Below are 115,343 nucleotides of genomic sequence, written 5' to 3'. Positions count from 1 at the left end.
TGACCGGGTCTTTCCTGACCGGGTCTGTCCTGACCGGGTCTGTCCTGACCGGGTCTGTCCTGACCGGGTCTGTCCTGACCGGGTCTGTCCTGACCGGGTCTATCCTGACCGGGTCTATCCTGACCGGACCGGCGGTTGTTGCGCCGACGGTTGTTGTTTGCTTTGGGTTCGCCGGTTTCGCTTTGTTCAGAAGAGGTTGACGAGCGGGGGCGCTCAGGACGATCACCGCGGCCCCGGTTCCGGTCCTTGCCCCGGCCCTGGCTGTTCTTGTCGCGGGGGCCGCCGAACCGACGAGGGTCAAATTCGGGCGCTTTGCCCATACCCAGCTCTTCGGTTACTGACCGTTTGTCCAGTTCGCGTTCGATGAGTTTTTCGATATTCACCACCCGGCGCTGATCCTGATCACTGACGAACGTAATAGCGGTTCCAGTCGTGGCGGCCCGGGCCGTACGACCAATCCGGTGCACGTAATCCTCGGCGTCGCGCGGAATGTCGTAGTTGACAACGTGCGTCAGATTGTCGATATCGATCCCCCGCGACAGCACGTCGGTGGCGACCAGAATCGGGAAGGCTTTATTTTTGAAATCACGCAGTACCACTTCGCGGTCGTCCTGGTCCAGATCCGAGCTGATACCGCGGGCTTCGTACCCCAGTTTGCTCAACGTCCGGACGATACCGTTCACCTCCGATTTGCGCGACGTGAACAGGACCATGTTATTCACCGGCGTCGGACTGTTTTTAATCAGATGCGCCAGCAGCGGCAGCTTCTGATTATCGTACGCCATGTAAAACTGCTGATCGATACCAGCTGCGGGCTTCGATACCGCCAGTCGAATTTCTTCCGGCTCATTCAGAATCCGCTTCGAAAACTCCCGGATCTTGTTCGGCATCGTAGCCGAAAATAAGAGTGTCTGCCGCTCTTTTGGAATCTTGTCAACGATGTTCAGAATGTCGTCCGAGAAGCCCATATCGAGCATCTTATCGGCTTCGTCCAGCACCAGATAGCTGATTTTATCGAACTTAACGTAGCCCAGCTGCATATGGGCAATGAGCCGACCGGGCGTTGCAATGATAATATCAGCACCGGTTTCAAGTGCTTTCCGCTGCTTGTCCCACTCGTCGCCCTTGCCGCCCCCGTAGATGGCAATACTGGTCGCCTGCACGAAATAGCCGAATCCTTCGACCTGTTCGTCGATCTGCTTGGCCAGTTCCCGCGTGGGCACCAGAATCAGCGTACTGGTGTGATCGTGATCGGCGTGGGAGATTTTGTCGAGGAGCGGAATCAGATAGGCCGCTGTTTTACCGGTTCCCGTCTGGGCGCTGGCGATGAGGTCGCGCCCGTCAATGATTTTGGGGATGGCCATCTCCTGAATGGGTGTAGCCTTCAGGTAGTTCATGGCGTCCACTCCGGCCAGCAGGTCGTCGTGGAGATTAAATTCAGAAAATGTCAAGGTAACAGCTTGTGAAGGTGATACAACGCTGACCTTAACATCCTGGCCAGCAAACAGTCGCTACAGTAATCCAATAGCATTATGCCAAATATACAAAAAAAGCGACAAAATCGTGCCGCTTGATTTGGTTAGCTAATCTACACAGACAAGCCACTCCGCTTGATTCGCTTATGGCTCGCCTTAATTCGTTCATTATAATTTACCGGGTATGATCCCTTTGGCGGTGGTTTTTATCCGGCAGAGGAACGTATTGGACGTAATGTAAAGCGTCGAACCGTCGTCTCCCCAGGCGCAGTTGGCAATCACTTCGCCCGTATCAATCCGACCCAGCAATTTACCCGCGGGTGAGATAATCAGCAACCCTCCCGGACCAGCCGCCCAGATATTTCCGTCGCGGTCGGCTTTGAGTCCGTCCGGTACTTCCTTATCCCGGAGTTTAGGCACCGACGTAGCATCGAAAAAGACCTTACCTTTCCCCAGGCTGCCATTTGCCAGCACTGGATAGACCCGAATGAGCGGCTTCAGCGAATCCGATTGGGATACGTAGAGGGTTTTTCCGTCGGCCGAGAGAGCGAGTCCGTTGGGCAGCGTCATATCGCTGATGAGCCGATTAACCGTACCATTCGGCATCATCTGGTATACACCGTTAACGGTCATCTCCCGCGTCGGGTCTTTCTCTTTTTTCGGCAGGCCATACGGTGGGTCGGTGAAATACAGGCTCCCATTCGTATGCGCCACTATGTCGTTGGGGCTACTGAAGCGTTTTCCCTGGTAACTATCAGCCAGCGTTTGTTTCCCCCATTTACCATCCAGCCTCAGAACAGCAACACGCCGGTCGCCGTGTTCGCACATGACCAGCCGCCCTTTCCCGTCGATCGTCATTCCATTGCTGCCGGGTTCTTCGCTGTAGGGCATCTGACCGGTGTAGCCGGTGTTCTCTAAAAATTTCGATAGTCCTTTCGTTGGCGACCATTTGTAGGTGATCTGCGCTTTGGTATCACTCACCAGCAGGCAGTTGCTGTCTTTTACCCAGACGGGACCTTCCAGGTGGCCGAAGCCAGCGCCTATAATTTCGATTTTTGCATCCGCCGGAATGAGCTGGTTCAGTTTGGGGTCCGTGCGAACAATGTGGCCAATAGTGGCGTAGGTTGTAGACTGCGCCCAGGCTGCTGCGCCGATAATAGTTAACAGGAACGGAAGCAGCCGACGCGTAAAAGAAATAATCATAACGTTGACGAGTATTGCTCCCACCTAACCGCCGTACGCAGGCGAAGGTTACAAAAACCGGTGAAGCTGAGCCTATGGTGTAGCGCTCCAGCGGGTAGTAAGTTTTTGAAACCTTCCCACCGGACCACCGTTAGAGAGCTAATTAGTCAATCAACGCATGAAAACGACACTTTTTGCTGTATCTCTTCTTATGAGTAGTCTAGCGGTTAACGCCCAGTCCAGTTCCGCCCCCGGCCAGTCGCCCAATGTGGAGACCGTAGCTGAGTTCGGCAAACACCAGCCCATCGGCGTAGGCGTCTCCAAAGAACGACGGATTTTTATTACGTTCCCCAAGAAGCCGGAGAACTACGATTATGGTCTGGCCGAGATCGTCAACCTTGGTAACGGACCGGGACAACGGAAGCCTTACCCCAACGCCGAATGGAATCAATGGGATTCGACGAAGCCCAAAGATCGGTTTATGAACGTACAGGCGCTGTTTGTCGACAAAACCAACGCGCTTTGGGTACTCGATCCCGGCAACCCCGGCGAAGAGGCAACCATTCCGGACGGAGTCAAGCTGATGAAGATCAACCTGGCGAATGATCAGGTCGAGAAGATCTTCCGCTTTGAAGACCTGCCCCGCGAAAAAACGGCCCTGAACGACGTACGTATCGATACTGAGCACCAGTTTGCGTACCTGTCGGACCCCAAGCGGGCCACTATCGTCGTACTCGATTTAAAAACGGGTAAGAGCCGGAACCTGCTTCAGGATGATAAATCGACCAAAGCCGATCCGGAGTTCAAGCTCAAAATTGATGGCAAGGAAGTAAAGGACGACAAAGGGAAATCGTTCAGCAGCAAAGTCAACGGCATTGCTCTGACCGACGATTTCAAGTATTTTTATTACCGGGCCATTAATCAGACCAAGCTGTACCGGATCGAAACGCAGTACCTGCGGAATCCTGACCTAAGCCCGGCGGAGGTTGCTAAACACGTGGAAGAAGTGGCTGAGACCGGCGTATCACACGGCATGACTTCCGACGCCAAAGGCAACGTCTACCTGACGGATTCACCAAACAAAGCAGTGCGTTATCTGACGCCGGATCGCAAACTCGAAACCCTCGCCAAAGACAGTCGTTTTCTGTGGCCCGATAGCTTCGCTGTGGGCTGGGATGGCTATCTGTACATGACAGCCGCCCAGATTCACCGGACGAAGAAATATAACGACGGCCATGATAAAGTCGATTACCCGTTCCGCCTGTACCGGATGAAGCTACCGAATTAAATGGACAGGATTACAGCCGGGCCGCGCCACGGTGGCCGCCGGGCGGATTAGAAGGATGATAAAAATCCTCCTGGTTTACTGCAAGAGGATGATAAAAATCCTTCAAATCCTGTAATCCTGTCCATAACCCTCTCGTCTTTGCCGTACTTTTAGGGCATGATAACACCCCAACAGCCAGATCAGCTTCTGGCGAATCTAGGGATCACGGCCCTGAACCCGATGCAGCTGGCCGCTCAGCAGGCTATCCAGACGACTACCGACACCATTCTGATTGCGCCTACTGGTTCGGGCAAAACCGTCGCCTTCCTGCTGCCAATGCTTCAGTTGCTCAACCCCGGTCACAAGGGGGTACAGTGCCTGATTCTGGTTCCCTCCCGCGAACTGGCCTTGCAGATCGAACAGGTCTGGAAAACCATGGCGACGGGGTACAAAGTGAACGTTTGCTACGGCGGTCATTCCATCGACACCGAGATTCGGAATTTAAGCAATCCGCCAGCCGTCATGATTGGTACACCCGGCCGCATTTCTGACCATATCGACCGCCAATCATTTGCGCGGGACGGTATTCATACGCTGATTCTGGACGAGTTCGACAAATCACTGACGCTGGGTTTTCAGGAGGAAATGGCCTTCATTATCGATGGACTACAGGACCTGCGTCAGCGCGTACTGGTATCGGCTACGGCCAGCCTGACCATTCCTGATTTTGTGGGGCTCCAGTCGCCCAAAATCCTGACGTTTATCCCCGACGATACGCAGACCGGAAACCTCACAACAGAGGTCGTCTATGCGACACGGAAAGACAAGATCGACACCCTGTTTGATCTGCTTTGCACCCTTGACTCCGAACCAGCCCTGATCTTCTGCAACCTCCGGGAAACGGCCGACCGATGCAGCGCCCTGCTGACCGAACGGGGTATCTACGCCCGCGCCTATCACGGTGGCATGGAACAGGAGGACCGCGAACGAGCGCTGATTCAGTTCCGGAACGGGAGTGTCCGCTACCTGGTTACGACCGATCTGGCGGCCCGTGGCCTGGATATCCCCGAAATGAAGTACGTCATCCACTACCATCTGCCGCCCCACGAGCCAGAGTTTGTGCACCGAAACGGACGCACCGCCCGGATGCAGGCATCGGGTACGGTGTATGTGATCGTGCACCGCGATGAGATCTATCCTAGTTATCTCCCCACAGCACTTCCCGAGTTCCGGCTCCCCAGCACCCAGCAACCTCTCCCAAATCCGCCTGACTTTCAGACATTGTACATCAGTGGCGGTAAGAAGAACAAAGTGAACAAGGTAGACATCGTGGGTTTCTTCCGTCAGAAAGGGGGGCTTGACAAAGGGGATCTGGGCCGCATTGACGTGCAGGACTTCATGTCGTTTGCCGCCGTTCGTACCGAAAAAGTAGCGGGACTGCTGGCCAGTATCAGCCAGCAGAAGATGAAAGGAAAGAAATATAAAATTGAGGTGGCCCGGTAGCGGTAATTTATTTTGGTATTCTGAACCGGTACGCGTTTTACAGCGTATAGCTTTGCGTATAGTTCGCTCGCTTTTATGGCCCAATCGTCTACAGTACTCTTCGCCTTTGCTTCTCTTTTCCCCCTGGCATCGTTTGCGCAAACGCCCGCTACGTCTTCGCTGGAGGATACGCTCCAACTGAACGAGGTCGTTGTGCGGGGTTACGCCACCAACCGACGGTTGCTGGAAACTCCCGCGTCCATCGGTCTGCTGACGCGCCGGGATCTGAATCAGCGCTTTGGTACGCCCACGCTGGTGCCGGCGCTTAATACGTTGCCGGGCGTCCGGGCCGACGAACGTTCCCCGGGCAGCTACCGGCTTGCGATTCGGGGCAGTGCCATCCGGTCGCCGTTCGGGGTACGTAACGTCAAGACCTACTGGAACGAAATTCCGCTGACCGACGCTGGGGGCAATACCCCCCTGAATGCGCTGGACGTCCGGTCACTCGGCCGGGTTGAAGTCATTAAGGGGCCATCGGGCAGTTTGTACGGAGCCGGCACGGGGGGTACCCTGTTGTTCAGCGGCCTGTCTGTTCCCGCGGGACAAACCCGCGTTGAGCTATCGGCGCTGGGAGGCAGCTACGGCCTGTACGGCAATGGCGTTTCTGTGCAGACCGGACGCAATAACTCGGCCATTTCACTCAATTACAATCACCTGCAGAGCGACGGTTACCGGGAAAACAGCGCTGTGGTACGGGATAATCTGAGCCTGACCGCTTCGTTTACCGTGAGTCCGAAACGAACTATCTCGGTACTGGGTCTGTATTCGGATCTGCATTATCAGACGCCCGGTGGTCTGACAGCCGCGCAGTTCCAGGCAAATCCCCGCGCAGCGCGACCAGCAACGCCTACCCTGCCCGGCAGCGTTCAGCAACAGGCGGGTATTTATCAGAAAATAGGGTTTCTGGGTGTATCGCAGGAGTACCGCTGGAACGACCGGATTCAGAACACAACGGTTATTTACGGCTCAACGACTGATTTCGCTAACCCGTTTATTTCCAACTACGAGCGACGTACTGATCAGGGTCTTGGCGGTCGGACCGTTACGCAGTTCCGCCTGCCCGACGGACCGTTGCCCGCTACCTTCACGGTGGGTGCTGAATACCTCCGCAATTTCACGGTCGACCGTAATTTCGGCAACCGGGGGGGCGTAGCCGACACCATTCAGACCGATGAAGAACTGATTGCCCGGCAAAGCACGCTCTTCGCGCAGGCCGAACTCGAACTGCCCGCCCGCTTCCGCCTGACAGCGGGGATCAGCCGTAACGACAGCCGCTACGGATTTACGAGGTTCCCCATCCGAAGCGCGGGATCCTTACCCGCTACGTTGCTGAACCGCCAGTTCCAGCCGGTCTGGTTACCCCGTGTCGCCCTGTTACGTACGTTTGGTCCCAACATATCGGCTTTTGCCAGCATCAGCACGGGCTATTCGACCCCTTCGAGCCAGGAGGTTCGCCCGTCGGCGGGCGGATTCAACGCGACACTCAATCCCGAACGCGGTACCAGTTACGAAATCGGTCTGCGTGGATCAGCGTTGAACAGTCGCTTCCGGTTCGACCTGGCCGCTTACGAACTCCAGCTCACCGAAACCATCGTCCGCCGGTCTGACGCTGCGGGGGCCGAATATTTTGTAAACGCGGGGCGCACGAGTCAACAGGGAATTGAGGGCCAGTTGTCGTATGATTTTATCCTGCCGTCAAACTCATCTACCCCATCGTTCGTTTCGCTGCTTCGGCTTTGGCATAGCCTGACGCTGACGAACTATCGGTTCCGTGATTATCAGCAGGGAACGGCGGATTTATCGAATAATCGCATTCCGGGCGTCGCGCCGGTAACGCTCGTTACCGGGCTGGACCTGGAAACGAAACCCGGCCTGTACGCGCACGTGACGTACCAGTTCCTGAATCCATTCTTCCTCAACGATGCCAATACCCTATCAGCCAGCCCAACGCGACTGCTACAGGCTACGCTGGGCGTTCGCCGGTCACTGGGCAACGCCTGGACGGTCGACGTTTATGCGAGTGGCGACAACCTGCTGAATCAGGTGTATTCATTGGGTTACGACCTCAACGCTTTCGGTAATCGCTTCTATAATGCCGCTCCGGCGCGGAATGGGCTGGGCGGTGTTCGCGTAAGCGTTAAATGGTAGGCCAAAAGCCTTTCCAGGTCCGCAAATCTGGCCCAGCGACGAAAACGACACTGTTGTATTATACTAAGATTCGCCCCTGTAACTTACCGGTTACAGAAACCAACAATCTATAATTAGGGCTGCTATCTGGCTTTGTATAGATCAGATTATTGCCTGATGAACCTGGCTTTTGTTTTGCATTTTTTATATATGAAATCATGAACTATTCAGAAAAGCACTGGGTTTATTCATCGAACGACAACTACGTATGAATTCATTGTTTAAGGCGTGCGTCTTCCTGGTGGATGACGATGAAGACGACCGGTATTTGGTTAAGGAAGTTTTTAAGCAATCCAGTCCAGAATGTAGATTGCGGCTCCTTAGTAACGGGGAAGAGTTAATCCAGGCGCTGGCTCAGACGGATTATTTGCCCAGTTTGGTTCTTCTGGATATTAACATGCCTTTTATGGGGGGTATGGAAGCGCTGAAAATTATTCGCCAGAATCCATCGTACGATACCATTCCTATTATCATGCTGACAACATCAGACCAGCTTTCAGACCGTCAGCAGGCGACCCTCTTGAAAGCCAATGGTTTTATTACAAAACCACCAACCTTACAGCAGTTAAACAACGAAGTTTTACGTTTGAAACGGGATTGGTTACAAGGAAACTGCATTTCTATGCCCCAGGCTGCTACGGCAACAGGCTCGCTGAAGTAAGATTTTCCCGACAAAGACCTAAGCAACAAGGCAGCCTGCTAATGGGCTGTTTTTTTTTTGCTTTTCAGGAGCTGACTTAAGGTCACGTAGCCTAGTCAGCTAGTTCATCCTATAACTTAGCCGGTCTATACTGTGAACGTTGTTCATACCTGATTACGTCGTTGAAACTAACCACGCAATTGGCTATTGCCTACCCCATCCTACAAGGCCCGATGCTGGGCGTAACGACACCGGCTATGGTGGCTGCCGTAGCTAACGCCGGCGGGCTGGGTTCACTGCCGGTTGGTGGGCTATCGCCCGAAAAAACGCACGAGCTTATTCTGGCCACCAAAAGCAAAACAGACAAACCGTTTGCCGTCAACCTCTTTGCTCACGAAACATCGGTTTCTACCAGTCAGGCTGATATAGACACTATGCTGAACCTGCTGGAAGCGATTTACGAGGACTATGGTATTCCCTTTTCGCGACCCGCACTAACTGAATTTAACTTTTACAGCTACCAGGATCAGATCGAGGTACTTCTGCACGAACAGATTCCAATCGTAAGTTTCACATTTGGTCTGCTGGAGCCCGCTGTCGTTGACCAGCTTAAGCAGCAGGGCAGCACGCTAATCGGAACAGCAACCTGTGTTCGGGAGGCCATCTTACTGGAAGAATCGGGCGTCGATATCGTAGTCGCTCAGGGTGTAGAAGCTGGCGGCCACCGGGGTACATTTCTGACCGATGGTCCCCTGCCTCAAGTAGGTTCACTGTCTTTACTCCCCCAGATCGTAGATGCAGTATCACTGCCCGTGATTGCCGCTGGCGGTTTGTTCGACGCCAGAACAGTCAAGGCTGCTTTTGTACTTGGTGCAGAGGGTGTACAATTAGGCAGCTTTTTTCTGGCTTCCGACGAAAGCGCGGCCAGCGAAGCGTATAAGACCGCCGTTCTGTCAGCCAGCGATACCTCAACAGCGTTGACCAGGGCGTTTTCCGGCCGCTGGGCCAGAGGTATTACGAATCGCTTCATGGAGCAGGTGGAGCAGGCGACTCTGACTATCCCTTATTATACGTATCAGAATAGCTTGACGGCCGGCTTACGGGCGTATGCCCAGCAAAATAATATTCCGGAACTTATCTCCCTATGGGCTGGCCAATCGGCCTCTAACAGCCGACGAGGAAAGGCCAGCGACTTGTTGCGATCGTTGATTGAGCAGCTTGATTTTGATCAGGAACCCGTCTAATCGTCTAATCGTCCTATCGCGTCGGCATTACAGACGATATAGAGTCGGATCATAACTGCAGGCAACAAGGCAGCTTGTGTAGAGACTGCCTTGTTGCCTGTGACAGCGTTCCCCTGCGTTTACGTCAATTGTGGCTCAGGGCCCCGAAAAGCGTCGATCTTTGTAACCGTTGGTAGCGAAACCGGTCGTTTTTCCTGCGCCGACTGGTAGATGGCTTCCATAATTTTTTGATCCTGTAACCCTTCTTCGCCGGGGGTAAATGGCTTCTTGTCCTGCTGCACGCAGTCGGAGAAGTGGTCCATTTCGGTCGCAAACTGATCTTTCTCCGGTATTTCCCGCTCGTCCCGATGCTCGATTTGCCCTTCGGCATAGGCGACCTGCAACTGCTGTCCATTGTAGGCAAAGGCATTTTCGATGTTATGCCAGCCCCGCTCCGACATCACCCGGTAGCGCCGGGATTCGTGGGCGAAGTAGTGGGTACCACAATTGGCAATAATACCGCTGGGGAACTTCATCTGCCAGGATACCATTTCCTCTACCTCCCGAAACAAGGGGTTGCCCGGTGTGCTGTACTGATAGGCAAACACTTCGTTTGGCTCTTCCCCTAAAATAAACCGGGCCGTATTCAGGCAATACAAACCAATATCGGGCAGGGCACCCCCGCCCGCCAGGGCTCTGATGTGGCGCCAGTGCTGCGGATTTGCTTCCACCTGCGTATTGAACAGCTCCAGAAACTTGGGGGCACCGTACACTTTCTGCCGGACCTGTTCGCGTACGTACCGATTATGAGGCTGGTATTGGATCCGGTAAGCCACCATCAGTTTACGATTGGCTTTGTTACAGGCATCGATCATAGCCTGACAATCGGCGGAGGAGGTTGCCATTGGCTTCTCGCACAGGATATGTTTACCCGCCTGAGCCCCACGGATGGTGTATTCAGCATGCATGGCGTTGGGCAACACAATATAAATGACCTGTACTTCCGGGTTATTTTTCAGATTGTCGTAGGTTTCATAGCTGTAGCAGTTCTGCGGTTTAACGCCGTACTGCTGCGCCACTTTCTGCATTTTCTGGGGACTCCCACTCACCAGGGCAACCAGCTTCGACTTCTGACACTGACCAAAAGCCGGCAGAATTTCTTCCAGCGTTAAGTGCCCTAACCCAACGACGGCATAGCCGACGCGGGTGTCGGGCGGCTGCGGAGACGGGAGGGGCGGTGTTTGCCGGTCCGCATCGCCCCGGATGGGTTCGAGCACGATTGGATCGGTCACCTTCGGTGGAATCTGCGCGGGTGGCGAAACCGGCTGAATCTTGGGGACGGTATCGGCCGGCATTACCGCCGAGCGTTCTCCGCGGGGTGGCTGACTACGGCCGTAAGTTGTTAGAAAGCCACCGGCCGTACCAACGGCGATTGTCCGTCCCGTTAGCTTCAGGAACTCCTTCCGCGACTGCGTCGACGATACGTCTAAGATACTCTTGAATAAGTCCGTAAAACGATTCATGCCATTGTTCGCTTAATTGATCATATCGCTTAACTGATCTTTTCTGGGATAGTTAGACAGGGGTTACAAATAGTAAGTCTACGACCCTAACGGCAAAATCCCAGCGCGCCTTTTGTCAGTTTTTTTAAGTACTCGTCTGGCAATTAGCCGGTTATACCCAATCCCGTTTTATCACATTTAAGGTCATTTTTCAACCTTAACCAACCAGATGGGTACTATAGGGCAGCAGTAATTCTATTCTTACTAATGCTATGGGAAACCAGTACCCAATGCGATCCCGTTGGTGGCTATGTATACTATGCCTGGTACTAGCGTACCTCCGCACTCAGGCTCAGACAACGCCACTACCCGTTCTCCAATGGCAACGCTCCATCGAGACAGCTAACCTGATGGCCGACACTCCGGTCAAGGCCATTAATGTTAGTAGTGGTGGGTATGCCGTGCTGACCGGTACTACGCTGGTTCGCCTGTCGACAACCGGCGATCTGGTCTGGACGCAGGCCATTCCCACTACTTACTCCGACAGCACAGCGGGGTACGTAGCCGTTCAAAAGACGATTGCGCTGACTCCGACTCCCGACGATGGTGTGGTTGTGCTGGCGATGGATGTGCTCAACCGGTACTACCTCGCTAAACTGAACGCGAACAGACAAACGACCTGGCTCAAAACCGTTGAGCGAACTGACAAAAGCGCTCAACTTACGAACAGTGCGCTGGTAACGACCGCGAACGGCAAGCTCCTGTTGATTGGTGCGTTTAGCGACGCCCTCTCCTACCTCACTCTGGCTACGGTATCTACCGAAGGTTACATAACAGGACAATGGCGAATCCGTTTTTCGACAGCAAATCAGGCGCAAACGCCGGTTATTCGCAAAGCCATTCAGACCACAGACGGCGGTTATCTATTGATTGGAAAAGCCACTACCAAAGGCACCAACAGCAGTCAGGGGCTGGCCATCAAGCTGGATAGTAAGTACAACCTTGTCTGGCAGAATACGTACCCGGTGCTTGACTCCCTGCGGGATGTTATGGCCAATCCCGCCACCGACAACCGCTACACCGCAGTCGGATCGGGAGCTACCGGCGTTGGGCTGGCGCTGACTATAGCCCCCAATGGAAGCGGTGACGGCACGGCCGCTTTTACGTTACCAGGCGGCTACGCACCCGTCGCGCTGGTCAGCGACGGAACAGACAACCGTATTATTCTCGACGGCACAGCCTCTAACCAGCGTGATTTCCGCCTGACCAGTTTCACGAACGAGTCAGCTATTGGCTGGACAAAGTCCTTCGGGGGCTCAGGCCGCGACGTACCGACGTCGTTGCTGGCTACCAATGATGGCGGGTATCTGGTGGCCGGCACGACCAATTCAACTGATGGTGACGTAACGGGTAGAACCGGCAATACGGTAGCTACCTGGGTGGTTAAACTGGGTGGTTCGGCCGTTGCGACGACGTTCCGTTTGCTGATGCCTGCCTACAACTGCCAGACGGGAGCCATCGTGTTCCGAACGACAGGGGGCGATGGCACGCCAATTACATACACAGCACCGGGCGTCACGCGCGTCCGGCTGACCGACGATTTTGGCACCATCGAGCAGGAACTCCGCAACGATCCTAAACCTGTTACGATTCAGGCGACGCAGAGCGGACAGACCGTGAGCTACGTAGTTGATTTCGGCGCGTATTGCCAACAGCTGCCCGTGGATTCGTCAGCAACGGCTCTTCGCCTACTGACGCCTACCTACAACTGCCAGACGGGGGCCATTACGTTCCGCATATCCGGCGGGGACGGGTCGCCAATCGAGTACGCAGCCGCTGGCATTACGGGCTGGACAAACAATCCGAGCCAGTTCGTTGACACGGAATTACGCACGGCTTACGATGCTACGCCCCTGACGTTGATGGCACGTCAGCATGGCGAGGTAGCGATGTACGTTTTTGACATCAAAGGTGCCTGCGGCCGGGCACGCGTAGCTTCCCAGGAGGAAAACACTACGTCGTTGTCAGTAGACCTCTTAGGCAATCCGGTTCGCGAATCCGTACAGGTATCCATATCGGGCGCGGCAGGCCAATCGGTGCAGATGCGTTTGATTGATAGTCGAGGGAAAGTGATTGACCAACGCTTCATTGAGCAGGCTGGAACCGCGGAGAAGCAATCGTTCGACCTACACCAGCAAGCCCCTGGACTATTACTGCTCCACACGACGGCAAACGGACAAACCCGCACGCTGAAGGTAATCCGGGATCATTAATCAGTAGCGACAGCGGCTTAGTAACGCTTGTTTGTGCGCTAACCTCTTTCACGCTAAGGAAAGAGGTTAGCGCACAACGTACTTTACGGGTATCTTGCTGGCTCATACCGTCAACTGCTTCCCCTTGCTCACCGTCACCAATTTCACGAAGTCATACGAAGGGCGCCCCGTCCTGACCATTCCGGCGCTTGAGTTTACGCCTGGTCTGCATTATTTCCAGGGCAGCAACGGTTCCGGCAAGACGACGTTCTTCCGAACCATAGCGGGCCTGCTTCCCTTCTCGGGAACCGTTACGCTGGGTGAGCAGTATGACATTAACCGCGACCCGGTTGCCTATCGCCTGCGTGTCAACTACGCCGAGGCCGAACCCCTCTACCCTGCTTTTCTGACACCCCGCGACCTGGCGGGTTTTGTGGGTCAGACCAAACGGGCACCAGCCGATCAGATTAATACCCTAGCTAAACTGTTGGGCGTCGACGCCTTCTGGACACAGCCAACGGGTACGTTTTCCAGTGGTATGCTCAAGAAGCTGTCCCTTTTGCTGGCGTTTCTGGGCTCTCCCCGCCTTATCCTCCTCGATGAACCCCTGACGACCCTGGACGTAGCAACCGCGGCCAGGTTGTTTGGCTACATCCGGCTGCTTCATAGCGAGCAGAACGTATCATTCTGGCTCACCTCACACCAGGATATTGGCCTGACGGGTCTTCCCATTTCGTGCGTCTGGCAAGTTGGTAACGGTGGTATCACAACGGTGAGTTAGCGCCTATGTTTACTGTCCTATACCGCACCCTGGTACTTCCCTTTTACGTCCGCAACGCCGGAACGCTGATGATTGTCGTCTTGCTGGCCTTTGGTTTTATGCGACCCATGGACCACGAAGCCCTCATCACGGCTGCGCTGGGTTCGCCTTTTCTGCTCAGTCTGGTTTTCGTGGGCTGGGGTTTGTACGCCTGGCGAACGATTAGTTTTGTCAGAAATCAGTTGCTGATACCCGAGCATTTGTTTTTGCGAACGTTCCGACTCGTTCCACCCGTGAACCGGTATTTAGTCTGGTTAGGACTGGCTACCCAATTGCTTCTGCCAGTCATTGGGTATGCAGCCTGGATGCTGGCTCGCGCGGTCCATTATCAGACCTGGGGATCGCTCAGTGCCATTGTGTTTATTTTAATAGCCCTGATTGGTTGTGGTGCTGCAGCCGCGGATTTTCGGCCGCGCAATCCTGTTCCTTTTTCGCTGACGCTCCCGTCCTTGTCCGTTCAGTTGCCTTATGTACTGTTCTATCCTACGTACTGGCTGCGACAGGAGCCGCTATCGCTGGTGCTGACCAAAACGATTTCTATGCTTTTATTGGTGGGTGTTTGCCGCCTGTACCCCACCGACGATTATGACCAGCGGTTACTGCTTATCGGGCTGATGCTGGCTATCATTGCGCACTCGCAGGTCGGTCGTCAGCAGCACGCTTTCGAGCAACGTTACCTACTGCTTCTGCCTAATCTCCCGCTGTTCTGGTTTCAGCGGCTGGGCCGCTACGTCCTCACGTACGGTCTGATCTGGCTCCCCGAACTGCTGATTATCTTACGCAACTGTCCGGATAAGGTTTCGCTGATTTACGGTATCGGGCTTTGGCTGACGGGCTGGGGCTGGTTGCTGCTGCTGCACAGCCTGGCTGCTACCCGGAACATTACCCCCGAGCGTTGGCAGACCAGCGTATTCTGGGCGTTCATCATCGGCCTGATCTCGATCATGTTCGGATTGCCCGTTGGGGGATGGCTGGTGATAGGCTGGCTGGGCGCGACTGGTTTTTCCCGGATAGCTGTGCGTTAAAAAGAACGACTACCGTTCCCTCAATTAATTGGCAGTCAACTGATTGTACCCCTCTATTTTCATCCTGCTAACACAGGCATGTTAGCGATTACCGACAGCTATCGACGCTAGCCGATAGATATGCTTACAGACTGGCCAGCCGTAAGCCACCGCGCCTATATTCTTTTTTCCCTAACCCCTTCTTTTACTTTTTTCCTACGTATGGAGCCCTCCACGACGTCGACAGCCGCAGGCATGTCTGCCGAGCTGCAAAATCTCAAACTAAACTTTAGACTGGATGATGGTTCGGTGCAGCAGATTACGCTGGCCGATGCCGAAAAGCAGCCCCTCATGGCGCTGGGCCGTCATCATGGATTAATTCGTGACATTTCACGTGTTAATGCCAATGACCTAATTACACGTCTCCGTATTCGGGACACATTCACCTACATGTTCAAGCACGGTGCTACCGAACGGCTGGCGTTTACGCCGGTGAACGAACAAACCATGAAAGATCTTGGCAAATCCATGCTCGATCTGACATTGACAGGTAACTTATCTGACCCAAAAGTCAACGACTCGATTGTTGATTCGGGCTACACGTATTTTGGACAGTTTCTGGACCATGACATTACGCGGGATGATACGTCAACGCTGACTGAACTACAGGACGCTACTAAAATCAGTAATCTGCGCACCCCCAATTTTGATCTGGATTCGGTTTACGGGCGGGGTCCGACATTGAGCTCTCACCTGTATGCCGGAATCAAATTAAAAACTGGACCGATAAAGACGGGGGGCATTAATGGGTCAGGGATGATTACTGACATTCCCCGTGATCAGGACGGTCTGGCTCCCCTTATTGGCGATAATCGGAACGACGAAAATTTGATCGTTCAGCAAATGCATCTGGGATTCCTCTGCTACCACAATGCCGTTGTGGATGCGCTTAAGCTGGAAAGCCCTGGTCTATCGGATGCTGACCTGTTTGCCATTGCCCAGCGTGAAGTCCGGCGTCACTACCAGTGGGCTACACTAAACGATTTCCTTCGGACAATCTGTGGGGAAGTTACGGTTGATGACATTTTACAGAATGGGTTGAAATTCTTCAAAAATCCGCTTAACCCATTTACCGGCGCAATCCGCATGCCGGTTGAGTTTTCGGTCGGGGCCTATCGGTTTGGTCACAGTATGATCCGGGATACGTATAATTTCAACAATAATTTCCCGAACGAGTTATTTTTTAACGCCTTTCTGTTCACAGGACAGGGCGGCCAGACCAGTCTTTCGGGAAACGCTCACGCTTTTTGGCGTTTAAACTGGACTCGTTTCTTCTCAACGGATACCCATCAGGCAGAAAATAAAGGCCGGAAGATTGATACGCGGGTGGCGCTCCATATGGGTAAACTACCCGGCGTTCCCAACCCCGACACGAACTTTATGGCGATGCTCTCCTCCCGGAATCTGTTGAGAGGCCTGGCCCTGGGGGTGCCAACGGGGCAGTCGGTTGCGCAACAGATGGGCATTACGTCCCTGACCGAAGCGCAATTAAAATCGAATCCGTTTGAAAATACCTTGTTTGTACCAATTTTCACTGGTCCACTTCTGTCGGTTGCTCCGAAAAAATTGACTTCTCCTACTGATCCGAAGAAAACTATTCAAACAGGCACGTTCCCTTTGCTACGCCCCGGATTCAGAAAAATCACCATCCCGGCTACACCCGAGCAAAAAGCGTTGCATGACAAGACCGTGGCTATTCTATCGGCGAACAACAGCGCACTCTGCAAGCAAACACCCCTATGGTATTACATTCTGAAAGAAGCCGAAGTATTGGAAAAGGGGAATCGGCTGGGCCCGGTCGGCGGTCGAATTGTCGCTGAAGTGTTCATCCGGATGCTGAAAGAGAATTCCGACTCGATCCTAAACAATCCGACCTGGACTCCTCGGTTTGGGTCTAAAAATGGGCAATTGAGGATTATAGATATTCTGACGTTTGCGGGTCGGGTACCCGTTCAGGACTTACCCCCTGTTAATAACTGAAACCTTTGGCTGCCGGAGACTGGACTTAGTTCAGCCTCCGGCATGTTGATTACCTGTCGGGGAATGGCTTCTACCGGAGTGTTAGACAATAGACCTGTGTATCAACGTAATTACCCAGATACAGGGCATATTGCTTCAGAAAGTACCGGTAGTTGTTAGTTGTGTCGAAGATCGGGGCGCGGTTAACTCCCCGGTTGTATACCTGATAAATTTGTCTGCCTACCGGTGGCGTTTCGTGCGTTTGCACGAAGGCCACGCTGCAGAGATCTAATGGTTCCCTGCTTCGTCTCGCCAATCATTAAATCAACTCTTTTTCTGCTTACTGGCGATGGTCTGCTTCTCAGCGATTTTCGTGATAGCCGTTACCAGGCGATCCAGATCTTTGGGTGAGTGGTAGACATGGGGGGTTACGCGGATACCGTGGAAATTTTCCCAGTTAATACCGACGGTGTGAATCTTGTACTGGTTCATCAACTGCCCGTCAATCTCGCCTGGTGTCAGACCATCGATAGAGAACATGCCGACGGCTCCGGCGTACTCGGGTTTGAGGGATGTATGGATTTTCACGCCCGGCACGTCGCGAACACGCTCCATCCAGTAGTTTTTGAGGTAATGCGCCCGGGCAAATTTCCGGGCGGAGCCAATGCTGTTGTGGAAATCAACGGCGGTTCCGATGGCCATTTCCGACGCAAACGAACGCGTTCCCAGGCTCTCGAACTTCCGAATATCTGGTCCGTCGGGTTCGGTGCTCGACAGCAGCGCCCAGACGTTTTTGATCTTGTCCTGTTTGACGTACAACAACCCACTCCCGAAGGGCGCACTGAGCCACTTGTGCAGACTGGACGCAAAATAGTCGCAACCTAGATCGGGAATTTTGAAATCAAACAGGCCAAACGAGTGGGCCCCGTCGGCAATGACTTCGATGCCCCGTTTATGGGCAGCATCGGCGATCTTCCGAACGGGCAGTACCTGACCCACCCAGTTCACCAGATGCGTTACGTGCACCACTTTCGTTTTGGCCGTAAAGGCACTCACGTATTTCTGAACCAGGTATTCGTCGTCTTCGCTGGGCAAATTCAAGTCCAGAAATACCAGCTTGATCCCATCGCGTTTTTCGCGCTGCCGCCAGGCATTGAGCATGTTCGGATAATCCTGTTTGGTCAACACGACCTCGTCGCCCGCTTTCAGGTTCAGTCCGAAAATGACCGTATTCAGGCCTTCGGTGGTGTTTCGGTTGATGGCCAGTTCTTCGGCTGAGCAGCCCGCCAGATCGGCTAGTTTGCTACGCAAGGCTTCGCGTCCCTGATCCAGAATCCGCCACATATAATAGGATGGTGCTTCGTTGGCGTACTGATAGAATCGGATGTGGGCGTCCTGCACCACTTTGGGTTGCGGACACACCCCGCCGTTGTTCAGGTTCAGCAGATTCGGCGATACGGTATACTCGGTTTTCACCCAGGACCAGAAATCTTCGTCCTGAGCCCATTGTTCGGGCGACTGTTGACCAGCATTTGCGGTCCAGCGGGGTAGCGCAAATGTTTCGGGTAGGAAACCGGGTAACACAAGGGCACTGGCCGCAGCCGTACCCGCCTGTCGGAAGAAAGATCGGCGAGTGGTCATTGGAATAAAAGAAAGGGTGAAAATAGGGCGATCGAATAAATCTACTTATTTTCCCCTGATCGTCAACACGTTCGCTCCTCTATTCACGTAGAAATAGGCAAAAACAGACACTAATCCGCCAACTTGCAGAATATCAATCGCATATTTGTCAAAATGATAGCAGATTATTAGGTACTGGTTGCTATATCCCCTTCTTCGTCCAATGACCCGCCAACGCACTCTCCAGACTACCCTTATTTGTTTCGTTTCTCTTTTCGTTCACCAGACCCTTTCGGCCCAACCCGCTCCCCCACAGGCCGCTATCGGTAATGGCATCGTCGACGCCACGATCTATCTGCCCGATGGAGAAACCGGCTACTACCGGGGCAAACGCTTCGACTGGTCGGGGGTGATTCCTAAGCTGACTTACAAGGGGCACAACTATTTCGGCAAGTGGTTTTCCCGGTACGAGCCTACTGGAAACGACGCCATTACGGGCCCCGTTGAGGAATTTACGACCCTGGGCTATGATGACGCCAAGGTAGGCGAAACGTTTATTAAAATCGGGGTTGGGGTGCTGCGTAAACCCGACGAACCTCGCTACAACTTCACGACGCCCTACGAGCTGGTCAACGCCGGTCAGCGTAGCCTGAAAAAGAAGGCCGACCAGGTAGCGTTTACGCACACGCTGACGGATGCATCGGGCTATGCCTACGCGTATCAGAAAACGGTTCGGCTGACACCCGGAAAACCGCAGCTGGTGATCGAACACCGGCTGAAGAACACGGGCACCCGGACCATCGAATCGAATGTGTATGACCACAATTTCCTGATGATTGATGAGCAGCCTTCCGGACCGGATTTCACCGTTACGTTCCCCTTTACGCTCGTCCCGACCGACTCGCTGCCCAACGCGCTGGACGTGCAGGACAAACGCATTACGTACCGGCGGCTGCTGAACCGTGAGAGCGTGTACATGGGTCTGAAGGGGTTTGGCACGACGGCCGATGATTACGATATCCGGGTCGAGAACCAGAAAACGAAAGCGGGTGTCCGCATTCGGAGTAATCGTCCCCTGTCGAAACTGGCCTTCTGGACGAGCCCAACGAACCTGTCGCCGGAGCCATTCATTGCCGTACGGGCCGAACCAGGTAAGGAATTCACCTGGACACTGACGTACGATTTTTACACCCTCCCCTAACCTTATTGAGCGAATTCATGAACCGGTCGGCACTTTTCTTCGCGTTTTTACTGGGAACGTCCATTGCAGTCCAGGCTCAGCCTAAAGCGGCATCGCAGCAGCAGACCTACCAACCCCCTGTTTTCGTTGACAGCGACCGCTTACAGAAAATCGAAGCGCTGTATCCGGCTGTCGACAAAATTTTCCGGGAGTATGCCGATAAAAACCATTTTCCGGGGCTGACGTATGGCCTTGTTATCGATGGTAAACTAGTCCACAGGGGCGGCCTGGGTTATACCGACGTAGCGAAGAAAACCCTGGCTACACCAAGCTCCGTTTTCCGGATTGCGTCCATGTCGAAGAGCGTAACCGTTATGGCCATTCTGAAACTGCGTGACGAAGGCAAACTCCGCCTTGATGAACCCGTAACCACCTACATCCCGGAAATGCGGCAGCAGACGCCCCTCACCGCCGATGCTCCCCCAATGACGGTTCGCAACCTGATGGCCCATTCAGCCGGCTTCCCCGAAGACAACCCCTGGGGCGACCGCCAGCTCGCTGACCCCGACGCTGATTTTCTGGCCTTCCTGAAGCAGGGCGTATCATTGTCAAACGTACCCGAAACCACCTACGAATACAGCAACCTGGCCTTCGCCATTCTGGGCCAGATCATCAGGAAAGTGTCGGGCCAGCCGTACCAGCAGTACATCACCGAGCAAATCCTGAAGCCCCTCGGCATGACGCACACGGAATGGGAATTTACCCGCGTTCCGGCCAATCAACTGGCGCACGGGTATCGCTGGCTGGACGGAAAATGGGTTGAGGAAGACCTGCTGCACGATGGCAGCTACGGAGCGATGGGTGGCCTGCTAACCTCGATCGAGGATTTCAGCAAGTACATTGCGTATCACCAGGCCGCCTGGCCCGCCCGCAACGACCCCGATAAGGGGCCGCTCAAACGCAGTTCCCTGCGGGAAATGCACCTGCCCCGTACATTCAGCGGCTTTAGTCCCAACTTCAAATTTCCAGGCGGTCGCGCTACACCCATCGTCAGTCATTACGGGTACGGGCTTGGCTGGGTGCGCGATGGCGAGGGTCGGGAGTACGTGGGGCACAGCGGAGGGCTGCCCGGCTTCGGCAGTCAGTGGCGTTTTATGCCCGAATACGGGATTGCGGTCGTTGCGTTCGCTAACCTGACTTACGCGAATATCGGCAACGTCAACTGGGCTATTCTGGATACGCTGGTCCACGGCGCCGGGCTGAAACCGCGTCAGTTACCAGTATCGCCCATACTGGCGCAGCGCAAGGCCGAACTGGTCAAGCTCCTCCCCGACTGGACCAACGCCATGCAAAGCGGCATCTTCGGCGAAAACTTTTTCCCCGACCATTCGCTCGAGAACCGGCGTAAAGCTACCCAGGTCCTGTTCAGCAAAATTGGCACTGTGAAGCGCGTGGGTGACCTAATGCCGGAAAATCAGCTACGGGGCTGGTTTCCCATTGAAGGCGAGCGCGGCACGCTACGTATCTTTTTCACCCTCACCCCCGAAAACCCCGCCCTGATTCAGCAGCTGGACGTAACAGAGATGACGCCGAAGAACTAAGTATCTTCCGGATAAACAAACAGGCCCACCAGTTCATAAACTGGTGGGCCTGCCGTTTTGCCTGCTACTTGTTAATACTTCGCGGGCTGGTTTGGTTTTGGGGTTGATTTCTGGATGAATTTCCGCAGGTTTTCGTTGCTGGTGGCCAGGTCTTCTTTGCGGAGGTACATCATGTGGCCGCTTCGGTAGCCTTCCCACGACATGCGGTCTTTCAGCTTGCCGCCCGCGTCCATCTGCCAGAGGTTGTATTTAGCGTTGAAATAATCGCAGGCACCATCGTAGTAGCCGGACTGCACCAGCACGTGCAGGTACGGGTTTTGCAACATGGCCTGCCGGAGCTGCTCGCCCGTGTGGTTATTTGAGCTGTCCCAGGGACGTACCGGACCGAACATGTAGTAGTTTAAGTCGGTTTTGTAGTTCAGCTCTTCCCGCATGAACATGTTAATGGCGGGGGTAAAGGAGTGCAGCCAGGAGGTCAGCTCGGCGTTGTAGTCCGGCCCGGTGCCCGCATCCATGTTATCAATACCCCGGTACCGTGAATCGAGCCGACCTACGGTAAAACCTTTGTCACGCAGCAGCTCTTTCCAGAAGAAGTTAGCCGGAATTTCCAGATTCTGCCGCATCACGGCCGTTTCCGACAGGCCCGAGTAGCGCGCCACTTTGGCCGCAATTTCTTTGCGTTTCTGGTCGGTCAGTGATCCGGCCCGCGCCAGGGCTGGCATGTATTCGTCCAGCGTGAAGGCTTCAACTTCGGGCAGTACGTCAGTCAGGTCTTTCGATTGCAGATCAGCGGGGAGCGCCTTGTGATACCAGGCCGTAGCCGTCATGTACGGCAGTTTCAGGGCGTCGCCAGCCGGTCCTTCCCGCGTCAGGCCCAGGTCCGTCGGGGACACCAGCACTACGCCGTTCAAATAAATCCAGTGCGTGTTTTGCAGTTCCTGTGCCAGGCCCGATACGCGGGCCGTACCGTAGCTCTCACCGATCAGGTATTTGGGAGAGGCCCAGCGGTTGTAGCGGCTCACGAACGTATTGATCCAGTCGGCCAGGTATTTGATATCGGCATTGACGCCGAAAAACAATTTGGCCGCTGGTACGTCCTTGTTCGTCGGGCGCGAAAAACCGGTATTGACCGGGTCGACGTAAACAATATCGGCTACGTCCAGGATCGAGTTCGGATTGTCACGCAGACCATAGGGTTGCAGCGGATAGCCTTCATCATCGACTTTCAGGATACGAGGTCCCGTGTACCCCAGCATCATCCAGACGGAGGCCGTGCCGGGGCCCCCGTTGAACGAAATGACCAGCGGCCGGGCGGCCCGGTTGTTTACGTCCGAGCGTTCGAAATACGTGTAAAATACGCCGGCAACGGGCTTGCCTTCTTCATCCCAGACGGGGATGGTACCGGCCGTAGCTTTGTAAGGCACCTTCTGCCCTTTAATGGTCACCTCACCTTTGGTCTCCACTTTGCCGTCAGCGTCCAGCGTCCGGCTGGGCGAAGTGGGAGCGGTGTTTTTTACGGGTTCTCTGGGGGGCGTTGCCGGTGGGGTGGCATTCCGCGAGCCCTGTGCATACAGGCTGGTAGCCGTGTACCCAAGGATACACAACGAAAGGAAGATTTTTTTCATGCGACTGGATTCGTAAACAATTCGGTTGTCGGCTTAAAAATAGCCGATTCATCCAGTGAACCGAACTTTTTTCGGCAATACGTCCAGTTTTAGACATAAAAAAAGGCCAGCACGCAGCTGGCCTTGTCGAATCACGGAAATTTCGGAAACTTGCTGAAATCGGGTTTTCGCTTTTCCAGGAAGGAATCTTTTCCTTCTTTGGCTTCGTCAGACAGGTAGTAGAGCAAGGTAGCATCACCGGCCAGCTGCTGAATTCCAGCCTGCCCGTCGAGTTCAGCATTAAACGACGCCTTAAGCATCCGGAGCGCAATCGGGCTTTTGTCGAGCATCTTCCGGCACCAGGCCACGGTCGTTTCTTCCAGTTGATCCAGCGGCACGACTTTATTCACAAGACCCATGTCCAGCGCTTCCTGCGCATCGTACTGTTCGCAGAGGAACCAGATTTCGCGGGCTTTCTTCTGGCCCACGATCCGCGCCAGGTAGGACGCGCCAAAACCGCCGTCGAAGCTACCAACTTTCGGACCGGTCTGCCCGAAACGAGCGTTATCGGCCGCAATCGTCAGGTCGCAAATTACGTGCAGCACGTGGCCACCACCAATTGCGTAGCCAGCCACCATCGCCACAACGGGTTTGGGAATCCGGCGAATCTGCATCTGCAGGTCCAGTACGTTCAGACGGGGCACCTGATCCTCGCCCACGTAGCCGCCGTGTCCGCGAACAGACTGGTCTCCACCCGAGCAGAAAGCGTCTCCGCCTTCGCCGGTCAGGATGACGACGCCCACGCGCTCGTCCTGCCGGGCCAGCTCCATCGCTTCCGACATTTCCTTGACAGTCAGGGGCGTAAAGGCGTTCCGTTTGTGCGGACGGTTGATGCTGATTTTAGCGATCCCTTCGTAGTAGCTGAAGATAATCTCCTTGTACTCTTTAATGGTTTCCCAGGGGAAATTCGTAGTCATGTCTAATGAGTGAATTAGCGAATGAGTGAATGAGTGAATGAAAAGCAGAAGCTAGTTGCAGTCCGCTGGTTTGATCATTCACTCATTCACTCATTCACTCATTGAAAATTCTGTTTCGTGATAATACACATCCCACGTATGATCGGCCATCATGCGGACGGTAGCCAGGCAGCGTTCGAAGGGAAATTTTCGGCCCCATTCGTTCGGTGCGATCATCGACAGCAGGTCGGTACCATCTTTTCGCTGGTAAAAGTAATACGTATGACCGACAACCGGCTCAAAACTCATGTGTGCCGAATAAATCCGCTCCGAAATCTCCACCCGGTTTCGGATAGCTGTTGCTTGTTCGGCCAGCAGTTGCATCTGCTTATAAAGCTGGCTTAACTGCATATCGGTCTGCTCGCGCATGGCCGCTACCGCCCGCCCCGTAATTTTTCCTTTATCTTCCGGCCGCACGACAGCGCCCCCGGCCGTGTGGGCATACTCGAGCAAACCCGGTGCCTCGGCCACTTTATCCGGCGAAATCGGATTGACTATTACTTTTGCTTCTTCCATACGTATTACAGATAACTACTCCTCCCGGCCGTTGTTTTCGCCCCCGTCGTTCCCCTGTTTACCGCTGCGAGTTCGGCAAACTTTTTGATTGGATTATCGTGTTCGTTCTAAAATTCAGGTTTCGTTACCGGATGCCGCCATCAGGCTTTCTCCCGCTGGAAATCTTCCGATGGCTCCCGATTTTTGTACGCACAAAACCGTTATTTTTGTTCGGCTGGAAACGTCCGTTATGTTTCCAGCAAAAATAGACTAACCACCATGGAAAATACCCTTCCGACAATGGACCGTCATGAGTTTTTTCGCCTTGTCGGCACGGGCATCGGTGCCGTTCTGCTGGGCCATACCGCATCCGGCTGCGCTCAACACACCAGCGAAGACCCCACCCCGGTCGCCAACCAGAAAGTTGATTTCACGATCCAGCTCAACGAGCAGAACAACGCCAACCTGATGAACAAAGGTGGCTACGTTGTCGTCAACAACGTCATTATTGCCCAGACGCAGGCGGGTAACTTCCTGGCCGTTTCGGCGCAGTGCACCTATCCCGAAGGTAAATCACAACTGGTCTACCGGGCTTCCGAAAATCAGTTCTACTGCCCGCTGCACCTCGATCGCTACGATGCCACGGGTAAGGTCGCACTTGGACCGGCTACGCAGGCACTGACTCAGTATCAGGTAGCCCCCAATCTGTCCAGCGGTACCTTGCGCGTTTATCAATAGTTTTTTTCGTTACGCATGACGGTTGATCCAACCCAACCGACCAACTGGCCCGACCCGCAAACGCCCTACGAAGCCGTTACCCTCGACTTCTGCCGGGCTTGGCTATCGGGCCAGTCTGTCTTTACGCTCCATACGTCCGGGTCGACGGGAACGCCCAAGCCCATTCAGCTCACCCGCACGCAGATGCAGGCCAGTGCCCATTTGACGGGGCAAACGCTGGGTTTACAAGCGGGCGATACCGCGCTGGTTTGCCTGAATACTCAGTACGTAGCCGGAATTATGATGCTGGTGCGGGGTCTGGAGCTAAGTCTGCCGATGACGATTCAGGAACCCGCCAGCAACCCACTGACCGGCTTCGACCCGACTATCAATCGGTTTGCCTTTACGGCGCTGGTCCCCTTACAGCTCCAGACAATCCTCGACGCGACGCCGGAGCTACTGCCTATCCTGAACGGCATGAAAGCCATACTTGTGGGCGGTGCCGCTACGAGCCCCGCGCTGGAACAGGCGCTGCAGGTCGTTACGGCCCCCGTGTATGCCACCTACGGCATGACCGAAACGGTTTCGCACATTGCCCTGCGCCGGCTGAACGGCGACGCACCTGACGATACGTTCGTGGCCTTACAGGGCGTAACCCTCGGCACCGACGAACGGTCGTGTCTGTTCATCGAGTCGGCAGCTACCAACTTCGAGCGGGTGCAAACCAACGACGTTGTTGACTTACTGCTGGGTAACCGCTTTCGGCTGCTGGGCCGGGCCGATACGGTAATCAACAGCGGTGGCATCAAAATCCAGCCTGAGCCCATCGAACGGATTGCCCAGCGGGTACTGGCTACGTTCGGACTGAATAATCGTCTGTTCATAGCTGGCCTGCCCGACGAACGTCTGGGTTTGCGGGTGGTGCTGGTTGTGGAAGAAACCGATCGTTCCGGTCAGCACCCGGACGTACTGACCGCCATTCAGCAGGCGGTTCGTGCCGAAATTAGTCCCTACGCCGTTCCGCGGGATTTGTGTACGCTCTCTCAGTTTTCGGAAACGCCCACCGGTAAAATTGACCGTCGTGCGACCGTAACCCGAATCAGCTAACTTTGTCCCTGGTTCCAGCCAGTAACTATCAACTGACTGGACAGTATGTCTTATCGATTACCATGACAGTCAAAGCGCTTCAGATTCGCTACCAGACGGCCCGGTCGCTACCCGCGCCCTACGCCTATTTCTATACATTCAGTGCCAAATGGCTCGCCAACAAAGGGGTGCAGGTCGACATTGCCATGACCTATCCCGGCCGCGAAGATATTGACGACGACGAGCTTATTGCCGAGGGGTACACCCGGGATGACGATTTCAACTGGTCCGGGCAGTTTCCCCAAGCCTGGGCGCAAACGCTGTCAGCGCTCGCAGCGCAGACACGACTGAACCCGGTCCGCGACGATACGCTGGGCGAAGATGATGATTTCTGGGAGCTAACCATTGATCAGATCAGCGGCCCCTCCCGCTTTGGCCGACCGGCTGAAAAAGGGAAAGGCAGCACCAGCGACTGGCAGTACCTGACCCAGGAGCTGATTCAGGCCATTTACGAAGCTCAGGGACGCGAGCGCCCGTTCGAACTGGCTTTTCGGGATATTCGCCAACAGGACCAGTTCGACCTAACCCTGACGGCCTCCTTTGTCGAACGCAGCGTGCAGGTTGCGACCACCCACAACCAGCGCAAACAAACAAAAACGCTCCCCTGGTCGGAGTTACAGCGGATTATGGGAATCGTGTACAGTTACGATTACGAAGCCGACGATACGCTAACCAAAGCACCCCGTCAGGACGGCCAGTGGCTTAACCTGGGTACCGAGGAATGGTACGACGTGCAGCCCATGCGGGAGTTAGGCAATCTATTCAAAAAGCTTTAGTTTACGCAACGGACCCAGTATTTTCGTCACACTCAGCCGCTGCAGTTACCCTTGGTACGCTCCGTAGAGTTGTTGGTTACTGGGTTAGACTAGTCTAACCCAGTAACCAACAACTCTACGTCATGAAAAAAGTAATCATGCTGGGAGCCCTGCTGATAGGCATCGCTACCTTCAGTGCTCAGGCGCAAACGACAACAGGTTCAACGAATAATGGTAGTACTTCGGGAAGTACGATGAATTCTTCAGGTTCGCAGAACGGTTCGTCAACGAACACCGGCCGTTCTAAGTCGACAATGGGTTCAGGTACTACCAACTCAGGGTCCATGAGCGGTACGCAGATGCAACGGGGCAACTCGGGGCAGTCGGGCTCGATGAACAGCGGTTCGTCCTCAAGCAACGGATCAACTATGAGATCCAATGGCAACACATCTACGCAGGGTCAGGGCGGATCGATGAATCGTAGTAACCAGAAGGGCAAAACGACAAAGATGAATTCAACTACCTCAAAGTAGGCAGATTGGTTCGGACAGATCATTTTTTGATGAGGCACATCAACGCAGAAAGCTCGATGCCGTCAATGACGGCATCGAGCTTTCGAGCTTCATGCCGATAACGCTACTCGTCTTTTACGTCGTAGCGGTCGAGCATCATCACCTTGTTCCAGGCAGCCACGAAATCGTGGACGAAACGTTCCTGCGCGTCGTCGGCCGCGTAGACTTCCGCGATGTTACGCAGTTGGGCGTTCGACCCAAAGATCAGGTCGCAGCGGGTGGCCGTGTATTTGGTGGCACCGCCGTCCCGCTCCCGCACATCGAACAGCATCTCCTGCTGATCCTGCGGCACCCATTCGTAGTCCATGCTGGTCAGCACCTGGAAGAAATCGTTGGTGAGCTGACCGGGCCGCTCGGTAAATACCCCGTGTTTTGCGTAATCGTAATTCTGCTCCAGCACGCGCAGCCCACCGACGAGCACCGTCCATTCGGGGGCCGTCAGCGTCAGCAGTTGGGCGCGGTCGAGGAAGATGCGCTCGGGCGGCACCCGGTAGCCGACTTTATCGTTGTGGTAGTTCTTGAATCCGTCTGAGACCGGCTTGAGCCAGTTGAAACTTTCCACGTCGGTCAGTTCCAGCGTCGTATCAACCCGGCCCGGCGTGAACGGAACGATAACCGAAACGCCCGCGTCGCGAGCCGCCTTTTCAACGGCTACGCAGCCACCCAGTACGATCAGATCGGCCAGCGACACCTGTTTATTGCCTGACTGCTGCCCGTTGAATTCGCTCTGAATACCGCGCAGCGTCTGCAGCACATGGTTCAGCTCTTCCGGCCGGTTCATCTCCCAATTGTTCTGTGGTTCCAGCGCAATCCGGGCTCCGTTGGCCCCACCCCGCTTGTCGGTGTGGCGGTACACTGAGGCTGCCGACCAGGCCACCGAGACCAGCGCCGAGACGGTCAGGCCGCTATCGAGCAGGCGCTGTTTCAGCGTGGTTACGTTGCCCTCGTCGATCAGGTCGTAATCACGGTCGGGGCGCGGATCCTGCCAGATCATGTTATCGGCGGGTACTTCGGGACCCAAGTACCGTTCTTTCGGACCCATGTCGCGGTGCGTCAGCTTGTACCAGGCCCGCGAAAACGCGTCCGTGAAGTAATCAAAGTCGTTCAGGAATTTCTCGCAGATTTTGCGGTATTCCGGGTCTACCTTGAGCGCGATGTCCGAGGTCATCATCATCAGGTCGTTCATCTGACCGGCAATGTGGGCATCCGGTGTTTTGGGCGCGTTCGGGTCAATGGGTGTCCACTGCGTCGATCCGGCCGGGCTCTCGACTTTCTTCCAGTCGTTGCCGAGCAGGTTTTCGAGGTACGAATTATCCCAGCGGGTGGGGTTCTGCGTCCACGAACCTTCGATACCGTTGGTCATGGTATTGACGCCGTTACCCGACCCAACCGGGTTGTGCCAGCCGAAGCCCTGCGCATGGATGGGCGCAGCTTCCGGCGCAGCGCCGATTTTGTCCGGTTTTACCATGCCGTGACTCTTGCCAAAAGCGTGACCACCGGCGATGAGCGCCACCGTTTCTTCGTCGCCCATGGCCATGCGGGCAAACGACTCGCGGATTTCGCGGGCCGAATCATGCGGATCGCCGTTGTTGGCCGGCCCTTCCGGGTTCACGTAAATCAACGCCTGGTGGGTAGCCGCCAGCGGATTTTCCAGGTCCCAGACGGCCTCTTTGGGGCTTCCCTGCCAGCGGAGGTTGTTGTTCACCATCTCGTCGGGATGCCCTTTGTGCTGGGTCGAGGCCGGTACCTGATCGACGGGTTTACCACCCCAGTATTCGGGGCCCCAGTACGTACTGCGGTCAGGTTCCCAGGCATCCCGGCGGCCACCGCCAAAACCGAAAGTCGGGAAGTCCATAATCTCCAGCGCGCAGTTGCCCGCCAGCACGATCAGGTCCGCCCACGACAGCGCCGAGCCGTATTTTTTCTTGATCGGCCAGAGCAACCGGCGCGACTTATCGGTGTTGCCGTTATCCCACCACGAGTTGATGGGTGCAAACCGCTGCATGGCCTGCCCGGCTCCACCCCGACCGTCGGCAATCCGGTACGTACCCGCCGAGTGCCACGCCATCCGGATCATCTGCGGACCGTAGTTGTCGTAATCGGCCGGCCACCAGTCTTTCGAGTCGACAAGCAAGGCTTTGATATCCTGCTTGAGCTGTTGATAGTCGATCTTGTTGAACAGCTCTTTGTAATTCTCGTCACTCAGTGGGTTAGCCGCCGGCTGCTCCTGATGTAGCAGTTCCACCTGCAGCCGGTTGGGCCACCAGTCGTTGTTTTGGGGGGCCGTGCCGATGGCACCGCCGATACGTGTTCCTCTGAATGGGCATTCACCAAGTCCTTCCGGGCTTCCAACGGGTCTCATAATCGAAGCGTGTAATAGGTTAAATACCATACGTCAATCCTGGAACAGCTCGGCAATTGTAAGCTGGTTTATATACTTGCCGAGCTGTTCCGGATATGTCACCTATGGTTCAATGAAAAACTACTTACGAACGCTACGACTAACGTCATTGTTTTGACTTCCTGCCGAAAGACCCATACCCGGCACAACTCAAGCATTCGACAAACAGTGATCAGTGGTTTCATCGGTATAGCGCAATAGAAGGTCGCTGGTCTACGCCCTATCGATCGATGGTAAACGAGATTAAGTTGTTGGTAAGAGATAGTAGTCTGATCTCGTGGCTTATAAGCGGCACGCATCATCCCTGGCATGCAGCTACCCCAGGTAATCCGGGGGGAACACTTGCTGGCCGTATTTCTGAGCAATGGCCTGCAGCCGCTTTACCTCATCAGGCCCTATCTGCGGAGGGGGAAGGAACGTATCCGCAGCGACGGGTGTACCGATTTCCTTGAAGAAATCGTCCAGGCCAGCCGGCACCACCGTACACCACAAGCGAGCCATCTGCTCCGACTTATTTTTAAACCCGTGAACCATACCGCCCATCGGAATATTCAGAAAATCGCCTTTCCGGGCAACGAACGTACCCGCTTCGGATTTAACTTCAACCTCGCCGTCCAGGACATAAAACGACTCCTGGAAGTCAGGGTGAGCGTGCGGACCGGGCCCACTGTTAGGCGGAATAAGCATGTCAATAATCGCGTAAGCCCCTTTGGTTTGCTCACCGGTGATTACGAATCGGTAGGTACCGCCCATCACTGACACGTGTTCCCCCTGACCGGCAGCAGTCGTTGTTAACGTATTGGCTTTCATTGTTTTTAAAGAAAATAAGTGGTTGAATTATAAACCTAAATCAAACTAATTCTCGATCAGCTCACGCGTGATCCAAGACGATACGGCCGTTCTTTTTTGGGGTCGATGTACCGGGATTCCCCAATACGGTATGCCACGCGTCAGCGGCTTGGCTTAAGGAAAACACCTCACCCAGGTTAATACGCAGTTGGCCTTTGTCAAGTTGAGTGGCGATCTGGGCTAGACCTTGTTGAGAAGGCTGCAACTGCGCAAACGTAGCGTGAATGTTGTGTTTGGCGGCCAGTTCATCCGAAACCGGCTGGGTCGTCGACACCAGGTATCCCCCTGCTTTGACGAGCCCGTACGAGCGCTGCTGCACCTCGCCCCCAACCAGGTCAATTACCGCGTCCACCTGATCGACTACGGACTCAAACAGTTCCTTTTTGTAATCGATAAACACATCAGCACCCAGCGTTTTTACGTACTCCTCCGAATCAGCGGCCGCCGTTACGATGACGGTTGCCCCGGCCTGATGAGCCAGCTGGATCGCATACGAACCAACCGCCCCCGCTCCGCCGTGAATGAGGATGGTCTGACCGCTTTTCAGCTGAGCGTCCTGAAACACCACCTGCCAGGCTGTCTGGGCGGCTACGGGTACGGATGCAGCCTCAACGAATGTCAGCGAACGAGGTTTTTTCGCCATGAACTGTGGGTTTATGGTCATGTACTCGGCATTGGCACCTCCAAACAGGCTCGCGCCGTATACCTCATCCCCTACGGTAAAACCCTGTACCTGCTCGCCGACGGCCTCGATCACTCCGGCAAAATCGATGCCTGGAATCCAGGGGAGCGGCAGTGGAAAAACCGCCTGCATCGCCCCCGACGCTTTCAGAATATCAAGCTTATTAACACCCGAAGCCTTAACGCGCACTAATACGTCGGTTGCCGCCGGAACGGGCGTGGTTATCTCCTGGAAACGTAGATTCTCGGCGGGGCCGTAGTTGGGCAAAATGATAGCGTTCATGTTAGTTCAATTGATTAGTTGATTCAGTTAGTGTTGGGTAATCCGTGTAGCCCTGGGCCCCGGGCGTATAGAGGGTTGAGTAGTCCGGCTGGTTCAGCTCAGCGTGCTGGGCGATGCGCTCGGCCAGATCCGGATTAGCCAAAAAAGGTCGTCCAAAGGCAACCAGGTCAGCAAATCCGTCGTGCAAAGCGGCTTCGGCGGTTTCGGGCGTCAGGCCATTGCAGAGAATGATTGTACCGGTAAATGACGTACGGATCGTGTCCAGTGTCCGCGGAGGAATGGGTGCGTTGACAGCGATGTGGATGTAGGCGATACCCAGGGTGTTGAGTTCCTGGGCCAGATACCGGTAGGTTTCGTGAACCTCGTCATCGGCATAGGGTGGCAGATCACCCAGTGTTGAGTAAGGAGAAAAACGAATGCCTACCTTATGAGGTCCGATCGCATCGGCTACGGCGGTAGTCAATTCAACAATGAACCGGCTTCGGCTTTGACGACTACCGCCGTACTGATCCGTCCGATTATTGACAGCCGGGTTCAGGAACTGTTCGGGTAGGTAGCCGTTTGCTCCGTGGAGTTCAACCCCATCAAAGCCCGCCCGAACCGCGTTTTGAGCCGCGATAACGTAGCTACGTATCACCTCCGCAACGCCACTGGTAGTCAACGCCCGGGGCTGTGAGTACTCCTGCAGCCCCGCCGTGTCGGTATAAATCTGCCCGGCGGCTTTTAGGTCGGAAGCACCCACCAAAGCAGCTCCCAGGGGCAGGTTATCCTGATGGCCAATCCGCCCGGTGTGCATTAACTGCACGAAAATTTTACTGTCGTCAGCCTGCACAACCGACGTAATTTTTTGCCAGCCGGCTACCTGCTGTTCGGAGAAAATGCCGGGAATGCGGGGGTATCCCAATGCTTCGGGCGTGGGTGCGGTCCCTTCGGTGATAAGCAGACCGGCTCCTGTTCGCTGCCCGTAATAGTGGACCATTAGCGCATTCGGCAGATTGTCGAGGGCCCGGCTACGGGTCATGGGGGCCATCACCAGATGGTTTTTAAGGTGTAGCCCCCCTTTTGAAAATGGCGTCAGAATCTTGTTCATGGTTTGTGGCTGTTTGAACACCACAAATGTCCGCCGTACCCCGCGCCTTAAATAGCCGAAAAAGACGCATAAATAGTCCTATCCGCCAGATGCGTACTTTTTGGGTTTAACACCATAATGTTTTTCAAACAACCGGCTAAAATGGCTCAAATTGCTGAACCCTAGCTGATTGCCAACGTCCGTAACCGAATGGCCGCCCTGCTTCAGCAGGAATGCGGCCTCCTCCATACGAGCTTTCTGATAATGAGTATAGATACTGTCGCCAAAGACCTGCCGGAACAGGTCTTTCAATTTAGTTTCGCTCATGCCGACCAGTTTAGCCAGCTGCGCTAAGTGGGGCGGCTGACCCAGATCCGCTAATACAGCCGTCCGAACGACGAACAGTTTATCGATGTCATCTTTATAAATCGGGCTGTGGCGGACCGTATCCCGTTTGAGCAGTTGGTCAAATACCAGGAGCATCAATTCCTGCACTTTTATGCTATAGTACAAGGCGCTCAGCTCCCTCTCCTGCCGACCGTCGGTCAGCTGCCGGACCGTTTTGTGGACATCGGGGCCCATGCTTTCGTAAAACAGAAAACCCGGCGCCCCGCTCAGTATCGTTTGAATGACGGAGTTAGGCTTCTGAATACCCAATAAGCTCTTCAGGCGGACAGCTGTAATCCCAACAACGATAAAATTAACGGCTGTCCCGGCCGGAAAATGAACGATCGATTCCAGATCCGGCGACGCAATCTGAATGGCAAACTGAGTGCCTCTGGCGAGCCGGACGGGCTTCTCCCGGTCGGGTGTAGACAGGTCAGCTACCTCTTCATTACTGTGAAAAATAACGCTGACCAGATCGTAGGCTTTATCCGCTGGCAAGCGTTTAAGCACAAATTGCTCATTCAGCGTATAGTGATGAATGAGCAATTTAAACTCCGGGTCAAGATCAATTTTTCTGACGTATCCCTTACCCATCGTGGCGGGTATACTCAACGTATCGCCCTGAACCGGAATGCCAAATTGCTCGCCGAAGCTGGTCAGGAAATTAAAACCCGGGTTAGCGACAAACTCAAACTCCATAGCCTGTTCACAAAGTAAACTCTCTGAATCGTGAACAAAGAAAGCAGCTATCAACTAAAAATTTTCCTTACTAGCTAATGATTGCCTCATTTGTATAGCTAGCTACGCGCAACGTAAAGAACCTGTATTTGGAAGTGAATCAGCTACCACCGTTGTTTTTCGGATTCTTTCTCAGCCCTGGTTAGTGTGACTACCTTATCGTCAACCAGGAGCGGTTCTTCGGACTTTGATTCTATTTCCACACGGGTCAGCCGCTGGCCCTGCTTAAGCAGGGTGCCAAAGGTTTTCCCTTCACTAACCAGCTGATGGTGCTGGTTGTATTTCACCGCCCGGGCGATCAGCACCATACTAGTATCATCAAGGAGGCTATACCCCCTGGCATCATACAATCCTTTAAATGCATCCTCTTCCCCATACGTATTCGTGAGGGGATCAAACGTCGCGGATGAACAGGCGCCAAGGCCCACGACCAGCGCAAGAATTAAGTAAGCAGTAGGTTTCATAAAAACGAAAACCTTTTCCCGTTGGGTACAACAGAAAAAGGTCGGTTAACTTAGCTGGGTTGCCCTCTAGGGCTTTTTCCTGTCATGAGGTCAACTAAGAGGAATTAATAGTTCTGTTAGCTGACTGAGTTTAGCTAATGGCTAAACCTTGAATGTAGTGTTCTTCAATCCCCTCGAAGTGACGTACTTCTACTAGTAGGTCCCTACCCTGCCAGGTGATGAGATCTACTCCATTGATTGTGTTTTTGCTGAGACTTATTTCAGGACCGCCCCGAAAGACGCCCATGATATTGATCAACACCCTGGGTGTCATCACTTGCTGGTCAACCGTAAAGAGCTGATCAAAATTTATTCGTTTGGGAAAGGCCATGGGCTGAATGAGAGAAGTAAAAGTCGACCTACAGGCTGAAGCAGCGAGTTAGGGTAAGCGAGTTGGCATAAACTGAGGAATCAAATCGATTCGGCTGGCAGCCTGCTCGGGTGTTAGGTACAGAATGGTATCGGGGGTACCTCGTACCAAATAAGGCTGCTTACTAACTGGAATAGGCATAACGGGCGTGAGCCTACGTTGCCGGGGCAGAAAAGGTCTGATCTCGCTGTTCATAGAATTGATACCATTAGATTGACGTATTTGCTGAATAGGACGAGGATAGTATACCGTTAGCGCCGATACTTAACTCATCATCAAACTGGATGCTTGCCGCGCTAACGTCTCTGGCGTGAGGATAAGCGAACACAAAGCGCTGGATAGCGGCTTCTTCGTCCAGGTTCAAATAGGCCCTTCGCCAGGGTATTGGTTTCACCGAACCATAACCAGTTACAACAATTAAAGTATTCATGAGCAGCTCAATGAGTTATATGAGAGATAAGCGGTGGTCAACAAGACCAATCGAGACATTGACGAAAAAATGGCCAGCGGGCGTTCAGGGAAGTATGCCCCGATGGCGACAAAGCAGAAGTCGCCTGGTAATCGGCTAACTCTTTTTGCAGAATTTAACGGAACTACGTGGTAAACACCCCTGTGCTGGAAAGATCATATCCTTTCGGCTAGAAAGGCAACTGCCGCAGTAGCGGGCGATTGGGGTTGGAAGCTGTCGCTGGTAGCGTGAAGCAAATGGGTTACCACACAACTGTGGCACTCACAGGATTAGTTAACGTAAGAAGCTTTTCTTTAGCAGCTACTTTACTGATGTACAGATAGAACAGCTTAACAGGGGGTAATGTTCAAACGTTACGTAGAACAACACTATTATCCGTTTCGGCGATAAATCATCCGGAAACCAAGGATGGATCATCCGCGCCTACACCGGTAAAGGGGCGTTGAATTTCCACCGATTATGCGACCATAACCAGTAGGCTGGCGACCGGACAATGGCTCGTTCCAGGCTCTGAAAGTATTTCTTCGTAATAGCCATGGGTATGGCGTTACCCGCGTGAGCCTGCAGAAGACGAAAGGTGTAGGCGTACTGAAAACGGCCGGTCTTTCTGGCCTCCAGGTAAACGACGGCCGAGTCGGTAGCGGTCGCTAATCGCTCTGCGCCAAACTGAACTCCCGTCCGCTGGTGAAGAAACGAGACATGGTGTTTGACAGGACCGGGCGCGGGGCGCTGATCGGCCAGCAAGACCACCAGATTAGGTTCGAGTGATGGCTGCAGCAGATGCAGGGCCTGGCGGTAAAACTGCTGGCGGGGAATCAGCTGAGCGCCCATGCGGGTACGAAAACGAAAGAGTAATTTGTCAATAAAGCGGTTTTTGACCGGGGAGTAGGCCGAGTAAACCGGATAATCGACAATCTGAGGTAAGTTGACCAGGTACTCCCAGTTCCCGTAGTGAGACGCGATTAAAACGACGGGCTGGTGTTGGCTGTGCAGCTGGGTCAGTAGCTGGGGATTAACAAAGCGGGCGAGTTGATGGCGTCTGCTAGACGATACAATTAAGAACAGGAAAGGTTCAACCAGTAAATCGCTGATATGATGAAAGTAGTCGTCGGTTAGACGGCGCAGCTGAGCAGGGGTCTTCTGGGGAAACGACTGAGTGAGGTTAGTCACGACTAACGGTAATCGGTACTTAAGCAAGTGACGCAGAACCACAAACACAACAAAGGAAAGGGCTTTGGCTAAGGCCACAAGCATGCGGGTATAAAATGAGCGTTTAGTCGCTCCTACTGGATGGCTCATAGGCAAGAGATGAACGGCCTAACGAAGCAGACACCCATTAGTTGGCAGTGCTCCCCAGGCGGGTGAAACGATAATCGCCAGAAGTAGCTAGCTGAAAGCAGTTGAGGCAGTAACGAGTAAGACAGCGTGCAGTCCGGATGGCGAGCGATGTGCGCCTAGGATCGGAAGGAGACTGAGAGAGCTAGTTGTCTATCGGTTGTTGTTGATAGAACGTTGGTCTGTAACGGTTAAGTTCAGGCATCTCTTTTTTTCAGGAAAGCATCGAACAAAAAACGGGCAGTTGGCAAAAGGCGATTCCAGCCCGCTAACCCCTCTTTTACAAGCTTTTTGCGGGCGAAATTCGAACGTTGTCGCTATACTCCTTGTTATCTCTATGTAACTAATTCCTTGTCTTTATTCAGGTTCGCGGCCGTCGCTGATTTGCATATATCAGTGCTTTTGCGTCTATATTTGAGCCGAACCGCGCCGGTTGCGCCGAATAGGACTATCCACGCTGGTCAGGTTACAGCCGATCAAAAGACCGCGTAATCGCATCAACCTTACTACCCTGTTATGTCTAAAAACTTAGTCATTGTAGAGTCGCCGGCAAAGGCAAAGACCATTGAAGGCTACTTAGGCAAAGACTTCACGGTGAAGTCCAGTTTCGGACACGTACGTGACCTGCCCAAGGACGGGCTGGCCGTGGACGTGACGAACGGCTTCCGACCATCGTACGAGGTTTCGCCCGACAAGAAAAAACTAGTGAGCGAACTTAAATCCCTGGCCAAGTCCGCCGACGAAGTGTGGCTGGCGACGGATGATGACCGCGAAGGCGAAGCCATTTCGTGGCATTTAAAGGAAGCGCTGGGGCTTCGGGACAACACTAAGCGGATCGTTTTTCGCGAGATCACCAAAAATGCCATCCTGAACGCGATTCAAACACCCCGTACCATTGATGTCGATCTGGTCAATGCCCAGCAGGCGCGTCGGGTGCTGGACCGGCTGGTTGGTTATGAACTGTCACCCGTACTGTGGCGTAAGATCAAAGGTGGTCAGAGCCTGTCAGCTGGCCGGGTGCAGTCCGTGGCGTTACGTCTGGTGGTAGAGCGGGAACGCGAAATCGACAGCCACAATGCCAAGTCATCCTTTAAAGTAACGGCGCAGTTTCTGGTAGACGGCAGCAAAGTGCTGAACGCCGAACTACCCAAAAACTTCGCGACGGCGGGTGAAGCCCAGGCGTTTCTGACGCGCTGCATTGGTGCCCGGTACACCATCAAGAACCTGGAAACCAAACCCGCTAAAAAATCGCCTGCCCCACCGTTTACGACCTCGACCCTCCAGCAGGAAGCGTCCCGCAAGTTGGGTTATCCTGTCGATCGAACGATGCGCATTGCGCAGAACCTCTATGAGGCTGGTAAAATTTCGTACATGCGAACCGACTCGCTGAACCTGTCGCAGGAAGCCATCGAGAAAGCAACAGCCGAGATCGAAACCGAGTTTGGTCCGAAATACGTCCACACGCGACAGTTCAAGAACAAGAACGAGTCGGCGCAGGAAGCCCACGAAGCCATCCGGCCAACGAATTTTAACGACCGGAACGCTGGTGCGGACCGTGACCAGAAGCGCCTGTATGAGCTGATCTGGAAACGGGCCATTGCTTCCCAGATGGCCGATGCCCAGTTGGAACGCACGACCGTAACGATCGGCATTACGTTCGCGAACGGAGCGACGGCAACTGTTCAGGCATCCCTGGACGACAGCCCGTTTGCCGATACGGACGCTGCCCCCTCCCGCCCGATGCCAGCCGAACTGGTGGCACAGGGTGAGGTGATCAAGTTCGATGGATTCCTGCGCGTCTATCTGGAATCGAAAGATGACGACGAGGACGAAGACGCCAAAGGCATGCTGCCGCCACTCAACATCGGTCAGTCGCTGAATCTGGGTCAGATGAAAGCCACCGAGAAATTCACCCGGCCGCAGCCGCGTTACGCCGAAGCTTCGCTGGTGAAAAAGCTGGAGGAAATGGGTATTGGGCGTCCGTCGACCTACGCGCCAACGATCTCAACGATCATCAACCGGGGGTACGTTATCAAGCAGGACAAACCGGGCCAGGAACGTAAATTCCTGGAGTACACGCTCAAGCAGGATCAAATCAGCGAAACCAGCGGTAAGGAAACCTTCGGCTCCGAAAAAGCCAAGCTGTTTCCTACTAATACGGGTATCGTGGTGAACGACTTCCTGGTTGAATACTTTCCGGATATTGTCGATTTCAAATTCACGGCGACGGTCGAGAAAGATTTTGACGAGATTGCCGACGGGCGCATGAACTGGCAGAAAATGCTGGAAGGCTTCTACGGCGATTTCCACAAGAACATCGAAGAGATTCAGGGGTCATCGGTAGTATCGTTCAAAACTGGCGCTCGTGAGTTGGGTGTCGATCCACGCACGGGCCGCAAAGTATCGGCTCGGCTGGGTAAGTTCGGAGCCTACGCCCAGATCGGTGATACCACCGACGAAGAGAAGCCTCAATACGCCAACCTGCGCGATGGTCAGTTGATCGAAACCATTTCGCTGGAAGACGCGCTGAACCTATTCTCGCTGCCGCGTGAGGTGGGTTTCTTCGAAGATCAGCCTATGACCATCGGCATCGGCAAGTTTGGCCCGTACGTCAAACATGACGGCAAATACGTGTCGCTTTCGCGGGAGGATGATCCATATACAATGGACGAAAACCGGGCTATTGAATTGATTCAGCAAAAGCGGGCCGAAGCTGTCAGCGAGTCACTGGGTGAGTTCGAAGGTACGTTAGTCACAACGGGCAAGGGTCGTTTTGGCCCGTACGTGAAGCATAATGACAAGTATATTTCGATTCCGCGCGCCGATCAGCAGGGGCCGTTGAGCCTCGACCGGGCCATCGAGCTAATCCTGGCAAAGCGACAGGCCGAAGCAAATAAATACATCAAGGAGTTTCCCGAGAATCCGTCGATCAAGGTTGTTAACGGGCAGTACGGGCCTTACCTGGCGGTTGGCAAGCGTAATGTTAAAATCCCCAAAGATGTTGATCCCGCTGCGTTGACGCTGGAAGATTGCCTGAAACTGGCGGGCGAAGATCCGGCTGCGGCCAAGGAGTCGACGAAAAAGTCGACAACGAAAGCAACTGCTAAAGCCCCCGCCAAGGCAAAAGCTACCACGGCTGAAAAGAAAACAACGGCGACTCCCAAGAAAGCCGTCGCGAAGAAAAAGTAATACACCTTTCCTACCCGGCCCTGTCTAACTAACAGGGCCGTTTTTCTTTCACTTATGGCTTCTCGTCACAAAATAGTTGTCCTATCGGGCGCGGGTATCAGCGCCGAAAGTGGCATTCCAACATTTCGTGCATCAGACGGTCTTTGGGAAAACCACCGGATCGAAGATGTAGCTACCCCAGAAGCCTGGGTCCGTAATCCGGAACTGGTGCAGGATTTTTACAACCAGCGCCGAAAACAGGCGCTGACCGTTGAGCCTAACGCAGGACACCGGGCGCTGGTCGATCTGGAAGCCTACTACGACGTAACGATCATTACCCAGAACGTCGATAACCTCCACGAGCGGGCGGGCTCCTCGACCGTTATTCACCTGCACGGCGAACTCTTCAAATCCCGCAGCACCAGAGACGAGAGTCTGGTGTACGACATTGACGGCTGGGAAATTAAGACCGGTGACCTGTGCGAGCGCGGGTCGCAGCTACGGCCGCACATTGTCTGGTTTGGGGAAGAAGTGCCGATGATGGGGGTAGCGCAGGAAGTGACCGAACAGGCCGATATTTTCATCGTCGTGGGCACGTCGCTAAACGTGTATCCGGCGGCCGGACTGGTCTACTCAACTCCACGTGGCATTCCTATTTACGTTGTTGATCCCAATACGCCAGCCATGCAGAAACGCGCCAACGTTACGTTCATTGCCGAACCCGCTACCGTTGGGTTAACGCTATTGGCCAGCCAGCTGATTGAAAACGCCAGGCAAGCCCCATCCGTCCAATAAAGCAGTCAATCAATCACGGGTAATATAACCAGGGCCTCTCCTGCTACGTAGTACCTCAGTTGCCGGCTCACGCTTTACCAGATCAGGGGGATTAACCGCCAGGATTTACGTTTGTAGGCAATATACTGTTGACCAAACTCATCGGCCAGCATTTGCTCTTCCAGCCGGATGCGGTAGGCGTAGACGAGAGGCATGAGTACAAGGGCCAGTGTAAAAACAAGGTAATTGCCAATCGCCAGACCGAAAAACAGCCAGACGAGCAGTGAACCGAGGTAACCGGGATGCCGGATGACACCATACAAGCCGGTCGTCATCAGCGACTGGCCCGTATCTACCTTGAGCGTGCGCGTGTAGCCTGTTCGCAGTTGTCGCATCGACACAACCCGCAGTATCAGGCCGCTGGTTGTCAGCACAAGCGCCAGCCAGGATAGCCACGGAATGTTAAACCGGCCTATGCCCATATACGAAAATAGCTCGGCCACGATGACTACACAGGCAAACGCACTGAGGAGCAACAGTGTACTATGCCTGTCTGACTTCGTTGTCGAAAAACTCGCCACACTGCCCTTGTTCCGTAGCAGAACATCGATTACAAAATACGCTATAATGACCAGCCAGGCCAATTCCGTCGCTGGCGTTTGCAGGAATATTCGGTGCATAAGGATATTGATATTTTCTATATACCATGAATTGCCTTTAAAACTGAAGCTATCTGATTGTCAATCAACAGCAGAAGAACGCTACGTTACCTTCAGCGAAGTACCGTGTTTATTATAATGAATTCTGCTAGCTGAGCTATCAATCAAGTATAGGGACAGTTTGTGTTCTCAGGGTAATCACCCAAATAACAGCTACGCGTAAAATGTGTTATCGTTCACCATGCAGCATCTGGAAATTGAACCGCCTGAAGCGTTACGAAGCGTCATTAAGTGCTTCTGGTACACCAGCATCGACTTTGCCGAAAACCAGTCGAACTTCGAGGTCGTACCGGATGGCTACGCCGAACTGATTTTTCATTTCGGCCATCATTGTAGTATCGCTATCGGCGATGGCATCCAACCTTTGCCGTCCCCGTTTCTGGTGGGGCTGCTCAACCAGCCGGTTTACTTTCATTCGAAAGACCGGCTGGAAATCATCGGTGTTCGCTGCTTCCCGTGGACCGTATTTGAGTTGCTGGGCCTGCCCTCCGGTAAGGACGGCGTCCGCACGATCGAGCATCCCGTGGCCCAGTTACAGGCTAGGCTGGCCGGGCTGATTCAGGCTGGTCAGATCAACGAAGCGTTGACTGAGGTAGCAGCGTATTTCCTGGCTGCACAAGCGCCGGTTGCACCGAATGCGGTATTGCAAAAAGCGGGTAGTGCGATGCGGAATGCCAACGGAACCCTGCCGGTCAGTCAGGTTGCGGCAGCGGCCCACGCGACGGTGCGTACGCTGGAGCGAAAGTTCAAACAGTCGGCGGGGTATACGGTGAAAGACGTGTCGGCGCTGATGCGTTTCGAGCAGGTCCGCGACCAGCTATGGCTTAACCCGGACGTCAGTCTTGCCGGTCTGGCGTACGAACTGGGCTATACGGATCAGGCGCATCTGAGCCGGGAGTTCAAACGGTACAGTGGTACAACACCCGCAGCTTTCGCGCGCCGAACGAAGAAAGCCAGGCAGACCATCGGCGACGATTTTGTCGTGTTTATACAAGCCTGATCCAGCCGCGTTCCAGAGTTTTGTGCCATTGATTTATTAGCAAAGCGCACAGAGAATGGAATCCGCAAACGGAAAAAAAGTACTCATTTCAGGGGCCAGTATAGCCGGACTGTCGACCGCCTGTCTGTTGAACAAAGTAGGATATGCCGTCACGGTTGTCGAACAGGCCAGTGAACCCCGAACGGCCGGGGCTGCGGTCGACATACGCGGGACGGCTGTCGATGTTTCGAAGCGCATGGGCATTTTCGATCAGCTAGACGCCAACCGTCTGCGCGTCGAACGAATCGAATTCAAAGAAGCCGACGGTAGTACGGCCGGGTCGATCGTGTTGGGAAACGATGACGCAGCTAATCAGGACGATGACATCGAAATCGAACGGGATATTTTCATCAATAGCCTGTTCGATCGACTGGTCAATACGGTCACGTTTATGTTCACCAACAGCATCACCGCGTTAGCAGAAACGAACGACGGTGTCGGTGTTACGTTCAGGGACGGCACGCGGCAGACCTTCGATCTGGTGATTGGCTGCGACGGGTTACACTCGATCGTACGCAACAGGTGGTTTGGTCACGAAGCGGAGTACGCTTATTTCATGGAAGCGTATTTTTCGATCACGACCGTCGACAAGTTGCTCATTGATGAGAAAACAATGCAGCTGTTTAACGTGCCTAACAAGGCCATTACGCTCAATGCATACAACGGGAAAACGGATATAATTTTCAGTTTCTTCTCCGAAAACGAAATCTCGTACGACTACCGCGATATCAATCAGCAGCGGGCCATCATCCTGAACCAGTTTGCGGGACAAGGCTGGCGCACCAATGAGTTATTGGCCGAAGTACAACAGTCGGGTAAGTTTTACTTCGATAAGTTCTGTCAGCTAAAAATGCCCTCGTGGACCAAAGGCCGGGTAGCACTGGTCGGCGATGCTGGCTACTGTGCTTCGCCCGCTGCCGGAATGGGGGCGTCGTTGTCGGTAATCGGTGCGGCTGCTCTGGCCGACGCGCTGGAAAAACACAACGGCAATCCTGCGTTAGCCTTCCAGGAATACAACCAAACGTTACGGCCGTTTATCGAGGAAGTGCAGGCAACGGCGGAGTTGAACGTCAGGGACAATTTCATCCCCCGAACCGAAGAAGCCATTCGCCAGCGCAATACGCAGCTAACCGCCTTCTAGCGAACAAATTCATCGCTACGAAGCCTCTTACAACTTCCAATTTTTACGTGTTCAGGAGCTTCGAATCGACAATTTTGTCATTCCGACGTCAGGAGGAATCTTCGGTTATAGCATCAGAAAATCGCCTGCCAATTAAGATTCCTCCTGACGTCGGAATGACAAAACTCATTTTTCAAGATGACTGAATTCAGCAAGTTCTAAGTGGCGATTTGTAAGCCCATCCGGTCGACAGCCCGGCGATTTTGTCGCGTTTGTACAAGCCTGCCTCTGCCGGGTTGCGGAAATTTGTGCTGTAATCAACGTACTCGATAGCACAGAACTATGCTGTTAACCGATAAAGAAGTCGCTATTCTTGGGGCTGGCCCCGTTGGGCTGACACTGGCAAAACTACTGCAGCAGGCAGGCGTAACCGTAACGGTGTACGAACGCGACGAAGACGCACAAGCCCGCATTTGGGGCGGCACCCTCGACCTGCACGAAACGACCGGGCAGGAAGCACTGGCCAGGGCCGGACTGCTTGAGCAATACTTCGCCAGGGCGCTACCGATGGGCCGGATCGTTGCCGATGAGCAGGGGAACGTACTATTCTCCAGAGGCCCGGCTACCGATAGCCCCGAGATCAACCGGAACGAGCTAAGAACATTACTGCTGCATAGTCTGGCAGACGGTACGGTGGTATGGGACCGAAAATTCACCGGACTCAATGTCCACGACGGAAAATGGCAACTACAGTTCGAGAATAGCCAACGCGCCACCGCTGATCTTGTTATCGGCGCAAACGGAGGCATGTCAGCAGTGCGAACGTACATCACCGATGCAACTGTCGAATACACCGGCACGGTGTTTATACAGGGCGAAGTCGCCGATCCGCAACGAGCCTGCCCGGCGTTTTATGAGCTGTGTCAGGGAAACATTCTGATGGCGTCGCATAAGGGAAATCTGTTTGGTGCGAATCCAAAAAATAACGGAACTCTGACCTACAATGTTATTCTGAGCGAATCGGACGAATGGCTAAATGAACACCTCAATTTCCAGGATACTGCCGGTATAGTCCAGTTTCTTTCCGACCGATTTTCCGACTGGCATGCGGTATACAAGCAGTTGTTTCAGGCTACCAATCTGTTCCGGGCGTTGCCGATCAGAAAACTGCCGCTGACAAAACCCTGGAAGCAGGACCGCCCGCTGCCAATAACCGTTGTCGGCGACGCGGCTCATCTGATGCAGCCCTTCGCCGGGCAGGGCGTCAACACCGGCCTGGTCGATGCGCTGACGTTGTCCGATAATCTCACGAACGGAAAATTCACCACCCTACAGGCTGCTATCAGCGATTACGAACAGAAAATGCTGGTTTATGCGACTGCCGCCCAGCGTGCATCAAATCAGAACGAGCTGGCCCTGCGCCATCCCGATTTCTCGTTCCAAAACCTGTTTCATGGCGCGGTTGAAAAGACCGGGTCTGACCACTGACGGCTTGGCTGTCGGTCAAGCAATGAGTCCTTCAAGATCGTTGGCTACGGGTATAGCGTTAGCTTACTTCCGGGCATAACTTGCGATCATCGTTTAACAAAACCCCGGCTTCGTTGCTTGAAAGGTTATTAGACGACCAATAGCTAAGCTAGCCAATTACATGGAATACGTACGATTTGGGAATACGGGTATGACCGTATCGAAACTGTGCCTGGGTTGTATGACCTACGGTACGCCCACCGACCGCTGGCCGTGGGCGCTGGACGAAGACGCCAGCCGACCTTTTTTCAAGAAAGCGCTTGACTTAGGCTTCAATTTCTTCGATACGGCCGACATCTACGCCAACGGGGCTAGTGAAGAAGTGACCGGGCGGGCACTGCGCGACTTTGCGAGCCGTGACGAGATCGTGCTGGCCACCAAAGTCTTTAACCCGATGGGCCCCGGCCCCAACGATAAAGGGCTGTCGCGGAAGCACATTATGAGTGCTATCGACGCCAGCCTGAAACGACTCGGTACGGATTACGTCGACCTCTACCAGATTCACCGCTGGGATGCTAACACGCCCATCGAGGAAACGATGGAAGCCCTGCACGACGTGGTGAAAGCCGGAAAGGCGCGGTACATCGGTGCGTCGTCAATGGCGGCCTGGCAGTTCGCGAAAGCGCAGTACACCGCCGACCTGCACGGCTGGACGCGCTTCGTGTCGATGCAGCCGCAGTACAACCTGGTGTATCGGGAGGAGGAACGCGAGATGTTGCCATTCTGCGAAGACCAGAAAATTGCCGTTATTCCATGGTCGCCACTGGCGCGGGGGTTACTGACGGGGAAGCGGACGAAAGAGCGCACCGAAACCGAACGGGCTAAAACCGATGCCTTCGGTAAGTCGCTCTACGGCGACGATGATTTTGCCATTGCCGACCGCGTTACGAAACTGGCGGAAGAGCGGGGTGTTCCGGCCGCGCAGATCGCGCTGGCGTGGATGCTGACGAAACCCGTCATCACGGCCCCCATCGTCGGAGCCAGCAAACCCGGCCACCTCGAAGATGCCGTCGGTGCCCTGTCGGTAAAGCTATCCGACGATGAGGTTAAGCAACTGGAAGAGTTGTACAAGCCGCGCGCGGTAGCGGGAATTTGAACACCCCACCCCTAACCCCTCCCCGTAAGGGAGGGCTTCGACAGGAGTTTTTTACCCCTAAATCCCCTGAAGGGGACTTTGCTCGCATTTAGAGAAAGTCCCCTTCAGAGGTTGTTTGGGGAGCAATTTTAGGGTCACAAAATCGCCCTTTTTGTCATTCCGACGCAGGAGGAATCTTCGGTAATAGCAAACAAAACCGCCTGTCAACGAAGATTCCTCCTGCGTCGGAATGACAAAAACGCTTCCCCATACAACCTCTCAGGGGATTTAGGGGTAAAAGCCCATAACTAGGCCGCTGCCATGGGGTGCCGTCAATTTAGCATCCGGTATTCGTTTGGCGAGTGGCCTACCCGTTGTTTGAACACCCGGCTGAAATGCTGCGGGTATTTGAAGCCTAGTTCGTAGGCGATCTCGTTGACCGTTTTGCTGCGGTCGAAAATCTTCTCCTTGGCCACGTCGATTAGCTTCGATTGAATGTACTCATGCGCCGATCGTCCCGTCTCTTTCTTGACCAGATCTCCTAAGTAGTTAGCCGACAGATTCAACTGATCGGCGCAGTAGGCCACCGACGGTAAGCCAACGGTTTGGGGCGCATCCGACCCGAAATAGCGAGTAAGCAGCGTTTCCAGCCGTTCCAGTACGCCTTGATGTACGTGATCGCGGGTGATGAACTGCCGGTCGTAGAAACGCATGCAGTAATCCAGAAACAGTTCGATGTTGGCAACGATCAGTTTCTTGCTGTGCTTGTCGATGTTCTGCTGTAGCTCGTAGTCGATTTTGGCGAAGCAATCCAGTACAATCTGCCGCTCGCGTTCCGACAAATGAAGCGCTTCGTTCGACTGGTAACCGAAAAACGAGTAGTCGTGAATCGTTGACTTGAGCGACGTGCCCAGCAACAGATCCGGGTGAAACACCAAGGCGTACCCTTTGGGCTGATACGTGTTGCTGTTGATCCCCGCTACCTGCCCCGGTGCCAGAAAGACCAGCGTGCCTTCCTGGTAGTCGTAGGTGTGCCGCCCGTACACCAGATCCCCGCAGTTGACGTCTTTCAGAAAAACGGTATACAGGCCGAAATACATGCGGCTACCTTGTCGCGGATTCGCCTTCGACAAGTCGACGACGCTTACCAGCGGGTGGCGCGTTTCGTTGTTATTGAACGCATTATACTGCCCCACCGACTCAAACCGAACCATCGTTTCCATACGTCTGACTGACTAAACCGATACGAAGGTACAGGCTTCCACTCGCATCTGGTCGGCACGCCTGCCAAATCAGTAATAGTGGTAGATATATCCGTAATCCGTATACGATTTCGGCCACGAAACGGGCTGACCTTTGTTGTATAAAACCCCACCCCGACCCCTCCCCGTTAAGGAGGGGCTTTGCCAGCAAGTCACAAACTACTGGTTTTGCCCCCTTCCTAGTGGGGAAGGGTTGGGGGTGGGGTCCCCTAAAACTGCAATACATACATATGGAAACACGCGCATTGGGAAAAAGTGGCCTGGAGGTATCTGCCCTCGGCCTGGGCTGTATGGGGCTGAGCTTCGGCTATGGTCCTGCAACTGATAAAGCATCGGCCATCGACCTCATCCGGTCGGCAGTGGAGCAGGGCGTAACCTTTTTTGATACCGCCGAAGCCTACGGGCCGTATGCCAACGAAGAATTGCTCGGCGAAGCCCTGTCCCCGCTTCGGAACGAGGTAGTAATTGCCACTAAATTTGGGTTCAGAGAAGGGAAAGCCGCCCTGGGACTCGACAGTCGACCTTCAACCATCCGGGCGGTTGCCGAAGCATCGCTGAAACGGCTGCGCACCGACGTCATCGACCTGTTTTATCAACACCGCGTCGACCCGAACGTGCCCATTGACGAGGTGGCCGGAACGGTGCAGCAACTCATCAGCGAGGGGAAAGTCCGGCATTTTGGTATGTCGGAAGCCGGGGCGGATTCCATTCGGCGGGCCCACGCGGTGCAGCCCGTAGCTGCCCTGCAAAGCGAATACTCGCTGTGGTGGCGCGAACCGGAGCAGACCGTCCTGCCAACACTGGAAGAACTGGGTATTGGTTTTGTGCCGTTCAGCCCGCTTGGTCGGGGGTTTCTGACCGGTAAAATCGACGAAAATACAACGTTCGACCAAGCTGATTTTCGCAATGTTGTACCCCGTTTTTCGGCAGAAAACCGTAAAGCCAATAGTTCACTGGTCGACTTGCTGAGCCGGATGGCGCACGAACGGAATGCCACCCCAGCGCAGATTGCCCTCGCCTGGCTGCTGGCCCAGAAGCCGTGGGTTGTACCGATTCCGGGAACGACCAAGTTAAGCCGGCTGGAAGAAAACGTTGGGGCAGCCGCCATTGCGCTTGGTGCCGACGACCTGGCAACCATAAATGAGGCCCTATCGGCGGTCGACGTGCAGGGCGACCGTTACCCCCAGCAAATGCAAACCATGGTAAATCGATAAAGAAGAAAGCACCATGAAACACTTGTTTTTCAGTACGTTGTTGGCCATCGTCCTGTCGATTCCTTCATTTGCCCAAACCGGGGTCCTCTTTCCCAGAGGTGAAGAGGCAAAGACCGCCCATCAAGTCGGCCAAATCTGGCTTAACGAGTTAAGCCCGGCCGACAGTACGTTCAGCTACAGCACGACAATGGCCACGTTTGCGCCCGACGCCCGGTTGCACTGGCACTCACATCCGGGTGGTCAGATTCTGCTTTATACCGAGGGCGAGGGCTACTACCAGGAGCGGGGCAAGCCCCGGCAGACCGTCCGTAAAGGGGATGTCATCAGATGCCAGCCGGGTATCGAGCACTGGCACGGCGCTACACCCACGAGTGGCGTTACGTACATCGCAACTACACCTACGCAGAAAGGCAAAACCATCTGGTTCGGGCGGGTAGCGGATGCCGACTATTCGGGCAATAAGTAAAATGATTACAACAAAAAATCGCCAGTCATGAACCGTCGCTGTAGTGGTATCTCCGCATTTAAACCGCTTTTTCCCTTACTAACCCTACTGCTGTTAATGATCGGTCAAAGCAAAGCTTCGGCGCAGCAGACGGACAGGATGGTACGCATCGCTGAAATCGAGATCAATCCCGCTGATCTGGAAACGTACAAAGCCATTCTGACGAAGGAAGCGGCAGCATCGGTACAGCTGGAGCCGGGCGTCATTTGTATCTTCCCGATGTATCTGAAAGACAGCCCGACCACTCTACGGCTACTGGAAATCTACGCCAGCCGGGCCGCCTACGAAGCGCACATCAAATCGCCCCACTTCCAGCACTACAAAACCGCAACGCTGTCTATGGTCAAGTCGCTGAAACTGGTGGAGATGACCCCGCTTGACCCAGCCACGATGCCGCTACTCTTCAAAAAGCTAAGAGACGAAAAATGAGCGATCAGAGCAATGAATCCGCTGTTCTTCAGCGATTACGGACCGGTAAGCCATTCCGAAAGGATGACCCGCTGTACGCTCAGTTTGGTGCCATAGTAGCGCGCAGCATCCGGCGCTGTGTCGAGATGAACGCGCAGGCCACCGAACTCGATCAGGTACGTAGCAAACTAAGCGAGATCATCGGCAGCGAGATCGACGCATCGACGACGATCTTCCCGCCCTTCCATACCAATTTTGGCCGCTTTATCCGGCTGGGTAAAAATATCTTCATCAACCACGCCTGCTCGTTCCTCGACATTGGTGGTATCACGATTGAAGACGATGTGCAGATTGGGCCACGCGTTAACCTGACGTCGGAAAACCACCCGCTGGCCCCCGCCGACCGTAAGACGTTGCTCCTTCAGCCTATTGTGATCAAGCGGAACGCCTGGATTGGTGCCGGGGCCACGATTCTACCGGGCGTTACTGTCGGCGAAAACGCCATCGTTGCTGCCGGAGCCGTTGTTAGTCGGGATGTCCCCGATAACACAGTCGTGGCGGGGGTACCGGCGAAGATTGTCAAGACATTGTAGTCGATCGCGTATTTAGGCCAACAGATCGCTAGAGTTACCGGGGCAAATTGGTTGCAGGCCGTAACCGATAGGGGTAACAATTCGTTACAACTATAGACTATTCTGACTAATCGGTTGGTATAAACGAAACACTATGACTGATCAGCAACACCCTGACGAATCAGCGGAAAATTCAGGCGCATCGCGCCGGGATTTTCTGAAGCAATCGTCGATAATGGCGGCTTTCGCCATGACGCCCCCGGCCGCCGTGACGGCCGTCGAGAAGGGGCTGCACGAAAAAGTAGCGACCCGCTTTGAGCAGATGCCGCTCCGGGTTACAATCAACGGTACGGCGCAGCAACTGAACATCGAACCCCGCGTTACGCTACTCGATTTGCTCCGCGAACAGCTCAACCTGACCGGCACCAAAAAAGGCTGCGACCACGGCCAATGTGGGGCCTGCACAGTCCACGTCGACGGTACGCGGGTGAACGCCTGCCTGACGCTGGCGATGACCACCGAAGGCTGCAAAGTCACGACCATTGAAGGACTGGCCAACGGCGATCAGCTGCACCCGATGCAGGAAGCGTTCATCAAACACGATGGCTTCCAGTGCGGCTATTGCACCCCCGGACAGATCATGTCGGCGGTGGCCTGCATCCGCGAAGGGCATGCCGACAACCCCGACGAAATTCGGGAGTACATGAGCGGCAACATCTGCCGGTGTGGCGCGTATTCCAACATTGTCGACGCGATTATGGACGTAAAACAGGGAGGGCAAAAGGTATGAATCCGTTTCAATTTACGCGGGTCACGACCCCCAAAGCCGCAATTTCGGCAGTTACAAAGGAGAGCGGCACGTACTTCCTGGCGGGTGGCACCAACCTCATCGACCTGATGAAGCGGGAAGTCATCATCCCCGAACGGCTGGTCGACATCAACAAGCTGCCACTGGCGACGATTGAGAAAACGGCGACCGGTCTGCGGATCGGTGCGATGGCCAAAAACTCGACCGTAGCCGAGCACGAGCTGGTCAAGAAGAATTTTCCGTTGCTGTCGCAGGCCCTGAACGCAGGGGCGTCGGCCCAGTTGCGGAACATGGCGACGGTGGGCGGCAACATGATGCAGCGCACCCGTTGTTCGTATTTCTACGATAACACCATGCCCTGCAACAAACGCAGTCCTGTGCAGGCCGGTCCCGACAAGGGCGAACCCAACGGCCCAACGGGCTGCGGAGCCATCGGTGGTTACAACCGGATGCACGCCATTTTCGGTACGTCGGAGAAATGTATTGCCGTTCACCCCAGTGATATGTGCATTGCGCTGGTGGCACTCGACGCGACGGTGAACGTATCGGGACCGAAAGGCGACCGCAAAATCCCGTTCGTCGACTTTCACCGTCTGCCGGGCGATGCGCCACAGAAAGACAACACGCTGCAACCGGGCGAACTGATTATGTCGGTCGATTTGCCGATGAACGAGTTTGCCAAAAATTCGCATTATCTCAAAGTGCGTGATCGGGCATCGTACGCCTTCGCCTTGATTTCAGTCGGTGTGGGCGTCGATATGAAAGGTAAGACAATCCAGGATGTCCGGCTGGCGATGGGTGGCGTAGCGCATAAACCCTGGCGGCTGACCGAAGCCGAACAGTTTCTCAAAGGTAAACCTGCTACGGAAGCTAACTTCAAACAGGCGGCTGCGCTGGCGATGAAGGGAGCCAAAAGCTTCGGCGAAAACGATTTTAAACTAACGATGGCACCCAACTCCATCGTAGAGGCCCTGAAAACCGCCACTAAAACCGCCTGACCATGAACAAAGACACGAAAAACCCGCCCATCGACCGGGTTGACGGGCGGATGAAGGTGACCGGTGGGGCCAAGTACTTCGCTGAGTTCACCATGCCCAGCATGACCTACTGTGTCATTGTGGGCAGCGACATTGCCAAAGGCGCGATTGCCAGCATCGACACCAAAAAGGCGGAGAACGCGCCGGGTGTCGTTGGTGTGTTTACGCATCAGAATATGCCCCCCATTCCCGGCTGGGACGCCCCGGCGCAGGGAAACGGCAACGGACCACCACCGGGCCCACCGTCGGGTGGGGAGAAATACCGGATTCTGCACACAAAGGAGATCCTGTTCGACGGACAGCCCATCGCGATGGTCGTGGCCGATACCTTCGAGCGGGCCACCTACGCGGCCTCGCTCGTGAAAGCAACGTACAACAAGCAAACGCCCAAAACCAATCTGGAGAAGAATCTGGAGAAGGGGGTAACGCCCAAAGGCGAACGATTTGCGGACTACGTACGCGGTACCGCTGATGGGTACAAAACGGCCCCGGTGACGCTGGAAGCCAACTATACGTTGCCTACCGAGGTGCATAATCCGATGGAGATGCACGGTATTCTGGCGCACTGGGACAGCGACGACAAGCTGATGATTTACGCCAAAACGCAGGGCGTAAAAGCAACGCAGCGGGCCATGGCGCAGGCGTTCAAGATTAGCCCCGACAACATTCACGTTCATACTGAATTCATGGGCGGGGGCTTCGGTATGGCGCTCCGCACGTGGCCCCAGGAAACCGCCGTCGTTGCCATTGCGCGAAAAATTGGCCGGCCGGTAAAACTGGTCATGACCCGCTCGCAGATGTTTACGCTGGTGGGGCACCGGCCTTACACAGTGCAGACGATTAATCTGGGGGCCGACAAAGACGGCAAACTCATTGGGATCGCCCACGCGGCTACCGGCGAAACGGCCAGCTATGAGGACTTTACGGAGGGCACCGTCGGTATGACCAAGTTTATGTACGACTGCCCGAACGTGAGCACGCGCTACAAAATCGTCCCGCTCGATCGGGGTGTGCCCATCTGGATGCGCGGCCCGGGCGAAGCAACGGGTGCGTTTGCCCTCGAATCGGCGATGGACGAGATGGCGCACAAGCTGAACCTCGATCCGATCGAATTTCGTCTGCGCAACTACACCGAAACCGACCCCGAACACAACCGGCCCTATTCGGACAAAAATCTGAAAGAGGCTTATCAGAAAGGGGCCGACGCTATCGGCTGGACCAAGCGCAGCAACCAGCCCGGCAACAACCGCGACGGCGACTGGCTCGTGGGTTACGGTATGAGTTCGGGGGTGTTCAACGCCAGCCGGGGACAGGCCACCGCCCGCGCCATCCTGAACGCTGACGGTACGCTGACAGTACAGTGCGCCGTAACCGACATCGGACCGGGAACGGGTACGGCAATGGCGATGATCGCGCATAACGTGCTGGGCGTACCAGTCGACAAGATCAAGGTGGAGTACGGCGATACGTCGTTACCCAACGCGCCGATGCAGGGTGGCTCGACCATCACCTCGACGGTCGGTTCGGCGGTTCACGACGTTTGTACGGCCGTCAAAACCGCCCTTGCCGAGCTGGCAACCAAGCCCGGAACACCCCTCGCTGGTAGTAAACCCGCCGACCTGACCCTTGCCGATGGTATGCTTTATCTCGAAGCCGACCGCAGTAAAAAAGTCGCCGTGGCCGATCTGATGCGTAGCAGCAGCCAGATGACCATCGATAAAACGGTACAGTCGAAAGGCGGGGAGGAGCACGAGAAATACTCAATGTATTCGTTCTCGGTGCATTTCGTGCAGGTTCGCGTTCACCCCGTAACGGGCGTGGTTCGCGTGTCGAAAGCGGTCAGCGTCGCCGACTCCGGCCGGATTGTCAGCCCCAAAACGGCGGCCAGTCAGATGATTGGGGGCGTAGCCGGTGGTATTGGTATGGCGCTGACCGAAGAAGCCGTCATCGACCACCGCTACGGCCGCTACGTCAACAACAACCTCGCCGACTACCACGTTGCCGTCAGCGCTGACGTTCCCCACACGGAGACCATCGTCATTGACAAACCCGATCCGTACATCAACCCGATGGGAGCGAAAGGGATGGGTGAAATCGCCTTGATCGGTTTTGCTGCTGCCGTAGCCAACGCCGTCTTCAACGCCACCGGCCAACGCATCCGCACCCTACCTATCACCCCTGACAAGGTTATGCAGAAGCTGGTGTAGGTCATCGCGTTTCAACTTCACTCCGCTGTCGCTATCTTTACGAAAGTAGCGGCAGCGGAGTTTTTGTTATCCACTAATCGATAAAAGAAATGAATATTGATAGCAGTGCAATTGCAAACTTTATATCAGGAATCTCATTAACTGTATCGACTGTCACGCTTTATTTCTTTATCCGAGACCGTAGCAAGCAAAAATACGCTATTGCAAACGAGTATACGAAACAACTTCTAGAATGGCATAGCATGACTGTTGAAGTCTTAATTAAACTCAGGTCATGTTCTGCGGAGAATAAAGAAGATTTATTAAGCAGACTTTCTACCCAGATAGAAAAAGGTCGATTTTATTTTCCAAACATAAATAAAGATGACGGTTTCGGCCTTGAGAAGCCTACCGCTTATCAAGGCTATAGAAACCTAACTTTAGATTTTCTGGTATACTCTTATAACCTCTTTAATAAGAAGAATTGCCAAGACTTTCACGATCACGCTGTCATTCTACAACGTGAATTCACTTCAAACATATTCCAAATTTTACGGCCTAAGGAGTTATTAAACGAGATAAAATTTTTGACAGACAAGTTTTACGCATCGAACGAAATATTTGAGGATTTTCTTTCCAAAGAAGCTAATGCTCAGATATTTACTCACCATAAAAGTTGACCTGCATTTCCCATTTGACATATATCAATCCCTATAAATATAATATATACGTAAACCATCGTCATCGACAAACATGACCCCTATATCAACCCGATGGGGGCCAAAGGGCTGGGCGATTTTGCCCTAATCGGCTTTGCCGCTACCGTCGCCAACGCGGTCTTCAATGCCACCGGCCAACGCATCCGCACCCTGCCCATCACCCCCGATAAAGTGATGCAGAAGCTGGTGTAATCCGTTGCGTTTCCATTCTACTCCACTGTGACTATCTTCACGAAGGTAGACGAACAATATACGATCGGGCCGGGCGAGTGCTGGTTTGCCAAACGGAACCATCTGGCCCGGTACGTAAAATACCGCGACAACGGTCGGTTCGATACGCTCTCGGTTTTCTTCGATCAGCCCTTCCTGAAGACACAACAACACGCCATCCAGGCATTGACTGATGGGGCTGACAATGAGGCTCTGCTGCGTATTGAACCAACCGATCAGTTAATGGAGCTGGTTAACCGGCACACGTTGCCGGTACGTATTTACCCACACGTAGATGCTACGCTGCTGACGGAACGGTCAACTTTTTTAGACGCTATTATACAGGCCCACCTACCCTGTCTGCTACGCTGTTTGACTTCAGCGACCCGCATAAGATTGACCTTCAACCGTTTTATTCTTCGTAATTTCCGGTTCAACGTTAGTCTACGGCGGTTTAGCTACATAATAGGTCGCAGCCTGACCGTTTTCAAACGCGATTTCCAACGGGTCTTCAATGAGTCGCCGGGTCGTTGGCTCCTGGAGAAACGGCTGCAGGAAGCCCGCTTTCTAATCGAGGTAAATCGGCAAAAAGTAAGTGACGTTTACCTGACAGTTGGTTTTGAAGACCTGTCGCATTTCTCCTACGCATTTCGCAGGCGTTTCGGTCAGTCGCCCCGGCAGCTAGGGCAATCTGTAATCCCTTAGCTTTCAAGACAAAACTCCCTGAATTGGCACGTTATTAGCCAATTCAGGGAGTCTATCAACCAGGCTCCTGACAATTACTCCGTCGAGTTATCGGGCTCGAAGTCGAGGGAGACCGAGTTCATGCAGTAGCGTTGGCCGGTTGGGGCGGGGCCGTCGTTGAAGATGTGGCCCAGGTGTGAATCGCAGCGGCCACAAACCACTTCCACCCGGCGCATCCCGTAGGAGTTGTCGGTGTGGTAAACCACGCTGTCGGGGCGGTCGGCCTGGAAAAAGCTGGGCCACCCGCAGCTACTGGCAAACTTGGCGTCGGAGCGGAACAGCTTGTTGCCACACACGGCGCAATAATACGTACCCAGTTCGTCGGTGTTCCAGTATTTGCCCGTAAATGCCCGTTCAGTGCCCTGCTCCCGCGCGACGGCATAGAGGTCGGGCGGCAGAATTTTCTTCCACTCGGCATTCGACACGTCCAGATGGGTGTGGTCGGTATGGGAATAGTACGGGTTGGCGCTATGGCCAGATAACTGGTCTTTTTCAGTTGCATTCATTGTCGTAGCAGTTAACTGTTTATCTATAAACCCGAACCCGATACGAAAGTTGGACAGGACATTTTACGTACTTCTCTCGGACCAACTTTGACCTAAACAGTTGAGCAACAAGTTGCTCAACTGTTTAGGTCGCCCACCAACGTAACGATACTCCTGGCGGGAATGCTCGTCCTGTTTGCGTTGGGGGTCGCGGGCGTTAAATCAGCTGTGGCCGACGTAACATATTGGCGAACGTTGGAAAGCCGACCCGACAGTAACGAAGGTTTGACGGCTAAATCGTTGTTAGTGGGATTGATCGCAACGATGACCAGCTTACTGTCCGTGTTTTTGTAGGCCGACACCAGCAGCCCGTTGCCTGACTCGGGCGTCGCGTCGAGCCGGACTGCGCCCGGACGAATAAAGCGGCTGTAATGGCCCAGTGCCCACAGCATCTTCGACGGCTGATAACGACCATCGGTTTTGCTTTTGTCGATATAAATCAGCCCGTCTTTGTAGTTGTATGGCGAAATCGCCAGCCACCAGTGCCAGGCCGATGCGTTGGCGTTGACCAGATCGGTGTGGATCACCTTCGCGACGTAAAGTGCCGGGTCAATCCCCAATTCTTTTCCCGACCCGTTAATTTCCCCGCCGTTGTCGCCAAGAATGCAGTATTCCGACATCCAGTAACTTAAACCAGGAGTCTTGTTTAGCGAATTGAGCACTGTTTTACGGATATCAGCTGCCTTGTCGTACGGCGACGTGGTGAAGTAACTATGCGCAGAAATTGACCGGGTCAGGTTGGGCAGGTCGCCGAGATAGTCAGGGGAAGTCTTGTCAAAGAACGCCCTGGCTTGCTGACCTTTACCCTGACGGTTATGATCGGCGTATAGAAATTCGAGTTGCCCCGCTTCGGCTACATTGATTTTCGTAGGCAACTGGTCGACTAGCAGGGCGTTGCTCAGCGCACGGGTGATTCCGGCAATCTGGTTGTTGTAAAAAGGACTCCCTTCCTGCCCACCGTCGCTCCAGTCCCACTGCGGCTCGTTGACGGGGCTGATGTAGTTGAACGTAATCCCCGTTTTGGTGCGAAGCCCTTTCAGAACACTGCTCATATAGTGACCGTACCGGTCGAACTGATCGGGATTCAGATTGGGGATTTTATTGCTGGCGTAGCCTTTGCCATTTGCGGTGTACGCCACCGGTGGACTGTTAGGAAAAGCTAGAAAATTCTCGACGCCCCGTTGTTTGGCGGCCTGTAGAAACCACACCTGGCCAGCCTGTTTGTTCCAGTTATACGTACCGTCAGGATTCAAAAACGACTCGGCCCGGCGCCACTCGTCGCGAATGCCACTGTCTGTACCCTGCTCGGCCGTGCCTGCTCCAATATTGAATCGCCACAGCGACAAACCAATTCCTTTGGGCTGCCCGCTGGGGAGGAAGTCACGACTGAACAGCAGGTCGGCAATGGCGTTACGTTTGACATCGGGCCACTGCCCTACAAATTGGCAGGCCCAGGCGTCCGACGCGCCGAAATGTTCCATCGTCTGGTACGTTTTGGCCGGGTCGACGCGAATCGTAATTATTGGATCAGAAACCGATTTGCTCGATGAGCTGGTTGACAGACCGGTTTGGCAGCTAGAGAAGAGTAGCGGAAGCGAACCCGCCAGCAACCAGCGAGTAACGTGTTTACGGATTGCAGAAATCAATAGCATTGATAAGTGGTTCAGTAATGAGCAGATGACGGCATTCGGCATCCTTCTGCCTCCTGATTATAAGGCTGACGGTCCGAAAGATACTTATTCTCAACATTTAGCTCACACCCGCCCGTCGGACGTAACGTTTAGCGCTTAGCTAGTTTTCCTATTTCAGACTGGGAAACTTTCTTCGGGATGCGTTTGAACGCATCCCTTCTGTCACTTATCTGCATTTGCCTGCCAACGTATTGTCCTGATTAGTAAATGGTCCAGCCCCAAACGCTCGCTTTGAGAGCCGGGGCCGGATCAGACTATTCGATAGAAATAGCTTAGTTAGCCCGCGAAGTACGTAGCCTGCAAATAGTCTTTCAGCGACGTCGGTTTGCGGCCAAGCAGTTGTTCCAGCGTCGTACCGGGCATGTCGAAGTCGTTCTTACCGATGGCGTTGGCAAACCCGATCACGAAACCGATACCCCCTTCCGGTACGCCCGCTTTCTTCATCACATCAGTGAATACGTTGTTGGGCGCATCGGTGTAGGCGACATTCTTTCCCGCCAGTTCCGACAGCAGCGCGGCCGCATCAGCCATCGACCAGCTTTCCGTATTGACAAGTTCATAGGTCTGGTTGTCGTGCCCCTCACCCGCCAAGACGTTGGCAGCGGCTTCGGCCATATCCAGCCGGGTAGCAAACGGCACCCGCCCCTGCCCGGCCGGCAGGAAAATGCCCGTTTCCAATACGTGCGGCCCGAAGAACTGAGGGAGCACGTCGCTATACAGTCCATCGCGCAGGAAAATGTAGTTCAGACCCGAGTTCTTCAGGTTTTCCTCCGTTGTGAAATGGTCGCCCATGAAATCCTTCAACGGCGACTGATCGAGGTGCTGCATGGTCACGCCGGTATAAGCAACCCGCGTTACGCCCGCTTCCTTGGCGGCATTGATCACGTTCAGGTGCTGCCCGACACGATCGTTCAAATCGCTCGTCGATACCAGCAATACGGTGTCGACGCCCTGAAACGCCTGCACCAGCGACGCATAATCGTGGTAGTTGCCCACGCGTACGCTAACACCCTTACGTTGCAGATCAGCGGCTTTGCTGGCGTCGCGCACCAGCACGGCCACCTGATCGGCCGCTACTTTTTTCAGGAGAAAATCAACGACGGCACCGCCTAGATGGCCGGTAGCTCCGGTTACAAGAATCATGGTAATTGTAGTTAACTGGTTTGACGATACGACAGCGACGCTTTTACCGGTGTTAGTCTGAGACCATTCAACCGGCTGGCAACGCGCCGTTTCTTTTTATGTCACAAAGGACTTATCTTTGGTTTACTTTTGAAAGTAGTTTCCAAAAGTAAAGTAGTTTCCCCCGAGAAAGTACCTAATTTATGAGCCAGAAAAACCCCGACGAGTTTCGATTCACCCCTCACTGCCATGAGCAGCTGCGTGCTATCTACGACACACTTGACCTGGTCAGCGGCAAATGGCGCATAGCCGTCATCAGCTCACTGAATTTTCTGGGTGAATGTCGCTTCGGTGAGCTGCAGCGCATTGTCGATGGTATCGGGGCCAAGATGCTGTCGCAGGTGCTGAAAGAACTGGAAGATAACGAACTGGTGATTCGTACGGTACACGATACCAAACCCGTAACGGTTTCGTACAAGCTAACCGACTACGGCCGGACGCTGGAAAAAATCATCGAGGAAATGGCGAGCTGGGGGCTCAATCACCGCCGGCGTATTCTGGCCGACCACCCGGTTGACATGGTGCCCGAAGCAGAAACGTTGACCGTCTGACCGCCAGCTCATTAACGTTTCTCTGTACTTAGTTCTAAACGCTTACTGGTAAAGTCTGGTTGACTAGATGGTTTTACCACTAAATACCCAACCAGCTATGATTGCCGCAAAAGGCTATGCCGCGCAGGATCCCAAGACACCCCTGGGGCCCTTTTCTTTCGACCGGCGCGAACCCGGTCCGCACGATGTACAGTTCGACATTTTGTACTGTGGCGTGTGCCACTCCGATCTCCACCAGGTTCGCGACGAATGGGGTGGCTCCATTTTTCCGATGGTGCCCGGCCATGAAATCGTCGGGCGCGTAACGGCCGTCGGTAGCGACGTCAGCAAGTTCAAAGTAGGCGATCTGGCGGGCGTCGGCTGTCTGGTCGATTCGTGCCGCCACTGCGAAAACTGTTCCGACGGTCTGGAGCAGTACTGCCTCAACGGCCACTCGCAGACCTATAATGGTACCGAGCAGGACCACAAGACGCCGACCTACGGCGGTTACTCCAACGTCATTGTTGTCGATGAAGCCTTCGTGCTGCATGTCGACGAGCGGCTCGATCTGGCGGCCGTAGCCCCACTGCTGTGCGCCGGTATCACGACCTATTCGCCCCTGCGCCACTGGAAGGTGGGTAAAGGCCACAAGGTAGCCGTACTGGGTCTGGGTGGTCTGGGGCATATGGCCGTTAAGTTTGCGGCCTCATTCGGTGCCGAAGTCACGGTACTGAGCACGTCGCCCGGTAAGGAAGAAGATGCCAAACGGCTCGGCGCCCACAAGTTCGTGGTGACCAAAGATCCGGAGCAGCTCAAGGGTGTTCAGGGCTATTTCGACTTCATCATCGACTCCGTATCGGCCGCCCACGACTATAACATGTATCTGGGCATGCTGAAAACCGACGGCGTACACATCTGCGTGGGTGCCCCCCCGACGCCATCACAAATCGTTGCGTTCAGTCTGATTCCGGGCCGCAAGAGCCTGGCCGGATCGATGATTGGCGGGCTGCCCGAAACGCAGGAAATGCTCGACTACTGCGCCGAACATAACATCACGTCCGACATCGAACTGATCGATATGAAAGATATCGAAACCGCCTACGAACGCATGCTCAAAGGCGACGTTCGCTACCGGTTTGTGATCGATATGAAGACGTTGTAGTGGCCCCATCCCCGGCGACCGCTGCCGGGATAACCTTGCAGGAGTTTTCAGAATTTCAAGCAGACTAGCTTTTAAGTAACGCTTATCTACCCCTAAATCCCCTGAAGGGGACTTTACTAGCGCATGGACCAAGTCCCCTGAAGGGGATTTAGGGGTAAAGAGACTCCTTTTTTAAGCCACCAAACAAACAGGCTCCTTATGAATACGACAATCCCCACGTACACCCTCAGCAACGGCGTCACTATCCCGCAAATTGGCTTCGGCACCTGGCAAACACCCGATGGCGACACGGCGATTCGATCTGTGCAGGTTGCGCTCGAAGCCGGTTACCGACACATCGATACGGCAGCCGCGTATGGCAACGAAGCCAGTATCGGGCAGGCTATCGCCGATAGTGGTATCGACCGGTCGGAACTGTTCATCACTACCAAACTCTGGAACACGCAACGGGGCTACGACACGACGTTAAAGGCCTTCGATCAGTCGATGAACAAGCTGGGCCTCGATTACCTCGACCTGTACCTGATTCACTGGCCCGCCAATGCCAAGCAGTTCAGCGACCGGGAAACGATCAATGCTGATACATGGCGGGCGTTTGAGAAACTGTACAACGATGGTCGGATCAAGGCGATTGGTGTCAGTAACTTCCTGCCCCATCACCTCGACGCGCTGGCCAAAACGGCAACGGTTACGCCCATGGTTAATCAGATTGAGTATCACCCCGGTCAGCTACAAGCCGAGTCCGTCGACTATTGCAATGCCCACGACATTCTGGTTCAGGCCTGGTCGCCACTGGGAACGGGCAAGATGCTGGACGACGAAACGCTGACCGGCATCGCCAGCAACTACGGCAAATCGGTGGCGCAGGTATGTATCCGCTGGTGTTTGCAGAACGGAACGCTGCCCCTGCCCAAGTCGGTAACGCCCGAACGTATCCGCGAAAACCTCGACGTGCTGGACTTCACGCTGACGGATGCCGACATGCAGACGATCAATCAGTTGCCTTACATCGGCGGCTCGGGGCTGAACCCGGATACCATTTCGTTTTAGTCTATCTACGCCAAATAGCTGGTGAACCCGACAACGGCGTACCCAGCTATTTGGCGTATTTTTGACGCATGACCGCAACGCAACAACAAGACCAGCTACTGAACAATCTGGGTATTTCGGCGCTGAACCCGATGCAGGAAGCTGCCCGGACCAGTATTCGAATCGGCTTGGAGAAACTGAAAGAGATACAAAATTGACGTAGCACGCTAGCCCGCTTCGGCGTAGCGTGCGGTCAATCTTTCCAACCAACCGCCCGTACTGGCTTGGCCAAAGTTGACGAAGTTCGCTCAAGCCACATTTTCGTTAGGGTCACTACGTTCCTCGGCGTTCTTTGCTCAGGATGGAAGAGTCACTAATCATACCGTCCTGAGGTCATTAACAGCACTCAATTTCCAGCGAATGGCGTTCCAAAAATACCGACGGCCAACTCGATCCAGACAAGTGCGAATACCACCAGAATAGCTATCAGAATAACCGTCCGGTACTGCCCCTTCCGGGTATATCTCAGAGCAACTTCGCACAGAAGACCCGTGCCCAGCAGCAAAAAGCCGGCAACGACAAAGTCAAACAGCGACCAGTTCACTTCGTGCGTAAACTGCATAGCGGTGAACGGAATAAGCAACAGGAGTGGAACTGCGGCTAAGATGATAGCGAATCGTTTGTTCTGAGTAATCATGGCGTTTGCCTTTATTAAATTAAACCCACTTAAAGTACTTTGTTATTCAAAGTAAAGAAAGCTATTTTCAATTTTCAAGCGTTTTTTTCTGACAGCGTTTTCGACGGTTGATTTCGTTGGACCGGTCAAATCCAGTACGTTTGTTTTACACACTTACCAGACCAGATCGGGACTATCTATCGCTAGCCTATATCTTAGCCTCAACCTGCTTTATGATGACAACAACATCATTACCAATCAACGCGTCGAAGGCGCGCCTGGCTACCCAGCTGATTTTCTTTGTTTGCGGGCTGGGCATGGCCAGTTGGGCACCTATGGTCCCTTACGCCAAAGACCGGCTCGCCCTGAACGACGCTGATCTGGGCTTTTTATTACTGATGCTGGGGGCAGGAGCCATGGTGATGATGCCTACCTCAGGCTGGCTGGTTGGTCGTTTCGGGAGCTGCGTCGTCATCGCTGGTGCCGTACTAATCATGGCGCTTGCGCTGCCGTTGTTGTTGCTGCTTTCTTCCACAATTCCAATGGCGGTAGCTCTGTTTATCTTCGGTTCGGGCGTTGGTGCGGTTGACGTAGCTATGAACGCTCACGGTGTACAGGTGCAGAATTTATACGACAAACCCATCATGTCGTCCTTACACGGACTCTTCAGCGTGGGCGGCTTATTCGGCTCCCTTGGTTTGGGCTTTTTGATCAAGTTGGGGCTTAATCCCCTTTATGCCATCAGCAGCATTGCCGCGCTGATGATCCTTATCGCGATCACCCAGTACCGATACTTGTTCCCGGCCGATACAGAGCGACAAGTGGCGGCTAGGTTTGCGATCGTGGCGGAGCAGCCAACGCCGGGGAAGCAGCGATTCGGTTGGTTACAGAGCAGCGTTCTTTTTCTGGGAGTCATGTGTTTTGCTATTTTCCTGGCAGAAGGGGCCGTTCTCGACTGGAGCGCCATTTTTCTGCGGGACGTAAAAGGAATTGAGCCGGAGCTTGCCGGACTGGGTTACGCTGCTTTCTCCGTTGCTATGGCAACAATGCGGCTCGTTGGTGATAAGTTGGTCGCCCGACTGAACAGCAAGACCGTCGTGGTGGGTGGTAGTTTGCTGGGGTCCCTGGGTCTGCTTATCGCGATCCTGAGCCCCTGGGTATACGGTGCATTACTTGGTTTTGTGCTGCTGGGCTTTGGCGCAGCGAACATTGTACCGGTGTTTTTTAGCGCGGCCGGAAAACTACCCGACGTCTCCCCAACCGTTAGTCTGTCGGCGATCACGACCATTGGTTACACAGGTCTGTTGACGGGACCGGCTTTACTGGGCTTTATCGCCGAACAGTTTTCCTTATCCACCGCGCTGGGCTTCCTAGCCCTGCTGCTGGTCATCGTTGCCCTGGTTTACCGGGTGAAGCGATTCGACTAATCGTCACAGCGGATCGCACGAAAATCGACTTTCAGCATATCGAAGTTCCTCGTTTTGTGTTGTAGAAACGGCAGTTTGTATAGGCTGAACGAATGCAGGCGATAGACCTTTGTCTGTTAAATTCGTTACCATCAAACAACAGTTCGTTATGACACTCTCCGATTTTCGCACGCTTGGCCGCTCGGGTCTGGTTGTTAGTCCGCTTTGCCTGGGTACCATGACGTTCGGCACCCCGCGCTGGGGCTCATCCGACGATGTTTCCCGCGATATTTTCAACGCCTATGTGGATGCCGGCGGCAACTTCATCGACACCGCCGATGTCTATGCGCAGGGCCGTAGCGAAGAGCTGGTAGGCCGGTATATGGCCGAACGTAATTTACGCGACCAGCTCGTATTGGCCACCAAATTCAGTTTCAACACGCAGCCGGGAAACCCCCACGCAAGCGGTAACGGACGCAAGCACATTTACCAGGCGCTGGATAAATCGTTACGTCGGTTACAGACGGATTATGTCGATCTGTACTGGCTGCATGTCTGGGATATGGTTACCCCCATCGAAGAAGTGTTGCAAACGCTCGGCGACCTGGTTCGGGCCGGCAAAATCCGCTACTTCGGTTTTTCGGATATTCCCGCCTGGTACGCAGCCAAAGCAGCCACGCTGGCGTCGGCGTACAACATACCGGGCCCGATTGCCATGCAGCTCGAATATTCGCTTGTTGAACGTAGCATTGAGCGGGAGCACCTGCCTGCCGCCCGGGAATGTGGTCTCGGTGTTACGCCCTGGAGTCCGCTGGCAGCTGGCTTCCTGGCCGGTAAGTACAAACGGGAGCAAGAAGGCGCATCCGGGGAAGGACGGCTCAGTGGGGCCAATCCGTTTGGCAACCAAAAATTCACCGACCGCAACTGGCGTATTCTTGACGCCTTGCAAACAGTAGCTGGACAAGCCAATTACCCGCTGGCTCAGGTTGCACTGGCCTGGGCCTCGGCGCAGCCTAGCATTACGTCGCTTATTCTGGGAGCCAGCAAACTGGAGCAGTTACACGACAATCTGGCCTCCCTGGCCATTCAGCTTTCGTCCGAACAGGTACAGATTTTAAACGAAGCCAGTGCGCTCGAACCTGCCTTCCCCTACCCGATTTTCACGCCCGGAATCAACAAATCCATCTTCGGCGGCACCACGGTCCAGGGCTGGCAGTCACAGCACTAGTTCGTTTTGTATTGCAGAACCGTCGGTTTGTATAATCCTGCCCGCTGACCGTGTTACGACCTTTGTTCTGAAGATTATTAATTCTTAACAACGTATGAACACGATCAAACGAGTAGCCCTGGGTAGTCAGGGGCTGGAGGTACCCATCGAAGGACTGGGATGCATGGGCATGACGGGCGGAGTCAATGGTATGTCGGTGTACGGCGAAGCCGACGAAACCGAAAGTCTGGCGACTATTCATCGGGCTTTAGAATTAGGTATCAACCTGCTGGATACCGCTGACCTTTATGGGCCCATGAAAAACGAACGGCTGGTGGGCAAAGCCATTGCGGGTAAACGCGATCAGGTGATTCTGGCAACCAAGTTCGGGTTTGAAGTAGACGACAACGAGACCTTTACGGGTAAATTGAATGGCCACCCGGATTACGCCCGCAAGTCGATCGAACGCTCACTGCGGAATCTAAATACCGACTACATCGATCTGTATTACTTACACCGGATGGACCCGACCGTACCGATTGAAGACTCGGTCGGTGCAATGAGCCGCTTCGTGGAGGAAGGCAAGGTCCGGTACATCGGCCTGTCCGAAGTGTCGGCCGACGTATTGCGCCGGGCGCACGCCATTCACCCGATTACAGCGCTGCAAACCGAGTATTCACTCTTCGACCGGGGCGTAGAAGAAACGGGCGTTTTGCAGGCAACCCGCGACCTGGGCATCGGTTTCGTGGGGTACTCACCACTGGGACGGGGTTTTCTGTCGGGCGAGATCAAAACACCGGACGATTTCGAGCCGGACGATTCACGCCGATTCTTCCCACGCTACCAGGGTGAAAATTTCTACAAGAACCTGGCACTTGTAGAGAAGTTACAAGCGTTAGCCGATACGAAAGGGGTTTCCGCGGCTCAGCTGGCCCTCGCGTGGGTTTTGGCGCAGGACGTTGTTGCCATCCCCGGCACCAAACGTCGCAAATACCTGGAAGCGAACGTAGCGGCTGCCCGTATTACGTTGAGCGCCGACGAACGAACCGAACTGGAAGCCATTCTTCCCGTTGGTAGTGCAGTAGGCGCGGCTTATCCCGAAGGATTTTAAAAACCATATGAGCAGTTTAGTCGTAACGGCTAGACTGCTCATGGTTTAACGTTATATTCATAACCTTCTTTCAACAGACATGAAACCCTCCGCCCGCGATTTACCCGTTTTGCATACCGTATCGGACTACACCCGGTTTTACGGTCTACCCGCTCCAGCCCACCCACTGCTGACGCTGATCGACCTCTCGCAGTCGCGCAACTGGGAACGGGCCACAACGCCGGTCATGCAGGAAATGTACCTGGTCTCGCTAAAGAAAAACATAAAAGGCGGGCAGCTACAGTACGGCCATCAGACGTATGATTTCAGCGAGGGCGTTATGTCGTTCATCGCGCCAAGGCAGCTCTGCTGGGCATCGCCCGATATGGACGTTTCGGCCATGGAGGGCTGGATGCTGGTTATTCATCCCGACCTGCTGCTGAAGCATCCTTTACGGGAGCGGATTCTGAGTTACGGCTTTTTTTCATACCGCACTAGCGAAGCGTTGCACGTTTCGGCGCGGGAGGAAGCCGTGCTGAACAGTCTGGTGGCCAACCTGCGGGAAGAGATCAACCAGCCCGTCGATGCCTTTAGTCAGGACGTATTGGTTTCTCAGCTTGACGTACTGCTGACCTACGCCGACCGGTTCTATCACCGCCAGTTTCTGACCCGGCGCACGGCGGAGCACGATCTGTTAAGCCGGTTTGAGCAATCGCTGGCTGCCTATTTTGCGCAGTCGTCGGATGCAACCGAGCACCCACTGCCCACCGTGCAGCATTTTGCCGATGCTTTGAACGTATCGCCAGCTTATTTGAGTGATATGTTACGTACCCTGACTGGCCAGAACACGCAGCAACACATTCACCAGGCACTGATCGACAAGGCCAAGCACTTATTGCTTACTACCTCACTGTCGATCAACGAAACCGCCTACCAACTGGGCTTCGAGTACCCCCAATATTTCACCCGGTTGTTCAAAAACAAGACGGGCCTGACACCAGCCGCCTTTCGCTTATCAATGCAATAATGAGATAACCAGCGACACATTTCCGGGTATTGGTTAACATTCTTCGGGAAGCTGGGTTTCCCAGAAACGCTTAACGTTTCTGATTGATGACACTCCCCCCTGACCCTTGGACTGATCTGGCTGCCAGCCAGGACCCGGCCGCCAAAACCCTGGAAGCCCACGAACGACTCAATGCGCTTTACGGTATTCAGGATGTCTACGGCCGGGCTGATCCCATGCACGAGTTAATTGGAACCATTCTGTCGCACCGGACGACTCACGCCAATGAGGTAACGGCGTATCGTACTATGCGGGAGCGGTTTCCGATCTGGGAGCAGGTCCGTGATGCTCCCCTACCCGATCTGATCGACGCGATCAAAACGGCTAACTACCCCGAGGTTAAAGCGCCCTACATTCAGAACCTGCTCACGCATCTGTTTCAGGAGACCGGTGCCGCCAATATCGATTTTTTACGCGATCTCTCTACCGAGGATGCGATGAAGTGGCTGACGAATCTACCGGGTATTGGGCTCAAAACGGCAACGTTACTCCTGCTGTTTAATTTTCAGAAGCCCGTTCTGCCGGTCGATACGCACGTGCACCGCGTTACGCAGCGGCTGGGGCTGATTGGCCCGAAAGTAAGCGCCGAAAAAGCACACGGCCTGCTTTTGTCATACCTCCCCGCCGACCCGCTCGCGCTGTTCAACTTTCACAAGCACTTCTACTGGCATGGGCAACGGATCTGCACCTGGTATTACCCTAAATGCCAGGAATGTGTGCTCAGCGATATGTGCACGTTTTATCGGTCGGGTGGCCAGATGACGCTCAGCAGCACACCAAGCCGGGCTAAAGCACGGTAGAATAACAAGTAAGAATATTACCTCTTGATTATTAGGCTCATATGCGCATTTTTCTGTCATCCCGACGCAGCCGGGCGGCCGGTGCCGAGGGATCTTCGGTAACAGAAAAAATACCAACTGCCGAAGGTCCCTCGGCACCGGCCGCCCGGCTGCGTCGGGATGACAGAAAAAAGAATAGTATAACAGAACAATCACAAACTAGACCCGTATTTGTGGTCGTGGAGTTGTTTTGCCTGCTCTACCCATTTGTCGCCTTCAATACGGCCGGGGAAGAACTCGATAATCTCGTTGATTTGCCGGGCATCCTCTTTGGTGAAGCTGGCCACCTGCCGGAACGTGTAAATGCCCAGCCGATGTAATTTCCGTTCCAGGAAGGGGCCAACCCCAACAATGTCTTTCAGGTCATCGGCATCGGTGGGCGCGGCCCGGCCAATCCGGTCGAAGTTCAGTTCATCGGCGCGGGCTTCGATTCGATCCAGTACGATCATTTCCGAAGTTTCGCCCGGAACATCAGGCCGGGTAATGGGCGAAACCGGAGATGCCGGAGCGCCAATCGGCGGCTCCCCGACGACTACAGGCTCATCGGCATCAATCATGGCTGGTGTATCGGAGTGGCTCAGCGCGGGCTGCAGCGGATCGGCGGGTACGAACGTAGCGCTTGTTTCAGGGATCATTACCGACGCTCCCGATCCGGCAATGATCCCCGCGGCCGTATTTCCCTGACGAAACTCCGCCAATTCTTGTTTTTTGCGGGCAATGGCGGTACGTAGTGACCGCACACGTCCCGAAAACAGCCACCGTCCCAGGAGCCAGCCGATCAGCGCGGCCAGCGCCAGCAACAGGACCATTTCCAGAATTGCCGTGGTGGGATTGAGCGGGTCCATAGGCGTCATAATCGGGCGGGTTGAGATGAGTGCGTTGTAGAATTTATTTTTTGGTCAGTTCGGTTGCCTGGCTTACCCAGCGGTCACGGACGATCCGACCGGGAAAATACTCGATGATATCGTTCACCAGATCTTCGTCTTCCGGACTAAACCGGGCGATCTGCGCAAAGGTGTAGATACCAATGGTGTTCAGCTTCTTTTCCAGGAACGGACCCACGCCTGAAATTTTTTTCAGGTCATCGGCTTCAGTGGGCGTGGCCCGGCCAATCCGGTCGAAGTTCAGCGCCTGAGCCCGTACTGCAATCCGGTTCAGCGTATTGGTTTCTTCGTCGTCCGACGTGTTAACCAACCGCACCGGCCGATTCTGCCAGTCGATTAAGTCTGCCTCCACCCGGTCATGTTCTGCTTCAAGCTGCCGAATGGTCTGGCGCTGCGAAATGAGTCCAATAATAAAGCCCAGTATCATCGCCACCACCAGCATGGCGAAATGCTGCATGGGTGCGTCAGTCAAATTGAGCGGGTTTAAATCAAACATACTGGCTACGTATTAAACGACTTTCTATTGAACGACTACCGATACCCGCCGGTTGGCCTTGCGGCCTTCGCGGGTGTCGTTTGAATATTTGGGATCTTTCTCCCCCTTGGCAACTACTGTAATCTGATCGGTCCGGATGCCAGATTTGCGTAATTTCTGCTTTACGCTATTGGCCCGTTCGCGGGACAGGCGCTGATTAACATCGCTGGGGCCAGCGTTGTCGGTATACCCGGTTACCAACAGTTTCCTGTTTTTGTGTTTTCTCAGGTATCCCGACGCTTCTTTGAAGAATTTCTTTGTTTCGCCCGTGTTGATGTAGTTGGCCTCGTTTAGTGGAAAATAAAGACTGATCGGCGTAAACACTGAGGTGTATTTCTCCGCGGCAGCCAGTCCTTCTTCGGTTTTGGGAATAGGACCGGTAACGGGTTTTTCCTTAACGGAGGCCGACTCTGCTTTTAGCTTTTCTTTTTTCTCAGTTGTTTTCTCCGGCTTCTCCGCGACAGCGTTCTCTGCGACAGTTTTCTCTGCGACAGTTTTCTCTGCGACGCTGTTCTCCTCGACAGTCAGGTCAGTCAGTACCGTATCGGTGGACGCAGTTGTGTTTGTGGTAGGTTCGCTGCCGCCAAACGCAAAGGCCAGCCCCCATAGAGGGAGTCGCTCCTGGGCGTTACGGTAATAATCCCCGGCTGCGATTCGTCGGCTACCAGACCCTTGGTTGTCAGCACTTTGGGCGCAACTCCCTGCTGAATCAGATACTGCCTGATCGCTTCCGCCCTGGCCAGGCCCAGATTTGCCAGGGGCGTCGTATTTTTTTCTTCCGTCAAATAATACCCCGTAATGGTCAGTGTACGGCCTGGGTTGGCTTTCAGGTACGTTGTCAGCGAATCGAGCGATCCCATCAGCGTGTTCATGCTGGCGTTGGCCTCCGACTGGGCAAAGCTGAAATTACCCGGCAGGTCAAGTTGAAAGCGCGCACCGTCGCTGATAAGCAGGGGTGGAATTCGGATCGACTCGGCTGGCATCGTCCCGACTACCGCAGCAGGTTCTTCAGCATCGGCGCAGAGTTGTTTGATCTTGCAGACGTGCCACCAGGTTGCTCCGGCGATCCAGCCGATAAGTAAAACGATCCAGGGGGTTTTGTGAGCGAGCATGACCTAGGCTAAATATAGGAACGAACGATGAGCGTACTTAACAGTTACCAAAATGAACCCGATTCGGGCCGGGAAGGTTGGCCAAAATTACGGGAGACGTGGCGAAAAGCAAGTTCAGCCGCTTTCGCAGACTAGCCACCGGCTCATAAAACGCCACAAAGTGAGCGACAATCGCCCGGAAGCCCCCGCCCGTTGTTAACTTGCCTGCTGATACAACCTCATGACATAGGCGGACCTGTTCTGCCACACAACACATGTTAATCGACTTACGCAGCGATACCGTAACGCAACCCACGCCCGCCATGCGCGAGGCTATGTTCTCCGCCGAACTAGGGGACGATGTACTGGGCGACGACCCGACCGTTAACGCCCTCGAAGCCAAAGCAGCCGCCCTGTTTGGCATGGAGGCCGCCCTGTTCTGCGCGTCGGGCACGATGACCAATCAGCTCGCCATCCGGACCCACTGCCGCCCCGGCGACGACGTGATCTGCGACTATCTCTCCCACGTTTATCAGTACGAAGGCGGTGGCATTTCGGTGAATGCCCTGGCCTCGGTCAGTCTGCCCAAAGGGGAGCGGGGAAAGTTAAGACCGGACCTGATCCGGGAATACATTTACAATCCTACGGATCCGCACAAACCCCTGTCGCGGTTAGTGGTTATCGAGAACACGGTTAACAAAGGGGGCGGCTGCTATTACACCGTTCCCGAGATTGCGGCTATCCGACAGGTGTGCGACGAACACGGCCTGATCCTGCATCTCGACGGCGCCCGCCTGTTCAACGCCCTGGTCGAAACGGGTGAACCGACCGAAGCGTACGGGCAGCTCTTTCATTCCATCAGCATCTGCCTCTCCAAAGGGTTGGGCTGCCCGGTTGGATCGCTGCTGCTAGGCTCCGCTGATTTTATTCGGCAGGCACGCCGGTTCCGCAAACTTATGGGTGGAGGCTGGCGGCAGGCGGGATTCCTGGCCGCTGCCGGTATTTACGCGCTGGACCATCATGTCGACCGACTGAAAATTGATCATGCCCGGGCCCGTAAGATTGGTCAGATCCTGGAGCAGGTTCCCGAGGTCGAATCGATCCTGCCCATCGACACCAACATTGTCATTTTCCAGCTTCCCGAAACCATCCTGGCAACGGATTATGTTAGTAAACTGGAAACGATGGGCATCCGCGGTGTCGCGTTTGGCAAACACCAGGTCCGTTTTGTGACGCACCTGGACCTGACCGATGAGCATGTCGACCAGCTTGCTACGTTGCTCATTTCCTAGCGATGGAATCACGCAACCACAAGCCGGCTCTTCCGCTTATCTGGCCCCAGGTTTTTCGTTTGTATTCCGGAAATTGCCATGAGCGGCCTGATTGCCTTTACAGGAACAGGAGCCGCGTTTCTTTTTGTCTATTACAACCAGCAGCGAAAAGCAAAGAACTAACGTATGCATATACAGACCAGACCTTTACAGAAGGAAGATTACCATGACCTCAAAGAGGCCATGATTGAAGTGTATAGCGGCATTGGCGGTGACTATTGGCAGAAGAGCAACATCGTTAAACTGCTCAATATTTTCCCCGAAGGCCAGTTCTGCGTGGAGGTAGACGGTAAAGTGGTAGCCTGTGCGCTGGCCATCCGGGTTAAATACAGCGACTTTGGCGATAACCATACATATGCCCAGATTACTGGCAACTATACCTTCAAGACCCATAGCGATGACGGCGATTACATGTACGGCATCGAAGTGTTCGTTCACCCGGAGTACCGCGACCTGCGTTTGGGACGGCGGCTGTACGACGCCCGGAAAGAGGTATGTGAGCAGCTAAACCTGAAGGGTATTCTGGCAGGAGGCCGCATACCGAACTATAGCAAATACGCCGATGAGCTGACCCCTCGCGAGTACATCGCGAAGGTGAAACAAAAAGAGATTTACGATCCAACACTGACGTTTCAGCTTTCCAACGATTTCCACGTTCGGAAAGTCCTGCGGGGTTATCTGCCCGGCGATACGGAGTCGAAAGAATACGCCACTCTGCTGGAGTGGATCAATATCTACTACGTCGACGAAAAAGATAAGAAGCCGCACACCGATTCCATTATCCGGATTGGCGTGATTCAGTGGCAGATGCGGCTGTTCAAGAACTTAACCGCGTTTCTGGAACAGGTCGAGTTCTATGTCAACGCCGTGAGCGACTACCGGGCCGATTTCATGGTGCTGCCCGAGTTTTTCAATACGCCCCTCATGGCCGATTTCAATGATCTACCGGAGCCGGTCGCCATTCGAAAACTGGCCGACTATACCGAACCGGTGCGCGAAAAACTCTGTGAACTGGCTATTTCCTACAATGTCAACATCGTGGGGGGCTCGATGCCGCTCGTTGATGAGGACGGGAAGCTCTATAACGTAGCCTACCTCTGCCGCCGGGATGGATCGTGGGAAGAGTACCGTAAGATTCACATCACCCCGAACGAAGTAAAACACTACGGTATGGTGGGCGGCAACGAAATCCGGGCGTTCGACACCGATTGCGGTAAGGTCGGCATGGTGATCTGCTACGACGTCGAATTCCCCGAGCTGGGCCGGATTCTGGCGCAGCAGGGCATGCAGATTCTGTTCGTGCCGTTCCTGACGGATACGCAGAACGGTTACTCGCGGGTCCGGCACTGCGCCCAGGCGCGGGCCATCGAGAACGAGTGTTACGTAGCGATTTCAGGCTGCGTAGGCAACCTGCCCCGCGTGCAGAACATGGACATTAACTACGCGCAGTCGGCGGTGTTTACCCCCTCCGATTTCCAGTTTCCGACCAACGCCGTCAAGGCCGAAGCAACAACCAACACCGAAATGGTACTGATCGCTGACGTGGACCTAAGCCTGTTGAAAGAACTGCACGAGCAGGGTTCCGTTCAGGTGCTCAAAGACCGTCGGACGGACCTATACGACGTAAAAGTTAAGAAAATGGCCCGCAAAGCGGCCGAGCGCAAAGCTGATCCGGAGAATAGTCCAGAGCAGGTAGCACCGGTCATTGTCGTGGCGCAGTAGTTTAGATTTGTTTAATAAGAAAGCCGAAAACTGGCCAGTTTTCGGCTTTCTTATTTCAGCGCAGCACCTCCGCGACCAGGATACCCAGGTACGTGCCGATGGCATTGCCCAACGTTCCAACCAGCACGGCGGGCAGTTGTAGATCGGCCCGGTTCAGACTGCGGGCCAACGCCAGCGCGGAGGTCGCCCCCCCAACGTTCGCCTGAGAAACAATACTCAGCACGTCCCAGTCCTGCCGCAGCAACGCCCCTATACCGAACAGGATCAGGGCATGAGTCAGTACCAGCACCAGAATAATACCAAATAACACGATGGCCAGCTGACCGTCATGCAGCAGGGCGGCTACGTCGCAGTAAGCACCAATCACGGCTAGGAAAATGTATATCCCGAACAGACCCAGCAGGCGACTCCCGCGCAAACGGTTGACTACACGGAATTGCGCCAGAATTAAGGCAAAGGTTGTCAGTATCAGTACAAATGGAAGGGTAGGTAACAACGCCGTCAGTTGCTGCGAAAAAAAAATTGCCCCAAAACCCAGCGCCAGCAGAATACCCAGATCACTCGGGTTCACGGTTTCAGCGTCCGAGAAGGGATCAGCAACGGCGATAGGTTTCTGCGACGGTATATCGCCCGCCGACGAGGCCGTCTTCACAGCCATCGTGGAAACAGTGGCCAGCTGACGCGGAAACCGGCGCTGCAGCAGGCGGGGCAGACTCAGCGTAACGACCATCCAGAGCGCGGTTACAATGTTGTCGGCCGCTGTGGCTGCCACAAATAAATTACCAGCCTTTGACACCTTGTAGTGAAGGGCAACCGCATTGAAGTTAATACTGCCGCCAATGTAGGTACCGGTAAACATCCCCGCCAGCGCATAGAACAGCTCACCAACGGTTTGGGGGGCCGAAAAAGCCCAGACGCTTACGAACGTACCAACAACAGTTCCCACGGCACCCACCAGAAACATAAGCAGCATGGGTAACCCCGCCTGGCGCACATCGTTCAGATTGACACCCAACAGCAGCAGAAACAGCGAAAACGGGGCAAGGTAGTTGAAGATTCCGTCGTAAACGAGCGTTTCGGTTGTGGGAATCAGACCAAGATTAGCTTCCAGCGCGGTCAGCAGAATGACCAGCAACGCAGTGCCGATGTGCCCGAAACCTGGCTTTTTAGCCAGCCATTCACAGGTAACGACGTTCAGGCAGAGAATTGCCAGAATAAGGGTAGAATCAGTCACAGGATCAGGTTGTTTCCCGGAAGATAAGCAGACAACAGCTAGCCGCAAGACATCAAGCCTAGGAATTGCGGCCGTAGCACCCGGTTTTTCTTTTTTTGCCTAAGAATTTCATTTCCGAAACTTTTCATCGTTCATAACTGTAACCTATATAATTACAGTTATGAACGGACGCTTTGCTATATCGCTGCATATTTTGACGCTGCTCACGCAGGCCGACGGCGCGTGGCTCTCGTCCGATTATCTGGCGGGTAGCATCAACATCAACCCGGTGCTGGTTCGCAAGGAGCTCAGCAATCTGCGCAAGCGTGGCCTGGTTATTAGTCGGGAAGGGAAAAATGGCGGTAGTACGCTGGCGAAACCCGCCGAGCAGATTTTGTTGTCAGATGTGTTTCAGGCTACGCACGAGGGTGCTTTTTTAGGTAAAGCCCGAAATAGCCCCAACCCGGACTGCCCCGTTGGCCGCCAGATCAATCAACACCTGAGTTCGCTCTATGCTGAGGCCGAACGGGCGTTGCTGAATCAACTGGGCACCAAGACGCTTGCTGATTTTTACCAGCAGTTCGGTTAATTTTTTTGCCCAAAACTGTAACAAAATTTATTACAATTTTCACTTACTAATTACAATCAAGCTATGAAACTCGCCATTATTGGAGCCTCCGGATTTGTTGGTTCAGCTCTGCTCAACGAAGCCTTACACCGTGGTCACGACGTAACAGCTATTGTCCGTCATCCCGAAAAAATCACCACCAGCGATTCAAAACTGTCAACAAAAGCAGTTGATGTTTCGAGCGTAGATGAGTTAGCCACAGTTCTGACGGGTCACGACGCCGTACTGAGCGCTTACAACGCGGGTTGGACGAACCCAAATCTCTACGACGATTTCCTGAACAACTCAAAAGCGATTGAAGCAGCCACCGAACAATCGGGTGTCAAGCGCCTGCTGGTAGTGGGTGGAGCCGGTAGCCTAGAAGTAGCACCGGGCGTACAACTGGTGGATACGCCCCAGTTTCCGGCGGATTGGAAAACGGGCGCTACGTCCGCCCGCGACTACCTGACCAGCCTGCGGCAGAACACGACACTGGACTGGACCTTTCTGAGTCCAGCGATCATGTTGCAGCCCGGCGACCGTACCGGTACATTCCGGCTGGGTACGGATCATCCCGTTTTCAACGATAAAGGCGAAAGCAGTATATCGGTGAATGATCTGGCCGTGGCCGTACTCGACGAGATCGAACAGCCCCAGTTTATCCAACAGCGCTTTACGCTGGGGTATTAATCCGTCATTATAATCGATCCCCGTTTGCAAGTTATCGACGCAAACGGGGATTGGTGTTTTTGACGGGTCTGTTTAACAGGTTATCCGCTTCAGCAACACCCACTGATGGAGCGGGGCAATAAACTGTGGCTGAACCGAAGTTCGGTTTTAAACAACATCCGGCCCCACTTGTTCTTTCCTGAAAGGTTGTCGGATGTGCGTCCCCCGCTGGTGAATCGATCCGACAGCAGGTTGGCCAATGTTTACTTCGTTATCGCTCCCCGTTTTATTACTGATTTTTAGTATCGCAGCTGCCATTGTCTGGAAAGCAGGCATTGCCCTGTCCGACACGACCGACGTACTCGACAAACGCTTCAACCTGGGCGAAGCGCTGGGCGGCACGATTGTTCTGGCTATCGTAACGAACCTACCCGAGATTGCCATTACCATCAGCGCGGCTATGAGCAACAAAGTTGAACTGGCGGTCGGGAATATTTTAGGCGGTATCGCCCTGCAAACGGTCGTACTGGTTATACTCGATGCCGTCGGGATTGGTAAGCAGAACACGCTTACGGCGGAGCAGTCGTCGTTGGTCCCGGTTCTGGAAGGGGCGCTGGTTGTTACTATGCTCACGCTCGTCGTGATGGGTCACCAGTTACCCGGTGACCTCGGGTTTGCTCGGCTTACACCAGACAGCGTGCTTTTGCTGGGTGCGTGGGTAGCTGGCGTATGGCTTGTTGGCAAAGCGCACAAAGGTCTGGCCTGGCAGACAACGTTGCCCGCACCGTCCCCGAAGAAGAAACCGTCGGACGACGACAAACGTAGCACGGGCAAATCGTTATTGATCTTTGGCCTTGCGGCACTGGCGACGCTGGCGGGTGGTGTGGCCCTGGAAGAAAGTGGCGACGCCATGTCGAAACAACTGGGTATGGACGGCGTTATTTTCGGGGCAACCGTACTGGCAGCTGCTACGTCACTCCCCGAAGTTTCGACGGGTCTGGCCTCTGTCAGAAACAAAGATTACACCCTGGCCATCAGCGATATCTTTGGTGGCAATGCATTTCTGCCCGTGCTGTTGGTACTGGCAACCGTCATTTCGGGCAAACCGGTGCTCCCCACGGCCCAGAAAAGCGATATTTATTTGACCGGGCTGGGTATACTGGTTACCATTCCGTACTTATACGGTGCGCTGTTTCGCCCCAAACGCCAGATCGCCCGGATGGGTCTCGATTCGTTCGTCGTGCTGGTCATCTACCTCGTCGGTGCAGCCGGGCTGTTCATAATTGCGAAGTAGAAACACCCCGCCTCAACCTCTCCCCGCCGAGAAGCTAACCCTATAGAGATTTAACGTGGTGTAATTAACTGACATTATGATCAGGCTTTACACCCCTAACTCCCCTGAAGGGAACTTGTCTTCTACTCAAAGAAGTCTCCTTCAGGGGAGTTAGGGGTAGCGCAGTGGCGTATTTCTACCGGTTGGCGTTCCAGACCAGAATCGTGCAGCCGCTGGGGCTGGTAGCGTGGTGTTCCGTCCCGACGGGGTAATACAGATAGGCCCCCGCCCTGAATTCCCGGCCGTTCTCCACCTGCGGATCGACATACACCCCATCGACCACGAACACCTCATCGGGTACCGCGTGTGCATGAACCGGAAATTCCCGCCCAGCCCCGATACGGATCAGCGTCCGTTTTTCGCCCGGCAAACTCCGCAACATGCATTTTTCTACGCCCTCCGTCACCGTCTGCCACGGCAGGTCCGACGCGTTTACAGATTCAATTGTGTTCATAGATTTTTGATAGTTCGCAACCATAACGAACGTCACGAGCGGATAATTCGAGCCAGTCAATGACTTCACTTGTGATGCTCAAACCGACTTCGTGCTGACGGGAGAAGTTAAGCAGATTGGCAACCGATTAAGGAATAGGCCATTAAGCCTCGCCTGACCACCTCACCAGCAATCGGTATCGCGTTCACCTCATTTTTTCCGTACAGAATGAACTCGAAAACGGGATTCTGCGTGTGCTCAACGTATCAGGTTGCGTTTTGCCCGGCAGCAGTCCAACCGACGATAGGCAGTCACCGGAGCTGATGATGCTTCTGACGAATCCGGCTCAGCGTTTCCCGCGTCACGCCCAGGTACGACGCCACCATATGCAGGGGCACGCGCCGAAAGACGGTGGGGTTTTCAGCAACAAACGCGTTGTATTTTTCCTCGGCCGAGTGGCTGATGTTGCTGAAAATCCGCTGCAGGCTTTTGTTGTGGCTCTCGTCTTTTAGCCTGTCCGAAAACGCCCTGAACGCGGGCATAGCCGCAAACAGTTCGTTCATCGTTTCCTTCGTCCACAGCAGTAACGTAGTATCTTCCAGGGCCTCGATGTAGCAGTGAGACGGTGTTTCGGTCGTGTAGCTTTCGTGGTCGATCGCCCACTGGTTCTCAGCGGAAAACCGCATCACCGATTCCGTCCCATCCTGTCCGACCCGGTAAACCCGCAGCAATCCAGTGAGCACAAACAGTTTATGGCGGCATACGTCTCCGGCACAAAGCACCGGCTGGCGCTTCCGCACGGTTAGCGAGGTGGCGCAACTCCGTACGCGCAGGATGTCGTCGTCGGTAAGCTGGGTTTGCGCGCGCAGGTAGTGCTCGAACTGATTCATGATTCACCTAAATCGTTTGTTGCGTAAACAGCAAATCGCGGCAGATGGTGCGCACGCTTCCCGCTGCTGCCCCCACTGCTACTTGTGACAAATGTCCTCGCGCCGGGGCCAGTGATTACGACATTTTTGCATCGAAAATTAAACGTAACCGATCTCAACTCAACTTATCATGCGCGTTTTTCTTACGGGAGCTTCCGGGTTTGTTGGCTCTGCTATTGTTCAGGAATTAATCCGTGCTGGTCATCAGGTCGTTGGACTGGTCCGCTCCGAATCGTCGGCCAAAGCCCTGACTCAGGCGGGGGGCGAACCGTTTATGGGCGACCTTGGCGACATCGACGGACTAAAGCGTGGAGCCGATGCGGCCGATGCCGTTATCCATACTGCCTTTACCCACGACTTCGCCAACTTTGCCGCTGCAGCCGCTGCGGATAAGCAAGTCATCGAAGCAGTTGGTAAAACGCTCGCGGGCTCAAACCGCCCGCTCATTACCACGGGTGGTTTGCTGGGCATAAAGCCCGGCAACGGTGATCTGATCACGGAAGACGATGCGTCGACTTCGCCGGTACGCCTGTCGGAAGCGGCTACCATGGCGCAGACCGCGTTGGGCGTGCGAACGTCGGTGATCCGGCTGGCGCCGTCGGTGCATGGCACTGGTGACCACGGCTTTATAGCGACGCTCATCAACATTGCCCGTACCAAAGGCGTTTCTGCCTACATCGGTGAGGGCACGAACCGCTGGCCCGGCGTACACCGACTCGACGCGGCCCGCTTGTATCGGTTGGTATTGGAAAACGGAACGGCTGGTAGCCGCTACAACGGAACGGCCGAAACGGGGCTGCCCCTACGGCAGATTGCAGAACTGATCGGTGAACGCCTGAATCTGCCCGTCGTGTCGATAGACCCCGACGAAGCAGCCAGTCATTTCGGCTGGATGGCGCTGTTCGCCCGTATGGATGCCCCTTCGTCAAATCAGCAGACGCGGGACCGGCTGGGCTGGGAACCTACCCACCCCGACTTACGCAACGATCTTAACGCGGGTTTTTATTTCGAGCAGTAAGTCGGGTAGCAGACAGGGCGGGTACACGATGTCGATTGTGTACCCGCCCTGTTGTGTTCTCAAGGTCTGTCGCGCCCAACGAATCTGTTTTTCCCGAGCAGAAAACCAATAGCCTTCTCTATGTTTTCCGCCAGCCGTTCTTCTGACTTTAATTTAGCGAGGTAACGCACGATTTCTTTCTGCATCGACGGGCTGAGTTTATTAAAAACCGCTTTTGCTTCGGGGGCTTTGTCCAGCGCAGCCAGCCATGCCGGGGGAGCAGTTATCGTTCGGTCAACCGGATCATGAGCTATCGTAAGCACAACGACTTCGCCGATGCGCCGGGGCGAATTTTTCAGCATCAGGGTATTGATGTATAACCGCCAGGCTCCTTTAAAGCGCACCAGCGTCTGCGTGTACGGCTTGCCATTGAGTGCCCCGCAGATTGGGATAGCGCCCCTGGTTTTACCCGCCTGCCTGCATAGCTCCGCCAGCACGTCGTCGGGTACCGTCACAAACGGGTTTACCCCAATGATGTCGATTTGTGCGTTAAAGGTCAGCAGCTGATTGTCAGGGTGCATATGGCTTACCAATCGTCAATTTATCACCGGATAAATCAGCTTCGAACAGCCGTGGGACGCGAATGGTACGGCCGTTTATTCCTTTATGGCTGTGCGCCGACAAGAGTAATTTACCATCGAACGTACGGAACAGCATACCATGGCCGATGTTGGGGGGCGTAATGGGTTCTTTTTCCTGCAGCCACGGCCCATCCAGCGTACCGCTTTCTGAATAAGCTACGCCCTGCGTGTATACATCGTAGATCCAGCTCGTCCAGAGCATTCCCAGCCGACCCGTTTTAGTCACGAACAGGAAAGGGCCATCGGTGACTTTATTCGGCCGATCGTGGCCGGTCGCGTCTTTCTCGCGGCTCCAGGGCGAATCACTGGCGCGGAACAGCAGTTTACCCGTCCCGATGCTCCCGCTCAGGTCCGGCTTCAATTCGATTTTCTCGATCGTACCGTTTCCATTCTGTAGCCATTCGTAGCAATATACCATGTACGGCTTCCCGTCTTTGTCGACCCAGTAGGTACCGTCCAGCGTAGGTTTGTCGGGGGGCAGGTAAGTGGCGTCGCGCATCGGTACGTACGGACCACCGGGTTTGTCGCTGACGAGTACATGGCTGGCCCGGCGTTCGATGACGTTTTGTCCGACCGTATCGATCTTGACAGCCCGGTTGGTAAACGTCGCAAAATAATAGTACTTGCTTTTGACGTTGTGCAGTTCGGCGGCCCAGATCATTGGTTTCGGCCCCATCCACGAGTTCGGGTCTGTCTGCGCAATTGCATACGGGCCCTCCCACCGTTTCAGATCGGGACTTTTCCAGAGCATCCCGCCCGTACCGGTCATGTAATACGTGTTCGTTTTTTTGTCGGCCAGAATAAACGGGTCGCTCAGCCGAATCGAATCCAGCGGCACGTTCTTACGGAACGTAGGCACTCTATTCTCCTGCGCGTTGACTAATCTTACGCAGAGCAGCAACGCCACGAGCCAGCTTCTTAATCTCATACAACAACATCGTCAATTGATGACCGAATCCCGCGTGGTTCGGCCATATAGCTGTAAAGGACAAGAGAACACTTTTTACCCGCTGGGCTACCTGACCGCTTCCCAAACTTCCAGCGGACGGTCGGTCGACATCACGTCGGCCCCGTTGTCAGCAAATTTTTTATAGACCTGATTGCCTTTGGCGGCCGCCTGTTTGTCGAGGTTACCCAGCGTACCGAGAATACAGGCAATTCCTTTCTGATGCAGAAATGTGTACAGTTCAGCATCCGGCTCCTTAACGCCGACGAATGCTACCATCCGGTTATCAGGAATGCCCAGCTCATGCAGACGGTCATACTCCGACCGGTTGCGAATTGTAACCGAAATCATCAGGTTCGGGTCGAGCTTGTGCAGTTTGGCTGCGTCCTGGGCGTTGTAGGTAATGACCGCTACGTAGCCACTGGCGCCCGTTTTGTGCACCATGTCGACTACTTTCTCGAACGATACGTTCCGCTTGACATCCAGCGTAAACGTGACTTTATTTTTTCCCCAGCGCAGTACGTCTTCCAGGGTCGGTATTTTGTAGGGCGTTACGTTGCCCATGTTATCCTCCAGCCGGACCGGCGCCAGTTCGGCGTAGGTTTTCTCGATGAGCTTGCCCGTGCCGGTCGTCGTGCGGTCCAGGGTTGCGTCGTGCATCATCACCATCACGCTGTCTTTGGTCAGGTCGATGTCGCACTCGATAATGACAGGCTCCTTCGGGGTACCGATCTGCCGGGCCATGTACTGAAACGACTCGATGCAGTTTTCGGGATAGCCTTTCAGGTCACCCCCACCCCGGTGCACCGATATTTTAGCGCGCTGACCGGCTGTGTACTTAAAGTAATCATACGCCCCACCCGTTGCCGTACGGGTATTCATTTTGGGCGAACAGGCAGCTATCGAGAGCGCCAGCAGACCAGCAACCATGCAGTTTTTCATCAGGCAAAACTAACAAAAGTTTTGCCTGACGGGCACGGCTATACCTCACTCCCGGTTTTTACTTTAGCTTACTGAGCGGTTCGAACCGGACGGCATTCTTTCGGATCAGATAACCGCCAATGGCTGTCGTTATCGACGTAGCGACTACAACAATTGGCCAGAACTGCCCCATTGGTAAGGTACGAGTAAATGTTTCGGCCCAGAAAGCGGCATACAGCCCCACCACCGACCAGTTCATAAAGTAATAATGCCAGATCAGCCAGTCGCGAACGCGGTGACGAAATACAGCCGGCACCATCCCGCCCAGGATCGAAACCGAGCTAAAAACAGCCAGAATATGAAAGGAGCCGAACGTGCCGAACAGGCGATAAATCATAAGGGCCGTTCCGTTCAGGACAACCATACTGGCTACGTAGACGTACCCCGCCCGTTTGTGGAATACCCCGCCTTTTGCGTTGAGCAGAACCATTGACCCGGTTATTACGGCAAGCAGAGCAGAAATAAGGTGGAGAAGACCGATTGGTGAGTGTGCCATGACGACTGAATAAGTCTGTTGATGGGATAAAGCTAAGCGGCTCCCGGAGGCTCCCCTACCTTATTTCGACGGATCCGGCTTCGTATGGTGTAAACCTGGTCTGGGCCGCGACAGAACTGGAACGCAGTAAACCGTTCAACCCGCCCCTGCTTTTATATATTTTAGTTGGAGAACTTACGCTTTCGTTTGTCGGTTGTTTTAATAAAGTGCATCTCCAATAAGCTTTCCTAGTCTGTACCCATAGCATCTGGGCGGGTCGCCATACGGCGTATTACCAATCACTTTTCTATTGATTGTTGTCAACAAGGCAACAATGTACATCACAGTCAATCGCAACGTCAGGGGTACACGAGCGGTCTGTGGTTACTATTCTGTATTCATTAAAACTGCCATAAGCATGGGGGCATCCAACGAAACCTTTAGTAAACGGGAAAAGGAAAAACAAAGACAGAAAAAGCAAAAAGACAAACAGGAAAAACGGGAAGAACGGAAGGCCGCTGGTGCCAGAGCACAGAGCTTTGACCAGATGCTGGCCTACGTAGATGAAAACGGCAACATATCGACAACGCCACCCGATCCTCGAAAAATGAGACCGGTCGATCAAGATAATATCCAGGTCAGCGTAGCCAAACAATCGGATCTGCCACAGGAAACGGTCAGACAGGGTATTGTTTCGTTCTTCAACTCGGCCAAGGGGTACGGGTTTATCCGCGATTTACAAACCCAGCAAAGCATCTTTGTTCACATAAATGGACTGGTCGATCCTGTCGGTGAGAACGATAAAGTCACGTTTGAACTTGAGTCAACGCCTAAAGGGCCCAGCGCCGTTCAGGTTAAAAAAGCGGTGGCGCCTAAGCCAGTCACGCAGCCACAGGCGGAAACAAGCGTCCAGTAAATTGACGGGCTTATTTACGAAACGGGCAGACGATCTGAGATCGTCTGCCCGTTTCGTACCAGTTCTTTTGTACTGACTAAACCACTACGTTCACAATCCGTTTCGGCACGACAACGACTTTCTTGGGCGATTTGCCTTCCAGCCATTTCTGCACTACGTCGTCGGCCAGTACCTCGCTCTCGATTTCTTTCGGCGCCCGGTCGACGGCGAAGTTCATCGTGGTACGCACTTTTCCGTTGATCTGAATCGGGTACTCGAACGAGTCTTCGACCAGGTAGTTCGGGTTGAATTTCGGGAAATCGGCTTTCGACAGCGTACCCGGTTCATTGCCCAGCGCAGCCCACAGTTCCTCAGTGATATGTGGCGCGTAAGGCGACAACAACAGCACCAGCTCCTGCAACACCGATTTCTTATGGCAGTTCAGACTAGTCAACTCATTGACACAGACCATGAACGCCGACACCGACGTATTGAACGAGTACGTTTCGATGTCGTTCTCCGCTTTCTGAATTGTCCGGTGCAGGATTTTCAGTTCAGCGGGTGTCGCTTGTTCTTCCCTCACAATCCACTGGCTTTCACTGGTAGCGCTGTCTTTGTAGAATAACCGCCAGAACTTCCGGATGAAGCGGTAGACGCCGTCGATGCCGTTGGTATTCCAAGGCTTGGCCTGTTCGAGCGGCCCGAGGAACATTTCGTACAGCCGCAGGACGTCAGCCCCGTAGCGCTCCACGATCATATCGGGGTTCACCACGTTGAACTTCGACTTCGACATCTTCTCGACAATAGGTGTTACCTCAATCTTATCCCGGCTAAGCTGCAAACTATCTGAGACCAGATATTCGTCCTCAATTAACTCAGGCGAAGCAATGGAATATTCATTAAATTTAGGATACCTTAACTTTAGATATTCTAGTGAGTCTTCTGTTAAATAATATCTGCCATCTTCGAACGTAACAAACTCTATGGGTATGTGAATTGGCTGCGCCAAACCTGATAGAGCAATTCCAAACATAGATAACCTACGCCCGTTACGCTCTGGGCGCCTACTTCTACCGCCACGAGACTGACGAACTTCAAGACCATAAGGGGCTAAGAAATAATTCCGCCATTCAACATCAGTTGGTTCGTTATCGCCAACGTCGTTAGGACTTAAAACTTCAACAAGCAGAGTAGCATACATACTTACCCCCTGAATCATGCCCTGGTTGATGAGCTTCTTGAACGGCTCCTCCTGTGGGACGTAACCCCGGTCTTTCAGGAATTTGTTCCAGAAGCGGCTGTACAGCAGGTGGCCCGTCGCGTGCTCGGTTCCGCCAATGTACAGGTCTACGTTCTGCCAGTAGTCGATGGCATCTTTGGACGCAAATTCACTGTCATTCTTCGGGTCCATGTAGCGGTACCAGTACCACGACGAACCCGCCCAGCCGGGCATGGTGCTCAGTTCGTAGTCGTACTGGCCTTTATACTTCCACCCCTCTGCGCGGCCCAGTGGGGGTTCGCCCGTTTCGGTCGGCAGGTATTTGTCAATAGCAGGCAATTCTAACGGCAGATCCTGCTCATCGATCAAATAAGGTAATAGTTGGCCATTACCATTGTCTTTAAAATACACCGGCACCGGCTCACCCCAGTAGCGCTGACGGCTGAATACGGCGTCGCGCATCCGGAAGTTGACCTTACCGCGACCCAGATTCCGCTCCTCCAGCCAGGCAATCAACGTAGCGGTGGCCTCTTTGTAGGTCATCCCGTTGACTATGCCTGAATTAATATAATGTCCTTCTTTTGTGTTATCAGCCTGCTGGTCGATATCTTTTTGCGCACCCAGCACCGGCACGATGGGCAGATCGAAATGTTTCGCAAAGCCCCAGTCGCGCTGATCGCCGGAGGGAACGGCCATGACCGCACCCGTCCCATAACCTGCCAGTACGTAGTCAGCCAGGTAAATAGGCACAGGTTCACCACTCAGCGGGTTGGTGCAGTAGCTGCCCGTAAAGACTCCCGACACATCCTTCACATCGGCCATCCGGTCCCGCTCCGAGCGCATTTTGGCTGCGTTAACATATGCCTCCACGGCTTCCCGCTGCGCCGGCGTGGTCAGGCTCGGTACCAGTTCATGTTCTGGTGCCAACACCATGAACGTTACGCCATAAATGGTGTCAACGCGGGTGGTGAAGACCTCTATAAAGGAGGAAAGAGACGAGGGAGAAGAGGAGTTACCGGACGAGTTTTCATTCTCCTCTCCTCCTCTACTGCTCTCCTCCTTTGTCAAAGGAAATTTCACACTAGCTCCGACTGATTTCCCGATCCAGTTCCGTTGTTGTTCTTTGATGGATTCGGTCCAGTCGATGGTGTCGAGGCCGGTGAGCAGACGATCGGCGTAGGCGGTGATCCGCATCATCCACTGCCGCATCAGCTTCTGCTCGACCGGGTAACCACCCCGCTCCGACACGCCATCTTTTACTTCATCGTTGGCCAGTACCGTACCCAGCGCCGGACACCAGTTTACGACCGCGTCGGCCAGAAAGGTCAGGCGGTATTTCAGCGTGATGGCATACTGCTCGGTTTCACTCAATGCGTTCCACTCGTCGGCGGTGAAGCTCGTTACGTCCTCATCGCTGACGGCCTGAACGCCCTTGGTTCCGTTTTCGGCAAACTTGGCGGTCAGCGTCTCGATGGGCTCGGCCTGGTTGGTTTCTTTGTTGTACCACGACCGGAACAACTCCATAAAAATCCACTGCGTCCACTTGTAGTAGGACGGATCCGACGTGCGTACCTCCCGCGACCAGTCATAACTGAAACCGATGTTTTTCAACTGCTCGATATAGCGCGCCAGGTTGGCTTCGGTCGTTACGGCCGGGTGCTGACCCGTCTGAATGGCATACTGCTCGGCGGGTAATCCGAACGAATCAAAACCCATTGGGTGCAGGACGTTATACCCTTTCAGCCGCTTGTACCGCGCCACAATATCCGACGCGATATAGCCCAGCGGGTGCCCCACGTGCAGCCCCGCCCCCGATGGGTACGGAAACATGTCGAGGACGTAATATTTCGGTTTGGTGGTTTCAGTTTCGGGGCGGTAGGTCTGGTGTTCATCCCAGAACTGCTGCCATTTCTGCTCGGTTTCGCGGTGGTTATATTCGGCCATGACGGAGTAAGTTGGAGCCATCATCAGGACAGCTCCACAAAATGAATTGCAAAAATAGCCGTTTACCAAGACTTTTGCCTAGTCCAATTCCGACAATGCCCCATGCCGCCCGCTGAATCCGTTCGCCATACATCCCGTCCTGCTTCCCCAGCGTATTGGACTCGGGCAACTGACTGGACCTGGCTGGCGCTACTGGCAGCACTAACGGCCGGGCTGGCGATCTGGGTTGTCGGCAAGTTCAGCCATCCGCTTTCTGACGGAAACGACACCGACCAGTTCGAATATGTGGGTTATTTCTTCGGCAAGAATCTCTCGTTCTGGCCCTTTCCTCGCCTTAACCTGATTAATAACCAGACCTTTTATCCCTACGGAACGAATAACGTATTTCTGGATTGGGGGTTTGAGCGGGATTACTGGTATACCTTCTGCAGTAAGTTATTTGGCGGCCCCGGCCCCTATCTCCAGCCGTATTACGTCTACAGCCTAACCATCACGGCAGTTGGCACGTACTGGCTGCTGCGTCCATTGTCAGGCTCACTACGCGCATTTTTGGCCGGGTTGATCCTATCCGTCTTTAATTTTTACGCGCTCTACAAATTTCCCGTTCACATGAACGTCTGCGTGGGGCACTGGACGGTTCTCTGCATCGTCGCTACGTACCGCCTGCTCTGGATGATGCTGCACCGACAGGCGGTTTCGCTGCCTTATGCGTTGGGCTGGGTTTGGCTGCACGTTCTGGTGTTAGGGCAGGAACTGGGCTACGTGGCAGGTTTCGCCCTTACGTTCACGACGTTGACAATCCCCGTGGCAGCCGTAGCGCTCTACCAATGGGGGAAGCTTTTGCCGAATTGGCGTCACGCTTTTGGTCACTACGTACATGAAGAATATCAGACGCGTAAGGCCGTAAGCTGGTTATTGCTTGGCTGTATTCTTTTTACCCTCTGGCTCTACGTACCGCTGACGCTCCAGATTGCGTTCACCGCCTGGCGGGCTGATTATGGCGCGGTCCCCGAAACCCGGGCGTGGTCGCACCCGGTGCGATTACTGCTCCCCTACCTGCCGGGTCTGGACTCGTTTGCCATGTCCTATCAGCACTGGCTGCACGATACGTTCGAGAGCTATGGCCAGGGTAGTCCGGGGCTGTACCTGGTTGTTCTGGGAGCTGTGGGCCTATGGCAGACGCACCGTAGTGTACTGCTGTGGCTACCCGTCGTGCTGATGCTCCTGCTATGCCTGTCTTATCACCCCATTTTGTTCCCGACGCTCAAACTGTTTCCCTGGTTTAGCTTCAACCGGCACGGCGGCCGCGCCAGTTTGATTTATCCAGTTCTGTTCACGCTGCTGGCTCTGCCCGTTCGCTGGTCAGACAGTCGAAACGCTCGCTGGGCGGTCTGTTGTTTGGGGCTGCTTATGCTGACGGAGTGGACTCACGGGCTCCGAACCCGCCTGCAGATTCCACTCGATACAGTGAGCGACGATGTGTTACGTTACTGCGCCACGATCCGGCGGCAACCTGGAGTAGCTGTGCTCGACTTCCCATTCTGCACCGTTGGGGCCGATGGTGTTGGTGCTCCCGAAGGACTTTGCCCGTACTATGATCAGCAAAACGCAATTTTTACCTTCCGGCGATTTTACGACAAGAGTGGCGTAGGGCAGTATTTCGGGCGGCTGCCACCGGCTGAGATCCAGCCGTTCCTGCGCGACGGCTGGCCCCGCCTGCTTGCACCCGGCCGAACATTTACGGCTCAGGACTGGCAGTTTCTGGATCGTTTTCTACGGCAGAACGACTTTGCAGGTATCAACTTGTATCCAGATTTACTGACACCCGCGCAACTCGCCGGTTTCTACCAGCGCTACGGCCCGCCCATTGCCGAAACGCGCTTTCCGGCGGCCGGGCGTGTGGTCTTTATTCCAGTACACTCCAAAGCGTCTACCGGCAACAACTAGTCGATCACCAGCGCAACATCGGTCAGACCCTATGGCCGAAAAAGGCAACGAATCAGCTCTTATCCGGCCTACTCCTCGGGGGTAAGGTAGCTAGTAAGTTTTCATTTTACCATTCCTTCTCCCTATCTTTGGCACCGGATAGTTATGGAAAGCGGCACTTATTCGTGCCGCTTTCCATAACTAAATTAATCTATTTATTCTATAGAGTTCAAACACTATGCAATCTGACGACATAGTGCCGTCCGCTTCGGCAGCCAGTCCGACGGTAGTAGATGGGCTTCCAATTGACCTGAACGGTTTAACGATCAACATACAGGGCGATTCGGAGCAGGCTAAAAAACAGGTCGAGGTCCTCCGGAAAACTTTTCCTGACGCGACTGTTAATGCTTCAAGTCCACATCTGATCTTACGTCGCCGGACGCGTACGGAGATTGCCATTTACGTTTTCGCGGCCCTCGCCCTAATGGTCGTCGGGCACTGGCTGTTCAGTTATTTCACGCTGGACGAACTGACGTTACTGGCCGGCTCAATCAACATTACACCTGATATTTTCTACTTCATCATGGCGGGTTTTGTCGCCCAGATGATCGACGGAGCGCTTGGAATGGCTTATGGCGTTACGGCCACTACGTTTCTCACCAGTGTAGGAATCAGTCCGGTGTTTGCTACGGCCAGCGTTCACAGTTCGGAGATATTTACCTCGGGGGTATCGGGTTATATGCACCTGAAGTTCGGGAACATTAACAGTCGTCTGTTTAAGGCTGTTCTGATTCCGGGCGTAATTGGTGCCGCCCTGGGTGCTTACCTGATCACTTCGCTATCGGATCTGGAGATTATCTCCAAATACCTGAATCCCATTATTTCGGTTTATACCGCTATTCTGGGCGTTCTGATTCTGAAGAAAGCGCTGACGAAACAGAAGAAAAAAACGCCCGTCCGGCGGATTGGCCTACTGGCCTGGTTCGGCGGATTTGTCGACGCCATCGGCGGGGGCGGCTGGGGCCCTATTGTTAACTCAACCCTGATTGCCGCCGGCCGGCACCCACGGTATACCATCGGATCCGTTAACCTGGCCGAATTTTTTGTGTCCTTTGCCAGCTCGGTTGTTTTTGCCCTCTTTGCCGGCTTGGACAATTACGGCCTTGTCATCCTGGGACTGATTCTGGGTGGGATGATTGCCGCACCGATTGCTGCGCTCCTCTCCAGCCGACTCCCCATCAAAACGATGATGGTATTGGTCGGAATCGTCATTATCATCGTAAGTTTGCGCAAGATCATTTTGTTTTTTTAGCGACAAAAGATGATAGACATAAAAAGATAGATACCTGCTGATTCAGTGGAAGTCTTTCCTGCTAACCGTCTTTCCTCTAACGTCTTTTCTCTTTATTCTGATGAAGAAACAGACCAAAGCCATCCGGATTCAGACGAAAAAATCGTCGAACCGCGAACACTCTGTACCGCTTTATTTGACCTCCAGTTTCGCGTTTGAAAGCGCAGAGCAGGGCAAAGCTTTATTTGAAGAGACCGAAGAAGGAAATATCTATTCCCGGTTTTCGAACCCGAACGTAACGGAGTTTGTCGAGAAAGTTTGCATGCTGGAAAATGCCGAAGATGGTATTGCCACGGGTACGGGTATGGCGGCCGTTTTCGCCAGCATGGCGGGTTTGCTGAAATCGGGGGATCACATTGTTGCCTGCCGGGCCTTGTTTGGTTCTGCGCACCAGATCATCACGCAGATCCTGAGCAAGTGGGGCATCACACATACCTACGTCGATGCAACCGCAACCGAAGCGGAGTGGGAAGAAGCGATAAAAGCGAACCCCACCACCGGAACGCCGGCCGCCCGCATGGTGTACCTGGAAACACCCTCAAATCCTGGCCTCGAACTGGTTGACCTGACGATGCTGGCCCGGCTGAAAGCCAAGTACCACTTTATTCTAAACGTCGATAACTGCTTCGCGACGCCAATTTTGCAAACGCCGATTGACCTTGGTGCTGACCTGTCAATTCACTCAGCCACTAAGTTCATGGACGGCCAGGGTCGTGTGCTGGGAGGTATTGTGGTTGGATCGAAGGAGCTGATCCAGCCGATTCGGTTCTTTGCCCGGCATACCGGTCCATCACTGTCGCCGTTCAACGCCTGGGTCTTGTCGAAAAGCCTGGAAACGCTGGAACTCCGCATGGAACGCCACTGCCGCAATGCGCAGCAATTGGCTGAAGCGCTGGAAGCCCTGCCCGACGTTGATCGGGTACTTTACCCGTTCCTCCCCTCGCACCCGCAATATGAGCTGGCCAAACAGCAGATGAGCGCGGGTGGTGCCATTGTCACCATCGAACTGGCGGGTGGTTTCGAGCGGGTCAATGCGTTCTTCGACGCCCTGCAGATTCCAACGCTGTCGTCGAATCTTGGCGACTCGCGGACAATTGTCACGAACCCAAACACCACGACGCACGCCAAGCTGAAACCCGAGGAGAAAGCAGCCCTCGGCATTACGCCCGGCCTGATCCGGATTTCGGTGGGTCTGGAATCCATCGACGACTTGATCGAAGACTTCACGCAGGCTATCGAAAAGTCGGCCGACGTGGTAGCGGCCGACGTGGTAGCGGCCGACGTGGTAACGGCCGACGTAGTGAAAGAGAATGTAGCCTAGAAGTTTGTTATCTTCACCAATCAACGTCAATACGATGAAAACACTGACAATCAACTTACCGGATAGTATCGATATTAATCAGGAACGTCGGTTTTTGGCTATCGACTGGTATAGACTTGGAAAGCTGTCGGCTGTACAAGCAGCTGACGTAGCTGGTGTCAGTGTTTCTATTTTTCTGTCTATAGCCGAACCACTGACTAAAGAAGATCAACTACTAAAAAAAATGGCACGGTCGGCTGTTACAGATTTCAACAGGACGGCTTTGGAACAGGCAAGTCGGCAGAAAAAGCTTGATTGGAGTAAGTTGGATCAATTAGCAGATGATGTTTCTATTGACGGTGACACGGAAAAATTACTGGCTCAGATTGGTAAATGATTTATCTGCTTGACACGAATATCATTCTGCTGAATCTACAGAAAAAGCCTGTTGCCTATCAAATTCGGGAAGAACTGAAGTTGACAGACGAAACTAACACGTCGTATGTATCTGTGGTGACAGTTGGCGAAATGTTATCGCTGGCTTTTCAGAATAAATGGGGAGAGCAACGAGTAACAAACCTGAAAACATACTTAAATAGTTTTGTTACGCTTGATATCAATGTTGAAACGGTAATAAATCGTTATGCCGAGATAGACGCGTATAGCCAGAATCGGTTAGCTGATCGTCCAATGGGTACATCGGCGCGAAATATGGGAAAGAATGATCTGTGGATTGCAGCGACTGCTTCTGTTTTAGGAGCTACTCTCGTAACAACAGACAAAGATTTCTCCCATTTGAATGAGCAGTATCTTATAGTTAAACAATATCCTTTTGCGTTGATTTCTGCCATGCGTCTTGGTCATATCTTTTTCTTTTTACTTCTGACCCTAACCGCGTCCTGGGCGCAGAAGAAACCCTTGCGGGTAGGGGTCGCCGGGCTGGTGCATTCGCACGTGCATCAGGTGCTGAATACAATTGGTAAGTCAGGCGATATTGAAGTAGTAGGCATCGCAGAGCCAAACCGTGAGCTGGCCGAGCGTTTCGCCAAGCGGCATAACTTCCCGATGAGTCTGGTTTACCCAACGGTGGCCGAGATGATTGCCAAGACGAAGCCTGAGGCCGTCATGGATTACAGCCGGATTGTGGACCACCGCAGGACGATTGAGGTGTGTGCCCCGGCGGGTATTCACGTCATGGTCGAAAAACCGTTGGCAACGACGTATACCGATGCGAAAGCCATGGCTGCGCTGGCCCGAAAGCATAATGTCCAACTATTAACGAACTACGAAACGACCTGGTACGGTAGTAACCACAGGGCTTATGCGATTGCCAACACGGATAAATCCATTGGTGATCTACGTAAAATTGTGGTTCATGATGGACACGAAGGGCCAAAAGAGATCAACGTCGACCCGGAATTTCTGGCCTGGCTGACCGATCCGGTTGCTAACGGGGCGGGAGCATTGTTTGACTTTGGCTGCTACGGGGCGAATCTGTCGACCTGGCTCCTGCACAACCAGCGGCCCACCTCAGTCCTGGCCGTAACGCAGCAGATCAAGCCTGATATTTACCCGAAAGTCGACGACGAAGGAACAATCATTCTGACGTATCCCAAGACGCAGACGATCATTCAGGCATCGTGGAACTGGCCGTTCAGTCGGAAGGACATGGCGATTTACGGTCGCACGGGTTACGTAACGACCATCGACGGCACACGGATGCGCGAACGACTGACCGGAGAGAAAGCCGAGCACGAGCTACAGGCCAATCCCTCGGATGCCCCAGCCACCAACCCGTTTACGTATCTGGCTCAGCTGCTGCGGGGTGAAACCAAACCCGATGAATTAACGTCATTAGAAAATAACCTGATTGTCGTGGAAATCCTTGACGCAGCCCGGCAATCAGCGAAAACGGGAAAGGCAATTCAATTGGATTGAGTCTTTGTCATGCTGACGAAGGAAGCATCTTCGGAAAGTATGTGTAGTCCTTGACAGTGGCTGTTTAGCGAAGATGCTTCCTTCGTCAGCATGACAAAAAACAGTGGTATGCTAGTAGAACCAACCAACCACACGCGGGAAAGTCTGACCGACTTGTTGGCAGGACTGTCGGAGGTCGATGCCCTGCGTCGACTGGCCGAACTCTTTCCGGATCAGGTCGTTTTCTCGACCAGTCTGGGGTACGAAGATCAGGTCATTACCGACATGATTCTGGACAACGACATCCCCATTCGCATCTTCACACTGGATACGGGCCGGATGTTTGCCGAGACGTATTCGGTCTGGAAAAAGACCAACGATCGCTACGGAAGCAAAATCGAAACCTACTTTCCCGACCGTCTGGCCGAAGAAAAGCTGATGACCGAAAAAGGGCCGTACAGCTTCTACGATTCGGTCGAAAACCGGAAAGAGTGCTGCGGCATTCGTAAGGTTGAACCGCTGAACCGCGCCTTGGCCGGACAGAAAATCTGGATTACGGGCATTCGCGCTGAGCAGTCACCTAATCGCCAGACGATGACTCAGGTTGAGCGCGACGACGCCCACGATCTGTTTAAATTTCACCCCCTGATGAACTGGACCTTCGATCAGGTGAAACAGTACGTCAGCGACAACCACGTTCCCTACAATCCGCTCCACGACCGGGGCTTTGTCAGCATTGGCTGCCAGCCCTGTACCCGGGCGATCCAGCCGGGCGAAGATTTCCGGGCCGGTCGCTGGTGGTGGGAAGACAACTCGAAAAAAGAATGCGGGCTACACACCCACGAGGAAGCGTTCAAACCATAATAAAGAGCGAGAGAGTGAAAGAGCGAAAGAGCGTTTTTCAGTGCAGCTAGCTTTCACTCTTTCGCTCTTTCGCTCTTTCACTCATTCACTCTTTTATCATGGATTATTTAGATCAACTTGAGTCCGAAGCGATTCACATCATGCGGGAGGTGGCCGGACAGTTTGAGCGGCCCGCCCTCCTGTTTTCGGGTGGGAAGGATTCCATTACGCTTGTTCATCTGGCACTAAAGGCGTTCAGACCAGGTAAATTTCCGTTTCCGCTGGTCCACATCGACACGGGCCACAATTTCCAGGAAGCACTTGATTACCGGGACAACCTGGCCGAGCGGATTGGCGAAAAACTCATCGTCCGTTACGTTGAGGACACCATCCGGGAGAAAAAGCTGAAGGAACCAACCGGCCGCAATGCCACCCGGAACGGACTGCAAACGTTCACGCTGCTTGATACCATCGAAGAGTTTGAATTCGATGCCTGTATTGGTGGTGCACGTCGCGACGAAGAGAAAGCTCGCGCCAAGGAACGCGTGTTCTCAGTACGTGACGAGTTTGGCTCCTGGGATCCCAAGCGTCAGCGCCCCGAACTCTGGAACCTATACAACGGTCGGATTCACAAAGGCGAGAACGTCCGGGTCTTTCCGATCTCGAACTGGACCGAACTCGACGTTTGGAATTACATCCGTCGGGAAAAAATCGAATTACCTAGTATCTACTTTGCTCACGAGCGCGAACTGCTGATTCGGGATGGCAAACTGATGGCCACGGCCAAAGGGGTTATTCAACCCGAAGCCGACGACCGGCTGGTTACGCGTCGGGTTCGTTTCCGCACTGTTGGCGATATTTCCTGCACGGCTGCGTCCGAGTCGCAGGCCGATACACTTGATGCGGTAATCGACGAAATTCAGGCGACGCGCATTTCTGAACGGGGCGAAACTCGCATGGATGATCAACTGTCCGAAGCGGCTATGGAAGACCGGAAAAAGGGAGGCTATTTTTAATCAGTAGCGCTAAAGTCAATGGCTGTCACTGACTTTGGCTCGTTCGAGAAATATCTACGCGAGCAGCGAATTTTTGATCAGTTTGGCTTCTCTCAAATTGGCGTATTTGGTTCGTTCGTGCGGGGAGAATCGTTTCGGGACATTGACCTATTGATCGACGAGCCGATTTCGTATCAGCAGTTAATCGCTTTACGCGACAGGTTGCAAAATGACTTGCCCTATCCAGTGGATGTGATGTTGCGCGATTACGCCGAACCTATAATTCTGAGTCGCGCCTTATCCGACGTTCGTTATGCCACCCGCGCCTAAAACGAACCTCGTCTATTGCTTACGTATTCCGGAGGCTCTTGAAAAAGTAGAGCTATACGTCAAAGGATACGATGACCCGTTTGCCTTTTTTAATGCCAATGACCAGAAGAATTTTAACGCTTGCTTGCTACAATTACTGCACATAGGCGAACAAGTTAATCGGCTCGGCGAACGAACTCGGCAACTAGCACCAGCAATTCCATGGCTGGATATCAAAGGGCTTCGTAATTTGATTGCTCATGATTACGTTGGTGTTGATAAATTTATCGTTTTCAATACCATTCGCATTAGTCTACCCGTGTTCAAGCAACAGTTAGAACAGCTTATTCGGGACGGCTTGATAACTGGCGCATTTGCGCTGACGGATTATAACCTGTCGAAAGAAAGTAATTTCTATCGACATATAGATTTTTCCAGTATTCACTAAATGGACTTACTCCGCTTTATAACCGCCGGTTCGGTTGACGACGGCAAAAGCACGCTTATCGGGCGGCTTCTCTACGACTCTAAATCCATCCTGGCCGACCAACTCGAAGCCATTGAGCGCGCCAGCAAAAGCCGCGATGACGGTGAAATTGACCTGGCCCTGCTCACCGACGGGCTCCGTTCGGAACGTGAACAGGGTATTACTATCGACGTAGCGTACCGGTATTTCCAGACGCCTGTCCGTAAGTTTATCATCGTTGACGCGCCAGGGCATATTCAGTACACCCGTAACATGGTGACAGGTGCCTCGAATTGCCAGCTTGCTATCGTCCTGGTTGACGCCCGGCACGGAGTAGTGGAGCAGACCCGTCGCCATTCGCTGATTGCCAGCCTGCTGGGTATTCCGCACATTGTGGTGGCGGTCAACAAAATGGACTTGGTCGATTATTCGCAGAACGTTTTCTCGGATATCTGCATTCAGTACGCTGATCTGGCGAAGAAACTGAACGTTGAGCAGGTGACCTACATCCCAATGTCGGCCTTGAACGGCGACAATGTAGTAGACAAGTCCGCGTCCATGCCCTGGTATGAAGGCCCAACGATGCTGGAGCATCTGGAGACCATTGAGCTGACTAACGATCTGGGCGTTCAACTACCCGGACGTTTCCCGGTTCAGTACGTTATCCGTCCTCAGACGGTCGATCTGCACGACTACCGGGGCTATGCCGGAAAGATTACCAGTGGTACGTTTCGCAAAGGCGACGCCATTACGGTGCTGCCTTCCGGCGAAAGTTCGACCATCGACGCCATTGAAATTGCGGGTACGCACCTCGACGAAGCCGAAGCCCCTCAGTCGGTCGTGCTACACCTCTCGAGCGATGTCGATATCAGCCGGGGGGATCTCATCGTGCGTTCCGACGCGCTGCCTACCAGCAGCCAGACCGTCGAAGCCATGCTGTGCTGGATGGACACGAAGGAGTTTAAAGTTGGTAACAAATACGTGCTGCAGGTTGGGATGGCCCGTACCCGTTGCTCCGTCCGGGAGATTGCCTATCAGCTCAATGTCAATACGTACGAAGAAACCGAAGACGTTGACAGTCTCAAACTGAATGATATGGCGAAGATCGTCCTGCGTACGGCCCAGCCCATCAGCTTCGATTCGTATCAGCAGAACCGGGCTACCGGGGGGGCTATTTTGATCGACGAAACCAGTAACGTAACGGTCGGCGCTCTGATGCTCATCGGCGAAGCATAAGCCGTTTTTTCGGTATATTTGGGTAAAATCCACCAGACTATGACCGAACTAGCCGCACAATTATTGGAATCGCCTAAGGCTCCGCAAATCATCCGGCAGGTGCAGGCGATTCTCAACGACGAACAAAAACGCCGACAGGCATTTTACGAGTGGATGGACGACGATATGAAAGCCGAGTTTATCAACGGCGAAGTTGTCGTCCATTCACCCGCTTTAGAGAAACATAATGCTGCCGTCCTACGCTTAGGAATGCTTCTTAGTGCCTTCGTCGATGCACAGGAAATAGGTATGGTTCGTGTTGAAAAAGCCCTCGTCGAACTGACCCGTAACAGCTACGAACCGGACATCTGCTATTTTGGCTCCGCTAAAGCCGCTGCGATCCAGCCCGATCAACTGTATTATCCCGCTCCCGACCTGGTCGTGGAGGTGCTTTCTAAAAGTACCCAGAAAAATGATCGCGAGGTGAAGTTTGAAGATTATGCCGCTCACGGCGTAATGGAGTACTGGCTGGTCGACCCAACCCGTCAGACAATCGAAACGTTTATCATCGACACCGATACTGAAGCCTACGCAGCGACTGGTCATTTTAGCATTGGGCAGTCGGTCAGCAGCCAGCAGGTACCCGGATTCACGATTCCCGTCAAGGCCGTTTTTGACTCTAGTGCCAATGTCGCTGCGCTTCGGTCTTTACTGGCGTCTTAGGCCTTCTGGACGAATCACAGGCCATTATTTTCTTGAATTTTCGACGGCTGAAAAGCACTGCCTTTGTCCGTTCGATTTGAAAACCGGATCTCTTTGGGGCTTCGGTTTTTTGCTAGTAAGCATCTCACCGAAACCATTACCTCCTGGGCTTAGTTGTTTTGGTGGCGACTAATTCATCGTTTACAGGAATCATGCAAGGCAACACAGGTACCATACGGCTCTGGGTTCACCTGCTGGGTAGCTTTTTAACTGCCTGGTTACTTGCTCTATTGCCTGGAAAAACCGATTCCCGACCAGTTGAAGATCGGCAGTACTTCGTTGCCAGTCTAACCGAGCAGGACGACGGAACCGATCAGTCAACCTGCTCAGCGGCCTTGTTGGCCCACACTCCCGCAGCCTGTGTTAGTTCCTGGCCAGGAGCATCGCCGTCGCTCGCTTTCTTGCCGCAGCCCCTTGCCGCTTTTAGCAGTAATTTCCTTTGTCTGCTCAACCGGCCTCTGCAGGCTTCCTTTTTCTCGTTCAGTTTTATAAGGCAGATTTTCCGCTACCAGATTGCGATTAATGCCCCCTGATTTTAGTCCTGTCGTTAAGGTTACCTGTCTGTCGTTTACTTAATTAGCTATCACTCATTTCCAGCCTAGTTAAGTCCGGCTTATTCAGGTCGATGCTGGCTTCCGATCACGTTGCCAGTTTCTTGTCTTTCTATCATTCTCCTCAAACGTGACTGGTAACATTGACTTGTTACGCACGTCTATATCTCATTTACGACAGTATATGGTTACGCAAGCTATTGCTCCAACAAAATCACAAACCTGGATACGTTTAGCCAAAGATGTAGGGTTCTTAAGCGCCGGGGTTCTCTGCGCCGGCATGGGCCTAAAAGGCTTTCTTCTACCGAATAACTTTCTGGATGGCGGTGCTATGGGTATTTCGCTGCTGATCGAAATAACGACCGGCATCAACCTGGCCATTCTGATCGTGCTGGTCAACATTCCGTTCATCTGGATGGGCTACCGGCAGATCTCGCCGGGTTTTGCTGCCCGTACTATTTTCTCCATTAGCCTGCTGGCGGTCTGTCTGGTACTGGTTCCTTACCCGACCATTACGTCCGACAAGCTTCTGATCTCCGTCTTTGGCGGTTTCTTTCTGGGGGCGGGTATCGGGCTGGCCATTCGGGGCGGGGGCGTCCTGGATGGTACTGAAGTGCTGGCGATTTACATTAGCCGCCGATCGGCATTGTCCGTGGGTGACGTCATTATGCTGATCAATGTGCTGATTTTTGGCTCGGCGGCCCTGCTGATTAACGTCGAAACGGCGCTCTACGCCATGCTGACGTACCTGGCCGCATCTAAAACAATTGATTTTCTGATTCATGGTATCGAAGAATACACAACCATGCTGATTATCTCGGATGAGCACGAAGCCATCCGCCAGATGATTACCGAAGAAATGGGTCGGGGCGTTACGGTTCTAAAAGGCGAAAAAGGGTACGGCAAACGCGGTCTGCGTCAGAATGATACGAATGTGCTTTACACCGTGGTCACCCGACTGGAAGTAGCCCGGCTGAAAGATCGCGTTGACCAGATCGACCCTAAAGCATTTATTATTAATCACGGCATCGACGATGCGAAAGGAGGCATGGTCAAGAACCGGCCGCTGCATTAGCGGTTGTCATTTCACAGAATACGTCCCCAAGAAAGCACCGGAGTTCATGGTCTTATGGCTCCGGTGTTTTCTTGGGGACGTTTCTCTCCTTTTATTTTAGTCATTCAACTAGCGTACTATGAGTAGCTATCACATTTTGCTGGTATTATTGGGCATTGCCGTATTAGCAGTTGCCTGGTTGCCTTCAGTAGTCGATCAATATCCGCTCTCTTATCCAATCATCGTTGTGGCGATGGGCTTACTGGTTTATCTGTTGCCCTTGCCCCTCCCCGATCCAAGCCCGTTCGAGTACCCGGACGTAACGATGCACCTTAGCGAGCTCTGCGTCATCATTGCGCTCACCGGGACCGGCCTGAGAATTGATCGACGCTTTTCGCTGAAAGCCTGGAGGATTCCGCTTCGGCTGGTCATCCTGACGATGACGATCACCATTGTTGTCATGGCTTTCATGGCCTATGGCATTGGCTACCCCCCAGCCTCTGCGTTATTGCTGGCTGCGTCGCTGGCCCCTACCGACCCTGTTCTGGCGGGCGATGTCCAGGTAGGCGAGCCAGGTGAGGGAAAAGAGGATACCGTTCGGTTTGCCTTAACCGGTGAAGCTGGTATGAATGACGGCCTTGCGTTTCCGTTTGTGCACGGTGCTATTGCCTTACTCCCGACACTGATGCCCCTCGAAGCCCGGCTGCTTCACTGGCTCTGGCACGACGTGCTCTACGAAATTGGCATTGGCGTCCTTTTCGGCTGGCTCTGGGGGCGGCTACTGGCGTCATTAATTGTCCACCTGCCCAAAAAGATCAGCATCAGACCCGAAGTTTACGGCTTTGTAGTTTTAGCGGTTACGCTGATTACGTACGGTGTCACTGAACTGATTCACGGCTACGGATTCCTGGCCGTGTTCGTAGCTGCCATCACCGTACGTAGCGTTGAACGTCATCATGAATTCCACCTGCGTATGCACGACTTCTCGGATCAGATCGAGCGGCTGTTCATTGTCGTGCTGCTTATGCTGTTTGGTGGAGCCATCGGTAATGGCCTGTTGAATGCCTTGACCTGGCCGGATGCCCTCCTTGGGCTGGCTTTACTCTTTATCGTCCGACCGCTTATCGGCGTGGTTACGCTGGTTGGTACGCGGGCATCCTGGGCGGAACGATGGATCATTTCCGCTTTTGGTATTCGGGGCATTGGGTCCATCTTTTACATTGCTTTTGCTCTTAGGGAAGCCGTCTTCCCCGAACCACAACGGCTGTGGTCGCTGGTAGGCTTTGTTATTCTGGTATCTATTGTGCTGCACGGCATTCTGTCTACGCCGGTTATGCGCTGGCTCGACCGGAAGCAGGGAAGACTACGACCAGTGAGTCACGTTAATTCGTAAACGATCCATAGCGAATTACCGTAAACCCTTGATAAACAAGTAGGACTCGAAAGTACGCATACTAAACCGGGCGACAATTCTATCAAAACAGGTGGTCGGCTAGTTACGTATGCAGATAAACCAGCCTGACGTAATGATTGTAGAATTGTATACGGCTCCCGATTCGAGCCCATCAGCACCGGTCGATTTACCGATTTCAAATACGGCGGGTGAACTGCCCGAGCAGGAACCAACGCTCGATCCCGGCAACCTGCTGGGAAGTTTCGATTCGCGGGATGAGGCCATCAACTTCGTTCAAAATCAGGCCGCTGCCCAGCAGCAGGAAGTTGCCGATACACAGAGTGCCCCATTTAACGCCTATACGCATGTCGAATGGCTGACAGTCACGCTAAAAAATGCTGACCAGTCCACGCAGACAACCAATTACTATCTGGTTACCGACGAAGGCTACTGAGTTGATTTACGAGCCAGTTGCGCCCGGATCCGGCTCAGCGACGGCCCTTTAACGCCCAGGTACGACGAAATATGCCCCAGCGATACCCGGTTTAAAAGATCCGGGTAGTGGTTCAGCAGATCGACGTACCGCTCTTCGGCAGTCTGCATCAACAGACTTTCGGCCCGGCTCTGGTTGAACAGAAAATACTGCTCGGCCAGCAGGCGCCCAAACCGTTCCCAGCCGTGCGAAGTCGTGTACAGCTGTTGCAGGTGCGCCCGGTCAATAACCAGTAGTTCGGCATCTTCGATGGCTTCGATCAGGTACGGGCAGGTCGTCTGGGTCAGCAGGCTTTTCAGCGAGGTCAGAAAGGCGTATTCCTGAATAAAATACAGGTTATGCTCCAGACTGGTTTTTGGATCAACGTAATAGACCCGAAACATACCTTTCAGCACAAAGCCAACCTGTCGGCAGACAGAATTGCTGAAGTTGAAAAAATCATGTTTGGCGATGGTCCGGGGCTGCCAGAACGCTATCCCCTGCTGGCAGTCAGACGCCGACAACTGGGCGAATTGCTGGAGATGGTTTTGTAGTAGAGTATGGGCGGGCACTGTCTGCATATAGTTTTGGGCGTATCCTGAGTAGTCAATACAGGCTGCGTAGTTTCTTCCCGTCAATCGCTTTTTAACATAGGTGAAAAATAAACATCGATTACCCGTCTACTTTTGATTCGTAAACCAAATCGCTCACAAATCTAAATTACAGAGTTATGAAAATCACCCGCAATGCAACAGCCCACTGGGCAGGTACCGGTAAAGATGGTAAGGGTTCGCTGTCGACCGCCAGCACGGTGCTGAACAAAACACAGTACTCGTACAACACGCGTTTTGAAGATGGTGTTGGAACAAACCCGGAAGAGCTGGTAGCTGCGGCCCACGCAGGCTGCTTTGCGATGCAACTGGCGTTCAACATCCAGCAGGCTGGTTTTGCCGCTGATTCGCTGGATGTTAAATGCGACATTACGCTGGAAGACGGCGGCATCACGAGTTCGAAACTGACGCTGAACGCGGCCGTTCCAGGTCTTGACAAAGCAAAATTCGACGAGCTGGTCGATCACGCCGAACACAACTGCCCCATTTCTAAACTGTTCAACACTACGATCAGCGTCGACGCCACGCTGGCGTAACCTACATGGGTCATCAATGCGCATAAAAAACGCTCCCGGACACATCGGTCCGGGAGCGTTTTGCTTGTGAAGGTCCTGCCCAATTTATTTGGTATCCCAGAACACTTTAGTCGTCAGCTTATCACTGCCAATAGCCGCTGCGGCCGTGGTATAATTGGCAATGTTCGACGTTTGTTCCGAGTTTGGATAGGTGTATCGAACCGGGAAATCGCCCTGTGGTACCGGCGGGGTGTTGAGCGTTGGGTAATCCAGCCGACGGTATTCGGTCCAGGCTTCCAGCCCCCGGTTATAGAGGGCGATGTATTTCTGACGGGCAATCCGTTGCAGTGGGGTCGAGCCAATGGCAGTCGCATACGCCACAGCTGGATCGGCCAGATACGTAGTGGTCGAAGCCGCCGTACCACCCCAGTACAGAATGGAAGCCGTAATACCAGCGTTGTAGAAACTTTCGGCCGTCCCTCCTACCGAATACCCCCGGGCAGCGGCTTCGGCCAGGTAGAAGGCGATTTCATCGTAGCTCAGCAGTACGCCCGGCGTTGTCTGAGCAGTTACGGATGTGCCCGCTTTCGAGTACGTAATATAGGCATTACTCCGGCCGTAGATTCCTCCCGTGTAGCCCCCCGTGTTGTCTTTGGTATAGAACAGTGGAATCCGGGGATCTTTCACCGTAGGAGCCTGCAGGATGTTCATCATCGTGTTCGATGCTACGTAGTCTTCCCGACCGCTCTGAATCAGGCCCACCCAGATTGGGTTCGTGTTGGGGGTTGTTGCCAGGTAGGTCAGGATAGCGTTGTCGCTGTTAGCCGTGAACACACCTGCTTTAACGGCAGCTTCAGCCAGCGTTTTAGCTTTCGTCGGGTTAACGTCGGCCAGGGTTACGGCCATACGCAGTTTCAGCGAATTGGCAAACTTCACCCATTTCGCGACGCTCCCTCCGTAAATCAGGTCAGCCGTCCCGAAGCTGGTTGAACTGGTTTTCAGCATGCCCAGATCCCGGTCCAGTCGCGCAAACAGATCGTCGTAAATCGCAGCGGCATCGTCGTAGGCGGGCGTCAGGTTGTCTGAATCCAGGGCCTTCGTCTGCAGCGCCGTATTGATGGCTCCGGAGTAGGGAACATTACCGTACGTATTCACCAGCAGTGAGTACGTATACACTTCCATGATGTCGATAATAGCCCGTTTGTTATTATCCACGTCCGGAAACAAGCTTGGACTATTTGTCAGTACCGTTTTGGCTTCGGCATAGTCCCTCAGCACGTCGCGGTACATAGACGTCCAGAAACCGCTCCCTACGTCGACCAGATTGTAGGCACTGGTGGTGAAATAGGTTGTTTCGGAGAACTGCTGCGCCAGAATTTTGAACGTAAAGCCGTACACAACAGCATCGGTCAGGTTACGGGTCGCGTTGCTGAAAAACGCATCGGCCTGTACGCTGCCCGCCTGGTATGCTTTGGGGTTCGTATTGATTGAGGTTATATCGTCGGTACAGGCTGAAGAAGACGCGAACAGCGCCACCAGCACGTACGACACGCGAAGTAATTTCTTCATGAGGATCTAAGCAGATTAGAATGATGCGTTGATGTTGAAACCAAGGGTCCGTACGTTCGGAAGGCTACCGACCTGTACGCCCTGAATATTGCCGGCACCGAGGTTATCTTCGGGATCTGCGTAGGGAATATTCTTCATGATAATCCACAGGTTACGACCAACCAGCGATACCGACAGATTCCGTAAGGGCGACAGTTTATTCACGATCGTTGCGGGCAGTGAATAGGTCAGCAGGACTTCACGAAGTTTCAGGTAGCTGGCGTCGTAGATGTACCGGTGCGTCGGACCAGCCGTCTGCGTTCCGGCCTGTGGGTAATCCAGCATGTTCAGTCGCGTCTTATTCACCGAACCATCCGCATTAACCCCCGGCAGTAAAATACCACCACCCTGCGCTACCGGGCTCCGAATCAGGTTTCCCAGCTCATTCAGGCCAGCGCTTTCTTGGTACAGACCGGTAGCCAGTCCGTAATACATATCAACCGATAGAATATCGCCCCCTTTCTTGGCGTCGAGCAGGAAGCTGAGCGACAGGTTTTTGTAACGCAGCGTGTTCTGGAAACCAGCCAGCCAGTCGGGATTGATGTTGCCAATCTCGTTGGTTGCCGTCGTTGTCCGCAGGTAGCGACCGGTTTGGGCATCCACCGTTGGTTGCCCGTTGGTATAGATATAATCCGTTCCGTAGATCGTACCGTAGCTACGCCCCAGGGGCGCGTTCGACGAACCACTCGCCTGGAAACTACCCCCCGGTAGTGAGAAGTTTGTTACGTTCCCGTACAACTCAACGACCTTGTTACGGATGCGGGTCCAGTTCAGGTTAACGTCCCAGCGGAAGTTACCCACTTTAACGGGCGAGCCCGTGAGGGACACTTCAATCCCTTTGTTTTCCAGGATACCGGCATTCACGTATTTGGAGTTATAGCCCGTGGCAGTCGACACCGTTACCGGAATAATCTGATCGACCGAACGCGAGTTAAAGTAGGTTACGTCCAGGCCAAGCCGACCGTTCAGGAATGAGGTTTCGATACCAGCTTCGTAACTCTTGGTCCGTTCGGGCCGCAGATTACTATTGTTTTTTGTGCCGGGCACCGAGAAGAGGGGAATCGAGCCGAACGCCGTCGGTTTGTCGTACAGATCGGTCAGCGAGTTAAACGGTGCATCAGCCCCCACTTCGGCGTAATTCAGCCGCAGTTTGCCGAACGTAAAGATTGAGTTTTCGGGAACAAACTTCGAGAAGACAAAACTGGTTGAAATCTGCCCGTAATTGTACGCGTTACCACCAACCGGCAGCGACGAAGCAACGTCCCGGCGAAACGAGCCATTCAGGAAGATAAAATCTTTGTACCCAATTTCCCCATCCGCGTAGTACCCATTCACCTGCTTGCTCAGGTAGTAGTCCCGTTCGTTGGGCGCTTCGATGGGGTTCACTGAATTCGACAGCGCGTAGATTTTCGGCACGACCAGCCCACCGTTGGTCTGGGCGCTCATCCCATTCTGCATGGTTTTGCGGATGTTAACCCCCGCAGCGGCTTTCAGGGCCAGGTTTGGCGTCAGGTTTTTGTTCGCTGTTAACAGAAAGTCATAGTTGTATTCCTGGAACGTGAGGTCCCGGCGAATGTATCGCCCGGCCGGGAACACAACACTGCTCACCGCCGTCCGCTCTTCCTGACGCTGGCTGTATGAATCCAGCGATACGCGTCCCATCGCATTCAGCCAGTCGGTGATTTTGTAATCCAGCCGGGTATAGCCGAAATAACGCAGGCGGTTGTCGTTCGGTGCATTTTCGTAGGCAGCAAAGTACGGGTTGTCCCAGTAGATCGTCTTGGTCGTGTTGGGCAGTCCGCTGGCCCAGTTCCAGGTAATATTCTGGCCGGTCCGCTGGTAAGCGGCTTCCAGCTCTTTCAGGTCAACGTTGACCTGCCACCATTCGCGGAACATGGAAACAGCGTTATTACCGCCGTAGCCCTGGGCATAACGGCCTCGACCCTCGATGTTCGTGAAGTTAATCGAGCCAGTCGCCGTCAGCCGTTTAACTACTTCGTACGACGCACTGAAGTTCAGATAATCTTTTTTCAGGTGACTGTTCGGCATAATCCCTTTGTCTTTGTTCAGGGTATAGCCCAGTTTAAAAAAGCCTTTATCGCTCCCGCCATCGATGGTTACGCTGTTATTAGTCGTTACGCCCTGCTGGAAGTAAGAGAACGGATCATTCGCAGCCGCTACCCAGGGCGTTGCCTTTTTATAGGTTGGTGACGTTGGATCGCCGAAAGCATTCCACTGGTAAACCGACAGGCTCGGGTCAAACGGCGCCCCGACCGAGGCATCTTCGTAGGTAGGAACGATATTGTCGGCAATGCCATCCCCGTTTACGTCCGCCTGATCAAAATACCCGTCTTTGGTTGGTCCGTAGTATTTACCGTACCCTGCACCGTACTGTTTCTGGTAGGTCGGGAATGTACTCCGGTCGGCATTACTGAACGTAACGCCCGTGTTGATGCTGACGCCCAGTCCTTTCTTGCGACCTTTTTTGGTGGTGATAAAGACAACCCCGTTCGACGCCCGTGAGCCGTACAGCGCCGTAGCCGCCGGTCCTTTCAGAATCGTCGTCGATTCAATATCGTCCGGGTTAATATCAGCCGCTGCGTTGCCGTAGTCATAGCCCGCCGTCCCCCGGCTTGTTCCCGACGCGTTATTGGTTGAGTTGTCAATGGGAACCCCATCAACAACGAATAACGCCTGGTTGGAGCCACTCAGCGATTTCCAGCCCCGGATCACAATCCCCGTTGATCCGCCAAGGCCGTTGTTCTTTTGAATCTGTACGCCCGCCACTTTACCCGACAGTGCGTTGACGAAGTTTGCGTCCCGGGTCTGGCTCAGCATCTCACCCGTTACGGTCTGAGCCGCGTACGAGAGTTCGTTCCGGGTTTTTAGAATCCCCTGCGCCGTTACAACAACTTCGGTCAGTTGTTTGGTATCGTCGGCGAGCGTTACGTCAACAACCGCCTGACCACCGATTGGCTGTTCTTTCGTTATGTGACCAATGAACGAGAAGACCAGCGTACTATTGGCCGACGGAACCGTCAGTTTGTACATCCCATCCGAATCCGTAACCGTTCCGTTCGACGTTCCTTTCACCACTACGTTCACACCCGGCAGGGCGCTCCCATCCGTAGACGAGGTAACTTTCCCAGATACCAGGCGGCCCTGAGCCCATACCCCACCAGACGTCAGGACAAGCAGGAATACCAATCCCACAGATAAAATTTGCCTCATAGACTCGTGTCTTCAGTTTAGTTAAGAAAAAAGTACCGACCCTAATTTAAGGCATTTTATACGCAAAATAGAATCTCTTTAATATCATTTTAATATCCATAAAATTCTAAATATCTATTCTTTATTAAAATTTTATACTAATAATCATAAAAATGCAATATAATTAATATACATAAACCAAAGAATGAACCTTCCGGCATGTGCCTGATCAACCTTGTTACCATACAAGCATGCACGCGATGAGCAGCAGTATTTACTGCCAGGGTTCAGCTTTTGACGGTGACATTTCCCCTGAATCCTATGGCTACTTTTGTCAATCGTCGCGACTTCCTCAAGGCAGGGGCAGTCGTTTCGTCGTTTTTCATTGTTCCCCGTCACGTACTGGGCGGCCCGGGTTTTCTGGCCCCCAGTGACAAGATCACCCTGGGCTTTATTGGCTGCGGGCGGCAGAGCGCTGGTCTGCACAAAAACTTCCAGAAAATCCCCGAAACGCAGGTTATTGCCGGCTGCGATGTGTATGCAGCCAAACTGGACGCCTTTGTTCAGACCAACAACCAGCTCTACGCCCAGCAAACCGGGGAAGCTAGTTACAAGACAACCGACGCCCATGTTGATTTTCGGGAACTGCTGAACCGCAAAGACATTGACGCCGTCGTGATTGCCGTTCCCGACCATTGGCACGCGGCCATTGCGGTTCGGGCGGCCGAAGCGGGTAAGGATATTTACTGTGAGAAACCGCTCGCGCTTACCATTCCAGAAGGCCGGGCGATGGTCAGGGCAACACGAAAGCACAAGCGCGTTTTCCAGACCGGCAGCATGCAGCGTTCCTGGAAAGAATTCACGCAGGCGGTGCAGCTCGTGCGTAGTGGCGCCATTGGTACCATTAAACAGGTGAACGTTAGCGTAGGCGGCCCACCCAGAAACTGGGATTTATCGGCGGAACCCCTACCGGCTGGTCTGAACTGGGATTTATGGATGGGCCCCAACGAAATAGAACGCCCGTATAATAACGTACTGGCTCCGGCACCCGGCGCTACGTTCTGGGGTAAATGGCGTGATTATCGTGAGTTTGGGGGGGGTGGAATGACCGACTGGGGGGCTCACATGTTCGACATCGCGCAGTGGGGACTGAATATGGATCAGAGCGGCCCTACGGAAGTAATCCCACCCGGCGGTAACAAAGACGAAGGACTCATGTATAGATACGCCAATGGCGTGACCATGACGCACCAGCCCGTTGCCGGCAAAAACTTCTGCCAGTTCATCGGCACCGACGGCGAGATTCTGGTGGGGCGGGGGGAACTGAAAACCACACCGGTGGGACTGGCGGATAAAGTTTTTCAGCCGGCGGATTATAGTTTCCAGACCAGCACGAACCATTACCAGGATTTTCTGACGGCCATCAAAACCCGGAAACCACCCATCTGTGACGTAGAAGTGGGCCACCGTACCGCCAGCGTCTGCACGATCGGCAACATTGCCTACCAGCTACAGCGCCCCCTCCGCTGGGACCCCGACAAAGAGCGATTCGAAAAAGACGCCGAAGCCAATAAACTCCTGAGCCGCCCAATGAAGAAAGAGTGGAAAGTTTGAGTCTGGCACTACTCGCCAGGGCAGATTTTTACATGAATTCAGTCATACGTTTGCTAACACCAACGACCCTGCCATTGCCGGAATATGTAGGCAATGGCAGGGCCGTTGGCTAAAAGACCGGTTCGCAATCACGTGCGGGTTTGGTCTCCCTTTGGCTTGCCCCTACTTTTGTCCTGTCTTTCGGGGCCAGACTCTCCGATTTTGCGGCTGGTATCGGTATTGATTACCAGTCCCACTGTTCAGGACAGACCACAGTTCACTAAGTTTTCAGCCATTTGCAGACGCTTTTTCTCGCGCTTTTTGGGGTAGCTATTCACGCTTTCGCCAGTGCCAGCCCCTCACCCACTTCTGTTGTTTCATTGCTCGTGTCTAGCGGCCATAAGCCGGGAATCAGCCGAATTCCAACCGCCCCTCCCAGGCAGGGAGACAAACGAAAACAGGCAAAGCAGAAAAAGACGAAAGTCGTCAAACGTCCGGCGAAAAAGAATACCGTATCAACGACGAAAACGGTTCGTAAACGGACAGCCGTTGTAGCAGCCGCGCCCAAAAACCCCCGAAAACCCCTGAGCGGCACGGTCTATTACCTGGCCTCTGGCCATGGCGGACCCGATCCGGGTGCGCTGGGCAGATACGGCAAGTACCTCCTGCCCGAAGATGAGTACGCGTATGACGTAACGATCCGTCTGTCAGAGTACCTCAAACAGCTGGGCGCTACGGTCTACATGATCATTAAAGATCCCAACGATGGCATCCGGAACGAAGCTGTCCTGAAACTGGATCACGACGAGGTAGCTTATCCCAACCAGCGTATTCCGTTGAACCACGTAGCCCGGCTTAGTCAGACCACAACGGCTGTTAATCGGCTTCACGCCAAGCATAAAGGAGCTTACCAGCGCTTCATTACTATTCACGTCGACAGCCGCAGTAAAGGGCAGAACATCGACGTTTTTTTCTATCACCACGAGCAGAACGCGGCCGGGAAACGGCTGGCCTATCATATTCACAAGCGCTTCACGGCCAATTACCGACGACACCAGCCCGACCGCCCTTACTCCGGCAACGTAACACCACGGGGGAGTCTATACGTCGTTCGAAACAGCCACCCACCAACGGTTTTCATCGAGTTGGGAAACATTCAGAGCGCCCAAGATCAGAAACGCTTTCTAATCGCCGACAACCGGCAGGCCCTGGCCAACTGGCTGGCGCAGGGCATCCTGGACGATTACCGCTCCCGGAAGTAAACTAGTTTGCCTCCGTCACCTCCAGCACCACGCTGGCCCGCCGGGCATCGACATTCGGATTAAAACCAACGGTCATCAGGTAATTGCCTGAGTAGGTCGTCGTGGCGTTGTTGATTGACGACTTGGTACCCGGATAAACGTTCAGCTCCTGGACCGAGTACGTTTTGGCCGGGTCCAGCCCCGCCAGCCGGATATTTCCTTTGCTGCCCGCGTTGTAACGGTTGCTGACCAGGTACGAAAACCAGACGGCCTTGTCTTTACTGCCATTAACGTACATCAACGACGCTACGTCACCCTCGTAGGGCGACGCCAGTCGATACTGATCGCCCTGCCAGATAACGGGTTTGAGCCGATCGTACGTTTTCAAAGCCTCCTGACTGAACTGCAGTTCTTTCTCGTCGAGTTTGCTTACGACGATGTCATACCCCATTTTCCCCATCATCGCTACGTCGGTGCGGAACTTGATGGGTTGTTTCCCCCAGTCGGTTATGTGGTTGCAGGTCGCAATGGCCGGGAAGAAATACGAGTAATTCCATTGGATGAAAATGCGCTCCAGGCCATCGGTATTATCGCTGGGCCAGAACTCGGTGAAATAACGTAACGATCCGTAATCCACCCGACCTCCACCACCGGAGCAGAGCATCAGCGGCAGTTTCGGATACTTGGTATGTACGCGTTCCATCACCTTATATAACCCATGAACGTAGTCGACGTAAAGGTGCGACGGATTGGGGTTAGTAGCGGAAAAAGCGTTGTAAATTACCGCGTTACAGTCCCATTTAATGTATGCCAGCGACGGGTTCTTCGTCATTACGTTGTCGACAACGCCGAACACGAAGTCCTGTACTTTCGGATTCGAGAGGTCCAATACCAGTTGGTTCCGGAAATAGTATTCTTCCCGGTTGGGCAGTTTCAGCACCCAGTCGGGATGTTTTTCATAGAGTTCGCTCTTGGGGCTCACCATTTCGGGCTCCAGCCAGATACCGAACTTAATACCCGTTTTCTCGGCTTCGCTGACCAGGTAGCCCAGGCCGTGGGGCAGCTTCGTTTTGTTCTCCTGCCAGTCACCCAGCGACGTATGGTCGTTGTTTCGGGGGTATTTGTTGCCGAACCAGCCATCATCCAGCAGGAACAGGTCGACACCCAGCTTTTTGCCGTCTTTAAAGAGCGCGGTTATTTTTTCCTCGTTGAAATCGAAATACGTCGCTTCCCAGTTGTTGAGCAGCGTCAGGCGATTGCCATCCCCCTGCGGAATGCGGTGCTTGCGGGCCCAGCGGTGTAGACTCCGGCTGGCCCCTCCTTTGCCGGTCGTGGAGTATGTAAACAGAAAAGCGGGGGTGGTGAATTCTTTGCCCGGTGCCAACGAGTAGGCCGATGCGTACGGATTGATCCCCGCCATGAAGCGCAGGTTATGCAACGGGTCCACCTCGAACGCAATCTGATAGTTGCCCGACCAGGCCAGCGTACCGGCCAGAACATCCCCCTCATTTTCCTGCGCCGGTTTGTCCAGCGCCAGCAGGAAGGACGGTGGTTGAAACAGATCAGCCCGCGTGCCCAGCTTGGTGTCCAGCACTTTTACACCTTCGGTCAGGGCTTCTTCACGGGGGTTCATCTCACGCGCCCAATCGCCGTGAAAGTGGGTCAGGTAATAGGTGTCAGCGGGGATATACAGGTTGGCTGATGCGTACTTATGCAACGTAACAGCCTTTTTTTCGGTATGCTTAATCGTTGACCACTGCTCGATTACGTCCTCGTCCGGGTAAGTTTTGTAGTGGAGCGCGACCTCGAACGCGTATTGCGGATCTTTCAGATAGATCGTCGTCAGCGTAGCCCCGTCCCCGGCGGGTTTGCTTTCGTGCCGGACGTAACGCAGGTCCAGCGAGGGGTTACCGTCGGCGTGGGTTACCTGAATGGCGGGTTCTAGTAGGTTGCGCCCTCCGGCGGGCGTATAGGCCGAATTATAGATTGCAGTATAATCTTCGCCCCGCTTGCCGTTGCTCGAAATCCGGGCGTATTCCTCCGGGTGGCTCAGCTTCGTACCAAGATGGACAATGACCGGATCTTTGTCTTTATTGACTCGGATCACCAGCGCCGTCTGCCGGGTTTCGATAACAATATGCGTATCGTCCGGCGGAGCCGGGGCGCTCAGGACCGTCGACAGGCTGAGTAAAAGCAGAAATTGACTGAAGAGAAACGTTCGGATCATGGTGGTTCAGGTTGGCCGGTCAAAGGTAAGCAAAGACCCGGTTGTCTGGCTATCTACTGCCTTCCTAGCCTCTCAAACAGGGCAACAAACGCAATCAGGGGCAACCGACGCTTTTGCCCGATTGCCCCTGATTCATGAATTTATTATCTGCTACTCAAGCACCGCTTCGACAACCACCGGGAAGTGGTCAGACGGGAAGCGGTGGTCTTCCTGATCGGTCAGAACACCGTATTTGTTAACTTTAAATCGCTTGCTGACAAACACGTAATCAATCCGATTATCCATAGGCGCATCCATCTTAAACGCCGAGAACGTACCAACCGGGCCGTAGGGCTTCATGGTAGTTATCGCGTACGAATCACTTAGCAGTGTCTGAATTGTTTTTACCTGCTCCGTCTCGGGCGTCGAGTTCAGGTCGCCCACGAAGATAACCGGCTCGTTTTTTGCGATCTCCTTGATCTTCTGCACCATCAGTTTTCCCGACTCGCGACGGGCGACAACGGCCTGGTGATCGAAGTGGGCACTGAAAAAGAAAAACTCTTTTTTGGTCGTCTTATCCCGGAATTTAGCCCACGAGCAGATGCGGTTGCAGCAGGTAACGTCCCAGCCCTTACCCGGTTTATCCGGGGTTTCGCTCAGCCAGAAATCGCCGGATTGCAGTACCTCAAACCGGTCTTTTTTGTAGAAAATTGCCGAATGTTCCCCTCCTTCTTTACCGTCGTCGCGGCCTTTGCCCAGAAAGGCAAACTCCTTCAGTTCGGCAATGTCGTTCAGCTGACCACGCAGGGCTTCCTGCGTGCCGAAGATCTCAAAGCCGTGATATTGGATAAGCTTTTTTACCATCTCTTTCCGGTTAGGCCAGGCGTTGGGTCCATCACTTGGGTTATTGAAGCGTAGGTTGTACGACGCAATTTGAATGGGGGCGTTCTTCTGCGCCAGTGCCGAATGCACCAGCAGGGTACTACCCAATAGGAATAAGGCAACTAATTTTTTCATGCTACAAACGTACGTAATGTTGATCATACGACTCTAAGACGAGAGAGAATAGACAAGAGACGTATGACAAAAGAAGAAAGAGGAAACAGAATTCATCTACCCTATTTTTCTCTTGTCTTACGTCTTTCGTCCCTTTGTCTTTCTTCTCTCGTCTCTTTACCGTTCTTCTTTCCTCTAAATCCGCTACCAGCCCGGATTCTGACCCAGGTTTGGGTTCGCCTGCCGGTCGGTTTCTGGAATTGGATAGAGGTAATTTTTGTCGGTCCAGATGCGCGGCACGTTCGTGAGCCAGGTCAGCTCGCCGGACGTATCATTTTTCAGGCGCTGCGGGTTCACGACACCGTTCACCGTTGGGGCCACGTTGATGTAGGTCACCCCGGCCAGCGAGGGGGTAACGGGTTTGTCCTTGTAGAAATACACGTCGTTTTTACCGTCACCATTCAGATCCATTGGCTGGTCGATAGCGGGTACGTAGAACCCGTTCCAGGGCATCATCAGCAGGTCGCCCCGGTGCCAGCGGACCAGATCATAAAACCGGAACCCCTCAAACACCAGCTCGATCCCCCGCTCCCGGCGAATTTCCAGCAGCGACGGATCGGCAATGCCGGGGAAGTAGTTAGTTTGCAGGTACGTATCGACTGTGGTTGGGCGGTTCGTTAGCCCGCTCGTAATACCCGCCCGTTTGCGCAGCGCGCCAACCGTATTGGCCCAGTCGGCGTCGGTCAGCGTACCGAGTTCAGCTTTGGCTTCGGCGTAGTTCAGCAGGATTTCGGCATAGCGCATGGTCGAAATCGAATTATCGTTCCGGGTACCACCGTCGTAATACACGTCGTCCAGCGCCCATTTGATCGGCTGGTAGCCGGTGTAGGTGTATGAGAAAACCGGAGGGGCCGCTTCCACAGCACCGGCGTTGGTACGCTGATGATTACCCATCCGAATGGTCTGTTGCAGGCGCTTATCGCGGTTTTTCACTTCTTCCACAAACGGTTTCGTCTGGTAGCCAGCCGTTGACGTAAAGGGCGTTCCGTCGATGTTCAGGTACGTATTAACAAACGTTCGGATCAGGCTCAGGCGGGCGCCGTAGGTCGCGCTGGTCCACCACCAGTTGGCGTCGTTAAACACACTCAGGTTCGCATCGGCCACCGCCGACAGCATGACCTCCGACGTAACGGGCGTTTTGCTGATGAACAGTTGCCGGTACGACAGATCCGTTCCCTGTGACTGATTCAGGCTGAAACCGCCGTTTTTCATCACCCAGTCGGATGCACTGACGGCTTCGGTCAGCCACTGGTTAGCCGTCCCAGCCTGCTGGTAGGACGTATTATATTTCCGGAATGTCCCTTCGAACAGACACACCCGCGACTTCAATCCGTAGGCTACCGCTTTCGTAATCAATGACCGAGAGTTATCGCTGGTCGTGCGGATGTTCGCACAGGCAAAGTTCAGATCGGCCAGCACCGAATCCATCACCACCGCCCGGGGATCGCGGGCGGCATAGAGCGCTTCGTCGTTAACGGGCAGCGTCCGGT

General features: G+C 53.8%; 107 protein-coding genes and 2 pseudogenes (2 of these 109 running past the window's edge). 67 read left to right on the top strand and 42 right to left on the bottom strand.

The genetic code is table 11. The features are described 5' to 3' along the window. On the top strand, positions 1-200 hold the 3' portion of the coding sequence (locus HU175_RS25120; RefSeq protein WP_410528603.1) for a pentapeptide repeat-containing protein. Its footprint begins 73 nt before the window's first position; 200 of the gene's 273 nt are visible here — the last part of the coding sequence; the start codon falls outside the window, past its left edge; the stop codon is at positions 198-200. 297 nt (positions 201-497) lie between these two features. On the opposite strand, the pseudogene HU175_RS25115 reads toward HU175_RS25120, so the two are convergent. Continuing rightward, positions 498-1,364, bottom strand: a pseudogene (locus HU175_RS25115) (DEAD/DEAH box helicase); the annotation flags it as partial. A 279-nt stretch (positions 1,365-1,643) separates the two neighbouring features. Continuing rightward, on the bottom strand, positions 1,644-2,678 hold the full coding sequence (locus HU175_RS14480; protein WP_176567276.1) for an SMP-30/gluconolactonase/LRE family protein: 1,035 nt from the start codon (positions 2,676-2,678) through the stop codon (positions 1,644-1,646). A gap of 157 nt (positions 2,679-2,835) precedes the next feature. Between HU175_RS14480 and HU175_RS14475 the strand changes: the two genes are divergently transcribed. The 5 genes from HU175_RS14475 to HU175_RS14455 all read left to right on the top strand — a co-directional run bounded on the left by HU175_RS14475 (position 2,836) and on the right by HU175_RS14455 (position 9,537). After that, positions 2,836-3,945, top strand: a complete 1,110-nt coding sequence (locus HU175_RS14475; protein WP_228724167.1) for a major royal jelly family protein — start codon at positions 2,836-2,838, stop codon at positions 3,943-3,945. Between the two features lie 156 nt (positions 3,946-4,101). Continuing rightward, positions 4,102-5,427 (top strand): DEAD/DEAH box helicase, encoded by a 1,326-nt coding sequence (locus HU175_RS14470; RefSeq protein WP_176567275.1) that lies wholly within the window; start codon positions 4,102-4,104, stop codon positions 5,425-5,427. A 75-nt stretch (positions 5,428-5,502) separates the two neighbouring features. Then, positions 5,503-7,614 carry a TonB-dependent receptor gene (locus tag HU175_RS14465; protein ID WP_176567274.1) on the top strand — a complete coding sequence of 704 codons (2,112 nt, stop codon included), beginning with the start codon at positions 5,503-5,505 and terminating at the stop codon, positions 7,612-7,614. 247 nt (positions 7,615-7,861) lie between these two features. Further along, positions 7,862-8,314: a response regulator gene (locus HU175_RS14460; RefSeq protein WP_176567273.1), complete on the top strand. Its 453-nt coding sequence runs from the start codon at positions 7,862-7,864 to the stop codon at positions 8,312-8,314. Positions 8,315-8,475: 161 nt separating this feature from the next. After that, entirely contained in the window at positions 8,476-9,537 is a 1,062-nt protein-coding gene (locus HU175_RS14455; RefSeq protein ID WP_176567272.1) for an NAD(P)H-dependent flavin oxidoreductase, read from the top strand. A 119-nt stretch (positions 9,538-9,656) separates the two neighbouring features. Here the strand turns inward: HU175_RS14455 and HU175_RS14450 are convergent, their stop codons facing one another. Next, positions 9,657-11,039, bottom strand: coding sequence for a Gfo/Idh/MocA family protein (locus HU175_RS14450; RefSeq protein WP_176567271.1), 1,383 nt, complete (start codon positions 11,037-11,039; stop codon positions 9,657-9,659). Between the two features lie 269 nt (positions 11,040-11,308). On the opposite strand from HU175_RS14450, the gene HU175_RS14445 reads away from it, so the two are divergent. The 4 genes from HU175_RS14445 (at position 11,309) to HU175_RS14430 (ending at position 17,134) form a co-directional block, all read left to right on the top strand. Further along, positions 11,309-13,291 carry a hypothetical protein gene (locus tag HU175_RS14445; RefSeq protein ID WP_176567270.1) on the top strand — a complete coding sequence of 661 codons (1,983 nt, stop codon included), beginning with the start codon at positions 11,309-11,311 and terminating at the stop codon, positions 13,289-13,291. A gap of 94 nt (positions 13,292-13,385) precedes the next feature. Next, entirely contained in the window at positions 13,386-14,051 is a 666-nt protein-coding gene (locus HU175_RS14440) for an ATP-binding cassette domain-containing protein (protein WP_410528561.1), read from the top strand. A gap of 5 nt (positions 14,052-14,056) precedes the next feature. Next, positions 14,057-15,115: a hypothetical protein gene (locus HU175_RS14435; protein WP_176567269.1), complete on the top strand. Its 1,059-nt coding sequence runs from the start codon at positions 14,057-14,059 to the stop codon at positions 15,113-15,115. 201 nt (positions 15,116-15,316) lie between these two features. Further along, positions 15,317-17,134 carry a peroxidase family protein gene (locus HU175_RS14430; protein ID WP_176567268.1) on the top strand — a complete coding sequence of 606 codons (1,818 nt, stop codon included), beginning with the start codon at positions 15,317-15,319 and terminating at the stop codon, positions 17,132-17,134. A 70-nt stretch (positions 17,135-17,204) separates the two neighbouring features. Here HU175_RS14430 and HU175_RS14425 read toward each other — a convergent pair whose 3' ends face one another. Together HU175_RS14425 and HU175_RS14420 are read right to left on the bottom strand one after the other, a co-directional pair. Then, positions 17,205-17,390 carry a hypothetical protein gene (locus HU175_RS14425; RefSeq protein ID WP_176567267.1) on the bottom strand — a complete coding sequence of 62 codons (186 nt, stop codon included), beginning with the start codon at positions 17,388-17,390 and terminating at the stop codon, positions 17,205-17,207. A 47-nt stretch (positions 17,391-17,437) separates the two neighbouring features. After that, positions 17,438-18,754 carry an aminotransferase class V-fold PLP-dependent enzyme gene (locus HU175_RS14420; protein WP_176567266.1) on the bottom strand — a complete coding sequence of 439 codons (1,317 nt, stop codon included), beginning with the start codon at positions 18,752-18,754 and terminating at the stop codon, positions 17,438-17,440. A 202-nt stretch (positions 18,755-18,956) separates the two neighbouring features. Here HU175_RS14420 and HU175_RS14415 point away from each other — a divergent pair, with 202 nt between their 5' ends. Further along, complete coding sequence (locus HU175_RS14415) at positions 18,957-19,934, top strand: hypothetical protein (protein ID WP_228724166.1); 978 nt, start codon at positions 18,957-18,959, stop codon at positions 19,932-19,934. Between the two features lie 17 nt (positions 19,935-19,951). Beyond that, positions 19,952-21,514, top strand: coding sequence for a serine hydrolase domain-containing protein (locus tag HU175_RS14410; protein WP_176567265.1), 1,563 nt, complete (start codon positions 19,952-19,954; stop codon positions 21,512-21,514). Positions 21,515-21,585: 71 nt separating this feature from the next. Here the strand turns inward: HU175_RS14410 and HU175_RS14405 are convergent, their stop codons facing one another. The 3 genes from HU175_RS14405 to HU175_RS14395 all read right to left on the bottom strand — a co-directional run bounded on the left by HU175_RS14405 (position 21,586) and on the right by HU175_RS14395 (position 24,650). Beyond that, entirely contained in the window at positions 21,586-23,139 is a 1,554-nt protein-coding gene (locus HU175_RS14405; protein WP_176567264.1) for a S10 family peptidase, read from the bottom strand. 131 nt (positions 23,140-23,270) lie between these two features. Then, positions 23,271-24,095 (bottom strand): 1,4-dihydroxy-2-naphthoyl-CoA synthase, encoded by an 825-nt coding sequence (menB, locus tag HU175_RS14400; protein WP_176567263.1) that lies wholly within the window; start codon positions 24,093-24,095, stop codon positions 23,271-23,273. Positions 24,096-24,185: 90 nt separating this feature from the next. Then, on the bottom strand, positions 24,186-24,650 hold the full coding sequence (locus HU175_RS14395) for a DUF2452 domain-containing protein (RefSeq protein ID WP_176567262.1): 465 nt from the start codon (positions 24,648-24,650) through the stop codon (positions 24,186-24,188). Positions 24,651-24,908: 258 nt separating this feature from the next. Here HU175_RS14395 and HU175_RS14390 point away from each other — a divergent pair, with 258 nt between their 5' ends. The 4 genes from HU175_RS14390 to HU175_RS14375 all read left to right on the top strand — a co-directional run bounded on the left by HU175_RS14390 (position 24,909) and on the right by HU175_RS14375 (position 27,780). Continuing rightward, positions 24,909-25,367, top strand: a complete 459-nt coding sequence (locus HU175_RS14390) for a ubiquinol-cytochrome c reductase iron-sulfur subunit (protein WP_176567261.1) — start codon at positions 24,909-24,911, stop codon at positions 25,365-25,367. Between the two features lie 15 nt (positions 25,368-25,382). Then, positions 25,383-26,453 carry an AMP-binding protein gene (locus tag HU175_RS14385; RefSeq protein WP_176567260.1) on the top strand — a complete coding sequence of 357 codons (1,071 nt, stop codon included), beginning with the start codon at positions 25,383-25,385 and terminating at the stop codon, positions 26,451-26,453. Positions 26,454-26,515: 62 nt separating this feature from the next. Further along, positions 26,516-27,268 carry a hypothetical protein gene (locus HU175_RS14380; protein WP_176567259.1) on the top strand — a complete coding sequence of 251 codons (753 nt, stop codon included), beginning with the start codon at positions 26,516-26,518 and terminating at the stop codon, positions 27,266-27,268. A 122-nt stretch (positions 27,269-27,390) separates the two neighbouring features. After that, on the top strand, positions 27,391-27,780 hold the full coding sequence (locus tag HU175_RS14375) for a hypothetical protein (protein WP_176567258.1): 390 nt from the start codon (positions 27,391-27,393) through the stop codon (positions 27,778-27,780). A gap of 103 nt (positions 27,781-27,883) precedes the next feature. Here HU175_RS14375 and katG read toward each other — a convergent pair whose 3' ends face one another. The 10 genes from katG to HU175_RS14325 all read right to left on the bottom strand — a co-directional run bounded on the left by katG (position 27,884) and on the right by HU175_RS14325 (position 36,823). After that, on the bottom strand, positions 27,884-30,181 hold the full coding sequence (gene katG / locus HU175_RS14370; protein ID WP_176567257.1) for a catalase/peroxidase HPI: 2,298 nt from the start codon (positions 30,179-30,181) through the stop codon (positions 27,884-27,886). Positions 30,182-30,535: 354 nt separating this feature from the next. Continuing rightward, positions 30,536-31,030 carry a cupin domain-containing protein gene (locus tag HU175_RS14365; protein ID WP_176567256.1) on the bottom strand — a complete coding sequence of 165 codons (495 nt, stop codon included), beginning with the start codon at positions 31,028-31,030 and terminating at the stop codon, positions 30,536-30,538. Between the two features lie 61 nt (positions 31,031-31,091). Then, positions 31,092-32,033: an NADP-dependent oxidoreductase gene (locus HU175_RS14360; RefSeq protein WP_176567255.1), complete on the bottom strand. Its 942-nt coding sequence runs from the start codon at positions 32,031-32,033 to the stop codon at positions 31,092-31,094. A 1-nt stretch (position 32,034) separates the two neighbouring features. Continuing rightward, on the bottom strand, positions 32,035-33,123 hold the full coding sequence (locus HU175_RS14355; RefSeq protein WP_176567254.1) for an alkene reductase: 1,089 nt from the start codon (positions 33,121-33,123) through the stop codon (positions 32,035-32,037). A gap of 78 nt (positions 33,124-33,201) precedes the next feature. Further along, positions 33,202-34,188, bottom strand: a complete 987-nt coding sequence (locus HU175_RS14350; protein WP_176567253.1) for an AraC family transcriptional regulator — start codon at positions 34,186-34,188, stop codon at positions 33,202-33,204. Between the two features lie 143 nt (positions 34,189-34,331). Next, positions 34,332-34,691: a hypothetical protein gene (locus HU175_RS14345; protein ID WP_176567252.1), complete on the bottom strand. Its 360-nt coding sequence runs from the start codon at positions 34,689-34,691 to the stop codon at positions 34,332-34,334. 130 nt (positions 34,692-34,821) lie between these two features. Continuing rightward, the gene (locus HU175_RS14340; RefSeq protein WP_176567251.1) at positions 34,822-35,061 is read right to left on the bottom strand and encodes a hypothetical protein; all 240 of its coding nucleotides are present in this window, start codon (positions 35,059-35,061) and stop codon (positions 34,822-34,824) included. 48 nt (positions 35,062-35,109) lie between these two features. Beyond that, positions 35,110-35,295: a hypothetical protein gene (locus tag HU175_RS14335; protein WP_176564629.1), complete on the bottom strand. Its 186-nt coding sequence runs from the start codon at positions 35,293-35,295 to the stop codon at positions 35,110-35,112. A 13-nt stretch (positions 35,296-35,308) separates the two neighbouring features. Beyond that, entirely contained in the window at positions 35,309-35,530 is a 222-nt protein-coding gene (locus HU175_RS14330) for a hypothetical protein (protein WP_228724165.1), read from the bottom strand. Positions 35,531-35,992: 462 nt separating this feature from the next. Beyond that, a complete protein-coding gene (locus HU175_RS14325) occupies positions 35,993-36,823 on the bottom strand; it encodes a lysophospholipid acyltransferase family protein (RefSeq protein WP_176567250.1) in 831 nt (276 codons plus the stop codon). A 597-nt stretch (positions 36,824-37,420) separates the two neighbouring features. On the opposite strand from HU175_RS14325, the gene topA reads away from it, so the two are divergent. Further along, positions 37,421-40,093, top strand: coding sequence for a type I DNA topoisomerase (gene topA, locus HU175_RS14320; protein ID WP_176567249.1), 2,673 nt, complete (start codon positions 37,421-37,423; stop codon positions 40,091-40,093). A gap of 54 nt (positions 40,094-40,147) precedes the next feature. Then, positions 40,148-40,867, top strand: coding sequence for an SIR2 family NAD-dependent protein deacylase (locus HU175_RS14315; protein ID WP_176567248.1), 720 nt, complete (start codon positions 40,148-40,150; stop codon positions 40,865-40,867). A gap of 74 nt (positions 40,868-40,941) precedes the next feature. Here HU175_RS14315 and HU175_RS14310 read toward each other — a convergent pair whose 3' ends face one another. Beyond that, entirely contained in the window at positions 40,942-41,526 is a 585-nt protein-coding gene (locus HU175_RS14310; RefSeq protein WP_176567247.1) for a methyltransferase family protein, read from the bottom strand. Between the two features lie 220 nt (positions 41,527-41,746). Between HU175_RS14310 and HU175_RS14305 the strand changes: the two genes are divergently transcribed. The 4 genes from HU175_RS14305 (at position 41,747) to HU175_RS14290 (ending at position 46,347) form a co-directional block, all read left to right on the top strand. Continuing rightward, on the top strand, positions 41,747-42,565 hold the full coding sequence (locus HU175_RS14305) for a helix-turn-helix domain-containing protein (protein ID WP_176567246.1): 819 nt from the start codon (positions 41,747-41,749) through the stop codon (positions 42,563-42,565). A 55-nt stretch (positions 42,566-42,620) separates the two neighbouring features. Further along, complete coding sequence (locus HU175_RS14300; RefSeq protein ID WP_176567245.1) at positions 42,621-43,745, top strand: FAD-dependent monooxygenase; 1,125 nt, start codon at positions 42,621-42,623, stop codon at positions 43,743-43,745. A 321-nt stretch (positions 43,746-44,066) separates the two neighbouring features. Further along, on the top strand, positions 44,067-45,212 hold the full coding sequence (locus tag HU175_RS14295; protein ID WP_176567244.1) for an FAD-dependent oxidoreductase: 1,146 nt from the start codon (positions 44,067-44,069) through the stop codon (positions 45,210-45,212). Positions 45,213-45,372: 160 nt separating this feature from the next. Beyond that, on the top strand, positions 45,373-46,347 hold the full coding sequence (locus HU175_RS14290) for an aldo/keto reductase (RefSeq protein WP_176567243.1): 975 nt from the start codon (positions 45,373-45,375) through the stop codon (positions 46,345-46,347). A 311-nt stretch (positions 46,348-46,658) separates the two neighbouring features. Here the strand turns inward: HU175_RS14290 and HU175_RS14285 are convergent, their stop codons facing one another. Further along, positions 46,659-47,549: a helix-turn-helix domain-containing protein gene (locus HU175_RS14285; RefSeq protein ID WP_176567242.1), complete on the bottom strand. Its 891-nt coding sequence runs from the start codon at positions 47,547-47,549 to the stop codon at positions 46,659-46,661. 269 nt (positions 47,550-47,818) lie between these two features. On the opposite strand from HU175_RS14285, the gene HU175_RS14280 reads away from it, so the two are divergent. From HU175_RS14280 to HU175_RS14235, 10 genes are all read left to right on the top strand, one after another. Next, the gene (locus HU175_RS14280; RefSeq protein WP_176567241.1) at positions 47,819-48,802 is read left to right on the top strand and encodes an aldo/keto reductase; all 984 of its coding nucleotides are present in this window, start codon (positions 47,819-47,821) and stop codon (positions 48,800-48,802) included. Between the two features lie 13 nt (positions 48,803-48,815). Further along, complete coding sequence (locus HU175_RS14275) at positions 48,816-49,268, top strand: cupin domain-containing protein (RefSeq protein ID WP_176567240.1); 453 nt, start codon at positions 48,816-48,818, stop codon at positions 49,266-49,268. Between the two features lie 27 nt (positions 49,269-49,295). Beyond that, the gene (locus HU175_RS14270) at positions 49,296-49,736 is read left to right on the top strand and encodes a putative quinol monooxygenase (protein WP_228724164.1); all 441 of its coding nucleotides are present in this window, start codon (positions 49,296-49,298) and stop codon (positions 49,734-49,736) included. Beyond that, a complete protein-coding gene (locus HU175_RS14265; protein WP_176567239.1) occupies positions 49,733-50,308 on the top strand; it encodes a sugar O-acetyltransferase in 576 nt (191 codons plus the stop codon). The genes HU175_RS14270 and HU175_RS14265 overlap by 4 nt, the downstream gene beginning before the upstream one ends. Positions 50,309-50,441: 133 nt before the next feature. Further along, positions 50,442-51,077 (top strand): (2Fe-2S)-binding protein, encoded by a 636-nt coding sequence (locus HU175_RS14260; protein WP_176567238.1) that lies wholly within the window; start codon positions 50,442-50,444, stop codon positions 51,075-51,077. Then, positions 51,074-52,093 (top strand): FAD binding domain-containing protein, encoded by a 1,020-nt coding sequence (locus HU175_RS14255; protein WP_176567237.1) that lies wholly within the window; start codon positions 51,074-51,076, stop codon positions 52,091-52,093. Before HU175_RS14260 ends, HU175_RS14255 begins: the two co-directional genes overlap by 4 nt. Positions 52,094-52,095: 2 nt before the next feature. Next, positions 52,096-54,339, top strand: coding sequence for a xanthine dehydrogenase family protein molybdopterin-binding subunit (locus HU175_RS14250; RefSeq protein WP_176567236.1), 2,244 nt, complete (start codon positions 52,096-52,098; stop codon positions 54,337-54,339). Positions 54,340-54,428: 89 nt separating this feature from the next. Next, positions 54,429-54,998 carry a hypothetical protein gene (locus tag HU175_RS14245; protein ID WP_176567235.1) on the top strand — a complete coding sequence of 190 codons (570 nt, stop codon included), beginning with the start codon at positions 54,429-54,431 and terminating at the stop codon, positions 54,996-54,998. Positions 54,999-55,091: 93 nt separating this feature from the next. After that, positions 55,092-55,229 (top strand): hypothetical protein, encoded by a 138-nt coding sequence (locus HU175_RS14240; RefSeq protein ID WP_176567234.1) that lies wholly within the window; start codon positions 55,092-55,094, stop codon positions 55,227-55,229. A gap of 27 nt (positions 55,230-55,256) precedes the next feature. Beyond that, the gene (locus HU175_RS14235) at positions 55,257-55,952 is read left to right on the top strand and encodes a helix-turn-helix domain-containing protein (protein ID WP_176567233.1); all 696 of its coding nucleotides are present in this window, start codon (positions 55,257-55,259) and stop codon (positions 55,950-55,952) included. Between the two features lie 74 nt (positions 55,953-56,026). Here HU175_RS14235 and msrB read toward each other — a convergent pair whose 3' ends face one another. The 3 genes from msrB to HU175_RS14220 form a co-directional block, all read right to left on the bottom strand. Beyond that, on the bottom strand, positions 56,027-56,497 hold the full coding sequence (gene msrB, locus HU175_RS14230; RefSeq protein WP_176567232.1) for a peptide-methionine (R)-S-oxide reductase MsrB: 471 nt from the start codon (positions 56,495-56,497) through the stop codon (positions 56,027-56,029). Between the two features lie 116 nt (positions 56,498-56,613). Beyond that, on the bottom strand, positions 56,614-58,188 hold the full coding sequence (locus tag HU175_RS14225; protein WP_176567231.1) for a glycoside hydrolase family 30 protein: 1,575 nt from the start codon (positions 58,186-58,188) through the stop codon (positions 56,614-56,616). Positions 58,189-58,503: 315 nt separating this feature from the next. Beyond that, complete coding sequence (locus HU175_RS14220) at positions 58,504-59,370, bottom strand: SDR family oxidoreductase (protein WP_176567230.1); 867 nt, start codon at positions 59,368-59,370, stop codon at positions 58,504-58,506. A 182-nt stretch (positions 59,371-59,552) separates the two neighbouring features. Between HU175_RS14220 and HU175_RS14215 the strand changes: the two genes are divergently transcribed. From HU175_RS14215 to HU175_RS24960, 4 genes are all read left to right on the top strand, one after another. Beyond that, complete coding sequence (locus HU175_RS14215; protein WP_176567229.1) at positions 59,553-59,960, top strand: winged helix-turn-helix transcriptional regulator; 408 nt, start codon at positions 59,553-59,555, stop codon at positions 59,958-59,960. A gap of 97 nt (positions 59,961-60,057) precedes the next feature. Then, positions 60,058-61,101, top strand: a complete 1,044-nt coding sequence (locus tag HU175_RS14210; RefSeq protein WP_176567228.1) for an NAD(P)-dependent alcohol dehydrogenase — start codon at positions 60,058-60,060, stop codon at positions 61,099-61,101. Positions 61,102-61,299: 198 nt separating this feature from the next. Further along, on the top strand, positions 61,300-62,151 hold the full coding sequence (locus HU175_RS14205) for an aldo/keto reductase (RefSeq protein ID WP_176567227.1): 852 nt from the start codon (positions 61,300-61,302) through the stop codon (positions 62,149-62,151). A 68-nt stretch (positions 62,152-62,219) separates the two neighbouring features. Next, positions 62,220-62,348, top strand: coding sequence for a hypothetical protein (locus HU175_RS24960; protein ID WP_255432965.1), 129 nt, complete (start codon positions 62,220-62,222; stop codon positions 62,346-62,348). A gap of 188 nt (positions 62,349-62,536) precedes the next feature. Here the strand turns inward: HU175_RS24960 and HU175_RS14200 are convergent, their stop codons facing one another. Continuing rightward, positions 62,537-62,827, bottom strand: coding sequence for a hypothetical protein (locus HU175_RS14200; protein ID WP_176567226.1), 291 nt, complete (start codon positions 62,825-62,827; stop codon positions 62,537-62,539). A gap of 212 nt (positions 62,828-63,039) precedes the next feature. Here HU175_RS14200 and HU175_RS14195 point away from each other — a divergent pair, with 212 nt between their 5' ends. The 5 genes from HU175_RS14195 (at position 63,040) to HU175_RS14175 (ending at position 68,375) form a co-directional block, all read left to right on the top strand. Continuing rightward, positions 63,040-64,233 carry an MFS transporter gene (locus HU175_RS14195; protein ID WP_317167738.1) on the top strand — a complete coding sequence of 398 codons (1,194 nt, stop codon included), beginning with the start codon at positions 63,040-63,042 and terminating at the stop codon, positions 64,231-64,233. A 148-nt stretch (positions 64,234-64,381) separates the two neighbouring features. After that, a complete protein-coding gene (locus HU175_RS14190; RefSeq protein WP_176567225.1) occupies positions 64,382-65,440 on the top strand; it encodes an aldo/keto reductase in 1,059 nt (352 codons plus the stop codon). Between the two features lie 94 nt (positions 65,441-65,534). After that, on the top strand, positions 65,535-66,530 hold the full coding sequence (locus HU175_RS14185; protein WP_176567224.1) for an aldo/keto reductase: 996 nt from the start codon (positions 65,535-65,537) through the stop codon (positions 66,528-66,530). A gap of 79 nt (positions 66,531-66,609) precedes the next feature. Then, positions 66,610-67,536 carry a helix-turn-helix domain-containing protein gene (locus HU175_RS14180; RefSeq protein WP_176567223.1) on the top strand — a complete coding sequence of 309 codons (927 nt, stop codon included), beginning with the start codon at positions 66,610-66,612 and terminating at the stop codon, positions 67,534-67,536. An 86-nt stretch (positions 67,537-67,622) separates the two neighbouring features. Further along, complete coding sequence (locus tag HU175_RS14175) at positions 67,623-68,375, top strand: endonuclease III domain-containing protein (RefSeq protein ID WP_176567222.1); 753 nt, start codon at positions 67,623-67,625, stop codon at positions 68,373-68,375. A gap of 191 nt (positions 68,376-68,566) precedes the next feature. On the opposite strand, the gene HU175_RS14170 is transcribed toward HU175_RS14175, so the two are convergent. The 4 genes from HU175_RS14170 to HU175_RS24840 all read right to left on the bottom strand — a co-directional run bounded on the left by HU175_RS14170 (position 68,567) and on the right by HU175_RS24840 (position 70,945). Continuing rightward, entirely contained in the window at positions 68,567-69,268 is a 702-nt protein-coding gene (locus tag HU175_RS14170) for a hypothetical protein (protein ID WP_176567221.1), read from the bottom strand. 34 nt (positions 69,269-69,302) lie between these two features. Then, complete coding sequence (locus HU175_RS14165; RefSeq protein WP_176567220.1) at positions 69,303-69,794, bottom strand: hypothetical protein; 492 nt, start codon at positions 69,792-69,794, stop codon at positions 69,303-69,305. 24 nt (positions 69,795-69,818) lie between these two features. Continuing rightward, positions 69,819-70,157, bottom strand: a complete 339-nt coding sequence (locus HU175_RS24845; protein ID WP_228724163.1) for an OmpA family protein — start codon at positions 70,155-70,157, stop codon at positions 69,819-69,821. Between the two features lie 209 nt (positions 70,158-70,366). Then, a complete protein-coding gene (locus HU175_RS24840) occupies positions 70,367-70,945 on the bottom strand; it encodes an OmpA family protein (RefSeq protein WP_228724162.1) in 579 nt (192 codons plus the stop codon). Between the two features lie 254 nt (positions 70,946-71,199). On the opposite strand from HU175_RS24840, the gene HU175_RS14155 reads away from it, so the two are divergent. Together HU175_RS14155 and HU175_RS14150 are read left to right on the top strand one after the other, a co-directional pair. After that, the gene (locus HU175_RS14155; RefSeq protein WP_176567219.1) at positions 71,200-72,216 is read left to right on the top strand and encodes a threonine aldolase family protein; all 1,017 of its coding nucleotides are present in this window, start codon (positions 71,200-71,202) and stop codon (positions 72,214-72,216) included. A 165-nt stretch (positions 72,217-72,381) separates the two neighbouring features. Further along, positions 72,382-73,977 carry a carbon-nitrogen hydrolase family protein gene (locus HU175_RS14150; RefSeq protein ID WP_176567218.1) on the top strand — a complete coding sequence of 532 codons (1,596 nt, stop codon included), beginning with the start codon at positions 72,382-72,384 and terminating at the stop codon, positions 73,975-73,977. Between the two features lie 55 nt (positions 73,978-74,032). On the opposite strand, the gene HU175_RS14145 is transcribed toward HU175_RS14150, so the two are convergent. Continuing rightward, on the bottom strand, positions 74,033-75,211 hold the full coding sequence (locus tag HU175_RS14145) for a DUF819 domain-containing protein (protein WP_176567217.1): 1,179 nt from the start codon (positions 75,209-75,211) through the stop codon (positions 74,033-74,035). Positions 75,212-75,371: 160 nt separating this feature from the next. On the opposite strand from HU175_RS14145, the gene HU175_RS14140 reads away from it, so the two are divergent. The 3 genes from HU175_RS14140 (at position 75,372) to HU175_RS14130 (ending at position 77,760) form a co-directional block, all read left to right on the top strand. Further along, positions 75,372-75,779, top strand: a complete 408-nt coding sequence (locus HU175_RS14140) for an Rrf2 family transcriptional regulator (RefSeq protein WP_176567216.1) — start codon at positions 75,372-75,374, stop codon at positions 75,777-75,779. A 63-nt stretch (positions 75,780-75,842) separates the two neighbouring features. Next, on the top strand, positions 75,843-76,487 hold the full coding sequence (locus tag HU175_RS14135) for an NAD(P)-dependent oxidoreductase (RefSeq protein WP_176567215.1): 645 nt from the start codon (positions 75,843-75,845) through the stop codon (positions 76,485-76,487). A gap of 238 nt (positions 76,488-76,725) precedes the next feature. Further along, a complete protein-coding gene (locus HU175_RS14130) occupies positions 76,726-77,760 on the top strand; it encodes a sodium:calcium antiporter (RefSeq protein ID WP_176567214.1) in 1,035 nt (344 codons plus the stop codon). Positions 77,761-77,935: 175 nt separating this feature from the next. Here the strand turns inward: HU175_RS14130 and HU175_RS14125 are convergent, their stop codons facing one another. Further along, entirely contained in the window at positions 77,936-78,253 is a 318-nt protein-coding gene (locus HU175_RS14125; RefSeq protein WP_176567213.1) for a cupin domain-containing protein, read from the bottom strand. Positions 78,254-78,543: 290 nt separating this feature from the next. After that, a complete protein-coding gene (locus HU175_RS14120) occupies positions 78,544-79,122 on the bottom strand; it encodes a Crp/Fnr family transcriptional regulator (protein ID WP_176567212.1) in 579 nt (192 codons plus the stop codon). 169 nt (positions 79,123-79,291) lie between these two features. Here HU175_RS14120 and HU175_RS14115 point away from each other — a divergent pair, with 169 nt between their 5' ends. Beyond that, positions 79,292-80,179, top strand: a complete 888-nt coding sequence (locus HU175_RS14115; protein WP_176567211.1) for an SDR family oxidoreductase — start codon at positions 79,292-79,294, stop codon at positions 80,177-80,179. Positions 80,180-80,238: 59 nt separating this feature from the next. Here HU175_RS14115 and HU175_RS14110 read toward each other — a convergent pair whose 3' ends face one another. The 4 genes from HU175_RS14110 to HU175_RS14095 all read right to left on the bottom strand — a co-directional run bounded on the left by HU175_RS14110 (position 80,239) and on the right by HU175_RS14095 (position 83,222). Continuing rightward, on the bottom strand, positions 80,239-80,739 hold the full coding sequence (locus HU175_RS14110; protein WP_176567210.1) for a YdeI/OmpD-associated family protein: 501 nt from the start codon (positions 80,737-80,739) through the stop codon (positions 80,239-80,241). Next, entirely contained in the window at positions 80,729-81,727 is a 999-nt protein-coding gene (locus HU175_RS14105) for a glycoside hydrolase family 43 protein (RefSeq protein WP_176567209.1), read from the bottom strand. Before HU175_RS14105 ends, HU175_RS14110 begins: the two co-directional genes overlap by 11 nt. An 87-nt stretch (positions 81,728-81,814) precedes the next feature. Then, the gene (locus HU175_RS14100; RefSeq protein ID WP_176567208.1) at positions 81,815-82,687 is read right to left on the bottom strand and encodes a glycerophosphodiester phosphodiesterase family protein; all 873 of its coding nucleotides are present in this window, start codon (positions 82,685-82,687) and stop codon (positions 81,815-81,817) included. Positions 82,688-82,745: 58 nt separating this feature from the next. After that, a complete protein-coding gene (locus HU175_RS14095; protein ID WP_176567207.1) occupies positions 82,746-83,222 on the bottom strand; it encodes a DUF2306 domain-containing protein in 477 nt (158 codons plus the stop codon). 397 nt (positions 83,223-83,619) lie between these two features. Here HU175_RS14095 and HU175_RS14090 point away from each other — a divergent pair, with 397 nt between their 5' ends. Next, positions 83,620-84,117: a cold-shock protein gene (locus tag HU175_RS14090; RefSeq protein ID WP_176567206.1), complete on the top strand. Its 498-nt coding sequence runs from the start codon at positions 83,620-83,622 to the stop codon at positions 84,115-84,117. 76 nt (positions 84,118-84,193) lie between these two features. Here the strand turns inward: HU175_RS14090 and HU175_RS24835 are convergent, their stop codons facing one another. Beyond that, positions 84,194-87,259, bottom strand: coding sequence for a leucine--tRNA ligase (locus tag HU175_RS24835; RefSeq protein WP_176567205.1), 3,066 nt, complete (start codon positions 87,257-87,259; stop codon positions 84,194-84,196). A gap of 102 nt (positions 87,260-87,361) precedes the next feature. On the opposite strand from HU175_RS24835, the gene HU175_RS14080 reads away from it, so the two are divergent. The 16 genes and pseudogenes from HU175_RS14080 (at position 87,362) to HU175_RS14010 (ending at position 101,795) form a co-directional block, all read left to right on the top strand. Next, a complete protein-coding gene (locus tag HU175_RS14080; protein WP_228724161.1) occupies positions 87,362-89,206 on the top strand; it encodes a hypothetical protein in 1,845 nt (614 codons plus the stop codon). Between the two features lie 217 nt (positions 89,207-89,423). Beyond that, positions 89,424-90,497: a sulfite exporter TauE/SafE family protein gene (locus HU175_RS14075; RefSeq protein WP_176567204.1), complete on the top strand. Its 1,074-nt coding sequence runs from the start codon at positions 89,424-89,426 to the stop codon at positions 90,495-90,497. Positions 90,498-90,597: 100 nt separating this feature from the next. Further along, positions 90,598-91,857 (top strand): trans-sulfuration enzyme family protein, encoded by a 1,260-nt coding sequence (locus HU175_RS14070; RefSeq protein WP_176567203.1) that lies wholly within the window; start codon positions 90,598-90,600, stop codon positions 91,855-91,857. Between the two features lie 34 nt (positions 91,858-91,891). Beyond that, a complete protein-coding gene (locus HU175_RS14065; protein WP_176567202.1) occupies positions 91,892-92,233 on the top strand; it encodes a hypothetical protein in 342 nt (113 codons plus the stop codon). Beyond that, positions 92,230-92,625, top strand: a pseudogene (locus HU175_RS24830) (type II toxin-antitoxin system VapC family toxin); the annotation flags it as partial. The gene HU175_RS14065 and the pseudogene HU175_RS24830, both read left to right, overlap by 4 nt. 60 nt (positions 92,626-92,685) lie before the next feature. Next, a complete protein-coding gene (locus HU175_RS14060; protein ID WP_228724425.1) occupies positions 92,686-93,774 on the top strand; it encodes a Gfo/Idh/MocA family protein in 1,089 nt (362 codons plus the stop codon). 108 nt (positions 93,775-93,882) lie between these two features. Next, positions 93,883-94,617, top strand: coding sequence for a phosphoadenylyl-sulfate reductase (locus HU175_RS14055; RefSeq protein ID WP_176567200.1), 735 nt, complete (start codon positions 93,883-93,885; stop codon positions 94,615-94,617). Between the two features lie 98 nt (positions 94,618-94,715). Then, a complete protein-coding gene (cysD, locus tag HU175_RS14050; RefSeq protein WP_176567199.1) occupies positions 94,716-95,612 on the top strand; it encodes a sulfate adenylyltransferase subunit CysD in 897 nt (298 codons plus the stop codon). Positions 95,613-95,630: 18 nt separating this feature from the next. Beyond that, positions 95,631-95,921, top strand: coding sequence for a nucleotidyltransferase family protein (locus tag HU175_RS14045; protein WP_176567198.1), 291 nt, complete (start codon positions 95,631-95,633; stop codon positions 95,919-95,921). Then, the gene (locus HU175_RS14040) at positions 95,905-96,348 is read left to right on the top strand and encodes a DUF86 domain-containing protein (RefSeq protein WP_176567197.1); all 444 of its coding nucleotides are present in this window, start codon (positions 95,905-95,907) and stop codon (positions 96,346-96,348) included. Before HU175_RS14045 ends, HU175_RS14040 begins: the two co-directional genes overlap by 17 nt. Beyond that, positions 96,349-97,602: a sulfate adenylyltransferase subunit 1 gene (locus tag HU175_RS14035; protein ID WP_176567196.1), complete on the top strand. Its 1,254-nt coding sequence runs from the start codon at positions 96,349-96,351 to the stop codon at positions 97,600-97,602. It abuts the gene before it with no gap. Between the two features lie 39 nt (positions 97,603-97,641). Continuing rightward, positions 97,642-98,304 (top strand): Uma2 family endonuclease, encoded by a 663-nt coding sequence (locus tag HU175_RS14030; protein ID WP_176567195.1) that lies wholly within the window; start codon positions 97,642-97,644, stop codon positions 98,302-98,304. Positions 98,305-98,495: 191 nt separating this feature from the next. Continuing rightward, entirely contained in the window at positions 98,496-98,876 is a 381-nt protein-coding gene (locus tag HU175_RS14025; protein WP_176567194.1) for a hypothetical protein, read from the top strand. Positions 98,877-99,078: 202 nt separating this feature from the next. Then, entirely contained in the window at positions 99,079-99,969 is an 891-nt protein-coding gene (locus HU175_RS14020; RefSeq protein WP_176567193.1) for a YitT family protein, read from the top strand. 118 nt (positions 99,970-100,087) lie between these two features. Further along, entirely contained in the window at positions 100,088-101,341 is a 1,254-nt protein-coding gene (locus HU175_RS14015) for a cation:proton antiporter (RefSeq protein ID WP_176567192.1), read from the top strand. A gap of 133 nt (positions 101,342-101,474) precedes the next feature. Further along, positions 101,475-101,795, top strand: a complete 321-nt coding sequence (locus HU175_RS14010) for a hypothetical protein (RefSeq protein WP_176567191.1) — start codon at positions 101,475-101,477, stop codon at positions 101,793-101,795. Here the strand turns inward: HU175_RS14010 and HU175_RS14005 are convergent. Then, the gene (locus HU175_RS14005; RefSeq protein ID WP_176567190.1) at positions 101,789-102,394 is read right to left on the bottom strand and encodes a Crp/Fnr family transcriptional regulator; all 606 of its coding nucleotides are present in this window, start codon (positions 102,392-102,394) and stop codon (positions 101,789-101,791) included. The genes HU175_RS14010 and HU175_RS14005 overlap by 7 nt on opposite strands. 149 nt (positions 102,395-102,543) lie before the next feature. On the opposite strand from HU175_RS14005, the gene HU175_RS14000 reads away from it, so the two are divergent. After that, a complete protein-coding gene (locus tag HU175_RS14000) occupies positions 102,544-102,960 on the top strand; it encodes an OsmC family protein (RefSeq protein WP_176567189.1) in 417 nt (138 codons plus the stop codon). Between the two features lie 84 nt (positions 102,961-103,044). On the opposite strand, the gene HU175_RS13995 is transcribed toward HU175_RS14000, so the two are convergent. Both HU175_RS13995 and HU175_RS13990 read right to left on the bottom strand, forming a co-directional pair. Beyond that, a complete protein-coding gene (locus HU175_RS13995) occupies positions 103,045-104,508 on the bottom strand; it encodes a SusD/RagB family nutrient-binding outer membrane lipoprotein (RefSeq protein ID WP_176567188.1) in 1,464 nt (487 codons plus the stop codon). A gap of 15 nt (positions 104,509-104,523) precedes the next feature. Next, positions 104,524-107,778 (bottom strand): SusC/RagA family TonB-linked outer membrane protein, encoded by a 3,255-nt coding sequence (locus HU175_RS13990; protein WP_176567187.1) that lies wholly within the window; start codon positions 107,776-107,778, stop codon positions 104,524-104,526. 300 nt (positions 107,779-108,078) lie between these two features. Here HU175_RS13990 and HU175_RS13985 point away from each other — a divergent pair, with 300 nt between their 5' ends. Next, positions 108,079-109,371: a Gfo/Idh/MocA family protein gene (locus HU175_RS13985; RefSeq protein ID WP_176567186.1), complete on the top strand. Its 1,293-nt coding sequence runs from the start codon at positions 108,079-108,081 to the stop codon at positions 109,369-109,371. Between the two features lie 275 nt (positions 109,372-109,646). Then, positions 109,647-110,612, top strand: a complete 966-nt coding sequence (locus HU175_RS13980; protein ID WP_228724160.1) for an N-acetylmuramoyl-L-alanine amidase — start codon at positions 109,647-109,649, stop codon at positions 110,610-110,612. A gap of 1 nt (position 110,613) precedes the next feature. On the opposite strand, the gene HU175_RS13975 is transcribed toward HU175_RS13980, so the two are convergent. The 3 genes from HU175_RS13975 to HU175_RS13965 form a co-directional block, all read right to left on the bottom strand. Then, a complete protein-coding gene (locus tag HU175_RS13975) occupies positions 110,614-112,818 on the bottom strand; it encodes an alpha-galactosidase (RefSeq protein ID WP_176567185.1) in 2,205 nt (734 codons plus the stop codon). A 150-nt stretch (positions 112,819-112,968) separates the two neighbouring features. Further along, positions 112,969-113,814, bottom strand: coding sequence for an endonuclease/exonuclease/phosphatase family protein (locus tag HU175_RS13970; protein WP_176567184.1), 846 nt, complete (start codon positions 113,812-113,814; stop codon positions 112,969-112,971). Positions 113,815-113,997: 183 nt separating this feature from the next. Beyond that, positions 113,998-115,343 carry the 3' portion of a RagB/SusD family nutrient uptake outer membrane protein gene (locus HU175_RS13965; protein ID WP_176567183.1) on the bottom strand. Its footprint extends 433 nt past the window's final position, so only the last 1,346 of its 1,779 coding nucleotides appear in the window; its start codon lies beyond the right edge, outside the window — the gene reads right to left on this strand; the stop codon is at positions 113,998-114,000.

The organism is Spirosoma sp. KUDC1026 (assembly GCF_013375035.1).
Lineage (GTDB): Bacteria > Bacteroidota > Bacteroidia > Cytophagales > Spirosomataceae > Spirosoma.
The sequence above is the reverse complement of the archived record's forward strand: the minus strand, read 5'-3'. Positions and strand labels throughout refer to the sequence as shown.

Bases quoted from the DNA above. Each gene is read 5' to 3' on its own strand.
- HU175_RS14480 (WP_176567276.1), bottom strand. From the start codon at position 2,678: ATGATTATTTCTTTTACGCGTCGGCTGCTTCCGTTCCTGTTAACTATT.
- HU175_RS14475 (WP_228724167.1), top strand. From the start codon at position 2,836: ATGAAAACGACACTTTTTGCTGTATCTCTTCTTATGAGTAGTCTAGCG.
- HU175_RS14470 (WP_176567275.1), top strand. From the start codon at position 4,102: ATGATAACACCCCAACAGCCAGATCAGCTTCTGGCGAATCTAGGGATC.
- HU175_RS14465 (WP_176567274.1), top strand. From the start codon at position 5,503: ATGGCCCAATCGTCTACAGTACTCTTCGCCTTTGCTTCTCTTTTCCCC.
- HU175_RS14460 (WP_176567273.1), top strand. From the start codon at position 7,862: ATGAATTCATTGTTTAAGGCGTGCGTCTTCCTGGTGGATGACGATGAA.
- HU175_RS14450 (WP_176567271.1), bottom strand. From the start codon at position 11,039: ATGAATCGTTTTACGGACTTATTCAAGAGTATCTTAGACGTATCGTCG.
- HU175_RS14445 (WP_176567270.1), top strand. From the start codon at position 11,309: ATGCGATCCCGTTGGTGGCTATGTATACTATGCCTGGTACTAGCGTAC.
- HU175_RS14435 (WP_176567269.1), top strand. From the start codon at position 14,057: ATGTTTACTGTCCTATACCGCACCCTGGTACTTCCCTTTTACGTCCGC.
- HU175_RS14430 (WP_176567268.1), top strand. From the start codon at position 15,317: ATGGAGCCCTCCACGACGTCGACAGCCGCAGGCATGTCTGCCGAGCTG.
- HU175_RS14420 (WP_176567266.1), bottom strand. From the start codon at position 18,754: ATGACCACTCGCCGATCTTTCTTCCGACAGGCGGGTACGGCTGCGGCC.
- HU175_RS14415 (WP_228724166.1), top strand. From the start codon at position 18,957: ATGACCCGCCAACGCACTCTCCAGACTACCCTTATTTGTTTCGTTTCT.
- HU175_RS14410 (WP_176567265.1), top strand. From the start codon at position 19,952: ATGAACCGGTCGGCACTTTTCTTCGCGTTTTTACTGGGAACGTCCATT.
- HU175_RS14405 (WP_176567264.1), bottom strand. From the start codon at position 23,139: ATGAAAAAAATCTTCCTTTCGTTGTGTATCCTTGGGTACACGGCTACC.
- menB (WP_176567263.1), bottom strand. From the start codon at position 24,095: ATGACTACGAATTTCCCCTGGGAAACCATTAAAGAGTACAAGGAGATT.
- HU175_RS14395 (WP_176567262.1), bottom strand. From the start codon at position 24,650: ATGGAAGAAGCAAAAGTAATAGTCAATCCGATTTCGCCGGATAAAGTG.
- HU175_RS14390 (WP_176567261.1), top strand. From the start codon at position 24,909: ATGGAAAATACCCTTCCGACAATGGACCGTCATGAGTTTTTTCGCCTT.
- HU175_RS14385 (WP_176567260.1), top strand. From the start codon at position 25,383: ATGACGGTTGATCCAACCCAACCGACCAACTGGCCCGACCCGCAAACG.
- HU175_RS14380 (WP_176567259.1), top strand. From the start codon at position 26,516: ATGACAGTCAAAGCGCTTCAGATTCGCTACCAGACGGCCCGGTCGCTA.
- HU175_RS14375 (WP_176567258.1), top strand. From the start codon at position 27,391: ATGAAAAAAGTAATCATGCTGGGAGCCCTGCTGATAGGCATCGCTACC.
- katG (WP_176567257.1), bottom strand. From the start codon at position 30,181: ATGAGACCCGTTGGAAGCCCGGAAGGACTTGGTGAATGCCCATTCAGA.
- HU175_RS14365 (WP_176567256.1), bottom strand. From the start codon at position 31,030: ATGAAAGCCAATACGTTAACAACGACTGCTGCCGGTCAGGGGGAACAC.
- HU175_RS14360 (WP_176567255.1), bottom strand. From the start codon at position 32,033: ATGAACGCTATCATTTTGCCCAACTACGGCCCCGCCGAGAATCTACGT.
- HU175_RS14355 (WP_176567254.1), bottom strand. From the start codon at position 33,123: ATGAACAAGATTCTGACGCCATTTTCAAAAGGGGGGCTACACCTTAAA.
- HU175_RS14350 (WP_176567253.1), bottom strand. From the start codon at position 34,188: ATGGAGTTTGAGTTTGTCGCTAACCCGGGTTTTAATTTCCTGACCAGC.
- HU175_RS14345 (WP_176567252.1), bottom strand. From the start codon at position 34,691: ATGAAACCTACTGCTTACTTAATTCTTGCGCTGGTCGTGGGCCTTGGC.
- HU175_RS14340 (WP_176567251.1), bottom strand. From the start codon at position 35,061: ATGGCCTTTCCCAAACGAATAAATTTTGATCAGCTCTTTACGGTTGAC.
- HU175_RS14335 (WP_176564629.1), bottom strand. From the start codon at position 35,295: ATGAACAGCGAGATCAGACCTTTTCTGCCCCGGCAACGTAGGCTCACG.
- HU175_RS14330 (WP_228724165.1), bottom strand. From the start codon at position 35,530: ATGAATACTTTAATTGTTGTAACTGGTTATGGTTCGGTGAAACCAATA.
- HU175_RS14325 (WP_176567250.1), bottom strand. From the start codon at position 36,823: ATGCTTGTGGCCTTAGCCAAAGCCCTTTCCTTTGTTGTGTTTGTGGTT.
- topA (WP_176567249.1), top strand. From the start codon at position 37,421: ATGTCTAAAAACTTAGTCATTGTAGAGTCGCCGGCAAAGGCAAAGACC.
- HU175_RS14315 (WP_176567248.1), top strand. From the start codon at position 40,148: ATGGCTTCTCGTCACAAAATAGTTGTCCTATCGGGCGCGGGTATCAGC.
- HU175_RS14310 (WP_176567247.1), bottom strand. From the start codon at position 41,526: ATGCACCGAATATTCCTGCAAACGCCAGCGACGGAATTGGCCTGGCTG.
- HU175_RS14305 (WP_176567246.1), top strand. From the start codon at position 41,747: ATGCAGCATCTGGAAATTGAACCGCCTGAAGCGTTACGAAGCGTCATT.
- HU175_RS14300 (WP_176567245.1), top strand. From the start codon at position 42,621: ATGGAATCCGCAAACGGAAAAAAAGTACTCATTTCAGGGGCCAGTATA.
- HU175_RS14295 (WP_176567244.1), top strand. From the start codon at position 44,067: ATGCTGTTAACCGATAAAGAAGTCGCTATTCTTGGGGCTGGCCCCGTT.
- HU175_RS14290 (WP_176567243.1), top strand. From the start codon at position 45,373: ATGGAATACGTACGATTTGGGAATACGGGTATGACCGTATCGAAACTG.
- HU175_RS14285 (WP_176567242.1), bottom strand. From the start codon at position 47,549: ATGGAAACGATGGTTCGGTTTGAGTCGGTGGGGCAGTATAATGCGTTC.
- HU175_RS14280 (WP_176567241.1), top strand. From the start codon at position 47,819: ATGGAAACACGCGCATTGGGAAAAAGTGGCCTGGAGGTATCTGCCCTC.
- HU175_RS14275 (WP_176567240.1), top strand. From the start codon at position 48,816: ATGAAACACTTGTTTTTCAGTACGTTGTTGGCCATCGTCCTGTCGATT.
- HU175_RS14270 (WP_228724164.1), top strand. From the start codon at position 49,296: ATGAACCGTCGCTGTAGTGGTATCTCCGCATTTAAACCGCTTTTTCCC.
- HU175_RS14265 (WP_176567239.1), top strand. From the start codon at position 49,733: ATGAGCGATCAGAGCAATGAATCCGCTGTTCTTCAGCGATTACGGACC.
- HU175_RS14260 (WP_176567238.1), top strand. From the start codon at position 50,442: ATGACTGATCAGCAACACCCTGACGAATCAGCGGAAAATTCAGGCGCA.
- HU175_RS14255 (WP_176567237.1), top strand. From the start codon at position 51,074: ATGAATCCGTTTCAATTTACGCGGGTCACGACCCCCAAAGCCGCAATT.
- HU175_RS14250 (WP_176567236.1), top strand. From the start codon at position 52,096: ATGAACAAAGACACGAAAAACCCGCCCATCGACCGGGTTGACGGGCGG.
- HU175_RS14245 (WP_176567235.1), top strand. From the start codon at position 54,429: ATGAATATTGATAGCAGTGCAATTGCAAACTTTATATCAGGAATCTCA.
- HU175_RS14240 (WP_176567234.1), top strand. From the start codon at position 55,092: ATGGGGGCCAAAGGGCTGGGCGATTTTGCCCTAATCGGCTTTGCCGCT.
- msrB (WP_176567232.1), bottom strand. From the start codon at position 56,497: ATGAATGCAACTGAAAAAGACCAGTTATCTGGCCATAGCGCCAACCCG.
- HU175_RS14225 (WP_176567231.1), bottom strand. From the start codon at position 58,188: ATGCTATTGATTTCTGCAATCCGTAAACACGTTACTCGCTGGTTGCTG.
- HU175_RS14220 (WP_176567230.1), bottom strand. From the start codon at position 59,370: ATGATTCTTGTAACCGGAGCTACCGGCCATCTAGGCGGTGCCGTCGTT.
- HU175_RS14215 (WP_176567229.1), top strand. From the start codon at position 59,553: ATGAGCCAGAAAAACCCCGACGAGTTTCGATTCACCCCTCACTGCCAT.
- HU175_RS14210 (WP_176567228.1), top strand. From the start codon at position 60,058: ATGATTGCCGCAAAAGGCTATGCCGCGCAGGATCCCAAGACACCCCTG.
- HU175_RS14205 (WP_176567227.1), top strand. From the start codon at position 61,300: ATGAATACGACAATCCCCACGTACACCCTCAGCAACGGCGTCACTATC.
- HU175_RS24960 (WP_255432965.1), top strand. From the start codon at position 62,220: ATGACCGCAACGCAACAACAAGACCAGCTACTGAACAATCTGGGTATT.
- HU175_RS14200 (WP_176567226.1), bottom strand. From the start codon at position 62,827: ATGATTACTCAGAACAAACGATTCGCTATCATCTTAGCCGCAGTTCCA.
- HU175_RS14195 (WP_317167738.1), top strand. From the start codon at position 63,040: ATGATGACAACAACATCATTACCAATCAACGCGTCGAAGGCGCGCCTG.
- HU175_RS14190 (WP_176567225.1), top strand. From the start codon at position 64,382: ATGACACTCTCCGATTTTCGCACGCTTGGCCGCTCGGGTCTGGTTGTT.
- HU175_RS14185 (WP_176567224.1), top strand. From the start codon at position 65,535: ATGAACACGATCAAACGAGTAGCCCTGGGTAGTCAGGGGCTGGAGGTA.
- HU175_RS14180 (WP_176567223.1), top strand. From the start codon at position 66,610: ATGAAACCCTCCGCCCGCGATTTACCCGTTTTGCATACCGTATCGGAC.
- HU175_RS14175 (WP_176567222.1), top strand. From the start codon at position 67,623: ATGACACTCCCCCCTGACCCTTGGACTGATCTGGCTGCCAGCCAGGAC.
- HU175_RS14170 (WP_176567221.1), bottom strand. From the start codon at position 69,268: ATGACGCCTATGGACCCGCTCAATCCCACCACGGCAATTCTGGAAATG.
- HU175_RS14165 (WP_176567220.1), bottom strand. From the start codon at position 69,794: ATGTTTGATTTAAACCCGCTCAATTTGACTGACGCACCCATGCAGCAT.
- HU175_RS24840 (WP_228724162.1), bottom strand. From the start codon at position 70,945: ATGCTCGCTCACAAAACCCCCTGGATCGTTTTACTTATCGGCTGGATC.
- HU175_RS14155 (WP_176567219.1), top strand. From the start codon at position 71,200: ATGTTAATCGACTTACGCAGCGATACCGTAACGCAACCCACGCCCGCC.
- HU175_RS14150 (WP_176567218.1), top strand. From the start codon at position 72,382: ATGCATATACAGACCAGACCTTTACAGAAGGAAGATTACCATGACCTC.
- HU175_RS14140 (WP_176567216.1), top strand. From the start codon at position 75,372: ATGAACGGACGCTTTGCTATATCGCTGCATATTTTGACGCTGCTCACG.
- HU175_RS14135 (WP_176567215.1), top strand. From the start codon at position 75,843: ATGAAACTCGCCATTATTGGAGCCTCCGGATTTGTTGGTTCAGCTCTG.
- HU175_RS14130 (WP_176567214.1), top strand. From the start codon at position 76,726: ATGTTTACTTCGTTATCGCTCCCCGTTTTATTACTGATTTTTAGTATC.
- HU175_RS14125 (WP_176567213.1), bottom strand. From the start codon at position 78,253: ATGAACACAATTGAATCTGTAAACGCGTCGGACCTGCCGTGGCAGACG.
- HU175_RS14120 (WP_176567212.1), bottom strand. From the start codon at position 79,122: ATGAATCAGTTCGAGCACTACCTGCGCGCGCAAACCCAGCTTACCGAC.
- HU175_RS14115 (WP_176567211.1), top strand. From the start codon at position 79,292: ATGCGCGTTTTTCTTACGGGAGCTTCCGGGTTTGTTGGCTCTGCTATT.
- HU175_RS14110 (WP_176567210.1), bottom strand. From the start codon at position 80,739: ATGCACCCTGACAATCAGCTGCTGACCTTTAACGCACAAATCGACATC.
- HU175_RS14105 (WP_176567209.1), bottom strand. From the start codon at position 81,727: ATGAGATTAAGAAGCTGGCTCGTGGCGTTGCTGCTCTGCGTAAGATTA.
- HU175_RS14100 (WP_176567208.1), bottom strand. From the start codon at position 82,687: ATGAAAAACTGCATGGTTGCTGGTCTGCTGGCGCTCTCGATAGCTGCC.
- HU175_RS14095 (WP_176567207.1), bottom strand. From the start codon at position 83,222: ATGGCACACTCACCAATCGGTCTTCTCCACCTTATTTCTGCTCTGCTT.
- HU175_RS14090 (WP_176567206.1), top strand. From the start codon at position 83,620: ATGGGGGCATCCAACGAAACCTTTAGTAAACGGGAAAAGGAAAAACAA.
- HU175_RS24835 (WP_176567205.1), bottom strand. From the start codon at position 87,259: ATGGCCGAATATAACCACCGCGAAACCGAGCAGAAATGGCAGCAGTTC.
- HU175_RS14080 (WP_228724161.1), top strand. From the start codon at position 87,362: ATGCCGCCCGCTGAATCCGTTCGCCATACATCCCGTCCTGCTTCCCCA.
- HU175_RS14075 (WP_176567204.1), top strand. From the start codon at position 89,424: ATGCAATCTGACGACATAGTGCCGTCCGCTTCGGCAGCCAGTCCGACG.
- HU175_RS14070 (WP_176567203.1), top strand. From the start codon at position 90,598: ATGAAGAAACAGACCAAAGCCATCCGGATTCAGACGAAAAAATCGTCG.
- HU175_RS14065 (WP_176567202.1), top strand. From the start codon at position 91,892: ATGAAAACACTGACAATCAACTTACCGGATAGTATCGATATTAATCAG.
- HU175_RS14060 (WP_228724425.1), top strand. From the start codon at position 92,686: ATGCGTCTTGGTCATATCTTTTTCTTTTTACTTCTGACCCTAACCGCG.
- HU175_RS14055 (WP_176567200.1), top strand. From the start codon at position 93,883: ATGCTAGTAGAACCAACCAACCACACGCGGGAAAGTCTGACCGACTTG.
- cysD (WP_176567199.1), top strand. From the start codon at position 94,716: ATGGATTATTTAGATCAACTTGAGTCCGAAGCGATTCACATCATGCGG.
- HU175_RS14045 (WP_176567198.1), top strand. From the start codon at position 95,631: ATGGCTGTCACTGACTTTGGCTCGTTCGAGAAATATCTACGCGAGCAG.
- HU175_RS14040 (WP_176567197.1), top strand. From the start codon at position 95,905: ATGCCACCCGCGCCTAAAACGAACCTCGTCTATTGCTTACGTATTCCG.
- HU175_RS14035 (WP_176567196.1), top strand. From the start codon at position 96,349: ATGGACTTACTCCGCTTTATAACCGCCGGTTCGGTTGACGACGGCAAA.
- HU175_RS14030 (WP_176567195.1), top strand. From the start codon at position 97,642: ATGACCGAACTAGCCGCACAATTATTGGAATCGCCTAAGGCTCCGCAA.
- HU175_RS14025 (WP_176567194.1), top strand. From the start codon at position 98,496: ATGCAAGGCAACACAGGTACCATACGGCTCTGGGTTCACCTGCTGGGT.
- HU175_RS14020 (WP_176567193.1), top strand. From the start codon at position 99,079: ATGGTTACGCAAGCTATTGCTCCAACAAAATCACAAACCTGGATACGT.
- HU175_RS14015 (WP_176567192.1), top strand. From the start codon at position 100,088: ATGAGTAGCTATCACATTTTGCTGGTATTATTGGGCATTGCCGTATTA.
- HU175_RS14010 (WP_176567191.1), top strand. From the start codon at position 101,475: ATGATTGTAGAATTGTATACGGCTCCCGATTCGAGCCCATCAGCACCG.
- HU175_RS14005 (WP_176567190.1), bottom strand. From the start codon at position 102,394: ATGCAGACAGTGCCCGCCCATACTCTACTACAAAACCATCTCCAGCAA.
- HU175_RS14000 (WP_176567189.1), top strand. From the start codon at position 102,544: ATGAAAATCACCCGCAATGCAACAGCCCACTGGGCAGGTACCGGTAAA.
- HU175_RS13995 (WP_176567188.1), bottom strand. From the start codon at position 104,508: ATGAAGAAATTACTTCGCGTGTCGTACGTGCTGGTGGCGCTGTTCGCG.
- HU175_RS13990 (WP_176567187.1), bottom strand. From the start codon at position 107,778: ATGAGGCAAATTTTATCTGTGGGATTGGTATTCCTGCTTGTCCTGACG.
- HU175_RS13985 (WP_176567186.1), top strand. From the start codon at position 108,079: ATGGCTACTTTTGTCAATCGTCGCGACTTCCTCAAGGCAGGGGCAGTC.
- HU175_RS13975 (WP_176567185.1), bottom strand. From the start codon at position 112,818: ATGATCCGAACGTTTCTCTTCAGTCAATTTCTGCTTTTACTCAGCCTG.
- HU175_RS13970 (WP_176567184.1), bottom strand. From the start codon at position 113,814: ATGAAAAAATTAGTTGCCTTATTCCTATTGGGTAGTACCCTGCTGGTG.